Source organism: Mycoplasma miroungigenitalium (assembly GCF_013008635.1).
GTDB classification, from domain to species: domain Bacteria; phylum Bacillota_I; class Bacilli_A; order Mycoplasmatales; family Metamycoplasmataceae; genus Mycoplasmopsis; species Mycoplasmopsis miroungigenitalium.
In genome coordinates this window covers 461,371-576,713 of the sequence record NZ_CP053096.1, presented here as the reverse complement: position 1 = coordinate 576,713, position 115,343 = coordinate 461,371, and the positions used below count along the sequence as shown (strand labels likewise).

The window sequence follows — 115,343 nt, the reverse complement described above, 5'->3', positions numbered from 1 at the left end:
TCAACTTCAACAAAGATCGGTTCTCAACCAAAACCTTTAAATAAGTTAGTTAGTTCTTCATTTGTTCTTCTTGAAAAAATAGTTGGGTTTGAAATTTTTCCACCGTTTAAGTGAACAATTGGCAATACAACACCATCATTTTTAGGGTTGATAAATGTGTTTGAGAATCATCCAGCCATTAATGGTCCAGTTTCGGCTTCACCATCACCAACAACTGTAGCAGCTATTAATGAAGGGTTATCTAGAATAGCTCCGGTAGCGTGCGATAATGAGTAACCTAATTCACCACCTTCATGTAATGATCCAGGTGTTTCAGGTGCTGCGTGAGAAGCTGTACCGCCAGGGAATGAGAATATTTTGAATAGTTGTTTCATTCCTGCTTCATCTTGTGTAATTTTAGGGAATAATTCAGTGTATGAACCATCCAAGTATGAGTTAGCAACCATAACTTGTCCACCGTGACCTGGGCCCTCAATATAGAACATATTTAAGTCATATTTATTAATAAGTCTATTTAGGTGAGCATAAATGAAGTTTTGTCCTGGAATTGTTCCTCAGTGTCCAATTGGATAAACTTTAACATCTTCAGCTTTTAATTCGGTTTTTAATAATGGGTTATTTTTTAAGTACATTTGACCAACAGAAATATAGTTAGCCGCTCTTCATCAAGCATCAACTTTTGCTAAATATTCTTTTGAATCAAAATCGATATTTTTATTTTTCATGTTTTTCCTCCTTGCTTATGCTTATACATTATAGTAAATAAAGTATTTATTCATAGTTTTAAATTTAAGTATTATATAGAGTTGTGGAATTGATAGCATATCCGTTCCATATTTTTTTATACTTAAAGAACTCAAAAACGTGTTAATCCGTTTAAATTTTTTTAAAAAAGGAAATAAAGAAATTTCATAAAAAAAACACCATCAATTTGGTGTTTTAATGAAATTATTTAAATTCGTGTGTTACGCCAACTTGGCTAAGTGTGTCATTATGAACCTTAGTGAAGTTTTTAGCTGCTGTGTTAAATCTATCTCATTCAGCTTCGGTTAGAGACATTTTTTCAGGTAAGTATTCGTAACCGTTTTCTCCAATAATAACTGGGATTGAGAAATAAATTCCTGGGTGTTTAAAGTCATTAGGCAATTTTACACCAACTGTCATAATTTTTCTTTTGTTATTTAAGATAGCTGCTGTGATTTCGTACATTGATGTACCAATACCGAATTGTGTGTTACCTTTACGTGAGAAGATTTCGAAAGCTTCTTTTTTAGAATCTTCGTATAATTTTTCTTTTACTTCTTCTGTAAATTGAGGTAAATCATTAATGAATGTTTCACCAATTTTAGCAGTTGATCACACTGGAACGGCAGATGCACCGTGTTCCGCAATAATTGAAACAGTTATAGAATCAGCCTCAACATTGTAACGGTGTGAAACAAGTTTTTTAAGTCTTGCTGAGTCTAAAATCGTACCTGCAGAAATACATTTTTCTGCTGGTAATCCTGAGGCATAGTGGAATACTGCTGCCATTACATCACATGGGTTAGCCGCAACAACAACCGAACCTTTGAAACCGGTTTTCTTTAATGTGTCCCCAAATGATTTCATTAGTTTTGCGTTTGCTCCAGCTAATGCTAGACGATCTGCAAATGATTTATCTGCTGGAATTGATGCACAAACTGCAACAATATCTGCATCAGCAGAATCTTTTTCTAATGAACCAACTCTAAATGTTGAACCGTTTCTTGGCATGATTGCAACCATGTCCGAAAAATCTTTTGCGTGTGCCAAAGCAATATCTTCGCTTTTATCAACAAAAACTCATTCAGCTTCTAGGCCTCTACATACAGAAATATTAACGTATGTAAAACCAACATTTCCAAGTCCTACGACGATAATTTTTTTCATTTTTTGCTCCTTTTTTTCATAAAAATATATTTGGATTTAATTAGCTTTTTTAGCTATATATATTATAAGTAAAAATAAATTAAAAAAACACTCGCAATTCATCATTTTTAATTTATTTTTATGTCTTATTATGTGTAGTTTTGGCAAATTATGAAAACAATCATAAATAAAATAATTTTCGTGTTTACTAAATAGGAATTATTTTCGTGTTTTTAGCTTTTTGTTTATTATTTACCGAAACAAACTGGAACGTTGTTTCCATTTTTAACTTTTATTTAAAAAAACGTAAAGAAAAAACACTCAAAACGAGTGTTTATAAGAATAATATTGGCTTATTTTCTGTAGTCAATAACTGCTCTACCAATGAATTCGCCTTTTTCAAGTTTTTCAAAGATATCAGCAACATCTTCTAGTTTAACAACTTTTGTAACTTCTGATTTAACAAGACCTCTTGCAGCATAGTCTAATGCTTCTTTTAGATCTTTACGTGTACCAACGATTGAACCCGCTAGTTCACGTTCACATAGAACTGTTCAGAATACTGAAACAGGGAATTCGTCTTTGCCTAATTTATCTTTAGCTGGTAATCCAACTAATACTTGACGACCTCCACGACGTAGCATTTCCATACCTTGAACTGCGGCAGGAGTAGCAACTGATGTGTTTACAACACCGTGAACTCCACCTTCCGTAACTTCGATAACTTTTGCAACTGCATCAACTTTTTTAGAGTTAAAAGCAAATTCGGCACCTGATTTTAATGCTAATTCGCATTTTTCATCAGTTAAGTCGATACCAATTGGACGGTAACCCATTGCTTTTGCATATTGAATAGCTAATTGTCCTAGCCCTCCAACACCAATCACAGCAACAAAGTCACCTGGGCGTAGTTTTGCTTGTTTAATAGCTTTATAAGTTGTAACACCAGCACATACAACTGGAGCACCAGTAATTAAATCTAAACCTTTAGGGACAATTCCCACAAAGTCTTCGTGTCCGATTGCATATTCGGCATATGAACCATCTTTGGTATATGCAGACATGTTTTGGTTTGGACATAATGTTTCTTTACCGTCTAGACAGAATTCACAGTGTCCACATGCGTCATGTAGTCAAGCTAAGCAAACTCTATCTCCAACCTTTAGGTGTGTACAACCAGGACCTAATTTTTCAACAATTCCAATTCCTTCATGTCCTGGAATTAATGGGTATTTAGGTTCAACTAATCAATCATAGTTTGCAGCGTGTAAGTCAGTATGACAAATACCGCTTGTTTCCATTTTGATTAGAACTTCTTTTTCTTTTGGTTCTGGAACATCTACTGTTTCAACGCTTCAATTACGTGGCGAGCGTACCACAAAAGCTTTCATTTTAGCCATAAGCTATATCCTCTTTTCTTATCTTTAATGTTTTTTATTTTTTATACGTTTTTTTGATAATCTAACTGCTTATCACTTTAATTCTATAACTTTTATTTGCGTTTTACACCACATAGTTCATAACAAACATTGAATTATCGTAAATAATTCCACATACTATAGCAAATAATTTAGAATCAATTAAATAAAAGATTGATATTTAAAAAAACTAATAAAATATAGTAATGAAGAAAAAACTAAACATACTAATTTACGTGGCAATTTTTTTGAATTTTTCACTCGCCTGAATATTGATTATTCCGTTCTTAATGCAGGGTGAAGATTTTTTAGATATATTATCAAATATTTTGTTGATTGCTTTCGTATGATCACCTCTGATAGCTTCTATTTGCGCTGTCAATATAATCTTATTTAGTGTTTGATTAGGCCTGTCCTCTAACTATAGAACAAAAGAAAATAAAAAATTAACTCTCTTGGTTGCTACTAGTTGTATAGGAATTATAGTGAATATACTTTTCCCAACTCTATTCCTTTTGTATATATTTTGACTAGCACAATATACGTTTGGACAAACATTACTTAATATATTATTTATTATTAAATTCATTGATTCAGCAACATTGATTCTATTAATAATTAGTTCACTATTTATCAAATATCCAAACCAAAACTAAAAAAAACACGCATTCGTGTTTTTTTATTTTTTGAATTTGTTTCTAATTTTTACTGATAATTTTTCAAATCTTTTTAGTCTTGCTGAGTCATAAAAATTTTTAATAATATCAATATAATTTTTCAATGATTTATCAATTATTTTAGACCAGTCATAAACCATTGTTTTAGAAGCTTCGCCGACAATTTTTAATTTCTCGGGTTCAGAAAAAATATGGATAATGTTTTCAACTAAGGAATCAATATTTTCCATACAAGTAAAGCCATTGAAACCATCTACGATGCTTTCAGCAGCAGCTGAGTTTTTTATCACCAAACTAGGTAACCCTTGGGAAGCGGCTTCGTGAATAACTAAGCCAAATGTATCAAAAACCGACGGAAATAATAGTAGATCATGACTAAGATATAGGCCTTTTAGTAAATCACAATCTCTGACTATGCCAGTAAAATTAATATGTTCATAAACGCCAATTGACTTTGCGTATTCAACTACCTCATCATATTTTCAATCACCACCAACCATAGTTAAATGGTATTTTGGATTAATTTGAATAAGTTTTTTGTATGAGTCTAACATTAGTTTAATATTTTTTTCTCAAACAAAACGAGAAACAAATAAGAGATTAAATTTATTTGAATCAATATTGTATTTTTCAATCGCTTGATGTTTTAAAAATTCATGGTTATATGGAAATTTAAATTTAGTTCCGTTTGGCACAATAAAATGCTTGTTTTGAGTTAAATCAAGACCGCTCTCAATCATAGAAGAACGAGAAACGTGAAAAATACCATCTGTATTTTTTATAAATTGTTGAACTACTAATCCACCAATTTGACCAATTATTGCACTGTTAGCAGATTTTGAAATTGCCATTTTAAAATTAGTGTGCATAGTGATTATTAAAGGTATGTTATAACGTTTTTTAAGTTGTAATCCGATATTTCCTGCGAAAAATGGTGAGTGCACATGAACAATATCCGGATTAAATTTGTCTATATCCAGTAGTTCCGATTTAACTAGAGGCGTACGAATAACTTGATAGCCCCCTCATTTTATAAGACTGCATTTAATTCGCATTGGTTTGTAGTCTAATTCTAAATCCTTTTTCAAATCATAGTCAGAATAAGCGGGTGCTAACACCAAAAATTCAATACCTTTATTTTGAAATTGTTCGATATAGTTTTCCATTACTCGAACTACTCCATCAACCATCGGAATGAAAGAATCCCCAATGATTACAACTCTTAAAGGTCTTGATTTAAGTTCAATTAATGGTGCTTTTTGTCTTCATAGTGATTTATTTTTCATGTTTTGTCGTTTCTTTCTTCTTTTTAGTGAATACATCCATGTCGTATAACCCTAAATGCTCCGACATAAAATATTTCTTAGGTATATTCCAATTAGGCCCGTATGTTGAGACAAAAAATTCCTCATAATTTTTAAATATATTAACTTGAACATCTTCAAATTTAACCGAAATTAGATTATTCCAATCAATTGCAACTTTAGAAGCTCGCTTAACTTCCTTATTGCTAGGTCAAGTTATAACAAAATCAATGTCTCCATAAGGAACATTTAGCATTTCATATGCTTGGTCGAAGGAAAATTTTGGCCATAATCAGGTTCAAAGTAACAAGAATTTAATAATTCGCATGCCTCATTGTCGTTTAAATAATTTTCTTTTAGTAAAGTTTTTTAAATATCTTATTTTTGTTGATAAGGAATTATATTTTTTTAGATTTTTCCGCGACGTTTTAACAGCAACAAAAATATCTAAAAATGTAGCATCTTCATCGGTTTCAGAATCATTTGTAAACTTGCCAAATAATAATGGATTATTACTGTTTTTAGAATGTTTGATAAGATTGGGATAAATTTTTATCAACAAATCTCACGATTCTTTTGGTACTAAAATATCAATATCATCATCCCAAGGAATAAATCCACCATGTCTTATTGCCCCAAGCATAGACCCATAAAAAATTGAATATTTCAATTTATGTTTATTTGCAATTTCGAGAAATTGTTTTAATAAATTAAATGTTTTAAGTTGCGTTAAATTCATAATTCTAATTATATATTAATTGAATTGCTAATACTCTTTTATTTGCACAAAAAACATCATTGCTGATGTTTTGAATTTTAAATTTCAAAAATTAAATGTTTAATTTGACTCCCAAATGTTTTAACTTCATCATTTATGTTTACGCCTTTATAACGTATATCAAGTTGAACATTATTATTATTTAATTTGGTAACAGAGTATAACAATTGTGAATTTACACGTTTTTGTGCACCATATGTATATTTAGATTCGTTCATTAATCTTCAGTTTTTGCCTGGATTATCATCTTGAGATTTCAAAACAACAAAACGATGTTTATCGTCGATGTTTTTTCAATCTAATGGAGTATTTTTAATCTTGTAAATAATTGCGCATTTTTCAAAATCATAATAAAGGTCTAAATTATTTGCTAATAATTCTTTTCTTAATTCGTCTTTATTTGAATTGTCATTAATCATAAATTTATCTGTCATTTTTTGCGCTCATTCATTTACTTTTTTAACATCATCTGATACTTCAATTGGAGTGTCATCTTTAAGGATTGCTTGAACTCCATTGATGATTATAGTAGTTGATGAAGAATTTTTTGATAATGGAATTTCACCAAAATCAACATACTTAGCAACTTTGTATTTTAGTAACAATTCGATATCATATAATTTTTTGTTATTTTCCTCGTATTTACTTAGGATTTTGACTTCGTAATCTAATTTTAAGTTTGTCTTTTTTACACCATCTTTATTCATTCAAAAAGGGTCAGAGGCACTAACGATTTGATATCCTTTCAATAAATCTGGGCTTTTCAATTTCAAAACTATATCTTTATTTTTATCATATTTTTTTCAATCTGGGTGATTTCCAGTTTTTGTTGAAATAACTACAAAATCAGTATAAGAACATCATAAATCGATATCTTTATTTAATAAAGTTGCCCCAAATTTAGATTTTTGCTCCTCATTCATTTCAAAAGCGTCTTTTAATGATTGTGTAACTAATTCAATTTTCTCAAGATTTTTATTATCTTCATTAAATGTTACCGTATATAAAAAATCATTTTCTGCGTCATTTATAGAATTATTTCCGCTTTTTAAATTATTATTACATGAAATAGAAAAAAACGGAATAGTTCCAACACTCAACGCTGCGCATGAATTTAAAAAATTTTTGAATTTTAATCTCATAATTTGGCTCCTAGTTGATATATTTGGATTTAACAAATTATATAGAATTTTCCACAAAAAATCTATTTTTTACTGGTTTTTACTATTAAATTGTGTTTTTTTATTCATTTAAAAATATAATGTTAAAAAATATGGAGATAAAAAAAATGAAAACAAAAAACAAAATTTTATTAAGCATGGGGATATCGTCAATGGCGCTATTACCCGTTGCAGCAATTAGTTGTCAAAACACAAAACAAAATATAGATAAGGATAATATTGACAAATATTTTGATTATGAACATAAGGATGGAATTTACTACATCAAAAATATAAAAAATGGAGTAAAACTAAAAAAACTAATTTGAAATTCACCAGAACAAATTTCATTCAAAAAATTTGAAAATATCGAAAAACTAAACACAATTACCGAAATAGAATTATTGAAATCAAATATTATTCCAGAATTTGCTTTCAAAAACTTTAATTCTTTAAAGACAGTCGTTGCAAATAAAGTTGGATTAATTGGAAAAAACGCATTTGAAAACACTGGCCAGTTAGTTAGCTTAAATGTGCCAAATTTAAAGGCGATTATGGAATATGCTTTTAAAAATTCAGCAATAAGAAAAATAGACTCACCTAATTTGTTAGAAATTAAGGATGGAGCTTTTATCAATTCAAAAATATCTGAAATTAACACAAACAAATTGCAAAAGGTTGGAATACAGAGTTTTAGTGGAGCAAAAGAATTGAAAGAAATTAATGCTCCAGAACTTAAAGAAATGGGAGCAAGCGCTTTTGAGAATGCTACATCTATGGTCAAAATTAGTATGCCACAGATTAACTCAATAGGATTTTATGCATTTAAAAATACGAAAATTTCCGAAATTAACACAGGATTAATTCAAGTAGTTAATAGTGAAATGTTTTCTGGGACAACTCTTTCAAAAATTGTAATGCCTAATGTTACTGAAATCAGAGATGGAGCTTTTAAAGAAAATGTTTCACTAAAAGATGTTGAAATGCCTAAAGTAAAATGAATTGGTATTGATTCATTTGCTAAAACGAAGTTTCTTAATTCAATTAGGAATAATGATGGTATTAGTATCTATAATAATATTGTGTTAGATGGAAAACAAGCTGTTGGTGAAATTACATTACCAAACGTTTTAACAATTGCACCGGAAGCATTTAAAAATGCTGATAAAATAACTAAAATATCATTGCCGAACGTTATAAACATCGGAGATCATTCATTTCAAAATGCAAATCATTTAACAGCAATTCTAATGCCTAAAATCACTGAACTAGGTAAATCAGTTTTTGAAAACACCTCAATAACCGATTTAAATACCGGATTAGTAGAAAGTATATCTACCGACAGTTTTAATGGTATGGACAAATTATTAAATCTTGTTGTGCCTAATGCTGTAAAAGTTGAAAACAGTGCTTTCGAAAAAATATTAAACCTTGAAACAATAGAACTAGATAACGTATTAATTGTAGAAGATCACGCATTCAATCGAGTTAAAAAACTAAAACGAGTTAAATTACCAAAAGTAAAGACAATCGGGAAATTTGCTTTTGCGGAAGCGATTAACTTAGAAATAATCGAAATGCCTAATGTTGAAGAAATTGGGGAAAAAGCTTTCTACAAAACTAATAAATTAACGGAAGCAAAATCAAATAAGTTAATTAATTTAGGTAGTTCTGCCTTCGAATTTAACACCAATCTAAAAGTTGTTGATTTTCCTAATTTGATAACTATAAATTCATCAACATTTAAAGATTGTTCTTCATTAACTGAAGCAAATATTCAAGCAGTAGTAACAGTCAAAAATCAAGGCTTTAAGAATTGTTCAGCATTAACTAAATTAATTCTCCCAAACCTAGTAACAGTAGGTGAAAGTGCATTCGAAAACACAGAAAAACTAAATACGTTTGAAGCACCAAAATTAAATTCAGTGGGAAATAATGCGTTTAAGAATTCAGGATTTATTCAATCATTAATTGATAAATCGTCTAATAAAATTGCGGTGGTTAATGGAATAATTTTAGATATTAGCCAAGCAACAGGTGAAATTACCTTATCCTCATTAACAACTGTCCCTGACAATTTATTTAAAGATAACACAAAAATTACATCAATAAAATTACCAAACGTTACAGAAATAGGTAATTCAGCGTTCAATGGTTGCACGGCTCTAGCTAAAATAAGTGCTCCTAAATTAATTAAAGTTGGGGACTTCTCTTTTGGAAAAACCAAGTCATTAAATACTTTCGAAGCGCCAAAATTAAATGAAATTGGTAAAAACTCTTTTGCAGGTAGTTTATTACAAGATAATGATGAAAATTATGCTGAAACTGGAATATTTTTAATAAATGGTATATTAATATCTTATGATGCATATGGCGAAATAAACAAAGTTAATGAGGCAAGGGTGATAGCAGATAGTTTATTTGAAGATGATAAAGATATAAGTGAATTTGTCTTTTCAAATGTTGAAATCATTGGTAAAAATGCTTTTGCTAACTCAACACTAACAAAAATTGAAATACCTAATGTTAAACATATTAAGGCAAATGCGTTTAAAAAAACAAATATCCAATTTAAGACTTCTGTATTCCCAGAAGGTTTCACAGAAACAGATTTTAACAATGTAAAAAAGGGAATTGAGTGAAATAAATCTTAATAAAAGATTCAATAAGAAATAAATTTTAGTGAACAAAAAAAATAAACACGGGGTAAAAACGTGTTTATTTTTATAGCCTATTTAATAACAAAATTGCCCGCAAAAATATCTAGGGTATATTCGCCATCAGCAATCATTTCGCCTTCAATTATTTTGTATGCAATTAGACCTTCGACTTTGTTTTGAATGTATCTTCTAATAGGACGAGCACCAAATTGATGATCATATGAAGCTTTGCCTATGAATTCAACTGCTTTTTCTGTAAATTTTAATGAAATAGACTTAGATTCTTTAATTCTTGCGGCTAATTTGTTCAATTCTAACTCAACAATAGCATTAACAGAATCTTGTTCTAGATGAGCAAACTTAATTACTTCATCAATTCTATTGACAAATTCTGGACTTAAGAATTTTAGTAATTCAGCCTTGACTGATGGCATTTGCTCTAATTGTTCCTTAACATCAGCAGCAATATTTGAAGTCATAATTATAATTAAATTTCTACAATTAATTACTCTACCTTTTGAATCAGTAATAGCTCCATTGTCTAAAATTTGCAACAAAATATTCAATACATCTCTGTGTGCTTTTTCTATCTCGTCAAATAATAATATTGTGTATGGGTTTTTTCTAATTCTTTCAGTAAGAGAAGTAGAAGAATCAAATCCAACATATCCAGGAGGCGCACCAATTATTTTAGAAACTGAGTGTTTTTCCATATATTCAGACATATCGACTCTGATCATCTGTTTTTCTGAATCAAATAATGAATAAGCTAATGCTCTAGCTAATTCAGTTTTACCAACACCGGTTGGACCAGAAAATAGAAAACTAGCTAATGGTCTGTCAGGATCATTTATATTAGCTTTTGCTCTTAATACTGCTTGGGCTACTAATGATACTGCGTGGTCTTGTCCTTTAATTCTTTGTTTTAATTCTTTTTCAAGATTTAATAGTTTATTTTTATCACTTTCAAGAAGTTTTGTTACAGGAATTTTTGTTCATTTTGAAACGATGGTGGCAATTTCTTCACTCGTAACTGTATCCTTAATTAAAGACGCGTTAGAGTTGTTAATTTCGTTTTCTAAATCTTTGATTTCGTTTTCTAGGTTTGGAATTTCGACATACAACACTCTTGATGCTTTTTCGTAGTCCGCATCTTTTTGATATATATTCAAGATATGTTTCAAGTTTTCCAGTTTCGACTTAGCGCTTGAAAGTTTTTCCAATCTAGCTTTTTCAAAATCCCATTTCTTTTGTAATGCGTCAATAACACTATTTTCACTATTAATCAATTCATCAAGTTCGCATAATCTTGTTTTATTTTTCTCTTTAGCATCTTTATTTGGACTTAATGCAATTTTTTCCATTTCTAAAATAGCTAATTTTTGTTGTGATTTTTCAAGTTCTTCTGGTTTAAAGTTAATTTCAGTTTTAATTGTTGAAGCAGCTTCATCAATTAAATCGATTGCCTTATCTGGTAAAAAACGATCCGAAATATATCTCGAAGATAGTCTAGCGGCGGCAACCAATGCATCATCCTGAATTTTCACATTATGAAAGTTCTCAAATCTTTCCTTAATACCCCTTAAAATAGCTACTGTATCTTCAACACTGGGTTCCAATACATCAATTTTTTGCATTCTTCTTTCCAAAGCGGCATCTTTTTCGATGTATTTACGATATTCATCAAATGTTGTAGCACCAATTAAATGCAATTTACCACGAGCCATTAACGGTTTAAAGATATTGGCTGCGTCCATGGCACTGTCCTGATTGCGACCTGTTCCGATCAACATATGAATTTCATCAATAAATAAAATAATATCTCCATTGCTTTCTTCAATACGTTTTAAAACTGCTTTCAATCTTTGTTCAAATTGACCTTGGTACGATGCGCCGGCTATTAATGCAGCTAAATCTAATTCAAAAATATCCTTACCTTTTAAGTTTTCTGGAACCTGTCCCTCAACAATTTTTCTAGCTAAACCTTCAACAATTGCCGTTTTACCAACTCCGGGTTCACCAACTAGGACTGGATTATTCTTTGTTTTACGACTCAAAATACGAATCATCCGACGAATTTCATCATCACGATTAATGATTGGTTCTAATTCGTTTCTGGTTGCTAAATCAGTTAAATTGCGACCATATTTTTTTAATGCATCTTCTTTTTCTCCATTATTTTTTTGATTTGGGTTTAAATTACCAAAGATATCATCAAAATTAAAATCCATAATACCTCCTTATTCAATACAATTATATTTTAGCACTCTAATTGCTTATCTGCTAATTTTTTTTATTTTATTTAAAATAAACTTTCTGGAATTTCATATTTTCTAAACTAATTATGAATTTTCCAATTATTTTAAACCCAAAACGTTTACACTATTATTTTGTGTTATTTTTTTTCATAATATTAATTTATAAATTAAAATAAATTTATGAGATTAAGATACGATAAAAATGCCGAACCTAAATTACAGGCTTCACCTTATATGATTAAAGAAAATCAATATCCTATTAAACTAGATGAAAATTGTATTATTGAAATTGGTATGGGTAAAGGTGAAATGATTGTGGAATTAGCGAGATTAAATCCGACTAAAACATTTTATGGATTAGAAAAATATCCAACAGTTGCCGCTAAGGCGCTAAAAAAAGCAGAAGAATATCAATTAAATAATTTTTATATAATTATTGCTGATGCAGTAAATATTCCAGATATTTTTGTAGGTAAGGCTAGCACTATTTGATTAACATTTAGTGATCCATGACCAAAAGCCCGTCATTTCCGCAGAAGGTTAACATATAAATCATTTTTAGATTTATATAAAATAATTATGGATGAAAATTCTATACTAAAATTTAAATCAGATAATGATAAACTATATGAATTTTCCTTAGAATCATTCAACGAAAATGATTGAAAAATAATTGATTTTGGTGAAGATTTACACCAATCATCATACGCAAGTAAAAACGTAATGACAGGCTATGAAAGAAAATGAAGTGAACAAGGAAAAAATATCAATTTCATTTTTGCAAAACCTTAGATACTCATTTGAAATGAGTATTTTTTATATAAAAAACATTGAGTCTACTCAATGTCTTCTTCATCATCATGAATGTCATCATCAATTTCTGATTTATCACCGAACATTTCAGATTTAACATCCTTCAACAATTTTCTAGTTTTAGTATCTGTTTCTTTGCCTTTTTTAGCAAAATTAATTGACGAATTTGCGAATGCTGGTTCATCACCATCATCAGTGAATAAAATTGTCGGAATTATTATTGGTTTACGACGTTTTTCCTTATAGAACAAGTTTTCTAATCTATCAACTATTAATTGTTTAAGTTCAACAACATTTCATGATTCATTGTTTTTGATGTAATACAGCGCAGCACCATGAGCTACACGTTTTGCCTCAGTAACCAAATCAAGGGAAGTTTTGACATAAAAAGCCCCTCTTGAAATTAGTGTTGGTCTCCCTAAAATAATATTTTTTTTGCGGTCAATCGTTAAACAAATATTAACGAAACCGCTTTCAGCAAGTTTTTGTCTTTCCTTGATAATATTAGCGTTTAAGTTAAGCGTATTATTGCCATCAATATAAACTGGGCCATATTCAATGCGTTCATCAGTTTCAAAAACTTCATGATTTATTATGTTATAAACTCTGCCTTTTTCAGGAATAAATATATTTTTGGGGTCTACACCATTACGCACAGCGCTTTGGCCATGAACAATACTCATTCTGTATTCACCATGGTAGGGAATAAAATATTTTGGTTTGGTCAATTGAAAAATTTTGTCGTGTTCATGTTTATATGCGTGTCCAGATGTATGCAAGTAACCATCTACACCATTTTCTTTGATATCGGCACCCAATTTAGCCAATCTATTAACTAAAAGTTCAATAACCATGTGATTTCCAGGAATTGGGCTTGATGAGAAAATAATTAAGTCGCCTTTTTCGATTTTTACGCTTTGATGTTTACCATGAGACATACGAGCTAAGGCGGCTAATTGTTCACCCTGACTACCAGTTGTTAAGATAACTAAATCTTTTTCAGGTACATTCGCAACTTGTTTTTTATCAACTAAAACCTTGTTATCAACTTTAATGTACCCTAATTTACGACCGATTTTTACACCATTCACCATTGAACGACCAAAGGTTGCAACTTTTTTGCCGAGTTTTGCAGCTAATTCAATAATAGCCTTAACACGAGTTAAGTTAGAAGCAAAAGCGGTAACAATAATTTTTCTAGTTGCTTGACGCATGTATTTTTCAATGTCTTTTAGAATATCATTTTCTGAAGGAGAATGATCGGGTCTCATTGCGTTAGTTGAATCAGATAATAACACAGTCAGTCCTTCTTTGCCAATTTGGTCCAATCTAGCGAAATCTGTGTAGCTTTCGCCAATTGGGTTGTAATCAAATCTAAAGTCGCCAGTACACATTACTGAACCATTTGGAGTGTTAACTCTAATACCAAAAGCATCAGGAATCGAGTGTTGAGCTGATCAGAAATCTACTGAACATTTTCCAAATTTATGAACTGCAGCTTTTTCAATTTCAACAAATTCAATACCTTTATTAATCTTGTGTTCATCGAATTTTAATTTTAAATATTGTATTGCAATTCTAGGCGCGAAAATTTTCTTTATCGGAACTTGTTTAACTAAATAAACTACCCCTCCAATATGGTCCTCGTGTCCGTGAGTTATAAATAAACCACGAATTTTTTCTTTGTTTTGCGCTAAATATGAATAATCAGGAATAATTCCCTTAATTCCTGTTTGAGCAGTATCAGCAAATTTAATACCTGCATCAATAATAAAAATATTGTTGTCATATTCAACAAATAAAGATGACTGTCCGATTTCTTGTACGCCACCAATGGCCACTAATCTTGTTGGTTTCATAATCCTCCTGTTAATTATTATTAAACTGAAAATAATGTATATATAATTTCCTAATTTATACCACAAATACCAATATTGTTGAAGAAAAGCAATAAAAAAATGGCCGGTAGTAAGGGATTTGAACCCTTGAGTGATTTCCATCACTATTTGTTTTCGAGACAAACCTCTTCAGCCACTCGAGCAACTACCGATTTTATTACTATCTAGAAGCAATTTTAACACATCAATAAAACATTTAAACGATATTTGTTTCCATAAATATCGCACAAAATATTCTTTTAACGTGAATAATAAAAATTATAGATTAAAAAATAAATATGAAATATAGTAAAATGTAAATCATTAAATTAATAAAGGAGGAGTTGTGAATCCAAACAATTACTATGACATTGTTGCCGGCGTCCCTGCGAACTCAGGTTCCACATTATTCCATATTGGGTCGTTTCCAATTAGAACATACTCAATTACACTGCTATTGGGTATTTTGGCTTCAATATTAACGATTACATTTTTCTGAAAACGTGAAAAATATAAATTCGAAATTTTATACACACTAATCGTCTTAACAATACCATCAGCAATAATTGGCGCTCGTCTATGGGATTTAGTCGAAGTGGCGCTATACGTTCCCGAATTTGACTGATCATCATGATATAAAGTATGAGAAGGTGGATTGAGTATCCAAGGTGGTGTTGTGCTTTGTCTAATTGTTGACAGTATCTATATGTATCACAAGCGTCATGAAGTAGATTTTAGAAAAGCATTAGATTTTATAATACCGGCGGTATTAATCGGTCAATTTATCGGTCGTTGAGGAAACTACGCAAACCATGAACTATACGGCAAGGTAGACTGAGATGGGTCTTCAGTGCTAATTTTTGGCAAAAACTTTGCTCAAAATATGTTTATTAGCGATGTTTATAGCCAAAGTTTAAATCAGCCAGGCTTATTTAGATATCCATTGTTCTTATACGAAGGATTAGCTAACTTATTTGGATATTTAATTTTGGTTTGAATTATAAATGGATTTGGTTTATTGAAACCTGGTTCATCGTCAGCTTTATATTTCATTTGATATGGTTTAGTCAGACTTGCGTTAGAACCGCTACGTCAAGACGCATACCAAATGTATACGATTGCATCTCTTGTCTTTATTGCAATTGGTTCACTATTCTTTATTTACTTTCAATTCTTTAATCATGTGCATTATCACAAAGAAAAACAAGGAATTAGATTTAAGTATGTTTATGCACACCCTCAAAAATATTTAGAACATATTAATAAAACTAGATTTTTTGATAGAAAAAAACCAGAATACTCAGAAGTTAGAGGTTAATATGAATTACGATATTATCATTATTGGTACAGGACCCGGAGGCGCTAACGCTGCGCTATACGCTGCTAGAGGCGGATTGAATGTGGTCATGATTGAAAAAGAAAATCCTGGCGGAAAAATTGTAACTAGCGCTACAGTTGAAAACTGACTAGGGACACCAACTATTTCAGGCTATGATTTAGGTATAAATATGCTTAATCATGCAAAAGAGTACGGCGCTAAAGTTATTATGGGGGAAGTGCTTAAAATTAATTCTCATGATTTATGAGACAAAGAAGTTTTACTTGCAAATGGGAAAAGTTTAAGAGCAAAATCAATAATAATTGCTACTGGTTTAAAACACAGAGAACCAACATTTATCAAAAATTATTATCAATATAAACATCTGGGTGTTCATTTCTGCGCAACCTGCGACGCACCGCTATATCGTGACGAAAATGTTGTTATGTTGGGTGGCGGTAATTCAGCAGTTGAAGAAGCAATATTTGCTTCAAGATTTGTCAGTCATGTTGATTTAATTGTATTAAACGAATTAACGGCTGACAAAATACTGATTGATGCTATTAAAGAAGTCAAAAACATCACGATTCATACACATAGTGAAATACTTGAATTGGTCGGAAACGACAAAGGTTTTACCAAAATAATAGTACGTAACAATATCGACAGCAGTGAAAAGGAAATTCAATCTAGAGCTTTATTTTCATTAATTGGATTCATCCCTGATAATTCAATATATGAACATTTAAATATTGTTGATAAACAAGGATTTATTCAAGTCAACGAAGAAATGGAAACTAAAGTTGAAAACATATTTGCTGTTGGGGACATTATTGTTAAAAAAGTTCGTCAACTTGTAACTGCGGCAGCCGATGGTTGCATCGCAGCAAAAACGCTAATCGATAAATTAAATCTTAATTAATTTTGCTAATAATTAGCTATCAAAAACAATAATATAATTGTGTTTTAAAAAAAATTATCAAAAAGTCTTTTTCTTTGTATAATAAGAATACTTTTTTACAATATATTAATAATCACTGAAAGGAGCAACTATGGCTAGAGTAGATCAATTAACAGGAAAACGTGCACAAACTGGTAACAAACGTTCACACGCTATGAACGCATCTAAAAGAAAATTTAACGTTAACCTACAAAAAATCAAAGTTTACGTTGATGGTAAAAAAGTTACTTTAAGAGTAAGTGCTAAAACTGCAAAAACACTTAAAAGAAACTCAACTACAGCTTAATTCTTTCATTATGCAATTACAAATCATAGAATTTGTTTCAGGACAAATTCTTTTTTTGTTTATTTAACAGCGTTGATACTAACAATAATAAAAAAACCATTTTTAAGGTAAAAAATATGCTTCAGAATTGAGTTTTTTCATTAAAAGACTGTCGAATTTATTTCAAAAAATGATAATTTCTACATAAGTACATGATGTACGGCTAAAAAAACCTTTGTTTAAATGTGTAAAAATATTTTTATATTTCCGAAATTATCTATAAATAAGTGTTATTAGTAAAGTAGCTAAATAATGAAAAAAAACAAAAAAGAAAAATTATATTAGTGAATATATGGTATTAATTATTATGACTAATGAAAGCGAGATAAATCATGAGTTTTTTTAAGAAGCGTAAAACGAAAATTATTTTATTAAGTTTATTAGGAAGTGTTGCAGTATCTGGTTCAATTGCAACTATAGTTTATTTTGCCTCAACCAATAATCAGTTGTCAAACGATTATACTTCTTCTAAGATTGCAAAACCAAATTTTATACCAAAAGATAATTTGGAATTAAATGATACAAACCCTTCTAACGCAGATATGAATTTGAAAGAAATCCCAAAGCCCGAACCTTTGCCTGAGCCAGAAAAACCAAAACCCGAGCCAAAAAAAGAAATAATTAAAGTTGAAGAAAAAAAACCAGAACCGGAAAAACCGAAGCCTAAGCCTGAACCAGAAAAACCAAAACCAGAACCGGAAAAACCCGAGCCAGAACCGGAAAAACCAAAACCAAAACCAATCCCTACTCCCCCAAAAAAACAGACAGAAACCAATTTTCACGATACAAAAACTAATACCATCATAATTGCGGGTGTCGAAGTAAAAGCTGACATTACTCCACATAAACCAAGAAAAATATTTAATTTTGATGTAGAAAATAAAATAGCAAATGTTAATCCTTACATTAATGATAGTACAGGAAAAATCAATAGTATTGAAGTTACAGACGAGTTAAGAGAAAAAGTTGTCGGTGATACTAAGGCTGGATTAGTGTCGCACGATGCTTCGATGATGTGAGGATTAGCCAGTCAAATTAAGGACCCTAGAGAAATATCAAAATTTTGAAAACAACAACCTTGGGTTTGAGAAGATTTGAGTTACAAATGAAGCCGGTTATTCGATTCACCAAATGTTGTAAATTTTTTGAAACCAGGTAAAGCCGAAATTTACAAAAAAATGCTTGCAAATAACGAATTTGAAAGCAAAGAACATCGCTACACATGATTATTCGAAAATTTTGATATCACTAAAGTTACAAAATTAACTTCTAATGCTGAAAATTATTTGGCAAAAGGATACACAACAGATCCTCATAATGTTTACATTAATGAAAACGGTGAAATTGATTCACATGCATACTCGCCACCTGAAGAATTCAATACAGTAACATCAAGACTAAAAAGAGATAACTATACCAGAAGAGTATTTAGCTATAACAGTGAATGGGGTCGTTCTCCGGATGACATTAGAAATGGAAATTATCCTGGCTGGTCAAAATCAAACATAAATAATGACCCAAGATTTGATGGTTTGATAACTAGCGGTGACGGAATTAATGCTATTTTAATGAAAAGGGATACACCTCTTAATAGTAAAAATCAAATAAATGAAGGTATCGTTATTGAAATAGATGCATCAAACAAATCTGGCTATGACAAAACAATCTCATTAATTAAAAAAATCAAAGAAAAAAATCTTCCAGTTGTTTCATATCGCATCAAAAATATGGGTGAAAAAGATTCTGCGCAAGCTTTCAAACCTATCCTACAAGAACTACCAGATGAAATCAAACAACTAGAACTATATTTCTCAGCTCAGGCCACAAACACTGGTTCATTAATTGCGTTGGAAAACAAACATATTAAGGAACTTTCACTCTATACATTAGGAAACTCATTGCAAAACGAATGAAATGTAAACCCGCTATCAGTTAGAAACACTGAGTGAATTAATACTAATGATTACAATGTCAGCTCAGAATACGGCGCAAATTCAAAAATTGCTACAAGAATAACCTTCGATACACTTGCATTTGATGAAGAAGACTACAATGAAAACGCAACAGACCCTTATGAAAGAATTAATTTAGGATTAAGAATGGCATATTATGCCAGAAATAACGAACCTTTCTTCCAAGGCGGTTTAGGTCCTGGCTTGAATCCAGATGACAATGAAAAAGGAAACAGTTACCCAATGGGATTAGATTTTAGTAGAGTTCCTAATATAAAAACATTGCATGGCTTAATCTTTAAAGATACATTGAAACCTTCTAACGGAGTGCGGAAAATAGAACGTGTAACTTTTTATAATAATCAAAGTTATTACGAAGTTGGATTGAAAGATTTAAATGAAGCCGGACTCGAAAACTTTGCGACTGGTCCTTATCAAACACCAAAAATTTTCTTCTCAAACAAAAGAGATACAACTAAATTTAAATACACAGATAAATCAATTACACCAAGTGCAATTGCAAACTTGCTTAAATTCACACAATATGCTAAAAACGGTGATGATTCATTCACTGGCATTGTTGTCCTAGATAAAGGAAACGACTCAGTTAAAGCTACATTAGAATCAGCAGGAATTAAAGTAGAAATCGATGATGGTTACGATTTCTTATAAGGAGATACAATATGACAAAAAATAAACTAATTCTACTCACAGCAAATGGGTTGTTATTGCCGATTATTGCATCATCATCTGCTTGCAAAACTAATAGTTCAAAATCGAAGGATACAGAAATAAAGAATGATAAGGAAAATAACGCTCCTGTTGATAATTCAATATCTACAGGTTCAAATAACAACAATACCAATACCAATGACACAAGCACTGGCACAAGCACAATGCTAGGTTCTGATAGCATAAATTCAATACGTAAATTAGGATTTGATGAACTATTTGATCTAAAATTAATTCATTTTGGCGTTGAAAAAAATAAAAAAGATTTCACGCCTCAAACTATAGAAAAAAATTATGAGGAAATTGTACAGTTAGAATTAAAAAACAAATTTAGAAATAATATCACTGCTCAATTAACGGCTGTCACTACTGAGTGAAATGCAAATTTAACTGGAAAATTGAAAATTACAGTTTTATTTGCTGACAAAAATGACACTAGCTTTACATTTATTAATTCTTTTGAATTAAGCGGCTTTAAAACTACTGATGGTGGCGTAAATGATGATGGTACTTTCCCAGAAAATCCTAACTTAAATACAATTTCTAATTTTGATAAATACGCTCAAGCAAATCAATTGGAGAGATTCCAAATTGATAATACGGAATATATGAAGGGTCTTAAAAATCAATACCAAGGTCAATCTATTGAACAATTAAGACCGGAGCTAAATTACACTGCAATAGCCGCTCAAAAGTTTAATGAAAAAGCAAAATTGGCAAACATTAATTCTTATGAGGATTCAGTTTATAAAGGATATACCTTACCAAAATTAAATAATGATGGTAGTTTTAATGGTTTATCAATTTTTTCTGGTAGTGTACCAGCTAAACATTCAACAATAGATTTTTTAGGCGATCGAAATGTTTATCAATCAATTGGGTTAGCACGTCTTTTACCTAATGAATTTTATAAGCAAATTGGTCTAGAAACACTTGCGGTCGGTTTTAACTATACTGACACATTTATTGATGAAATTTCAAAAGCTCAACACAGTATTGATTTATTAACAAAGTGAAAAAGCGAAAATGAATTAGAAAGACTGAAAGAATATAAAGATGCTGCCATTGACCAGAAAAAAACTGAATTAACCTTATTAAATTATGACGAAGAAAGGGAATTAAATATTGCTTACGAAGCAGATAAAGCCGCTATTAGAAAAAACTTTCAAGAAGCCCGTGCGAAAATAAATCAAGAAATAAATAAAATTCAAAATTATACATTTGATGATGTTATTGCAATTTTTAATAAAGAAATTAAAGAATACCAAATTGAATTAAAATTGAATAGAAAATTCCGTGGTGCTAATGGTACTATGTGAATAATGGATTATGAAATACCAACAGGAGCTAAAAAATATCCAACTAAATGATATTTTGGTACAAACTCCCACGTTGCAAAATTAATGTCATCAAGCACATTTAATGGTTTTGATGTAACAGTATTAAGCCCAGAAACCGGAATCAAATCAGTCTTAAAACTAACTGGTTTGGATGAAAGATTCACTAATTACAGTTTCAGTGGTAGTGATGTACAAAAAGGTGTTACAAAAATCTATGACGCCGTTGATTATTTAACTACGTCACCAAGTAAATACTTATCAGATACAGACAAAGCAAAATATAAAGATGTTGAAGAAATGATTGATTTCGCGATAATTGAAATCGACTTTGAAAAAATCACTTCAAATAACCAAAATATTCAATCTAGCGTCACAAGTAATAATGTGATGTTGAACTCTAATATTTTAGCCAATGCTGAAGACCTAGCAAAAGCTATAACTAACAATTATTACGCAAGAGAAGATAAAAATAAAACTAAGTTTCTTCCGAAATCATACCTTCATAATTATGAACAAATAGACTATCCTTTCAGAAAAAAGGGCAGCAAAGACAAAAATACAGATGAATTATTTGCTTTAGGATATCCCATGGCTAGGGAAGATTTCTTTTTGAGAAGATATTATGATGATGATCAAATAAAATGAAAAGAAACATATCAAAGTTTATGAACTAATTCTGATTATAGATTTTATAACGCATCAAATGTTAGTGAAGGCGGTAAAGCAAACATCAGTGAAGAACGTTACAAAAGAGGAAACTTCCTTTCATATCAAATTGGGTACCGTTCATTCATTGATAAACCTGGAATTAATGATGGTTTTATAGTTTCACCAATTAGAGGTAAAGAAATATATAAAACATATGACGAAACTAAAACTAAACTAAAAAGTTATTTTAACTCAGGGTTGCAATATATGCTTAGACATTTTGTGCCAGTCGGCGGTTCATCAGGTTCAAGTGTTAGAAACCAAAATAACGAATTAGTTGGTGTTCACAGCACAATAATACAATCGGCAAAAACTGATTTCGTTGCAGCCTTTAGATCAGAGGGTTACGACTATAAGGGCGCCTATGGAGAATATAATCTTCCACAATATGACTTAATTTATGGTGGCGGAAAAGAACAAAAAACATCATATCTAGATTCGCTAATTAATAAATATGGAGAAAACGGAATCCATACTTGATTATTTAAAAACGGTGCATCAAAAAGCAATATACCATCACAATTTTTGTTCAATAATACTGAAAATGAATTGAATAAGTAAAACAAAATCTGTTGAAGGAGCAAAAATATATGAGTAATTTGATTTTAAATGATAAAAAAATATATGATGATTTTGAATCAATAAATAACAAGCAAAAACGAAATATTTCAGCCAAAATATATTTATCGATTATAGGCATTTGATTATTCTTGTCATTAATATTTATTTTTATGTTTGCTAATAAAACGTTATTTTATGTTAGTCCCGCTATTTCAGAAAAACAATCAGTAAATTTATTCTTCAACTTCGCAAATGTTGAATTAAGAGAACTTAATTTCAGTATTCTATTTAGGATTTCAATACTGTTATTTCTATTGTTATATCCAATAATCAAATCTTTTGGCGACATTTATTTAAATAAGGAAAAAATTAATAATTACTGGCCTTGATATTGTTTATATTTAATTCTTTCAGTATCATCATTTATATTGTTTTTTACCTTTCATAATAAAGAAGCAATAAAAATTTCAAAAGTTTTATGAGTTTTAATACCCCTTTATTTTATTGATTTAAGTTTTGCGTTGTATTCATACAATGTTAAAAGAAAGTCTGACCCGTTAACCTTTGGAAATTCATCAATTTTAATTGTTTCGCAGATTTCTAAAGCAATAATTGTGGCATTAGTTTTAACTGTATTTTTCATTTGAACAAATAAATCTGTTGATCCTAACTATCCAAATAGTTATAAATTTATGCTACTAGGAAACGAATTTGCTGATTGATTCACGAATTTAATTAACACTAAAAAAACAAGTAATTTATTTATCACAATTGGTTTGTTTGTCGGTTTTACATTGATTTTATTCTTTTCTGCGTGAGATAAAATTCATTTGTTGATAAACAGACAATATAGTAGAGAATATTTCAGAAGCAGAATTTACTTTTTATTAATTTCTTTATTAGCTATATCAATATGAACAATTCGAGTTTTTTTCGTAATTAGTACTAAAAAAAGCTTTATAGATTCAAGCAAAACAATTCAATCAGATTGAAGATACCTATGTTTCATATCAGGAACGATAATAGTTTTGGGATTGTATTTAATATTTACATTTATCAAACCTTTTAAAACTAAAAGCCTTATAAAAAACACATTATTAACTTCAGGATTTCTAACACTAAATTGAACAAACTTTTTGCTACTAGTTATTTTTAATACCGATAATAAAATAAACCTTATCACATTGTTTATAACAGTGCTGACTTCGTTGACTATGTTATTAATATTTTTAAAACGTAATAATTCAGTCAATAAAGTATCGTTGATATTAATATACTTGCAATTCGCATTTATGACCACGCTACTTGTAATTTTCAGTTTAAATCAAATTATGATTTCTGTCGATAACCAAGGATTTAACTACATTAATTCGAATCTTTCGCTTACACAAATTATGTCCGTCGTACAATTTGTAATTACAATATTATTTGTTATTTGCACATTTGTTGACTTATGGTTCGTTGTCTTTAAACTAGCAAATTACAAAAAACAGTTCGCAAAAGGAGAAAATAATGGAAAACAAACCAATCAATAAAAAACAAGTAAAAAACTTGTCTTTAGAAAATGAATTAAAACTTATTAATCTATATGAAACATATTCATCAATATTGAAAAATAATGATTTTATAACGTTCGAACAATTAAATGCTTCTGTGTTGTTGTCGTTAGGTTTAGGTTTTGAATCACCTGTTTTTATTGAATTTATGAATAAAATCAATACTGCACTGGATAATAAACAAGACATTATTTTCAATAATTTTGTTATTAATTTCAATATAGAACAAAAATTTAGTCCGAATATTTTAGTGCCAATCATAAAGGAAAATACTTCTTCCACAAATCTTTGCGTGAATTTATCAACAGCTAATGAACCAAATTTAGATAAATTTTTAAATGTTTTAAATTCCAAAATTAATGAATTACTTTTATCAAAATGCTATATTGAAATAATCCCAAATACAGCGTTATTTATATGTAATGAATCTAACTCATTAAAATTGCTATTCAGTCCTAAAATACTGGCCAAGATTGAGGTCTAAATGCATTTTAAGAAAATAGAACAAAAGAAAAGTAGTTTAGAAAACATTTACCTACGTGTTAATAACGAAAAAAATATTTTGCTGATCAACATAATGAAATTGAATAAAAAATTACAATTTTATGTTGAAAATGCTTTAACTAATAAAGTTTTAATTAATGAATTACAAAAACAATACATTGTTAAAAGCAATTTTATCAATAAAAATCAGTTTAAAAGTTCAAAATTTACCTCATTGATTTCAAAATTGTTCAAAAAACCCAAGCAGCTTTGGATTTATCTGACCGAAGAGCAAAAACACTCAACAGACTCATATACTCGTTATGAAAAAATGATTTTAACCAAAATAAAAAAAGTCAACGCTGATTTCATTACAATAGGTCAAAGAGCTTATGAATTTTGTAATCAAAATAAATTAAATTTATTAAAGAATTATGATAATTCAGTTATTGAAAAAGAATTGGCTAATGAATTAACTTATCTAGTTAAATATCTCTACGCAGACGAAATGTATGACAGCGTTCATTTCGTAATCAATACAAATAAAGCCTTCAAAGAAGATTTCACAATATTACCAATTGATAATTTTGATGTTAATAAATTAACTGATTCTAAAAGTCAAATAAGTAATTTAAATATTAAGAATTATGAAATTTATCCAAATATTGAAAAATTTATTGATAGTCAGATAGATATATTTTTATCAAATGCAATTCATTCATTAATAATAGAATCATATTTTTATAATGCAAAAAACAATCTAATATCAACAAATCAAATAATTAAGCAATTAGATGAGGAAATATTGAAATTAAATAAACAGATTATCAAACACAAACGTGAAAAAGAAATCGAAGAAATAGTGATGTTTTTTAGAAAAAACAAAGACTACGGAGACGAACCAAATGGAAAATAAAGAAAACAATATTTCACTGGAAATAAATACACTATCAAATGTTAACATTTCGTTCAAAAATTGCTTACTATACTTCAATGTTGATGATGAATATAGTTGAAAATTGATTAATAAAAATTCACTTGCAAGCTTTAACACCACAATTATTAAAATATATGACTTATTTAAAAAACGCACCTTTTTTTGTTTCTTGAACAATGCGAGCGTTGTTATAAACAATAATAAAGCAACAATAAATACTTTTTCACACGTTAATGTCTATAAAGAAGTCGAAAATAATCAATACATTAATGAATATAAAAATATATATAAAGACGTTTCTGCAAAAATAAATTATTTAAATTCTGCTAAGAATATTGGATTAAAACTTGATGAATCAGTAAAATTGAATAAATTGAAATCAATACAATATGAGTATAAAATGAAAATTTTGTTTTCATTAGTAGAGTGTGAAAGGGATGAATATGAATAAAAAAAGAAGACTGTTGTTTTCATTAGGTTCCATTACATCATTGACCATTCCTTTAACTGTAATTAGCGCAAACACAAAGGAAAAAAATCAAACTCACGATGCTCCTGATGCACCAGAAATTCCAAAAACTCCCGACCCAGATTTTTTTACATTTAAGGAATTAGGAAATAAACAAATTAACGAATCGATTGAAAAATCTATTGAAATAGTCACTAGCTTCCTAAAAGACGAGTTAGCAAAAGTTAAAATTGATACTAAATCAGATTACAAATCAATTCTGTCAAAAACTATTTATTTGAACAAAATAATAGCGTTCTTCGAGAACAATAAAAATACAATCATTAAAAATCCCGATTCATTTGGTTTATATATAACTTTTCCAAATGCTATTGCCAGGGAAGCTAAATTGGGTAACGGAATTGTGGAATTTAATGGAAAGCAATATGAAAACATTGTATTTGGTCTCGGTGATGATAAACAATCAAAATATGATCGTATAATCGAAACTCAAAAGATAAAAAAATCTTCTGAAAACCAAAACCTTGTACAAAAATCAGAATTTATTAAAACAATCAAAAAATATTCCGAAGCAATGATGTCTGAAATTAAGGGAATTATTTTTGATAAAAATGATTTATTGCTCGTTGATAAAGATTATTCTCTTAAATACACAAAAATAGGAGAAAACAACGAAGAATCTGGATTGGTTATTACCAATCCAAAAGGATTCAAAAATTGGGATGATTATTTCATCAAGAAGATAACTACAAGATTTGTTGAATTTGATTTAAAACAAAATCAAGAATTCATACAAAATGAGAAAAAAACTCCCAAATCACCTGAAACTCCGCCTCAATTACCACCATTGGTGCCTAATAAACCACCATTGCCTACTAATCCTACCATTACTGAAACAACAATTGAAGCTTTACCTATTCTTGCTCCATTATTAAAGTCTGAGTTCGTTGGCTATTCATACGAAAATCTTAATGCTGCAATAAATTCAGGAAAAGATGTGTTTTTCTTTAATAACCCAATCAATACAAGATATATTTATAAAGTTCAATCTATAACAAACGAATATGCAAAAGTATCAATATTTGAAAGAAGTAAACCAGAACTAAAGAGAATTTACAATATTAAATTCAATCTTCAATTAAATAAAGACAGATTTAAACAAAAAATTCTGTTCGAACAAATAAAGTCAATTGAAAAAACCGTTCTAAAGTTTTATAAAGCTGTTGGATTAGACGAAAATTTAAACTACAATCAAATTAGAAATACCGCACTTCAAAGTATGGTTTTTGGAATGGTTGATCAATTTATAAAATTAATAAGTTCCAGTGATTTTCTAATATCTTTTGACAAAAGCTCAGAATACTGAACAGGTAAGATGCAAAATATTGATGATTTTAGACCAATTTCAGGGGCCAAACACGACATAATTAGAATATTTCTTAATGCAGTTGCTTCCTCAACATATAATGGCGAACATAATTTTTCTGCAATTGCCCAAATTTATGATTCATTTTTAGAAAATGATTATTCAGAGTATTTTAAAAATAATAAAGAAATCATTAATCAAAACTTCAAATTAATGAATCTAACCTATAAACAAAAAACTAAGATTAAAACAAATTATGATATCAATGTTGTTGACGAATTTATTGATGTTATAGCCAAAAACGTTTATAAAGTAAAATCTTTATCTACGCCTGTTGCGTTCAATATCGAGAAATGATATAACAAATTTACATCAAATTTAACAACATTAAATACACAGTTCGAACAATTAAGTGTCTTGTCAAATAATAAATTGGTTGATGATGAAAGTTATTTAAATTATCACGAAGCTTATACTAATGCACTTAGTTATATAAAAATTCAAAAATCTAAAATTAATGAATTTGAAAAGAATTTTGGGATTACATTAACAGCTATTGGCGGAATAATTTTGATTTTAAATATCATCTTAATAGCTACCAATTTAAAAACGTTAAGACAAAGAAAATTAAGAACTCTATATATAGCATTAATTTTAGTTGGTCTAATAATAGTTGTTATTGGAGCCAGTCTAATATTTCTAGGAATGAAAGGAATTTAACATGCAAAAGACAAAAACTATTAAAAATCCAACTATAAGTTCAATATTTGATTACATGGTTGAGGTTACAGGAGAATTTAATTACTCACAAAAACAAATGTTTAAAATTAAATCCAAACCACACATTAAATTGTTACTTATTAATGCACAAATTAATAAAGCTATGTTGCTATCTAATGACCAAGAACACGAACTTACCATTGGTGATGAATTAGAATTGGTTGATTCAAATTTTAATGTAACAACCGATTCAGTTTATTTTGGTAAGATTATTGATGTTGCAGGTAATATTATTGCGCCTGAAGCGCTACCATGTCCGTCATTTTACGCCACACAACATTCAAGTCAAGTATTCAAATTGGCGCATGACTTAATGAGTGTAAAAACACTTAATGAACAACTTTATACAGGTATCAACGCAATTGATTTATTAATTCCGATTGGTAAAGGCCAACGTGAATTAATAATTGGGGATAGACAAACAGGAAAAACCCACATTGCTTTGAACACCATAATCAATCAAGCAAACAAAAATGTTAAGTGTATTTATGTAGCTATAGGACAAAAAAGAGAAAATATTGCTGCGATTTATTCAACTTTAGAGCAATACAATGCGCTAAAAAACACAATAATAATCGACGCTTTTGCAACCTCAACATATGACCAATTTTTAGCTCCATACATTGGAATGGCTCACGCAGAAAATCTTTCTTTGACGGATGATGTTTTGATTGTATTTGACGACTTGACAAAACACGCAAATGTATTCAGAGAAATGGCTTTACTTTCAGATGCACCAGTTGGTAAGGAAGCAATGCCTGGAGATATGTTCTTTGCTCACTCACAATTATTAGAAAGATCAGGTAATTTTATTGGCAGAAAAACTATTACCGCTCTTCCAATACTACAAACTATTGATGGTGATATCACGTCATTAATATCTTCAAATATTATTTCAATCACTGATGGTCAAATTGTAACCAGTGCTGACATGTTCGCTGCAGGGAAATTACCAGCAATCAATATTGATTTATCTGTTTCAAGAACTGGTTCTAGTGTCCAAAACCACACAATTACCAAAGTAGCTGGTGCAATTGGAAAAATTTATAGACAATATAAACGTCACTTAAAATTAGCAACTCTTGATTATGAATTTAATGCCGAAACCTCTTTGCTTTTATCGAAAGGGAAAATGATTGAAAAGATGTTCACTCAAAAAGGTTTTTCTTTGTATTCTGATCGCTTTATTTTGCTTACATCTAAAATAATTTCATGAGGCTTATTTAAAGGTGTAAAAAACGAACAAACAGCCATGAATTTTCTTAATAAATTAATCGACACAAATAAAGAAGCTAGAGAAACCTTTTTGTTAATATCAAAAGGTACTAACTATGATGATAATACAACCAAAAATTACTTTGCTTATGCGCTAAAACAATATTCTGACTATTTAAATCTAGGTTGAAATATAAAAACAGAATACAAATTTATTGCGTTTGATAAACAATTTTTAGAAAATATAGCAAAAGAATTGGGGGATAAATAATGACAGGAAAAATAACAAAATTTAGCTCCGATGTGATTGAAGTAGTCTTTAAAACTAATGAATTGCCAAAGGTAAATACTCTTTTGACAATGCATGATTCAAAAACCTTTCTGCTTGTTAAAAGAGTTGTAAATGATACAACTGTTAAAGCAATAGTTATTTACACTTCACAACCCATTTCTTTGGATGATGAAGTTCATAATACAAATAAAAGTTTTATGGTACCAGTTGGCCAAAAATCAAAAAATAATATTTATTCTTTTGAAGGAAAACCATTATTAAATAATGTCAATGATTTAAAATATGTTGAAATGAATTCAACAATCAGTAAAGATAAATTTATTGATACCAAAATTGAAATTATTGAAACTGGAATTAAAGCAATAGACTTTTTTATCCCGATTGTGAAAGGTTATAAAATAGGAATTTTTGGTGGCGCCGGTGTTGGAAAAACTGTGTTGATGAAGGAAATTATATTCAACGTCAATAATAATAGCAAACAAACTAGCAACATTTTTATTGGTTCAGGAGAAAGAAGCCGTGAAGGAATTGAACTTTATAATGAACTAAACGAATCAAATTTATTAAAGAATTCTATTATGTATATTTCAAAAATGAATGAAGCGCCCGGGGCTAGAATGTCAATTGTTCCAATTGGAATTACAGCAGCTGAGTATCTACGTGATCAGGAACAAGAAGATGTATTACTCTTTATCGACAATATATATCGGTTTATTCAAGCAGAAAATGAAGTTAGTTCTTCATTAGGAAAAAAACCATCAGTTGGTGGTTACCAGTCAACATTAGAAAGTGATGTTGCAAATATAGAACACCGTATGTTCAAAAATCAAAATGGAGCTATAACATCATTCCAAACAATGTTTTTACCTATGGATGATTTATCTGATCCTTCAGCTGTAGCCGTATTCAATCATTTAGATGGTAATTTAGTTTTATCTAGAACTCAAACAGCCAAAAACATATTTCCCGCTTTTGATCCGCTAGCAAGTCAATCAAATTCAGTAAATGAAGCAATTATTGGCAAAGAACATCTAAACGCAATTATTGAAACCAAAAGAATTTTGAAAACTTATAAAGACCTTGAAGATGTAATTTTAATTCTTGGTTTTGATGAATTGGACGAACAAAACAAAATTATTGTCAAAAAAGCATTACAACTAGAAAACTTTTTTACCCAAAACTTTTTCATGACTGAACATTTCACTAAATCAAAAGGACAATTTGTTAAATTAGCAGATACTGTCAAAAGTGTGCAGAAAATATTAAATGGTGAATATATAAAACAAAGCCCTGAAATATTTTCATATGTGGGTTCGGCTTTAGATATTCCTACTGATAATGAATTAGGTTTATAATTAAACAATCGTATTAAAGACGATTGTTTTTTACTGATTTATTGATTATTCTTTAGTTTCCGGATTAAAAAAAACGCAAATATTGCGTTTATTTAAGAATAGAATTTATTGTTTCTTTTGTTGGGTTTTTGACAACGAATGTACCCGCTACACAAGCATCAGCTCCAGCTTTAAATGCTAGTGGACCAGTAGTATCATTTATTCCGCCGTCAACTTGAATTAAATATTCGTATTGATTTTTGATTCTTAATTGTTTTAAACTTGCAATTTTGTCTAAAGCGGAAGGCATAAATTTTTGTCCCCCTGCTCCTGGTTCAACAGACATTACTAAAACTAAAGCTACATAAGGTAAAAATTGTTCAATTTCAGTCACTGTTGTGTTTGGTTTGATAGCCAAACCAATACGATAGTCATGATGTTTTTGTTTTAGAAAATCAAGTAATTCAGCCGGTTTAATTGCTTCGTAGTGAATAGTAATTATGTCAACTACATTTTTGTATGAATCTAGATATTCCAAAGGATTTACAACCATTAAATGTGCATCCATAAAGTGTTTTGAAGAAGTTTTTTTTATTTCAACAATTTCTTCTAATTCAATTGCTTTATTAGGCACAAATTTTGCATCCATTACATCGTAGTGAATTCATTCAATACCTTGGTTTATTAATAATTGAGCCATTTCTGCTCTTTTTCCTTCGTCTACATTAAGTAATGAAGGTGTTACATATTTTTTATTCATCTTTCGCCTCTTTCAACATTTTTAGGTAATTATTATATCTAAACTCAGGAATAACTCCTTGTTTTACATTTATTTTTATATTGCAATAATTATCAGGTTCATTCAAGTGCAAACAAGATTTAAATTTACACATTTTTCCAAGGTTTTTAAACTGCTTAAATGACTGAGCTAACTGTAGTTTTGTTAAATTCGTATCAAAACTTGAAAACCCAGGCGTGTCAATTAACTGCCCACCTAATGTATCAATAATTTGAACAACACGAGTAGTGTGCTTGCCACGATTGGCAAATTTTGAGATTTCTTGAGTTTCAAAATTTGTGCCAGCTATAGCATTAATAAAAGTGGTTTTACCAACACCTGATTGACCCATTAATGAAATAACACGGTCTTTAAAAATAGTTTTAACATCATCAAGTCAACTTGGACTTCTATAATCAATCTCATAAATTGTGTATCCCATCGATTTATAAGTTGTTTTTCACTCGCTTAATGCTAAGTCAATCTTTGTAACAAAAATAATTGGTTCAATATCATTTGCTTCAATGAAAGCAAGATATTTATCAACCAAATACGGTTGAAATGTTGGTTCAACAACCGACATAACAACAATTATTGCGTCAATATTAGCAACTTTAGGTCTTATAAAAGAATTTTTGCGTTCGTGAACAGCAGTAATATATCCTTCTGGTTCGAATTCAACTATATCACCGACAATAGGATCAATATTTTTGTGTCTAAAAACTCCAGCTGCGGGTAAAAAATGCATCTGACCTTGTGTATCTTTAATGTGATATCTACCTCCAGTTAAAGAATAAATTTTTCCTTGCAATATAACCTCTTTTCTTAAATTAGCACAACTAATAAAATAATTCCAACAATAATTAAAAGCGTGATAACTGATATCGATGTAATCAAAAACGTTTTTGAGTTAATGATATCTTGAGCAGTGCGTTTGGGTGAAATTTTCTTAACATCAAGAGGTTTTTCGTAAAATCTGTCTGGATGTATACTTGTTTTTAAATCCTCGCGCATACTTCACATTGTCGCGTATCTTTTGTTAGGATCTTTAGCGGTTGCTTTGATAATAATATTAGCTAATGACTGAGGAACATCAACAATTTTAGTAATATCAGGAATTTGAGAGTGTTTTTGTTTACGCAATGTTTCGCTGGCATCAGCGCCCCTAAAAGGATAAGAACCAGTTAGCATTTCATATAATAAGATTCCAAGTGCATAAATATCTGATTGAATTGTCGGTTTATTGTCTGACATACATAATTCGGGAGCCATATAATATACTGAACCTATAACTTTAGAATCTTGAGTGAATCTTTGACTATCCTCGCCCAGTGCTAAACCAAAATCAATTATTTTAACATTTCTATCGCGAGTTATCATAACGTTATTGCTCTTAATGTCTCTATGAATTATGTTGCAACTGTGAATTTCTCCAATTCCTTCTGCTATTTGCATTGCGTAATTAACGGCGGTTTTAGAAATCAGTTTACCACCTTTGGAAATATTGGTTTTTAAACTATCGCCATCAATGTATTCCATAACTAAATATTGCTCATTGTCATCAGCATATGAATCAATATATTTAGCTATTCTCGAAGAGTTGATTGATTTGTAAAGTGCTATTTCTTGTTTGAATCTTTTTGTTGTGGTATCAACATCGCTATCTTTTTTGATTACAAAATATTTTAATGCGTATATTTCGCCTGGTTTTTCTAAAGATTCAACTTTAAACACATCACTAAAACCGCCACTACCTATAGCAGCTAAAATTTTATATTTTGTATAAACATGACTATCTTTTCCTGGGGTCATTTTATCTCCATTCCGAGTTTTGTGCAATTACTGCGTAAACTGCCGACGCGTTGTCAGTAGAGCGATTTTCTAATGCGGTTTGTACAATAGACTGAACAGCTTTAAAAGCATTTTCTTCCTCTTTAAGTGTCAATTCTATTGCTGGTTTTTCTATGAAATTGTGTACACCATCACTTGTACACAAAATGCCATAAACTCGGTCCATTTCTTGAGATAAATCAAAGATTTCAATCTTTGTTTTCTTTTGTGGCCCTAATGCTGAAGTTAGTGCGGTACTAAATCTAGTTCTTTTAGCCTGCAATTCGCTTAAACCTTCTTCGCGTATTAAACGATTCATTAAGTTATGATCAATAGTAATTTGTTTCAAGTCACCTGACTTAGTCAAAACTCATGTTCTCGAGTCACCAATATTAAAAATATATAAAAAATTAAATTTAGTACTGAATATTGCTGCGGTAAGCGTTGTTCCCATATCTAACTTAGCTTCGTCATTTTCGCCCAATTTTTTCATCTCGCTTCTAGCTAGTTCAACACATGACTTAAATCACTCAGCATAAGAAGTAATATCATTTTTTTCTAAAGGAACAGATTTTTGAAAATTCTCGTTGAAAACATTTATTGTTATATTAGAAGCAAATGCTCCACCAAAATGCCCTCCCATACCATCACACAGAATCAACATTCCACAGTCATTTTTAAAAAATATCCCAGTCTTGTCTTGATTTTCTGACCGGACATTTCCAACAACACTTAATTCGCCAAAATTATTCATACAACTCTTTCATTAGTAGTTTTTCAATTTCTTCAGCTGCTCTGATTGGGTCATCATTGACAACATTATATTTAAAAATATCCTTATCAGCCAGTTCTTCCTGTGCTTTTTTAAGTCGCTTGTCAATATCATCTTGAGTTTCGGTATTTCTGCCAATAATTCTGTATTTTAAATCATCAAAAGAAGGCGGTAATATAAAGACTGTGATTATGTTATATTTTTCCACATTTTCTTGATTTTGAAGAATTTGTTTGGCTCCATATGTTTCGATTTCTAGAAAAGGAACTTTATTTTCATTATGTATACGATCTATTTCACTGCACAAAGTACCATAATAGTTGTCAAAATGAAAGCTATATTCCAATAATTCGTTTTTTTCTATTTTAGATTTGAAATCTTCCTTTGAAATAAAGAAATAATGTAAACCGTCAATTTCCCCAACACGAGGACTTCTTGTCGTTGCGGATACAGATAATTTAAGTTTTAACTCCTCTTTTGTAAATAAAATTTGTTCAATTGTACCTTTGCCTACACCACTAGGGCCGACAAAGATAATAATAGGTTTCTTTTTAGATTTATCATACATAGTTATAATATTATATACACATTTTTGGCCTCTGTTAACTTAAAACAGGAGATAAAATGAAACTAACGCAAAAAAATTTTAAATATATAGTTGATAGCATTAACTTAATAATTAATCAATATGAAATTTTAGATGAAGAGTTTGGATCTGCGACTTCACAATGACTTAAAATCAACAAACCTAAGTTATTTAACTCAGACAAACTTAAAGGTACTGATTCAGACTGAAGCACAGGATTGCTAGACTTAGTTAGCTGAATGCAAATGGCCGGCGAACATCTTGATGATATTCACAAGAAATGTAATAACGAACTAGTGTCTAAATATAATAAATTTAGCGGTGAAATAATAGCTAGAAGTTTAATTGACTTACATACAATAATTAAAAGAGTTTTAAAAGGATAACAATATCATGACTTTTTGAGATTTTGTAAAAAAATATTATTCTCATCCATACGCGATGTACGCTTGTGAAAAGCAAAGTTTGCTATTAATTGAAAAAACTCAAGCAAAAACATTAAATAGAATACGTCAAATAAATAAAGAGCTTAAAGCTTTACAAAACTTAAACCCATTAGACATTATTAACGCTGATAACTTAACAATAGTGCACGCCTTTAGCGACTTTAGCAAACTTGAAAGCGAGCTTTATGCTGATTACGACTTTCACGTCAATAAATTAATTTAAAACTGAATCTTTAAAAAACTGGCGAATATTAAACTTATCGCCATCGCTGATAAATATATTAAAACTCATAAAATTAACTCTTTTAAAAAACTCACAAAGCAAGTTAATCAAATTTTGAGCGGTTGAAAAGTTAAGTGAGGTTTCAATTACATAAAAGTCATATGAATTAGCATGACGCATATATTGACTAGCTTGCTCTTTGAGATATTTAACTTGATTTAAACTAATACCTCGATGTTGACCTAATTTGATATTAATCGAATAATCTTTGACTTTATAATCCCTCAAAAACCGCAACTGATTAGTCTTTTCAGCGTGATGCGAAATGCATAAAGTTTGTAAGTTATTATGGTCGAGAAATAAGTCAATTCGATTGTTGTGTGGAATTATATGGTCGACTTGAAGTCTTAATGTGGTTGAACATTTAACGCAATAAGGTTGGTTATTAAGGTGTTCATCACGCAGTTTAATTCATTCAGTCGAGTTATAAGGAGTAGTTCAATTTATCATCTTAATTTAATTATAAAGGAGTAAAAATGAGAAAAATAAAAATAGTGGATGTAAGCGTTGAAAAGTTTAAAGCATTAACTAATTACTTTCAAGACTTAAGAAATTTTAGTGTTGATAATGCATACGCAAATGGAAAAAACGGGACTGGCAAAACGACAAAATTAAATGCATTAACGTATTTATTAAATAATAAAAAAGACTTATCGAACAAATTAGCAACTCAAGCTGATGACTCAAATTTAGCACTAGTTTTAGAAATTGACCTAGGTAATGAAGTCAACTATCAAACAATTAGCTTCAATAAGAATGCATGAATGAGCATTCGCAACAATTTAGCGCCTAGAAAATTAAAAGTTGGTGATTATAAAGTTTTAATGAATGAGTTATTTAATGGAATGTGAGAATATTTTTCACTTTTAACAAACCCCGATTATTTTATGGAACTCGAAGGTTCAACTCAACGCAATTTGTTTATAAATTTCTTACTAAAAACTCAAGCAAGACTAGGTGGCAAAAACTCAACTGAAGTTCAAGAAATTATCGACAGTGGGAAAGATACGACTGAACTCAAAAAAGAAATTAAGGCTGAAATTAAGCAATTAATGCAAAGTTTAGAAAATAGCTATGTCTTTGATCTAGAGTTAAAACCAAAAATTAGCAAAGAATTAAAACAAGCAACTCACTTAATTATTAAGCAATATCAAATTGATGAAGCAGTTATTAAATCAAGAATAGCAGAATTAGACGAGCAACTGGTTAGAATCGCAAAAGCAGAAAATGAAGTGGTTAGAAAGTTTAGCAAAGGCGTTAATGATATGTTTGCTAATAGTGACCTAAAAATTAAAATCGACTTAATCACAAAAACAAGCGGTGAAGAGTTTATGTTAATTAAGACGCTTGACGATGTCGAGTATAAAAATTTAAACACTGTTAAAAAGTTAGAAATAGCCCTAGCATTTAATAAGTTATTTCAAAGACTTAGTGATATTGAGACGTTTGTTTTAATTGATAACTTCGAACGTGTTGATAATGATAATAGCACTAAATTAACTGAGTTATTAGGGCAAAGACAAGTGTTAGTTGCAAAGGTGACAAATGAGTAAGCTATTTAGTTATGGTTCGAGTTCAAAAGGCAATTGTTATTTAATAACTTTCGATGATATTTTTAGCACTTCAATAGTGTTAGACGCTGGGATTAACGTGCTTAGAAATAAACAAGATTCTAATAGAGTAGCATTTCAAAGGTGTGATTACATCTTTATTAGTCACGAACATATTGACCATTCTAAATATTTGAAGTCGTTTCTGGATTATTGTCTGAGTGCTAAATGTGTAATTAGTTCAGGTGCTTGAAATGAGTTAAAAAAGCAGACACCGGCATTAAAATCTAACTCCCATAGAGTCGACATTATTGACCCGCAAAGCGACAAAGTAGTCAGTCTAGCAAATTCTCCATTAATTATTAAAGTTTTAAAAGTTTTACATAATTCTCTTGGAAATAATGGATATCAAATCTTTAACACAGAGACAGATACTGGAGTGCTTTATATCACTGATTGTGGGAGTTTCAACCCCGAGCAACTTGACGACTATATCTTACAAAAAACGACATTATTTATGATTGAAAGTAACCACTTAGCAAATATGCCTGTCATTGACTTTAAAACACAAGTGCAAACGTCAGACTTTGGTCACTTCAATAACGAGCAAGCAATTAAGTTAGTTAATTATATTGAAGAAAGAATTGGTCGAGATATCAAAGAGCAAGTTGTATGACTTCATACATCGCCTAGCGAGTTCGAAAAACTAAAACAAAGTGACACATTCGGGAAAAGATTAAAAAGTCAAGGTTTGGAGTGCGTTGAGTTTTAATGGCTAAAGAAAAACAACTCGAGCAAAAACTCAAAAAAGAGTTTAAACGCAATAATATTGAATATTTCAAAATAGCGGGTGGACGCTTTCAAATTAAAGGAATGGCCGACTTATTAGTGTTTCACGACTTCAATTCATATGCGTTAGAACTAAAATATGACTTATTTAAAAACCGACCTACATGTACGCAATTATTACAAGCTGAACGCTTTGGCGAGCATGTTATTTGGCTCTTTGTCGACTTTAATAATGCTGACTATGTACTCGAACAAATTAAAAATAACAACACTAAAGTTTTGAAACATTACGGGAGCGTTCAACGCAAATATTTCCGCGAATTATTAAAAATAAAAGAAAAAGGTAAAAATGACTAAACAACTTTATGAATATCAAAAACAAGCAGTCGCTAAAGCGCTTAGTCACGACCGGTTCTTGTTAGCACTTGATATGGGGTTGGGTAAAACATTATGTGCGTGCACTTGACTGCTTAATGTGATTAAGTCCCAACAAGATTCAAAAATTAACAGCGTGATTGTGTGCGACAGTATTAAACTAAGCGACTGAAAAAATGAATTAATAGACGTTGGAATTGAAAACGTCAAAGTTGTCGATAAAGTAAAATCACTTAAAGAATTTAAAGACTTCGATAAGCAAAGGGGACTTGTCTACGTTATTAGTTACGGGAAATTAACGAACGCATTAGGAAGCGATAAAGAGTTAATGACTTCAGACTTCAACTTAATAATAGATGAGTCACAAGCACTTAAGAACAAAAGTTCAAAGCGGACGCTTAGATTACTTTCACGAAGTAAATATATTAAGAAATTATTGCTTTTAAGTGGCGACCCGATTTCGACTGGTTATGTAAATTTATGACCTCAGATGAAAATATTGCAAAGTTTTGTTGACGGTTTTAGTTATTGAGATTTTGAGCGGTCGTTTTGTAAAGTTGAAACAAGCTATGGACAACATGGAAGTTTTAAAAGCATCAACGGTTACAAAAACACAGATGAGTTAATGCAAATATTGTATAAAAAAGCTTATTTTTTAAAGACAGAAGAAGTTCAAGAATTACCGAAAAAAAGAACGTTTCAAGTTGAAACGCAACCCAGTAGTTATTATAAAAAAGTCGAAAAGGGTAACTCTTTGATTACTTCAAACTTCAATTTTACAAGCGACTCAATTATTAAACAATATCACGGATTAAGACAACTGGCAAGCGGTGTAATTAAAGACGATTCGGGACAATTTCAACTTATTGATAACGGCAAACTTGACCGTTTAAAAGACTTAATAGAATCAAGCACTTACAACTTTACGCTATTTTATAACTATCGAGCCGAAGCTTATTACATTAAAGAATTGTGTAAAAGTTTAGACATTAACGTCTTTGAAATTAACGGTAAACATAATGACTTGGAAAAGGTGCTTAATTGCGTCGAACGTTTTATTGTATTAATTCATTATGCATCTGGTGCGAGAGGTGTTGATGGCTTACAGTTTAAGGTATTTAATCAGATTTATTACTCGCCGCCAAACTCCGGTGAAATGTTTAGACAAAGCCTTAAAAGAGTACATAGAATCGGACAATCAAAATGCGTAAATTATTACTTTTTTCACAACAAAAATACAATTGAGACTCATGTCTATGAGTGCTTAAAACAACATAAAGATTACAGTATTGAACTTTTCAAACATTATTTAAATGAAAGGAGAAATGAATAAATGGTGTGTAAATATCAAATTTATCACGATGAAGAAACAAACAATTGATGACTAATCAATTTCGATTATGAAGCTAAAACTTTAGACCGCTTCAATGCGACTGCATTTGTTTATAAAATCGAAAAACCCGAAGGTGTTGTTAACTTACAACCTTCAAGCGAATACTCTAGCTCAGTGCCGGTTTCAGGCTTTAGCGGGCTAAGATTCAAAACCGTAAAATCAATTACAAATCAAGAAAGCGAGGTCATTTAATATGGCAATAAATTTTTCAAAAACATGAGAGCAAAGAGCTCTAGAAGCTAGTGAAAGCTCAACTCAACCAATTGCAGATGGTAACTATGTAGCAAAGATTACAAATGCTGCGATTACAATTCATCCACTTCACAAAGTCGACGTTATCGACATTAATTTAGAAATTGTAACCCCAGGGAGCGAATTCGGAAAAACGACAGTTAAGACGCTTTTTGTCGACGAAGATTACAAAAACGCAAAGAAAAGAAAATGGGACTTATCAGTTCTTTATGAATTGCTTGAAGCTCACAATTTACAATTTTCAAACCAGAGAGAGTTAGTACTTGCGTTGTTAGATTTAAGAGACGTAATGGTCAACTTAAAAATCTCAAGAAGCGAAAAAGTGAACGAAAATGGACGTGCGTTCATAAATCGCGAAATAAGTCCTATTACAGATATTAACAAGATTAATAAAGCAAGCGTTGAACCAGTAAAACAAACTAAAAAACATCAATGAGTTACTGAATTAGACACAGCTGAACCAAACATAACTAAAGCACAAACACAATCAGAATCAATTAGTTTTGACGACTTAATTTAATGGTTGAAAATATCAATAATAAAAAAGTAATTACATTAACTGAACTAATTAAAGAGTTTGAAGTTGAAAATAAAAAGCAAAAAGGTCATACTGTTTTAACAAACGCAAAAAGAAAAGCAAACGATGAGTTTTATACAACCATTGAACCAATCGAAAATGAAATGGAGTTTTGAGCTAAACAAGACGCTTTTAGAGGTCGGAGTATTTTATTACCATGCGACCCACTCGACTTATTTGATGGCTTAGTTGAAGGTTTAAAACATTCACAGTTTTGAGTTTATTTTCATAAAAATTTTGAACGTCTTGGATTAAAGTCTTTGAGAGCGACATGTTTAACTTTCGGCGAGTTAAAAAATGCTAAATTTTATGAATATAAAGGTGGAGACGATAATAACTTAGATGCTTATATTGAATATAGCGTTGAGAGTGATGGAGATTTCAACGACCCTAAATTACATCCTGAATTTTTAAAAAGCGACTTAGTAATTACTAACCCTCCCTTCTCCAAATTGCGTCTCTTTTTAAACGTGTTAACAGACTTAAAACTTGACTTTTTGATAATAGCGCCTCAGACAATCATAAAAAGTTTTAAATTTTTAACAAACTATAAAAACAAACATTGATTCTTAGGTCACACTTCAGTTAAGCCTGTATTTGTTGATGCTCGGAGTACAAGGGAGAAATTAGGAAAAGTTGTAAAAGGCGGACCGAACTGTATTTGAATAACTAGTTTAAAATCAATTTTAAAAAGCAAGCGTGTGAAAAAAAATGATATCTCATTTTCGACTTTTGACTTTTACCCAGATATTATCAATATAGATCGTTTCAATGACTTAAATCTAGCTGTCGAAATCTATGGTAAAAACCAACTTTATGGTGTACCAATTTCAGCTTTAGTCAATGATAATTTCAATGAAAAATGAGAATTATTATGTTGCATATCTGAGTGCATTTGCGACGATAAAAAACACAACAAAAGAGCATTTGTGAATGGCGTTCAAAAATTCCCCAGATTAATAATTAAAGCAAAAAATTAAGGAGTAAATATGAGCACAAATTCAAACCTTGAAAAAGTTAATAACTTACCACTTGACACGTGAATTTACGACATTGAAATATTTAAAAAATTCTGGTGTGTTGTATTCATAAACGCTAAAACTAGAGACGTTAAAGTCTTTAAAAAAGGTGAATATTTAAAACTTCGTGAATTTGTGCTTAATAAACTAAAAGGTAAATTTGTTGGTGGTTACAATAACGTGAATTATGACGATTTCATCTTACGAGAATTGATTGCTGGAAATTCTGGTTATGAACTAAACGACTGAATTATCAATAAACGAGCAAAACCTTGAGAATTTGAAAAACTGAAACTAGCTCCAAAATTGCCGTTTTTTAGTTTTGACTTAATGCAAATGTTGGGAACAGGTCGAATCGGACTAAAGAAATATCAAGGTTTTTTAGGCCTTAGTATTGTCGAAAGTCCAGTGCATTTTAGCTATACAAGTGACCTAACTCAAGAGCAAATTGACGGAGTTGTTAATTATTGCATTAGTGACGTAAAGTCAACTCTATATTTGTTTATTAAGTTTATTGACCAGTTTGTTATTAAACAGCAAATGATTGTCGACAATAGACTTGAAAGTCGGATGTTATCAAAGACAATGGCTCAAATCACTGCTCGAATTTTTGAAGCTGATAAAACTTTGGTGCCTCGTTATAAAAGTTATGACTACAAAGCTCCCGACAACGTCAGACAACTATATCAACGAGCATTACCTCAATATTTATGACTAATTAAAAAACTTGAAAATATGACCTTTTATACTGAATTTCACGAGCATTATCAACGTAATCAAGTTGACTTCAATATAGAACACAAAGGACTAACTTATTCGTTTAAATCAGGTGGACTTCATGCGGCCAAAAATATAATAATAGACGCTCCTGTCAACATAGTCAACAAAGATATTGTGAATAACTACCCACATTTAATCGGACTTTACAATTACGGCTCTCGAGCTAGTAAGAATATGAGTAAGTTAATTATGAAATTCATCGCCGAGCGTAAAGAAGCTAAAAAAGCAAAGGAAATGATAAAGTCAAATTATTTGAAAGAGTTAGTTGTTAGACCTTTTGGTGCGATGGAGTACAAGTTTAACGACTTATGAGACCCTCGACAAAGAATGGCTGTGTGTTTAACTGGCGAGTTAATAATGTTCTTTTTATCTGTTAAATTAAGTGAACACGTTGAAATTTTACAAGTTAATACCGATGGTGTAATGTATGCATATGAGACTGAAGCTCAACGCTTAAAAGCTGAAAAAATAGCGTCAGCTTGAGAAAAAATAACCTTGATGACTTTAGAAACTGATTGCTTTGATATGTTATACCAAAAAGACGTTAATAATTACATTTTAGTCGACTCAAAAAACCCCGACCGAAATAAAACTAAAGGTTCAATGGTCAAATACTGAAAGCAACAATATCACAATCCCGAATTTAATACAGTAAGAGGTAGTGCTAACAATAACTTGACTGTTCTAGATAAAGCTGTCTATCACTACTTTGTTAATAAAATACCGCCTCGTCAAACAATTGATGCAGAAAGCGATGCTGTGTGTTTTCAGTTTATATTCGACATAAAAGGAGCATACACTCACGTAATTACAAACAACCAAATAATTGACGACCATAAAGTATTTCGAATCTTTTACACAAAACACGGCAATCCAGTATTTAAAGCATTTCAAAAAGAAAATGGGGAATGAAAAAAAGACAAAGTAGCTTTAAGTTCAGAGCATAGCACTATCTATAATCACAAAGTTTTAGGGCTAGATGTTAAAACATTAGACTTGGATTTAGATTATTATGAACAGCTCGCTTGAGAGCGAATCCGTATGTTTGAAAACAGTCCGCAAACCGGTGAAAAAATGCAAGTGTTATACCCAGGCGAAAGTTATGACTGCGCTCTTTGTGGAACCTCATTAGAGAATGAGTTAGTCGTTCGAACTATTTATGACGACGAGTTAGAAGTTTGCAAAGTTTGCTATTTTTCAAAAAAATAAGGAGTTAAAATGGAAAAACACATCGATAAAAAAGCATTTAATAACTTTTTAGAAAATTCAAGTTTTATAGTTGTAAATAGCGACAAGCAACCCGTCAAATCATTTAAAGACGCGACCGACCGAAGCAGACTTGAGGACGTCGTTAGTGAGAATAATTTAGGTCTGTATTTAGAGGACGAGTGAGTAGTTATCGACGTCGACAGTAAAGACAACGCATCGGCTGGCGAAAAGCTTTTAGAAGTTATAGATTACTACGGTTGACAGTGTAATGTTATGAAGACAACTCGAGGCTATCACTTCTGATTTAAAAAGTCGGCCGACATTAAAAATTACGTCAATATTGTTTTACCAGTCGGAATTAGAGCTGATATCAAAGCAAGTGGTCGCAATGCTTATGTTGTTATTAAAAAAGACGGAAAATTCAGAGATTGAATAAGATTTTATAAAGCTGTCGACAAATTACCAACTGAACTAAGTCCAATAAGTTTACAAGCATTTCAAGATTTAGAGTGCCCAGTTGGATTACTGGAAGGCTCTAGACATGATAACTTATTCCGTCGCATTGCGACTTTAGCAAACGCCTACTGAAGCAAACAAAAGGCTTATAACTTAATTAATGTAATTAACTCCTTATTATTTGCTAGTCCATTAGATGCTGCTGAAATTGAGGGCATATTCTCGAGAAGTCATACGTTTTTCGAACAAACAAAACAAGGCTTCTACGACGCTGACGGCAAACTTCAAATATTCAATGTTATCGACTATATTATTGCTGAATTTAAAATTGTAAGATATGGTGGCAACTTGTTCTTTTATAGTGAAGTCGAATCGATTTATAAATTAATGCAAGATAACGATATTATGCGTGTAATTAAGTCACTAATACCAAAGACTAAACTTTTAAATATTAAAGAGATATTAAATCAAATTAAAATCAGTCCAAAAATACCGATGAAAGATATCGAGCCAAATGTAGTCGCATTACAAAATTGTTATTATGACTTATCTCGCTTCCGTCGCATCCCAGTAGACTCAAACTTGTTTGTTATTAACAAAATCAATGTTACTTACGACCCTAGATATAAGACAGAACAAAAACTTAAGACTGTTAAAAACTTTTTAAGCGATATTTGTAGTGGTAACTTAAGACACGTTCAGTTGCTGTTAGAATTTATTGGTTACTCAATGACTTCACATACAAATTTCCAAAAAAGTCTATTGTTATATGGTCAAACAGCGTCAAATGGTAAGAGTACATTTTTTGACTTATTAAGTTATTTTTTTGGAACTAAAAACGTGAGTTATTTAGGTTTTGAAGAGTTAGGCAGACGCTTCGCAACAAGTGCACTTTTAGACAAAATGGTTAACATCGGTGCTGACATTTCAACTGATTACATCTCTGAACCATCAACTTTTAAAAAGCTTGTGACTGGTGATTATGTAAGTGCTGAATTTAAAGGTAAAGACCGCTTCGCATTCAAAAATAAAGCTAAGTTGATATTTGCGACTAATAAATTACCAGCAACTCAAGATAAGTCAAATGGATTTTTTAGACGTTTTATCATCGTACCGTTCGATAACGAATTTACGCAAGAACGTGGTAATTTAGACCCTAAAATTAAAGAGAAATTACTTACGCCAGTAAATGCTAACTCATTATTCTTATTAGCAATTGACGCACTTAAAAACTTAACTGAAAGCGGTAAATTTACTAAAAGCGACGCTATTAATAAGTTGCTTATTGATTACGCAGATTCAAATAACAACGTCAATGTGTTTATATTAAATGACCCGCTTTATACCGATGATGAAATAAGAGAAGGTCAGTCATTTATCAATAAAACAGTTGTTGAAAAATATAATGAATATAAGCGTTTTTGCCTTGAGTTTTCTTATAAAGCTTACTCACTTACAAAATTCAGGGAAGAAGTGTTGCTGTTTTTTAAACCATTAAAACTTACGACTCGAAAAATAAAGAAAAATGATGGAGTATTCGATACTTTTCAAAAACTAATTGTTAAATTTTAAGGAGAAATAAAATGGATAAAAATCAATATTTAAAACAAAAACGTCAACAAGTTTTAGACCTAATTTCTAATTCTAAAATTCTCAAACGCCACAACATTAAAGTTGACTACGTTATAAGGACTGATAGGGAAGTGTTAGTTTTAGAATTACCTAATAATAAGCAGTGAAATATTGAGTGCACTTTTAACTCAATTGACTGAATAGAAGTTGAACTATTACAAGCATTAATAACATATATTAAAGGTGAGAGTTTAGACATTCGAACTCTTGAAAAATACACTCAACATTGAAGTATTGAAAGTTTAGACACTTATCACTGACTTAGTTCACTAAAACAAAAATGAACGAAAAAATAACTGAGTTAAACTATCGCGACTTAGACTTTTGAACCTGATTGCGTTATAGAATTAAACGTCCGAATGTTGCTTTTGTTCACGAACTTTATTCTAATCCTGAGTTTTTTAACTCTCAACAAATATCTAATAAATTGACGTTTAAATTAGTTCAGTCAATTTTGAGTAATCTTGATAATCTTGATATTGTAGATACCGAAACTTTTGAAGTTATTTATCCAGTTTCAAAGATTAAAAAATATAAAAAACTTTATAAAGACGACTATGGATTACATAACTGAATAATTTATAAATACGATCAAGTTAAAAACATTAAAGAAATAAAATCAAAAATGAGAACATATCAACTTAATTATTTTGATACGCCCGCTCACAAATTAAAAAATAAAGTCAAAAACTGGCGTGTGTATGACGGAAATGAAATCGAAAAACATGCAGATTAAAATTCAAGAAATTTGCAACAGCCGAGTAAAACTAGTTGACTGCGATAATAATGTTTATGATGGTTTTTTAACTATTGACTACCATCACTTTAAAGTCGCAATAATTAACCTAAATAACGGCGTTGTGTATTCATTCAATAAAACAAACATTAAAAAAATTATCTGACCTAGCGGAGTTAGTTTTACAACTAAACAACTAGATTTAGCCTTATTAGAAAACTTAAAAAACTGATTCGCTCACATTAATAAAGAAATGGAGAAACATGAAAATTAATACAACTAAATATACTTATTTTACTTCGGAAAGCGTCTGAAAAGGACATCCTGATAAAATGTGCGACACGATAAGCGATTCAATTATGGACGCAATTCTAGAGCAAGACAAATTTGCACGTGTTGCGGTTGAAGTCTTTGCTTGTAACCACTTAATTATTATCGGTGGTGAAATCACAACCAGAGCTAAAGTCGATTATCGAGCAATTGCTTGAAACGTCTTAAAATCTTTAGAATATAACGAAAATGACTTTACTATTTTAGTAAATACGAACACGCAATCGCCAAATATAGCCCAAGGCGTACAAAGCAATTCAACCGACGTAATTAAGGCGAGTGACCAAGGGATTATGTTTGGTTATGCTTGTAGTGAAACAAGCGACTTATTACCGCTAACTTCACAATTCTCTCACTATCTACTTAAAGGACTGGAACAAATTAAACTAAGAAGCAACTTCAAGCATTGAATTAAGTATGATGCTAAGTCGCAAACCACGGTTCAAATAAACAAGAAAACCGGCGAACAAAAAATAGCTCAAGTAGTTGTTAGCGTTCAAACAATTAAAGAAGTTGAAAATGAGACATTAAAGAATTTAATAATTGAATATGCACTAAAACCAGCTTTAGAATACTTCAGCGTATCAACAACTGACGACTTCGAACTATTAATTAATCCAACGGGAGCGTTCTATGTCGGCGGTTCCTTTGCTGATACTGGTTTAACAGGTCGCAAAATTATAGTAGACACTTACGGTGGACACGCTCGTCATGGAGGCGGAGCGTTTAGTGGTAAAGACTTAACTAAAGTCGATAGAAGTGGTGCTTATTATGCTCGTTATGTTGCTAAAAATATAGTCGCGGCCGGACTTGCTGATAAGTTCGAAATTCAAGTTAATTATGTGATTGGAGTTGAGGACATCACTGCTTACACGTTTGAAACATTTGGAACTAACCACGTATCAAATTCAGTAATTCATCATGTAATTAAGCGCTTTTTCAACTTCTCAACTAATAACATAGTAAATTGACTGCGTTTTAGTAATGTAAAATATGCTGACTTTAGCGTCTATGGTCACTTCCAACCACACGCTCCATGAGAGCAAACGGACAAAGTTGAAAAAATTAAAGAATTCGTCGCCGATAAATTTTAAAAATATTAACAAGTTTGTGCTTATATAGACTTGTTTTTTTTATGCGCTTGAAGCATTTAACTTAATAAAAAAGCCGAAGCTATTAACCATCGACTTAATTATATTTCTCTGAAAGCTTTAACAATTTTCGGGTCGTTGACCTTATGACCTTCTTTTTCAACTATTTCCCTAATTTTTTCGATTTTCTCTTTGCGTTTTAACTCAGCTGACTCTAAAATGTCACGAATTAATAAGGTTGCGTTAGCACTAAGTGGTTGAGCTGTCTCGATAAATGAATTAATTAACAATTTCAATGTATAGTCAACAAATTCGGGAGCGTCTTTTTTGAAAATCTGAAAAATTCCACTTCGTTTTTGAAAAATATCTAATTCGCCTTTTTCGCTTAATTCTTTCTGGAATAGATTTTTTCGCTTCTTATATAGAATAGTTTCCATAATTACTAACGCCATTTTTCAAATCACAATTATTCACGCAATAAATGAAATAATTAACTGAGTTATGGTTTTCGAGTTTCACTGCTTCGAATAAAATTCTTCGATTATGATTTCAATTGTTGACCCATCTTTAAATGGAAAGAACAGAATAATCAAACTAATTACAATCATAACCAGCAATGAGAACACAAACACTAAAATTTTCTTGTGCGTCCTTTTGAGTTTTTTATGCTCCAAAATATACTTATCCAAATGCGATGTGTCTTTATTCCTCTTCATTAATTACTTGCTCGCTTTCCAATTCTTGAATTCTTTGACTTAATAAACTTTTATCAATTTTAGCGTTCTTTGCTTTAATGTTGTTAGCGTGTTGAATTGCTAATATCTCACTAATTTTTGAGTATGCTTGTTGGTCAATTAAATTCTCACGTCTTAGTCTGTCTACCGAATTCTCTGCTAACCTGATGGTTATAAACATTGATGCACTTAAAATGTCTAGGTTAATAACTATTAATAAAATCATACTTATATTAAAAAATGTAAATCCTATGACATTTAAGCGTTCTGTTTCAATTGTGTATCTGTCACCAAAAATTTCCCGAAGTTTTTCAATATGTTCAGTTGCTATCTTTTGCTCTTGAGCGTATTTTAAGAAGTCTTTTCAGCGGTCGTCTTTAACTTCAATTGTGTCGACTATAAAAAACACTTTTGCGAATTTATTGTAACCATCATCCGCTAAGGCAGCAATTAATAAACAAAGCGACGCGACCATAGTTAAGATACTGATAACTATTAATATAGCCTTCCACTTATTGCTAAGTCTTTCAATCCAAATATGCATATTAACTACTTAACTTCTTTATTAGGTTCAACTTTTTTGTCTTCTGGTTGAGTTTCAGGTTTAGCAGTTTTTTGCTCTGTTTGTTTTTGTGCTTCTTTAGCTTCTTTAGCTTCTTTAGCTTCTTTTTTCTTTTTATGTTCCTGATATTTTTTCTTTAAATAATCAGCTCCTTTTTTAGGAGAACAGGCTGCACTTAATAATGGCACAGCTGATAATGAAGTTATTGCGCTTCCAGTCATAATTAATTTTTTAAATTTCATGTTATTCTTTTCCTTTCATTAACTTTTTATAAAGTTTTTGTTCTCTTCGACTTAATTCTAAATTGTTGTCGATTTTGGTCTGTATCGCTTTTCAAACCTCAACGTCGTTTTTGCTTTTGTTTCTCATGGCAGCGAAACGTGCTGATAAAAACTTTGGCAGTCAATTAATAAACACATAAAACTCAATAGCTATTTCGACTGCCATTACTATGTACGTTATCGACTTTTCTGTCTTAGTCATAGTGTCGAAAAACGAGTAGATATCTAATTCTTTTAACTTGTCTATTAACCCCAAGTCTTGAATATTTGGGACTACCATGTATATCCGTTCAGCGCTCGCTGATATGGTATGTAAAATCCATATAATAAAGCCTGTTATCAAACTCACCTCCCTTTAATTTAAATTATATATTAATATAGATATAGATATTAATTATAAGAGTTCAAATATTACAACTTTGCTAGTGTTTAAAGTTAGTTTATCGTCGTTAGCGTATAGACTTCCGTCGTGCTCGTGTTTAAGGTTTCCATCCCCGCTAATTGAAAACAGCGACACTGAAGTGTTAGAACTTGGATAGTCAGCATCAATTGCGACTGTGGTAAAAATCATTTTGTCACCAACTTGAGCTCGTGAAAACATTTGCGAATGGTTATAACTGCGACCGTTGTTATATATTAAAGTCAAACTTAAAGCGTAAATTGAATGCGAGTACTCGCTATTATTTCAATTATTCAATGAACCTCTTAAACTAATGCTTCCCTTTTCGCTAATAAACACCGTACCGCGATAAACTAATTTGGGTCTAAAACCAGCACTAGCTTCTAGAACTCTAACGTTATGACTTAGTGAATTAAGATCATTGGTTAAACTGCGAACATCATTAATTAACTTGTTTAATTTAGTTGTGTTTGAGTCATATGTTATTGACTTTGACTTTAAGTCGTTAATTGTTGACTTATTTGTCTCAACTTGCGAGTTTGTTGAGTTGACTATGTCGTAAATTTGATTGACGCTGTGTTTAATCTCGTTTACATTTTCAGCTGTGATAACTTTCGTCTCGTCTTTGTAATTTTCTAGACTTGAAAAATTTGTCTTATTGATAAAATTGATTTTTCCCATATTTTCCTACTTTCCAAAGCTTAAGAACTCATATTCATAAGTCCCGACTTTTGCGACGCCGTCCGTGTTTTCATCAACGATAAATGTTTCAAATTCTCCAAGCGGTTTAAAGTTATTAGTTTCAGCATTACCGATTTCAAAGTCATAGAATTTTTTAACTTTTCCAACTTCCTTTTTTAGCCCAAGTTTAAAGTTAAGAACAGCTCGGTTATTTTTAACGCTTAATCGATTAATACCTAATTCTTGAACTATAACCTCAACGTGAGTTCCATCTGTGTATTTAAAACGCATGTGGCTATGTAAAAAATCTTTAGCAACACTGGAATTTTTTCACATGTGAGTTAATAACTTAGCTGTATCGTGATTTTCTAAATGTTTATCGGAATATTGATAGCCAAATGGAATATGTGAATTAACTTGGTAGTTGTCGTTTCTTGTTTTAGCACTTAATGAATCCGTAAATTCAAACGCAACATTTCCAACGCTGTCGAGTCATTGAAATTTTTTAGCGTGCTTTTTAGATAATCCAGTATTTAGAGTTGTGTTTTTAATAATTGCTGATAAGGTTAGAGTTGTGTCATTAATTGTTACATCTTTAATCGGAACGCAGAAGTTAAGATCTGCGTCTTGTAATATACAGATATTCAAGTTGTCGCTTAAATTATTGATTCCGAGAGTTTTATATAAAAATGGAACATTTGATAAATTAAATGGTTTTTGGTCGTATTTTAGATTTAAGAATTTTTTAACTTTCCCAGAATTAACTAAAAACTTAACTAAACACTGCTCTCTGAATATCATTAAATTATCTAGGTCGATGCTTTGCGTAATATTAAGGTTGTAAGGCGAGTTAACACCTTCATAAAGTCCGTTAAATGCGTGAATTCCCGCTTCATGAATAATAAACAAATACGGGTGGGAGTTTTTAGTTTCTATCACTGAATAAGCGTGAGGCGTAGAAGTTGATGGTAAAGTTGGGAGCGTTCCTAAAAGTCTAGGTGGTTTATCATTAAATGCTCCACTTTCATCGAATTTAGAGTCGTTAAAAAAACTATAAACTTTCCACTTGTTGTCTAACGTGAGAACCGGTACCGCTATTTCAGTATCACTTAGAATTACGCCAGCCGTTGACTTCCCAATGTCTTGAATACCTCTATCAATTCCAAAGATTAGTCCATTAGGCGAATTATCGAACTTAGTAAAAGTAAGCTTAAATAAGCGGTTTTTTTGCGATACAGTATTACGAACCCGAGCGTCTAAATTAACCACAAAGTTACAGTCGAAATAAAAGTCTTCAATTTCTATTAAGTCGCTATCTTGTCTTTCAAAATAAGGAGTTGAGTATCGATATTCCTTGAATTTTTTATCAGCAAGATATAAACATATTAATATTGTGTTTTGATTTTCGATTTCACTGGTTACTTTAAAATTAACTTTTTTGGGATCTTGTAAAGCAAGGCGTAAAAATCATTCCGGAAGTTCAAAATTATCTGTATGACGAGGTTCTCAGTTTAGCACTCTGTAATGAAAAGGTCTGGTAGGAAATTCTCGTAACTGTTCACCTCAGTGGTCTTCCATCTTAGATTTTGCTACTGCTTTTTGTTTTTCTTTTGTATCAGGATGGCTTGCAAGTTCATGTGCATATTGCATAACTATATCATTAACTCCATCACCTCAAGAAAGCGAACCTTTATGAATTTGAGCGCTTACTGAACCTATATTCATAGTAAATTCAACATTGTTTTTGCGATTGTTTGAATTAAATAACAGGTCGTTATAAGTGAAATTTTCAGCATGGAAAGGTTCGAATAACTCTTTAAAATTTCCAGACTTTTCAGTTGTTACATAATTGCTGTCGACTTTAGTTGGATAACCATAGATTTCAGACCCGCTATTAATACCTAAAACAACATTTCCATAAAAGGCGTTAGTGTCGTTTTCTTTTCGAAGCATTGTAGATATTGTCATTGAGTTTAAGTCGCAAACACGTAAGTTTGTGTTTTCATCAAATTTTTCGCCTTGAATTCCGATATAAACGGGCGAGTAGTGAAGTCAAGTGTTTTTTGTATTTGTTATGTCAGTATTAATTTGACCGTATCAGAATTTATTGTCCGGAGTTTGTAACATAACATCGACATAATTATCATTATTAAAACTTTCACTAAAAGTAACCATTTTAAAAGTTGTAATTTTTGAATCCTCGGGAAAAGTTGATTTGAATATCTGACTTACTTCAACCTTGTCGCCGTTTGTTTCATTTGTAAAATCATTAAATTTAATAACGTGTAATATATTATCAATTTCGCAAATTCCAAAGATATAACCACTTCGAAGTTGGTCGACTTTAAATATGTGTGGTAATTTCTTATTGGTATTTTTATCTTTAAAAAATATTTGCGTTGTTGGTTTGTCTCAAATGTTTGAAATTACAACAATAAAAGAATAAACTTTTGACTTATATTCAAACTCATAAAAGTAAGTTATTCGATTCTGGTTATAAAGTTTTTTAATTATCTTTTTAAGAGTTAATGCTTGTAATAATTGATTCGTGTTTCGCTCACTCGCTTCAGTTGGAAACGCTGTTAAGAATGCAACTACGATATCAATATCTTTACAAGTTCAATCACTCGTTTTAATTTCCTGAGGCGCTATTTTGTAATCAAATTCTGGAATAACCCCTTGATATTTTGGATTTGTATTTTTTGGACTGAATACATAAGGTCTTTCAGTCGGAGTTGCAACTAGATATTGAGCTAAAGACTCAAACCAGCTGTCATTGTTTTTGTTTTCAGGCATATTTTGACTCCTTTCTTGATAAAATTAATAATATGAATTTAAAAAACAAAAAAATACTTTGATTGAGTGTAAGTATAATTTGCTTACTATTGATGATTACGGCAATACTAGTTGCTACTGCTCCTAGATGAGGAGAAATGGGTACTTACAAAGTTGTCATGAATCCTTGAGACCCTAAAGAATATCAATACACAACAACTTGATATAACAACAAACTTTATTGACTTTGACGTTTTTATCCAACTAACAACATACCATATCTATCTCACGTAATTGCTTATTCATCATTAACCGTAACATTTGCAATCGCGTCAAGTTACTCAATCTATAAAACTATTAAGTTATTTAAACGCTAAGAATTCTCAGCCGTCTTGTCCTTTGTGATAATTGACGGTTGGGTCTTGCGTATAAGGAATAAAGGAAGGTAAAAGACCTAGTTTATCAGGGTCGGGAATTTCTAAACCTAACTCTCTTAAACCAACAAATTCGATGTTTTTATATACACGTAATAAATTATTATTATCGCGATATTTGAATGTCGTCTTAAGTCCACTGATAAAGAGTGGATTTTTTTTGTATTCTTGAGAATCGTAAAAATTAATTAACGTATCACTATTAAGACCATTACGCAAATTATAAGTCACATGAACGCTGTTGTCGCTACCACGAAAGCGACCGTTAAAACCATAAACAATATAACGACCGTCGAATTTTTGATTATTAAAATCTAACAAGACAGCATCTCCTAATTCCAATAACGCTTTAGTTGTTTCAATAGTCAACTCTTTACGAGGTTTAGAATTAAGTTTTAATGAGTTATTTGCCTGCTTAAACAAGTCGCTAAAAGTTGAAATATCATTGAATTGCTCGAACTTATACACATCACCCGTAAAATTATTTAATCCGTGAATTCTCTTGATTTCTTGTGCGTTTTCAAGTGTTATCGCTTGCTTATTTTTAGAATAATAAACTATAACAACGCCGACGTTTTCCTTGCTTCATTCTGGATTTAAAACTATTTCAGCACTGTCTTCAACATAATAACCATGATAATTTTTACCTTGACTTTGCTCCTGCTTACTAATTAGTTCGAATGGCTGTAAGTGAGCTGAATCACCCAAGTTATATCAATAACATTTAAGTGGATTACCGGCTTCAACAAGTCGACCGAATGGTTCGTCAAGTCAGAGCGACTTAGTTACTTCACTAACGATAAAAAGTTGCTGATTAGGTTTAGAAGCTATAACACTATCACTTTCAAGTCGAATGCGGTTAAAATATCCATCATAATTTTCTTCGACCCTTAAATCTAAAAGTTCTAAGTCATTTCAGTTGTTAGGGCTAATTTTTAGCGCTGGCTTATTTTCAAAGTCTGCTTCACTTGCGAAGTTTATCAACAAGTTTCCGGAATTATCTTGCGTAAAATACAAAAACGACCGCGTCTGCGTTGCGATAATTTCCTTAAGCACAGAATATGGACTTTTTGAAGTTGTATCATATGCGGTTATATTGTTGTTGTCGCTAAAATTTATAACTCCCTTTTTTATGCGTCCTTTTTCATTTAAAGCATTAATAAACAAATCTAACGCTTCTGTCGGCGAAATGTCGATAAAGGCGATGTCGACTGGCGACTTTTTAGAAAGTCATAACCTTATGTCAACTAATTCCAAACTTTTATCTTTTACTTTATATGGGTTAAGAGAGTAACGACCTTGAGAATTAACTAAACCAGTAAAGATTGCTTTATCGTCGCTATAAATTGTAGCGAGTGCGAATGTGTCTAAGTCTGAAAAGTTTGAAGTGTAGTCAAAGTGTTTACCGGAATTAAGTTGGGATTTATGAATTACATTATTGACGATAACCTTGCTAAAGTTTGTGACGTGATATGAAAACTTAATTTCATTACTAAAGGCTCAAGCGTCGTCACCGTTGATTTGAAGCCTTAAATTACCGCTAAAATCTTTTAATCTCATTATGCTGATACTCTCCCATTGTTGTTTCCACTTCTTTCGTGAACTTCCTTGCCATATCTATCCTCGCTAATATCGACATTAACAACAGTCGGAGTATCTACACCTTCCCTAACTTCGCTAGCACCTAATGAATTCATACCACTGATAGCATTACCAGCAACGACCGCTGTTCCTATTAACGCACTAATTCCAGCCAAAGCACTAAGTCCCATCGCAAACGCAAGCGGGGCTGCGAAAACTCCGCCTTGGGCGATGGCTTTAGAAATACCAATCCCGACGTTGCCGACTATAGTTGCAATTTTATATGCACTAAATGCTACAATGGCTAATTTTAAAGCGTTATTTAGTCCACCAAAAGCACTCACAATATTGCTGATTACTTTCATAAAACTTAGACCAAGTGCTTTCTTTGTGTCGTCAATTGCTTTACGCAACTCTATTTGAGTTTGTATGCTTTTAGGCATAGCTCTTTGTTGTTCTCGAAGTTTGTTATTACCTTGACTAAGCACTCAGTTTAAACGCTCTTGAGCACTAACATTTGCGAGTGTGCTTTTAGTGTTTTTGTCCAAATAAATTCCGATAATTTGTAAACTAGTTGCCTTACCCGTGCTAATAAATTGCGTCAGTGCATCGTTAGCTGTGTCGGCGTTGTAACCTAGTTTTTCAAAGTTATCACTAAGTTCGAAAAGTCGTTCACTTTGCTCTTTTCCAAATCCTTGCTCGTTTAAATTAGCCATTAGTCGCATTTTAGCCATATATTCAGCTATTGCTCCGTCCGCTCCAGCAATTAAAAACGACCCTAATTTGGCTGCAACTAACATTGTCTTAATTGAATCTATTGAATTTTTAAACTTCTTTTGGACTCTTTCTAAGTCCTTACTTAAATTTTTAGCTTTTAATTTTATTGCTAAACTAACGTGTCCAGTTGCCATATTCTTTCCTTCCCGCCATCGCACTCGCAAACGACTCTAATTCATTAACGCATTCTGTGCCTTGGTTAAGTCGAAAGTTTTTCTTTAATTCTTTATATTCTGCGCTTAATTCACTTTCACTCATACCCCGAACGCACACCACTTTCATTAATAAATTTTTATCGCTAAGTCCGTTTAACAGCACTAAAAACTCCCGACCTTTTAAACTTAATAATTCATTAGCTTTAATTTTATAGTCGTGATAAAACGCTGAAATTATTAGGTCTAAATCTTGAATATAGTCAATTACTGGACTTGATGCTTTTTTGTTGTTTCTTGTAATTGTTCTAACTGATTTAAGTCTTGTCCCGTTGCTTGTGAGAATCAAAACTGAAACATTTGATGCACTATTTGAGTTACGTGCATTGCTTTATATTTCCGGTTCACACTTTTAATAAACTTATCAACATCTGCCGGTTTAAGCATAATGTTTAAAAAGTCCTTATCAGCTTGAGTGTTTAATGACTTAGTTGAGTTGTTAAAGTCCCCATATTTGTTGATAAATTGTTGCAACTTAAAAATGCTGTGAGCAGTCGTGTCTAAGTTAAAACTTAAAGCGTCGTCAATAATAAAGACGTCTGGCTCATTTCAGTTTTCTAAGTCTTTCAAATTAAATCTAGCCATTAGTCAGCAATATCTTCAACTACTCAAGCATCGTCTTGCGGTAAGATATCAAGCTCAAATTTAAGCAAACCGTCAGCACCACCACTTGGGGCGTGATTTTTGAAGTTTATTGTTGCTTTACCAGATATTTCAACATGTTGGCCGATTTGACGACTGATGTTTTTTAATGTGATTTTAATAAATTGATTATTAACTGAAGTCGCATCACCAAGCAACAAACTTAATAAATAACGATGTGCTTCTTCTTCGTCGTTATAGTCAAAATTAACGCTTAAAGAATGTGAGCCTCCAGTCGTTATTGATGTGCTTTGTCCTTTATTATGGAAGTAAACACGGTCTTCTTTTTTAGTTGAATAATTGTGTTTTAATTCAGTTATATATTTAATAACTTGAAAGTTTTTATCGCTGTCGCTATTTCCAGTCGGAATTGTAGCTATTGATAGCGTGGTTTGATTATTTGTTTTAAACATTTGTTTTTTCCTTCCTTTCCAAAAGTAATTCAAGCGAAAATGAATACTCTTGGCTTTCTTGATTAAAATTTACGGGTTCACTTTGAACTCAATACTCTCAACTCCCATCACCTTTAAAAAGTTGGATGTTGTCGACTCATTTTTGTAAAATTTTAAAAGTCTCAGTTTCTCACAACTCACCGCAATAATTGACGATTCAATTAAATAATTCAATTTGTTTGCGATGTGATAATTTATCGATAATTAGCGAAATGTTTAACTTTACTCTCTCTAATTTATCACCATAATATCTCGGAGTTAATTCGCTTTTTTCAGTTGATATAACCAGTCGATTATTGAAGTGGTCATCCTCGATAATTTGAAAACTAAACTCTGGAATTTCTGGATTATCTTGTTTTAAAAATTTGTATATTTCACTTGCGATTGTATGATTAGTTGATTTCATTGTCCTCCTTAATTAATTTGTGATATTCAGGAACAAAGACTTCGCGAACATAATTAGCGACGTAAGCATTATCATTTTTGATTACCTTATTACGTGCTTTATTTAATGCTTCAGTTTTTGCTCCTTTTTTGCTATAACGATAACGCAGTTTATGACCGTCACTTGCTTTTCTATAACCTCGAATAATTGAGAAATAGATTCCACGCTGGTAGCCTTTAACGTTTTTGTCTAAAGACACACTTGCGTTAACGCCGTCGGGAATGTCTTTATATTGCTTAACTATCAAGTCTTTAAGCTTTCCGAATTGTCTTGCGTGTAAACTTGTGCTTACTTTACTGCGCCGTTTAGCATATGAAGAATCTGGTATCAATTTCAAAGTGCGGTCGTAAATCTTTGCTTGTTTGTCTTTGATAAAATGTTGAGACTTGTCAGCCCTAATAATTTTTAAAAACAATTTTCGATTAATGTTTTGTTCGAGTAAAGTCTTAAACTCTTTAGCAAGCTCTTTATCGTTTTCGATATTAATTAATGTATCAAAGTCTTTATTCATTTTTTAACTCAATAATGAAAAGCAAATCAATGTTATGAACTTGTTTTTGTTGATGAAATCTTACATTGTTACCTTCCCTTTTAAAAAGAAAGTTAAACCACTCTTTATTATCTAAGTTAAATCAATCTGACACAGAATGGAGTCCATATTGAGTTCTAATCATCCAAGTTTTTTGAAAATCAAAGTGAATAGCGGTTGTGTCTCTAATGTGAATGTCTATTCTATTAATACGGTCTGCGTTTTTAAACACTCCAGTTATTAGGCTATCTCGACTGTTAGTGCTATGTGAATAAAATGAGTATTTAGGAGCGTTTAGTTTATTCAAAAATTCTTGCTTAAACGTATTCAACTGACTGCTTAAACTACTTACTTGACTTTTTAACGACTCAATTTGACTTTTTTGAGCGTTAATTAAAGCTGTTGAACTATTTAATTCAGTGCTTATTTTAGAGTTTAGCGTGCTTTCTAAACTATTCAATTGCGGTTTAGTTGCATAACTATTTAATTCAGTTTTAGTCGCTAAAGTTGATAATTGAGAAGTTTCCGCCTTTGTCGATAATTCTTGCTTTGTTGCTAAAGTCGAAAGTTTTGATGCGTCTAACTTTGAACCTAGCTCTGTTTTAGTTGCTAAATTCGATAAGTCAATGCTGTTGAATTTATTATCAACATAGAGCTTATTAGCAATTTCGCTATCTTGCGTTGGATTTGCAACGTTGAAGGCAGTATGATTAGCAAAGTCTACTCGATTATGAAGTCAAATGCGACCGTCACCATTAAGTCCGATAACTTCCCGTTCGTTAGTTTTATCTCAAATTCCAGTGGTATTACCATTATTGAAATATTCAAACATCTGGTTTCCTTTGTTTAGGAAAAACGACGCATTTGCTATTCCATTGCCCGGCACTATTGTGAGACCCGACATTTCTCTTTTCTTTGCATTTAAATTTGCCTCAGTTAAGTTATCACTTGGAATAACTGGAATAATTAAGTCGTCAATTCTATGCTCTAGTTGAATAACTTTTTGGTTGTTTGATAATGTAGTTGCATTAGTGCTTTCAAGTTTAGTAGTTAATGTTTGAGTACTTTGACTAGTTGATGCTTCTAAATTATTTAAGCTTTCAACAGTTGCAAAAGTCTTAGCTTGTTGTTTTAATAATTCAATATCACCAGAATATTTCGCATTTTTTTGGATATATTCACTACTTAACGCATTGAAGCGGTCTAAAGTTTGCTTATCAGCTAGCGTATTTGCTTGAAGACTAAGTTTAAGTTGCTCAATGGTTTTAGTTTGGTCGTTATTTAAACTTTCAACACCAGCCACTTTTTTAGATAATTCTAAGTGATTATTGCGTAAAGTATAATGCGAGTTTTTAAGGTCATCAACTTCTTGATTAGTTGAATTAATTGCGTTTTCTAATTCTTTAGTTTTTGAACTTAATGCGTTTGTTGATTCTGTAAGAGTTTCTAAAGTTTTAGAATGTTTAACCTTTGAAGCATTCAACTTTTTAATATCTTGCTTATTAACTTCAATTAACCCATTTAATTCAGTTTTGTTGCTCTGTAAGTCTCTATTGCTTTGAGCTATTTGTTCACTTAAACTATTAGTCCGAGTGGTTAAATTTTTTAACTTTTCAACATTTGAATTTATTGAAGTTTCATGAGTTTTATCAACATTTTGCAGACTTTCAACACTTTGATTTAGTAACTCTTTTAAGTCGATTGTTGATTTTGCTAAAGAGGTTGCTAACTCGTCGGTTTTAGCGTCTAGAACTGATAAGTCTTTTAAAGTTGAATAATTTGTTAATGAAGTTGTAAACTCTTGATTTAACGCTGTTATTTTCTCATTTAACTCGGTTTTATCCGCTTTTGAAGTGTTTAAATTGTCTAATGAGTTATTATGACTAACATTTTCGTTTTTTAAATCTTGAATTTGATTATTTAACTCGTCAGTTTGTGTTTTTGTTGCGTAAACTTCTAACTCAGGATGTTTAACATAATCTTCTTCGATATTGCTTACTCTAGCTGATATTTTTTCAGTTGAATCAACGAGAGCATCGTACTCGATGTCGGTAGAGTATTCATCCATTTTAACAAGCAACTCACTTTTTAAAGTCTCAACTGACTTATTCACAAATTCTTTGTCGGCTAAATCTCGAGGTTTAGCAAGCGGTTTAGTTTTTGTAATATTTGTAACATACTCAATTAAGTCAGCCTGTGCTTCTAATTCACTAATATAAGTCGCTCTTAGTTTCAACTCTTGCTTATTGAACTGGTCTTTATCAACACTAACAATTTGGTAAAGTTTTGAGTTTCTGTAGATTAAGTCACCAATTTCAACCACGTGAGAAGTGTTTAATATCTTGATTGATAACGCCTCAACAGCAGGCCTTTCACTGGTTCCTAAACTTAAATCTTTATCTTGCATAATTGAGCCAAAGAATAAAAAGTGAACAAACTCACGGTTTGAATTTAAGCCGTCGACATTTTTACGCGTAAATTTTACAAGGTAGAATGGTTCACGATAATTTCTCGTATTTGTATGATTAAGCATATTTAACGCGACCTCCTAAAATTCTATAAATCATGCGATTGTCGATAACATTTGAACCTTGCATATTGATGTCTGGGTTCATGAAATAAGTCGCCGCCAAATGCAAAGTCGCTCGCTTGGTAATATTATCGAAGGCTCAAGGATGAGAACTTGGAATTGCGTCGTTTTCAAGCTTAAGTTCATAAAATTGAGTTCAAATATTTATGTGAGCTATATCAATTAATTCGATAAGTTCAGCGTCTCTTTCATTGTCTGTAATTGCGAGATTTAACTTCAAAGAATAAAGCCAATATGCTTGTTGACTATAATTTTCCATTTCTCTCCTTTCGTTTAAAACTAGTCGATATAGAAAAAAGCAGAAGCTTATTTAACTTCTACATATCTCGAGTTGACGTGTGGGTCGATTAGTTTGATTTCACCACGAGTTTGAATGATTTTAACACTCATATCTTTGTCTAACTCTGAGTAAGGGTCACCTGCTACGGTAATGCTTAGACCATATGCTAATAACGAATCTTTAGCAAAGATAGCTGCGACTTTTTTGCCTTTTTCAATTGTGTCATCTGGGTAGTCATCACTAATTAAGATAGGCACGCCACGATAAGTTCTTGCGACTGGGTCGTAAAGTTTTTTACGCGCGTCGTCGATGCCTTTAGCTCAGTCAACTTCTAACGCATTCAATGTTGATGGATGCATTGCAATCACATATTTAGCAAGCACGCCGTCGCCGTATTTAGCGATTAAATCTTTCAATACAACTTCTAAGTCATCAAATGTAAACTTGTTAGTTGTTGCTGTTGTTCTTTTGGCTTCTAATGTAAATCCACCGGTATAAGTTGATGCGTTAAAAGCTGTGCCAGCATGTTTGAATAAACCAGCATAAAGTTCATGTCTTAAACCTCTTCAAATTGAGTTTTTAGCGTCTGCAATTTGGGCTGCTCAAGCGTCGTCACCATTTGATAACGCATTGTTTTGTTTTAGTTTTCAACCGTAACGTTTTGGACTTAGTTTAACTTTGAAAGTTTGTCCCCCGAAGTCTGGTAGTGAAGCGCCTTCAGCGGTTGCTGTTACAGATTGCTTAGCTGGTACATAAATTGATTTAGAAACTTCATCAAGTCCAGTCAAGTTTAATTTTTGAGTATATTCTGTAAATTCTGGGAATATTGCGTTAATTTCTGTAAGAATTCCCGGCATAGTTGTTGTTTCGATTAATGCTAATCCTTTTAAGTCGGTTGTTGCATCTAACGCTCTTTTTTGTAAGTCAATATTTTTAGAAATTAGTTCTAACTCTTTTTTATCTCCATCGCTTAAGAAGTCGATTGACTTGTTAAACATTTTTAATTTGTCGCTTGCTGATAATTTTTCACCGCGAGCCGATTTAGATTTCAATGTAATAAATTCTTGGTCGGTTAAGTCGCTATTTTTAACTTCTGGAGCGTTTTGAGTCGCTAAACTTTTTAAAAATGCTGAACGGTCTTTGTGTTCTGTTTTTAAAGACTCTACGCACGCCTTTAATTCATTAATTGTATTGTTCATTTCTACAATTTTTTCAGCGTCCTTGTTGATTTCAGGCGCTTCAATTTGTTTTTCTTTTTCGATATCTGTCATATCAATTTTCTCCATTTCTTTTTCTTGTTGTTTTTTGTTTTGAGCTTCGATAAACGCATCCAATGGCGCAACATCTACTGCTCTATCCTGAGAATAAACTCGGCAGTTATTTTGTGGGAAGAAACCTGCGTAAACAGGGTCAATGCTTAAAAGTTTTCCACGTTTATAAACAACTTCGTAATCAAGTTCAGGATTACCTTCAACTTCTCTAAACTCGGTATCCAAGCTTTCGAATATGAAAGAGTTAGACTCAACTACTCCTTCAGCTATTCATTTTTCAACCTTGTTAAGCAATGAGTTATTTGGGTCGCTTTTAATTTTTGCGACTATTTTATTTCCGTCTTTTTGAACGCTCATTGACTTATTTTTAGTGCTTGCTAACAAGTACTCAATGCTCATTTTGTGGTCTAAATAACTATTTATATTTTGAGCTTCGAGTGGTTGTTCGAAGTCGAAGGCGTCTAATGCTATTTTTTCCCGATATTTGCTACCGAGAATATTAGTATAGACTGGACTTCACGAGTCTAATTCGACTGTCATTTCAATTGTCTTACTACCGTCATTTTCAACTGCTTCATTTTTTGAAATCTGTGAAAAATAGACTAGTTTTTTGTTATTCATTAAGTGTCCTCCTTTCCCTTTTCTTTAGGGACGTCAAAATTTGGATTTTGTAATAAATTAACCGGCGTAAGCGTTCCGTTTGCTAATAAACTGTCGCCGTCGGGATGTTTATCAAAACCGAGCAATTCACGAATCTCATTTGGAGTAATAAATCCGTTATTAATACCACTCGACGCGAATTCTTGAATGCTTTTAGCGTCAATGCTTAAAAGGTCGATAGGTCGGTAAGTAATTTCTTCATCACGTCCACCGATTGCTTTAGTCATTTCTTGCGTAATATTAATTAATAGAGGTTTAAGAGAGTTGTCAACATAAGCTCGATTTAATTCAACGCTCGAGTTGTATTTGTTAGGGTCGTCAATACCTAACTTCGCCGGCGGAATACCTAAACTGGCTGCAAACTCTCGGCCAATGCTGTTTCGCGTTTGATGGTCTATTTGCATATTTACAAGGTCACCAATTTTTCCAACGTCTCATTTTTGGTCAACGACCATACCAAGACTACCAGTTTGTTTTTGACGTTGAATCATTGCCCGAATTGCATTCTCTGCTTCCTCACGCTGTTCACGATTAGTTGCGTCACGAATTTTAACTAGCAAGTTGTGACGTAAGTCATAAGTAACAGCTCGAGCTAGCGATATTTCGTTTTCTTTTAACTTAGCGATTGTACTTTTGAAGAGGGTTCGAATGTTTAATGATTCAAAGCCGGGGATTAATTCATAATCAATTCAAATAATTTCATCGTCATAAAGTCGCAACGGTTTATCACCTTTAACTCATCAATATTGAACTCCGTTTTCATTTTCTTCCTTTTCTACATAATTAGGGAAAATCGGAAAAAGTTCGGCAATTGAGTTGCTTTCAGGTTCACGGACAACTAAAATCGGAGCTTTACCGTGAAGCATTAAGTTTCAAATTAAAGTCTTTTTAAAAGCTCAGGGCGTTTGCGTTTGATTTGGCGAAGTATTTAATAATTTTGAAAGTTGCGAATTAGCAATCGGAACACGCTCACCATTGCTTAAAATTTTTAAATGTCTAAAATTAACTTTTCCAATGTCATTTGCGATTAGTTGAACTGCTCTAACACACAACCCATACATTAAAAACTCGGCTGCCGAAAGTGGGTTATTTAAGGAATTAGTCGAATAACCATTTAAAGAATACGAAAAATCCTGATAACGCTCGACGCTACCAGTTAGTTTATTTGGTTTACGTTTAAAAATGTTTTTAAAAAATGTTTTTACAGTGCTCATACAACTCCAGTTTTTTTAAGTTGTATAAACGTTTGTAAGTTTGTGTGTTTTAGTTTTAGTTCCTAATAAATTAAGTAATTATATTATACATCAAATCGGAAGTAGAAGAAAAAACATTATGACGTTCGCTGACCGTATTTAACACGGCCATAAACGCATCAATTCTCGAATTACTCGTTAATTTTTTAATTCAAAACGTTCCACTAGAGCTGTTAGTTTGTTTAACTTGAACGTTTAAAATGTGATTCATTAACATTTCATTATTGTCGATAAAATAAATCTGTTTATTAGCCAGTTTAATCTCAAATTCTTGAAATGCTGGATTTAAATATATACCTTGCTTAACTTCTTGTAAGTCATACTCGCTAAAAACGTCATTATTGATTAAGTTCTGCTTAATCGCAAAAAATTCTCACTTATCATAAAGCACTTTTTCAATGTTGTAAGTTTGCTTTCATTCCTTCAATTTATTGACGATGTGAGAGTAGTCAATCATCTTTCCTTTGCTAATTGTAAGAATACCTTGGTTGAGTCAGTCACGGTATCTTGCTTTATCGCTTAATTCCTTTTTAACAAGACTTTCTTCGGGTATAAAACCGTGAACTTTAAAAACATAAATATTTTCGCCATCAGGCCTTGGAATTTCTCAACTGATTGCTATTGCAGTAGTGTCATTAGTGCTTGATAAGTCAAGCCCAACGAGTGCCGGAATAGTTGAAAGCGAGTGAGTAGTCAAATAATCTTTTACAATTTCTTCGCACTCTTTTTGACTGTCTAAAATTTGTGAGATTGTAAAGTAAGCACTTCCTGAATTACTCCAAATCCCAAGTCGCTTTGCTTTGAACTCGGCTTCTGCTTGAGCGCTGGTAATAGTAGCATACTCAGCTAATAAGTCATCAAGACTAACACTAACTCCTAAGCCAGGGTTTGCTTTTTTTCAAAGTGACGAGTCTTGTCAGTTGTCTATGTCGGCCTCATCTAACTCAGCACAAAATAAAAATATTGCGAAGTTTGGGTGAATAGTGTCGGGACTTTGAATTTGTTCGGTTAAAAATGTTTTATAGTCCTTTTCACGATAATAGCAAACGCTGTCAATGTTATTACCTTTGGTTGTGTCATAAACAATTAACTGATTTTTTCTTGATAAGTTTTTGGAACTTTTAGCACTCTCTTGCATAGTGTTATCTTTGTGTAAGTGATATTCAGTCAAGATTACTAAACTTGGATTTTTACCTTCTAAACCCGCCTTATCAAACGGCAACGCTTTAATTAACCCCATTTTAGTGCTTACGATTCTAATACTATTAAAACGTTCAAACTTCGACTGTAAGGCCTTATTCCGTTTAATATAACCAAGTGCTATGTTGTAAGGTATATTTGAGCTTTCTTTATGAGCTCCGCAAAAATACACTTCACTTTTCCCATCCCCAAGCAATCCCCGAGTTGTCGCTAGTGCAATCATCGCTCAAAACGACGACTTTCACTGCTTACGGGCTTCAACGTCAAAAACTTCACTAGTTATCAAACTAGACTCATCAGACTTATAAACTCAACCTAAAATAAAACCGGCCATAAACTTACGAAAGTCAGGAAATATAAAACGCTCGCTAGTTTCTGGAATAACGATGCGATTAGCAAACTGCTCCAATTTTTGAAATTTATCAACTTTAAAAACAAACGGAAAGTCGACTTCAGTTTTCGAACGATAAAGAAATAATAAATGACGAGCACAAGCATATATCGTCATCAGCGAATTATTAGTGTTATCTTTCACGACGCTTAAACTATAAGCTGTGACGGGGTCGTCAACTTTATAACTTTTAAAAAACTCGAATACTTTGTTTCACGTCGGATTATTAAAAATCTTCATCTTCTTCCAAGTTCTCGCTTTCGCCAATTAGCAGTCTATTCAACTTTTCTTTTGAGACTTCAATTTCTAGGTTTGCTTTAATATGATGGCGTATGTTTATCATAATTTCTTCACTATCATCGCTTTTAAGAACTAACCGTCCTTTTTCGTCATAAGCATAAAGTTGTGTATCAGCTTCTAACGTTATAAATTCAAGTCGTAAAGTTTGATAACGCTTATACAAGATTGCTAAATTCTTAAGCGATGATGTTACTCACTTTTTGGTGTTGTCGTAAAAGATTACTTCGCTTGGATGAGAATCACGTTCTAAAGTTGAAATGTCAGCTCGTTTTAAAGCTTCACGTTCTAAATTTAACTGGTTAGTTTCTTTTTCGATTTCTCGAGTTACATAATCAATTTCAGATTGTAACGCTTGAAGCTTTTGTGGTTTTATAACTTTAAATCAAGCATTAACTGCTTTTTGTTTTTCTTTTAATTTTGTGATTTGCTCATCGATTGCTAATAACATAAACGAGTTAGTAAAGTTATCGAGATTTAAGTCTTGATTGATATTTTGAAATTCTTGTCGAAGTTTTTCTATTTCATTTTTATTTTTGAACTTTAGGTTCATATTATTCTCCTATCTTGAATATTAGAATTAGAGAATTAAGCGCTTGTCTTTAAAATAACACAAACACGTAAAAAAGTGAAATAAAAAAATTTTTAAAAAATAGAGTCGGCTTTCGTTTTTTAGTCACTTTTAAGGGGGTAACTCGTTTTATTTTTTTTATTTTTTTCTTTTTTTATTAGCACTCTCCCTATTAGACTGCTAAATACCTTTATTTTTCTTATTATATTTTTTAAATTAGTAGTAATAATAGTCTTTATATAAATAAAAATAGTAAATAATATATAAAAATATAGCGTTTTTGCGTTTTTTGATTTTCCGACTAAAATTTTTGGTGAACGAAGTCGTATAAAAAGTGAAAATGATGGTAAATATAGTGAAAGTTATAAGTTCAAAAGTGAACGCAGTTGCCGAATTAGTGAATTTATTCGGGTCGTTAGTGAAAGTTAGAATTTAGCACTCTTATTAAATATTTTGAACAGTTGAATTTTAGACCTTTCACTTTTTTAGCTGTTCGTTCACTTTTTTAGCGTTTATCTTTCACTTTTTATATTAAATATTCACTTTTAAGGGGGGTATCTTTCACTTTTTTAGGTACATCGTTCACTTTTTCTTAGGTATTTTGACGTATTTGGAGCTTTAAAATTAGTGAATTGACCGCTGAAATTTTTTAAGAAAATGTGGAAAAATGTGAAAAAAACACGCACGAAGGTTGGCGGGTGGGTTAAATGACGTATCGACTTTTTTCTACTACCCCCCTACCACCCCGACTTCACTCATCGTAAATTTCTCTAAAAATTAACAACTTTACGCACAAACTTAAGATCATTAACCGCATAACAACTTAAAAAATAACTAAATTTAAAACTATAATAATTTTTAACTAACTAAACTAACCATTCCCCCATCGCCAATAATACTTATATATACGCACGCACACACGCACACACGCACGCACGCACGCATACCTTTTATGAAATAACGAAAACAAAGGCTCAAAAAAATTATTTATGTTTTTTATGTTTTTTATTTTGATTACGTTTTTTAGAGTTATAATATTAATGTAAGGACACAAGCAAATAATAGATCGCAAGCAACTTACATAAATAAACACATTAAAATTTTAGGAGATTAAAATGAACAATTCAATATGACAAAATTTAAAAATAACAAATGAGCAAGTTGGGAATGCAGTTGGTAACAGCATCGTAATTTACTTACCAAAAAGTTCTAAATATGCAGGTTATTACTTCTTCCATCCAGCTAAACTTGTAAGACGTCAAGGTTATGCATTCAGCTTTGGTTTTACTGACGACTTTAAATTCAATTTAAAAAAGAATGGAAATGGTAGATATAACAAATTTGACGTTATTAAAGAAGTAACTTTAAGCGCAACTGAATTAAAAGAAGCATTTGAAAAACAACAAAAAGGCATCTGAGATTAATGCCTACTATAAGGACATAACTATGACTATATTGCAACGTCGTCGGCATTACGTCGACACATTCGAATATTCAGTTTTTAAAGACTTATGTATATTGACAGCATTACAATCTTTAACTACTAAAACAACTTTTAATGTGATACATATCACAACTAATTAAGGAGCAACAAATTATGAAAAAAAACAGAACAATAAGTTTATATAACTCGCCTGAAATATTAAATGCGATTGACGACTTAAAAGAGCAAGGAGTTACTTCTAGCTTTGTCGCTAAAACCGCAATAAAAGAATATATTATTAAATACTATCCAGAAGTTGCTAAACGCAATAAATTGTAAGGAGTAGAAATGACTAAAATCGAACTATTTTTTAAATACCTTGAAAATCGAGGTTTAGCACCTAGTACTTTAAATACTTATCGAGCGTTTGCTCGTCGCATTGACGTTGAAAAGCGCAGTCACGAACAAATTAAAAAGATTATTTTATCGCTAAAATCTAACCACCAACTATCATGTAAGACCTTTTATCAGTCATATCTTAAATATATTAATGACGTTGAAAAACTTAACGACTTAATGGCCTTGAAGTTACCGCCATTACCGGTCAAATATTTTCCAACAATCTCAATTGATGAACTTTATGCTAAAACAACGCAACGAGAAAGCAATACTTATAGCACTAACCGCAGTCTTATTGTGATAAGATTTTTGTTTGAGACAGGTCTCAGAATTAGTGAACTTTATACGATTAAAGAAGTCGGTTCCCGTCTTTATGTTTTGGGGAAAGGGAATAAGTATCGTCAATTCTTTTATAAACAAGATACTTGGGACATTGTAAAGTTTTATATTAGTAAAAAGTCTTTACCTATTCGAGCAACTTTGATGACTGCTGTTCATCGACTATTTGGCGATGAGTTTACATTGCACAGCTTACGTCGTTCGTTTGCGACTCACATGCTAAAAAACGGCGCTGAAGTAAAAGTAGTTCAAAAACAATTAGGTCATTCATCCGTAAACACAACTTATCGCTATTTTCAATTAACTGAAGAAGAGTCCTTTAATATTTATAGCAATTTTATAAATAAAAAACACGTCCAGATTTAGACGTGCCTGCAATATTATTTTTTTAGATAATTAAACAAAATTTAGGAACACGAGGCAACACACAAGACTCGGGTTTTAATATATACATAACCTAGCAAATTAATAATTTTTTAAATTGCATATGATAAGGAACTAATATTTACCTGTTAACTTAACAAACATTTATACTGATTTGATTAGCGGAGCAACAGCTCGATATTACCCCGCATTTTAATTATTATTTAATTGTATAAAAGCAGAAATATTAACTTAAAGTAATGTAAATTAAAATAGTTTAAAAAAGTTTAAATTTATTTTTGGTAAAAGCTTTTCCGAATTATAATAATATTAACAGAGAGCTCATCATTTGAGAAAATGTTCCATAATTATAATATTATAGTTAAAATATAAATTTAATAGATAATAAAGATGAAAAAAAGACTGAATTTAAAATATTTAATCTAGGAAAATGAAAGGATAAAACAATGAAAAACATTTCAAAATTTATAAAAATTATAAAAACACTGAATTTTATTCCAGTTTTGTCCGTTTTTGCAATTTCTTCATCATGTTCTAATAAAATCAATTACAATTCATCAACAGATTATGAAAATAATCAAAATTTTAGTGACATTGACGAAAGAGATCAAGTTTTGAACATAATAAAAAAAGCCGATTTTGTTAAGTTTGATTCAGAAGATATTAATAAAATATACGATAATTTTAATTATTACACCAAAGGAAATGCATCACCATATATTAAAATAAAAAAATCGTTGCAGTTATTCGAAAAATACTGAAAAATAGATAAAAACAGTGAACCATGAGTGATAAATATTTTAAATAAATATGATGGGCCTGATATTACAATCGACGCGATCAATGATGAAATAATAATCAATAAATATGATAAAAACAAGACTCAAGAAGTTAATAATTATGTCGAAATGTTTGGAGATAGTATCATAATTAATAAAAAAGTCTGCAATTTCGGTTATGATAAAAAAATAAAAACAAGTGAATATGGTTTTAAAATAATCAGTTATGAAAATGACATTTTAATACCTTATTATATATTTAATACTCTGTTTTTATCGCCTAACTATATCAACTTATATTATGACGGAACAAAATATCAACTTTTCGAAAAAATTGTAAATTTTGACAATAAAAAATTTAAAAACTTCTTTGATTGTGCCTTTCCCGGAATTACGCCCTTTAAGGAGATTAGGGAAGATTCATACAATTCATTAAAATTCCTTATGAATAATTATTATGGTTTAAATAAGTATTATGAATATACTTCATGAGAATCAATCCTAGATAAATACAGGGATGCTATGTTAGATATTAATCCAGATAATTACACAGGGGCGTATTTCAATTTTTTCAATAGTCTAAATGATTTACATTCTAATATAATCATTCCATCTTTATTCAACTATCGCATTAAATATTATCAACAAAGCAACAAAAGAAAAACATATGCTAAATTAGATAATCAATTAAAAAATAGAAGATCTTTGATTTTGGAAAATAGTGATCAGAACACAAATTTCTTCGGCTATTTAAGAAATAATTTATTCATTTCTTTTGACGAATTTACTCAAAATATGAATGTAAAAGGCAAGGATTTTGAATTAAAAAATTTATTCTTATCTTCGATTTTAAAGTTGAAAAATCACAAAGATGTTAATAATATAATTATAGATTTATCAACTAATGGTGGTGGAGATTTATCAATAATGTTGTGAATAGCCAAATTATTATCAAAAGATAAGGAAATATCATTTTACAATTACAATGACTTAAATGAATCACTAATCAAATCCACACTATCAGAGAGCAAATTTAGCACGCAATACTTAAGTAAAGACTTTATACAAGCAAAAAATATACTAAAAAGTAAGCAAGTTATTTTATTAGTAAGCAACAATACATTTAGTGCCGCAAATTTACTAACCTCAATAGTTAAAGATTACGATTTAGGTTTAATAATTGGCGCAAAAACTGGTGGCGGGATGGCTTCAATTATGCCTACCGTTTTAGCTGACGGAACTTCAGTTGCAATATCTTCAAATAACTTATTTTTAAACAAGAATCGCACACAAATAGAGGATGGAATTGAACCTGATATTAAGTTACCATATGATGATTTTTATGATTTCAGAAAAATGGAGCAAGCTATAAACAACTTCCAAAAAACGAAATAATTTAATTTCGTTTTTTTATTATCGGTCCAATATGAATCTCATCTAAACACATACAAACGCATATAAAATATCAAGTAATAGTATATAATTCAAAAGTATAATTTAATATTAAATACAACCTATCAAGGAGGCACTATGCCAAGTTTAATAATCTCAATAATTCTTGTTGTTATTTCAGTAATAGTAATTATTGTGTCTTTAATGATGTCTCCAGACTCAAATGGCTTTTCAGGAGCATTAGTTGGTTCTGGCGACTTGGAACTATTTAAATCATCAAAAGAAAGGGGTGTGAAGAAATTCATGAAGTGAACAATGTTCACCATGGGTATTTTAATAATCATACTGGCTGTGTGCGTTAAAATCTTCACTAAATAATTTATGATAAATACCGAAAAAATATACGAATATATCAAAAACAATCCAAAAACATCGTTCATTCAAATTGCAAAAGGGTTAAAAATACCTGTATCAAAAAACAAAGAACTGACAACAACATTGCGTAAAATGTCAGATGATTTTTTAATATGTTTGTTCAGGGATCAAACTTTTATTGCATTGGAAAATATCACTAAAGTTACTGGTAAATTAAAATATGCTTCAGAAGGAAAATTTGCTTTCGTTGATGTTGTTTATGATTTAAATCCCGAAGACAACGAGTCATTTTTTGTACCTTCTCAATATTTTAATAAAGCTTTGTCCGGTGACACAGTTACATTAAATGTCTACAAATATTTGGATCACAAAGATGAAAAAACCTTTGGTGTTGTTTCATCAATAGTTGAACGTAATGATGAAAAAATTAGTGGTGTATTAGAATTATCTAATGGCCAAATGACTTTTAAACCACTAAAAAAAGAATTTAAAAATATTAATTTTATGATTAATGAATTCAATGTCGATGCGCGACTTGATGATTTAGTCATGGCTAAAATACATTCATATAAAGACCGCAATATTGAAGTTAATATAGTTGAAAAAGTTTCAAATTTATCCGACCCATTATGCTATGTAAAATCGCTTTTATCTGAACGTGAATTACCAAAATGTTTCGAAGAAAACGTCATAAATGAATCTAGCCAAATTCCTGATACAATCGATGAAAAAGGAATGAAAAAACGTGTTGATTTTAGAAATGAATTAGTTGTAACAATTGATGGTGATTCGACCAAGGATTTTGATGATGCCATATGTGTTAAGAAAATTGATAATAAATATTATGAATTGCAAGTTCACATTGCTGATGTAAGTTATTATGTTACTGAAAATAGTGAAATTGACAAAGAAGCCTTAAAAAGAGGAACTTCGACTTATCTAGCTAACCAAGTTATTCCTATGCTTCCAGAAAAATTATCAAATGGAATTTGTTCTTTAAACCCAAACGAAGATAGATTCACAATGAGTATCATCATACAAATTGATAATTACGGACGCACTATTTCTTCTAAATTAGTTACCGGTATCATAAACTCAAAATATAGACTAACTTACAATCGTGTTAATGAATTTATTGATGATAAAAAACGGTTTGAAGATAATAATTTAAATAAAATGCTAGGTTTAGCTTATGAATTAACTCAAAAAATTAGAAATGTTAAAAATGATGAAGGTTATATAGATTTTGAAATTGAAGAACCTAAAATAATTTTCGATCAAGATAACCATGTTATTGATGTCGTAGTAGACAAAAGCGGAACAAGTGAAAGAATGATTGAAGACTTCATGGTCAGAGCTAATGAAGAAACTGCAAAAATTCTTGAAGAACATAAAATACCATTGCTTTTCCGTGTTCATGAAGCGCCTAGTGAAGAGAAAATAAATTATTTCAAACAAGTTATGAATGCTTTAAATATAAAAGTGGAATTAGGCGGCCAAAATATAACCCCCAAATCTTTCCAACAAACAATAGAAAAAATTAAACAACAAAGATTTGATAGTTTTCTGCAAATAATGTTTTTAAGAACTATGTCAAAAGCTGTTTATAGCCCAGACAATATTGGACACTTTGGGTTGGCTTCAAAACATTACTGTCACTTTACAAGTCCAATTCGTAGATATCCTGATTTAATTGTACATAGAGTGATTCGTGAAATTTTATTAAATAATGATAGAACTAAAATAGAGCACATGAATAAGATTCTAGATCAGATAGCTTTACAAACAAGTGAATCTGAACAAAAAGCAATGCAAATCGAAAGAGATACCAATGATCTTTTATATGCTGAATATTTTAGAAATAAAATAGGTCAAAGTTTTAACTGTCAAATCGTAAGTGTTTTAAAATTTGGTATGTTTGTTGAATTTGAAAACAAAACAAACGCACTAATTCACATCTCAACCATGACTGATGATGAATACTCAATAAACGATGAAGCAACTGAAATTATAGGTGCCAAATCTAAAAATAGATACCGTTTAGGTGACAAAGTAGCAGTGGTTGTTACAAAAACAGATCCGATAAATGGAAAAATTGATGCTTGTTTAGTCAAAAACTACGGCGATTATTTTAAAAACTTAAAAAATAACATAAATAAAATAAAGAAAAATTTTAATAAAAATGGAAAATAGAAAGCTTGTTAAAAATTCGCTAGGTTTTGATTCAAATTTATATATTTATCAAGATAAGGATATGTTTAATTACTCTGTAGATACAATACTTTTAGGAAATTTTGTATTTATAAACAAGCGCATTACCAATATGCTTGAAATTGGTACTAATAATGGCGCATTAGCTATTTTTATCAGTGAACGACACAAAGATTTAAATATTGATGCAATTGAAATTCAATCAAAAGCAGTTGAGTTAGCACAAAAGAATGTTGAGCTTAATAATAAATCTAATCAAATTAAAGTTATACATGTTGATTTTAATGATTTTTATCAAAATCACACTCGTAACAATCTAACAAAATACCAATCGATAGTAGTTAATCCACCATTTTATCCACCTGAAAATATGAAGGTTAGTAAACATGTTAGCGAAGAAACATTAATCGCAACTCACGAAATAGAATTAAATTTAAAACAAATTATTCAAGGCAGTGCAAAAATTATCGAGCAAAAAGGCTATTTAACTATGGTTATTCCTGTCGAAAGAATTGTTGATTGTTTTCAATATATGCGCGAATTCAAATTTGAGCCCAAAAGAATACAAATGATAATCCCGAGAGTCAACGATAAACCAAAATTGGTATTAATAGAGGCAAGATATCAAGCTGGTTGAGGAGTTCATTTTTTACCAAACCTTTATCTTCATGATGCCCAAAATAAAATCGATCATGAATATCTGCCAGAAATTAAAGAGCTATACAAACCAAAAAAAGTTTAAGGAGAATCATGAATAAAAAAACATGCTATATCACAACCCCGATTTATTATGTCTCAGGTCCATTGCATATTGGACATTTATACTCAACAATAATGGCTCGCACTATTGCAAACTACAAACAAATTATGGGCTATGATGTCAAATTTTTAACAGGTAGTGACGAACATGGACAAAAAATCCAAAATAAAGCTGAAAAATTAAATAAAAATCCTCAACAATTTGTTGATGAATTAGTTTCCGCTTATAAAGAAATGTGAAAAAAATGAGACATTCATTTTGATTATTTCTCTAGAACGACGAACACAAACCATGAGTTGGTTGTAAAGAAAATATTTTCTTGATTTTTGGAAAATGGATTTATTTATAAAGACAAATATGAAGGTTTGTATTCAGTTGAAGACGAAGAATTTTTAACTGAAGCACAGGCGTTAGAAATCGAAGGAAAATATTATCACCCAACTTCAAAACACGAGCTTATTCGTATGTCTGAAGAAAGCTACTTTTTTAAAATATCACAAATGCAACCATGATGAGAAAGCTATGTTCAGGAAAATAAAGACTTTTTATTGCCAAATAAAACTTTTAATGAAATAATGTCAAATTTTGTTAATGAAGGATTAGAAGATTTATCAGTTACTAGAACTAATGTAAAATGAGCAATTCCTATTAATGAAGAATCAAATCACACATTATATGTTTGATTAGATGCTTTATTTAACTATGTTACTGCTTTAAAATTTGATTTAACAAACCCTGGAGAAGATTATCGTAAATATTGAGAAAATGGTAACGAAATTATTCATATTTTAGGTAAAGAAATCTCTAGATTCCACTTCATTTATTGACCTATGTTTTTAAAAGCTTTGGATATGAAATTGCCAACCAATATAATGAGTCATGGTTTATTAAGAGACAAAGATGGACGCAAAATGTCTAAATCTCTAGGAAATGCTATCGAACCAGAATATCTTTTGAAAAATTACCACCCAGAAATGGTTAAGTATTACTTTGCTAGTCAAATAATTTTTGGTGAAGACGGAAATTTCAGTGAAGACAAACTTAAAGAAATGGTCAATGCTGACTTAGTGAATAATTTTGGAAATTTAGTATCTAGAACGCTTAAAATGATTTCAAACTCATTCGAAAATGGTACCGTATATAAAAGTTCAGATAATGAAATTCATTTAAATATTGAACAATCAATCTTATTATTTGATACTGAATTTTCAGTACTTATGGATGAGTTTAAAATTGATAAAGCATTTAAGAAAATGATCGAATTAAGTTCAAAATTAAACAAATACATTGATGAAACCACTCCTTGAAAACTAACTGATAATTTAGAAGAATTAAATTTAATTTTAAATAGATTATTAAATGGTATATACTCAATTAGTTGAGCTTTACAAATTGTTATGCCACAAAAAATTGAAGAAGTTGCAAGTGCGTTAAATATCAAAGGATTTAGCAAAGACAAATTACATGATTTCAATAAGTTTGATAACATCAAACCTATTGATAAATTTATGTTCTTTTCAAGATTAAAATAAAAATGGAGGAAATATGATTTACATAGTTTCAAAAGAAATAAAAATTAAAAAAGAATCCAAAGATGAATTCAATAAATTTATCAAGGAATGAATATACAAGTCTAAACAACAAGAATTGAATTTATCAATAGACGGGTTTTGAGTTGCAGATAAGTTCATGATTTTTGAACGCTGAAGTTCAGAAGAAAGTTTTTTGAAATTTACTAAATTGCCTGAATATAAAGTTTTTTTAACAACAATCGAATCTTTCGGCACAGAACCATTAAAAGTAAAAAAAATCAAGACTATAATTTAACTAAAAACAAAGAAAAACGTGTATATTCGCTATACACGTTTTTAATTATTGGGTTTGATTATCAATTGATTTTAAATCTTTAATTTTTGACAATGTATTTGCTTTTTGAGCATTTCTTATTTTTTCTTCTTGACTTTTTCAAACCATTAATGAAATAGTTGCACTGATAGGGAATAAAAACTGAAATACACTAATATTTCAATCATTTGCATAAAATATCCTATGTTTATAATAGATTACTCCCAACGGGATTGCAATAACATGTAGCAACACAGATACAATAAAAAACGATAATATCAATTTTAGAAATGTATAAGCAAGCTCTTTTTGTGGAGCACCATTATTTTTAGTGTTGATTACAGCAACAATAAATAATACAAGTAGCAATATCGCTGAAGCAATAAATGCAAAAATAGATAAGGCAGTTACTGTTCAAAAGGATACTTTTTTGAATTTCATGAACTTATAAACTCGTTAGTTCTTTCTCTTTTTCAGCGGTCATTTTATTTATTATTTCCACTTTTGCATCAACATGTTTTTGAATAACATCTTGATATCTTTTTTGTTCATCTTCACTTAATTCTTCATCGGCTTTTATAGCTTTCATAGCATCTTGACGAGCGTTTCTTACGCCAATTTTTGCTTGTTCGGTATATTTTGCAAGACTTTTAACTAATTCTTTTCTTCTTTCGGAAGTCAAAGCAGGGAATGTTAAACGGACTTGATTACCTTCATCAACTGGTTGTACACCCAAATTAGCCGCCAAAATAGCTTTGCAAATATCTTTAACTGATGACATATCAAATGGTTTTACAAGCAATTGGGCTGGTTCCGGTACTGATATGCTGGCTAATTCTTCAAGTGAAGTTGGTGTACCATAGTAGTCAATTTTAACTCCCTTAATTAGTTGCGGGTTGGCACGTCCTGTCGAGATTTTTGACAATTCAAAACCGTAATGATGAATAGCTTTTGTAGCTGTTTCTTCAAAATCTAATAAATATAAATCTAATTCCATTATTTAGTTACCTCCGTTAGTTCAATTGTTCCTTCGATTGCTCTTAAAATTGCATCAGGTTCTTGAATATCAAAAACAATTAATCCGATATTATTATCCCTAGCCATTGATGTTGCTGTTAAATCCATAACTTGCAATTTTCGTTCAAGAATTTCATCGTATGTTATGACATCAAATTTTTTTGCGTTTGGATTGTGTTTTGGATCTGAATCATAGATGCCTTTAACTCCATTTTTACCCATAAGTATTACGTCAGCTCCTATTTCAGATGCACAAAGAGTCGCAGCAGTATCGGTTGTGAAGTAAGGTCTACCTGTTCCGCCGGCAAAAATTACTACCTCACCATTTTCTAAATATTTTATAGCTTTTTCATTAATGTAATATTCTGCCACTCTTTGATCTATATTTAAAGAAGATTGGACTCTGGTTTTTAAGCCCATTTCTTCGAAACCACTCTGTAAAGCTAAACCATTCATAATTGTGGCAATCATTCCAATGTAGTCAGCCCTATTACGAGGAATACCGTTTTTTTCGGCACTAGCCCCTCTTCAAAAGTTACCACCGCCAATTACAACGCTAACTTGAATTCCTTTTTCAACAATTTTTTTTAACTGACGAGCAATGTTTTCAACTAAAGTGTAATCAATTGCTAAACTCTTTGACTTATTTGCTAAACCCTCGCCTGAAAGTTTAACGAGTATTCTTTTGTATTTCATAATTAGTATTACTCCCTATTAATTAATTATTAATATTATAAAGTAATTTATATTTAAATTTATAATCTTACCTATAAAATACTATTATTTTTTCCAAAATACTGCTATTAGAATAGTTTAAGGAAAATAAAAAGAAGAGTTGTTTCATAAAATCTGTTTTATCATTAAGAATTTAATATTTATATTAAGGTATAATTATTTAATAAAGAGGAAAACATGAAAAAAAACAATATAGAAATGTCAGGTGACTATGTAAACCCAGTCATTAAAAATTTGGTTGACCAACTTATGGAACATGATAACAAAGTTACAAATCATCCGCCTATCGAAACACGGGAATACAGAAATTATAAAAAAATAATTGAAATAAAAAATTTAACAAAATCATTCAAAATAAAAGGTGGCAAACTGCTTGCCGTCAATGACATGAGTTTAAATTTTTATAAAGGTTTAAACACTGCTTTATTAGGGTCAAATGGTGCAGGCAAAACCACCACAGTCGAAATGGTAGTCGGAATTTCAAGACCTACATCCGGAGTCATAAATTATCTTTTCGATGGTGTAGTTAACAACAAAATGGATGCATCAAAAATAGGTATCCAATTCCAAGATTCGTCGTATCCACAGGGTTTGACTGTACTTGATGTAATAAATTCAGTTAATAAAATCTACGGCGCAAAAACATCTGGAAAGGAATTACTATATCTGACTAAAGTGTTTGGGGTTGATGAATTCTTAACTAATAAGGCCGCTTCACTTTCTGGTGGTCAACACCAACGTCTTAATGCATTGCTAGCAATTATAAATAAACCTGAATTAGTTATATTAGATGAGTTAAGTACAGGTTTGGATTTAAAAATTAAAACTAGATTGATAAATTTCATTAAGGAATATGTCAAGGAAATTAATTCAACATTATTAATAATTTCTCATGATATTAGAGAAATTGAACAACTGGCAGACAGAATTGTGATAATGAACAAAGGTAAAGTGGTTTACGACCGAACAAAAGAAGAAACTATTCAAATTTATGGGTCTCTTGGTGCTTGTTTAGACGAATTTATTTAGGAGCAATATGAAGAATTGAGCAATAAACAATAAGGAAAAAAATCCTTTTAAAAAATCGATAAACCACAAATCTGATAACACATTTTGAGGCATTATTCAAATAATTAATAAACACTTCTGAAAAGCTTTCGTTGGTCCTTTTTTTGCTTTTTGTTACCCAATAGTTTTTACAATAATACTTGGTACTATTTTTAGTTATGAAATAATCATTGCAGCCACTTTTTCAATTGGACCGCTTGCAATTGCCTGCGTTGCGTTACCAACTGCTTTATTTGAATTTAAAAAATCAACCTTATTGAAAAGGATTGGAGCAACAAACATAAAACCAATAAACTTTTTATTAGTAATTGCATGTTATTACTTCTTAATTATGGTTTTTTCGGGTCTATGAACAGGATTAGTTAGCTTAGCATTTTTCGGAAGTAGATATTTCATCGAAGGTAAAGAACTATATTCAGTGGCTTTAGGAAGTGAAAACATTGCTGTTCGTTTATCTTCAATTAAAGATTTGTTTACGCGAATCCACTGGGGCGGTTATGTATACAGTTTCATAATTTTAACCATGGTTTCTCTAGCAGTCGGATTATTCTTGGTATCTATTTCTAAATCTATTTTGATGATTCAAGCAATTGGGTCAACCTTATTAATACTGACTATGTTTTTATCCGGACAAGTTCTTCCGCTTGCGCAGATTGCTGGTGTAAAAACAATGTGATACTTATCATATTTAACGCCTTTTAAGTCTCCGATAGTTCAAAACACAATGGCGTTTCAAGGCGCAGCACACACATCTCAAACATTTTATGTCAACAACTCAAATCATGTTTTAAATAATAATTTATATACTTATAGCGAATATGAAACCCTATTAAAAAGCATGAGCAATTTTACAAAATCGCTTGGTTATAATATTAATGAAAAAAATCAAGCGATTAACCCAGACCTAACGTTAGATAAATTTGTTATTACTATGAATGGATTTGACCAAAATACTGTAACTTCAATCGAATATGGAAAATATAACATTTTTAATGTTAATGAAGTATACGGCACAATAAATGCTTTAAACGGTTCATACTCAGCTAACACAACTTTTGAGTCTTTATTGAAATACAGTATTGAAAAACAACTAAATATATTATTAGATACAAACTCAACAGCAAAGCAAATTGAAGAAGCTAAAGGATTTCTAACAATGCTTGTAATAAAAGCTCCAACATCGCAAGCAAACCTTTTAGAAAATCTTAAATGGATGAAAGAAATCAATAATATTGGGCCAGGTTCTAATTTAATGGAATTATCAACTGCGTGAGTTTACAATGCTCTTAAAAATGAAGTATTGAAACAATACTCTGGTAAATTTGTCCAAATTAGCGGTTCATACTTAAGTGAAGATTCAATAATAAAAATTGGAACTAAAATTGAAAACATATTAAACTTTGTTTTACCATACGCTTGGTCAATCGTGTTGTTAGCGTCAGCACAAAAATCATTTACATGAAACACAAGATAGGAGAATTATGAAGAAAAATACCCTTTATGAACGTATAATTCCTGGAATTATCATTGCGGTGGTATTTTTGGGTACATTGATACCTTTATCAATATTCTCTTATGATTACCAAATTTCTAGAATATTATCATTTGTATTAATTTATGTAATATTTTTAACTTGCAGTTGGGAATACTTTCATGCTCAAAGATTAAAATGATACTGAGCAGTTACATTGTCATTACTCGTTTCGATTGTTGTGTTTATCCCAATCAAAGATATAACAATCCCGTGAATGACTAATTCAAGAATAGATAAACTCTACCCTCCACACCCTGATAAAGTAGTTCAATTGATGTACTATATGAAGTTAATTGCTATTGAACCCATAATCGTAATAGTGGTCATACTAATTGCTTTAGCTTTTATGATTATAGAATTATTCACTCGTAAATTTATCAAACCAATTGACCGGTTCGCGAGATTTATGTTCGCATTAGCAACCATTTATATTTTGGCCATATTCACAAAAGTTATACATGGCTTTTTGGTTTATGATTGGAAATATTGAGTAGCAATAGGATTGATTTCGGCTGCCTCTGACTCATTTGGATTTTTGTTCGGAAAACTCCTAGGTAAAAAATATTTTTCGAAACCATTTTCCCCAACAATTTCGCCAAATAAAACATGAGAAGGTTTTATTGGTTCTGAAATTTGTGGTGCAATAATTGCAGCTATTTCTGTCTTTAGTTTAGGTTTATTTGATTCAATATCAATAAAAATCGTCTTTTCTTTAATAGCTCCTTTATTTGCAGTTGCCGGTGATTTATATTTTTCTTACATCAAGAGAATCAATGGCATAAAAGACTATTCTAAACTGTTGCGTGGTCATGGAGGATTATTAGATAGAATAGACAGCATAAGTTTTATAACTATTTTGATGTTTCTATTTATTTTAATAAATCGCTTCACATTAACCGCTTAGCCTTTATTATAAATAATTAATAAAAATATCAGTTCGGCACTGATATTTTTATTATTGTTATTATTATGCTTTATCGTTAGAACCAAATTCGAAAATTTTCTCTTTTGTAGCTAGCTTCATGGCTTCAATACTGTTAGCTAATAATTTTCTGGGGTCATAATTTTTTCCCTCTAAATCTTTGTTAGTAATAATAAAATTTCTTAACGCTTCGTGGAAAGCCAATTGAAGTTCAGTATTAACATTTATTTTGGCTATACCCAATTTTATTGCACGAGACACTTGATCTTTTGGAATTCCGGACCCCCCATGTAAAACTAATCCAATTTTGCAAATTGTAGATAAGTTTTCTAGATGGTTGAAATCTAATGATTTCCATGTTGGAGGATATTTACCGTGTATATTGCCAACACCTGCTGCCAACATATCAATTCCCAATTGTGTCATTTTTAAAGCTTCAGAAGTGTCTGCTAATTCACCAGACCCAATAATACCATCTTCCTCTCCGCCAATAGTTCCTACTTCGGATTCAACACTGACATCAAACTTTTTAGCATATTCTACAACTTGTTTTGTTGATTCATAATTCGTTTCAAAAGGCAAACTTGAACCATCAAACATAACAGAACTAAATCCGGCGTTAATAGCTTTAAAACAGCCTTCTTTCGTCCCGTGGTCCAAATGTAAAACAATAGGCACAGTAATATTAAGGTCTCCTAAAAGACCTTCAACCATATTACGAACCGTTTTATAGCCGCCCATGTATTTAACAGCACCTTCACTTACACCGATGATTAATGGCGATTTAAATTCTTGTGCAGTTAATAATACGGCCTTTGCTCATTCTAAGTTATTAATATTAATGTGCGGTATGGCATACTTATTTTTGTACGCATCCGCAATCATTTTTTTAGCATTTGCAAATTTCATATTAAACTTCAAAACCGGGTCTAATTGTTCATTGGCCTTTTGCATTTCTTAAAAAGTTAGAATCAACTGTTAGAAGGCGGTATAGTTCACCTAATTTATTTACGCGGATAGCGTCATATTCTTTACCTTTTTCGTCAGCCTCGACTTCTCATTTTTCTTTTAATTCTTTTTCAACTTTATTAAATAAAAAATTAAACTCAACATATTTACCATCTTTACAGTGTTCATATGCGATTTGCGATACAACATCTAGCATTGTTTTCATAAATTCCTCCAATTTAGTGTATATAGTTTCATATTATATATGGAAACGTTATTTTATTAATTTATATTTCGTATTTATGTTTTTTTATGGTTGTTTTAGCGTTTTATCATAGACCAATATTCCCTAACCCAGTTTTATAAAGAATCGACAATATCACAATAATTACAGTCGAAACAGATAAAAACAAGGTTGCTCAAATAAATTTATTCACTGACTCTCTCTAAAATATAAAATTGCAGACGAGCTGCAATTAATTATTATTTAGATCAAGGAATACTGATTAGTCCATAAGCGTGTAAAACCAACACGATAATGCATAAAATCGCAATTACAAATACAACTGATAATAGTCAATATGTAATTTTAGATCATTGAGTTCTTTCAACGAAATGTCTGTATATTGTACGCATTTGAGTAGGTTTAGCTTTAAAACCTCTAATAACACTTGTTACTTCGTTAGATTCTGTGTCTCCGTCACGTAATAAGTAAGTTACTACAACTGAATCATCTGTTCATTTTACTGATGTTGGAACAAATTCGTATTTCGTTTCTGCTTTAACATCATCAAGTGAAACCTCAGATGGTAATTTAGTTTCTTTGTCTTCAATGTAAACTATTAACTCAGTAACTTCTTTATTTAGGTCTACTGTTGGTTTTTGAAGCTTTGGTTCAGCAACTGTTTCAGGTTTTGGTTCAACTTTTTTAGTTTTTACAGGTGCAACATCAATAAGTTTTTCTCTATTAATGAATTCGATAGCATCTTCATCTTTAACATTTTCCTGAGTTACTCTCTCAATCATAATAGCTGTTTTTTCAGGTGTCGCAGAACCTCTAAAGGCACCGTCTTTGTGGAATCAAACTCTTGAATTTCCTTCCAATGTGAACGCAATTCTGTTGAATTCATTAACCCCTTCTTTAAAGGTTTTGAAATTTATCAGTTCATCTACTTTTGCTCTTTTTAAATTGAATGAAATATTTCTATTTTCATCGTATTTTTCTGATAGATAAAATCTATTCAATTTTGGTTTTTTTGTTTCTTGTGTTGACATAATATTTCCCCTCATGTTAAATATTTATATATAAATAATACCAAATATAAAAATAATATTATTTATTTCTTTAATTTTTTCCGTTTTTAATTGAATTTTTATTGAAATACGAACATTTTTGCGGGAAATTTGTATATTTCTTAACTAACAATACAAAATATTAGTAATTTTACGATTACAATTCTATAACGTGTATTTTAGGAAAATAAATGATTGTTCGGGCCCGAACAATCATATAATAATGGTTAAATACTTTATTTAGCGGTATTTGTAAAATCAAAAATACCAGCAATTGTTAAAGCAGCTAAAACAATAGCTGCAATTAACAATATAATTGCAAAACTTAATAAAGCATAAATTCTTTTTTGTCTAGGATCAACAAAAACTAATTCGTGATCTTTATTTAAAAGATCCTTTTCAATAATGTATGTTAATGAATCTTTTACGGGCACGTTAACCTTGTTTAAAGCATCTAACACTAGTTTAAATTCTTCTTTTGATAAACTGCCTATTGTTTTTTTGTTTTTGAATATTCAACTTCTTGCATCTTGGTCTTGAGATTGTGCAACTAGTGTTTCGTATAGATCTGATAGCGATTCAAAGCTAATGCATTCACCAGTTAAAGCGTTTTCAAGTGTAAAAATTTGAGTATCTTTTGACTTATCCTCATAAACAAAAAATTTCTTTAAATTTACTGAGCTCATTTTATTCCTTTCTTTATAGGATGTCTTAATTATAACACTTAATATTAATTATACTAGTTTTATAGAATCTAAACTTAGCTAAAACTACTCGAAAATGTGTATTTTTGTAAATTATTAATGTTGATACACATTTTAAAATTGCTAATTTCGAGATTTTTATCTTTTATTACTTTTTTTTATTTTTTTTATTATAATGTTATTGCAAATGGCGAATGTGGTGAAGCGGTTAACACAGCGGGTTGTGGTCCCGTCATGCGAGGGTTCGAATCCCTTCATTCGCCCCATTTTTTTTATGCCTTTTTTAAAAAATAATATTCTATTCAAATATTAAATATAATTATTGTATGGAATTAATAAATTACGAAGTCAAAAAATCACGGTTCTACAGCATATGCCTACCAATTAACTCAAAAGATGAAATTAAAAACTATTTAAAAGAATTAAGAGCCGGTCATAAAAAATCTACTCATATTTGTTATGGATATCTTTTTATTGATAATGGAGTTATTAACGCCGGCTTCGATGATGACGGGGAACCAAACGGTACCGCCGGTAGACCCATTCGTGATTTATTAATCAAAACTAAAATGGAAAATTTCGTGATTTTTGTAATTAGATATTTTGGTGGTGTTAAACTAGGTGCCGGTGGTTTGGTCCGTGCCTATATCAAGAGTGCCAATCTCGCTTTACAAAAATATAGAGAAGGTGTTTAATGATTGCTGTTATCGGAAAAATTGGTGTAGGTAAAACTACTTTCCTAAAAAATTTAGGTATAGATCAAGAAAAAATTTTCTATTGTGATGAATTTATAGCAAAACATTACCTAAAAAATGGGATTTTTTACCATGAAATTAAAGAAAAAATAGGTGATTTTTTACTTGATAAAAAAGGTGTTTCTAAATCGAAAATTCTTTGATGATTAGACCAGGATAAAAGAAATATAGACGTATTGGAAAAAATCATATTTCCCAAAATTTTTGAAGCTTTAAAAAATGGGAAATTCCTAATTGTTGAAATACCCGTTCTTGTTAATAAAAATTGTAATTTTTTAACTTTGTTTTCTTTAATTTTATGCTTATCAACAAACGAGCAAAAACGACAAAAAAATTTGCAAAAAAGAAATGTGGATAACTTAACATTAAAGCAATTAGACGCAAAAAATGACCCCAAAAAGGCTATAAAATCACTTTTTGGTAAAAAACCAATTGTGGATATCTATATGTGAAACTTTGATTCCACACAACAAAATAGAAAAATTTTTGAAATACTTTCTCTAATAAAATAAAATGTTGTTACCAACCCCGAAATCGGGTTAATTTTTGTGAGAGGTGCAACATGTTAAAAAATATAATTTATCCATATTTTACAGTCGAAAATTCTTCGATAATCGCAGGTGAAGATTTAAAAAACTTGCGTAAATTTTATGCACCTATTTTGGGACCAAATGCAATCCTATTATATGAATATTTAAGAGATTTAGCCATTAACGAAACTAACGAGGTCGGATTCCACGATTACGATAGCATTACATATATGTTAAAAATCGATTTAAAAGCCTTAAATGACGCAAGAATAATGCTTGAATCAGTTTCTTTGCTTTCAACTTTTATTGATGAATTTAATCGAAAAACTCTTTTTGTAATTGAGAAACCGCTTGATAGAAAAGGGTTTAAACTAAATTTAATTTTAGCTAATAAATTATTAAATATTATTGGCAAACAAAACTTTGAACGTTTGATAGGGAAAGATAGAAACCATTATCTATCAAAAGCTAAATATTTGCTTGAAGTTTCCGCTGGTTATCAAGATGTTTTTAATGAAAGCGAAGATTATTCATTAATTAATGATAATTCAATTGATGTTAATACGCAAGACCTAGACACAAAAGAAATTAACATCGGTGTGCAAGAAAAAATAGATTTAAACACATTTGAATTCCCAAATATTTATGAAGCTATCCTGAAAACCGATTCCAGAGTATTTTTTGGACAAATTCAAGGTCAAATTGCCTCAACTAAAATAATTGATTTAATAAAAGATTCACGTAGTTGCGGTTTTTCTGACCCTTGCATTAATTTAATATTTTTCTATGCGAACGAGGTTAATGGAAAAATTAACTATCAATACGTTAATAAAATAATTAAAGATTTAATTCGCAAAGAAATATTTTCATTTGAACCTCTAGAAAACTATTTAGATGCACTAATTAAGATGAAAAATAATGTTGTCGTGACTAAGAAAGACTTGTATAAAGCCACATATTTAAGCAATCTAACCAAAGACGAAAATATTATGGACGGGGGATTATAATAATGGATAATTCCATCAATAAAAAGGTTTTTATAGAAAATAGTGACGAGTATAAAGCTAAAATTCTTAAATCTATCGAAAAATGTGTCAAATTAAAATTAATGTTGGCTGAAAATAAAGTTACGTGAGAAGAATTATTCGAATTTTTACCAGAAATATTGGAGATAAAAGACTCTATAGAGAACCCTAGTTTCACGCCATTTATTTATTCTTTGAAGCGAAATGATAAGGGCGTTTTAGTCTTTACAAAACAACCCGCTGATAATGAATTTAGAAAGTTAATTAATATTAATAATAATTTATGATTAACAGATATTTTTCCCGTTAATACAAAATTAACTACTCAAAGAATGATCATAAATTCAAGATCTAAAATTGAACTAGAATTGCGTTGTAACATGATTAAGGAATCTTTGTTAAATAAATCAAACATTTCATTTAAAGGATTTTACGTGCATGGTAAGTATAGTACTAGCAAAACACAATTTGCACATGCTATTGCAACTGAATGAGCTAAATCGGGCGTAACTACTGTTTATATGACAACACAGGCATTGTTTAACTATTTAAAATCTAGTTTTGATAGCAATAGACACGAAGGTGCGGAAATAATCCAAAAATTAAAAGATGTAGATGCTCTTATTATTGATGATTTGGGCGGTGAATCCCCAAACGCTTGATTCATTTTTGAAATATTGAATGACATTATTACACATCGCATTAATTTAAATAAAAATACTAATTTTCTTTCAGCAATGAGTTATGAAAAACTTAATAACTATTACATTAATCATAGATCATTAAAATCAGAGGCTCATAAGGCAAATGTGTTGATTCAAAAAATAGAATCAATAACACTACCATTCGAAATTGATTAATTTACGAATAATATTGAAAAACGTGTAAATAAGAAAAAAGTGGACTAGCCACTTTTTATTATTTTTTTAGACGTCTAAGTGTTGGGAATAACAAGACGTCACGAATTGAACTTGTTTCTGTTAGCAACATTACTAATCTATCAATACCAATGCCACATCCGCCTGTAGGAGGCATACCATATTCTAAAGCATCAATGAAATCTCAATCAATATCACTTGCTTCATCGTTGCCAGCCGCTTTTTCATCAAGCTGTTTTTTGAATCTATCTAATTGGTCGATAGGATCAGATAATTCGGTGTACATGTTAGCATATTCCTTAGTATTAATGAATAGTTCAGCGCGTTCTGTAAATCTAGGGTCATCACCTTTAGCTGAAAGAGGAGAAACTTCAATTGGATGTCCATAAACGAATGTTGGTTGTATCAATTCACATTCAACAAGTTCCTCATATAAAGCATTAATTATGTGGCCGATTGTAAAGAATTTTTCTAATTTCACATTGAATTTTTTCGCTGTTTGAACCGCTTCGTCAAGAGTGATGTTTCTAAAATCTTTGCCAGTTTTTTTATTAACAGCGTCAACCATATTAATGCGATTAAAAGGTTTAGATAAATCTATTTCAACACCATTATTCACATATACATTTTTACCTAATTTTGCACATAATTCTTTAAACAATGCTTCTGTACGATTCATCATTCCTTCAACATTTGAATAAGCTTCATAAAATTCAATAGTAGTAAATTCAGGATTATGTGTTGTATCGTATCCCTCGTTTCTAAAAATTCGTCCTAATTCATAAACTCGATCAAAACCACCAATAACAAGTTTTTTCAAAGGAATTTCAGTTGCTATTCTCAAAACAAATTCTTGATTTAAAGAATTGTGGTGTGTTGTAAATGGTTTTGCTGCCGCTCCTGAAATATAGTCATGTAAGAATGGCGTTTCAACGTCTAAATATCCCAAATTATTGAAAAAGTCTTTAATTCATTGAGTAATTTTTATTCTTTTAATGAACTTATCTTTTGAATCATCGTTCATTATTAAATCTACATAACGACGTCTATATCTCTCTTCAGCATCAACTAAACCATGATATTTTTCGGGTAGCGGTTTAAGCGATTTTGACAACAATTCAATATCAGATGCTTTGATAACCACGGCATCTGTATTAGTTTTCATAACTTCACCTTTAACTCAAATAATATCTCCTAAATCTAGTTTAGAAACTAAATCTGCTAGTTCTACTAATTCTTTCTTATTAAAATAAACTTGAATAGTGCCGTGAAAATCTTTTATTACTAAGAATGGCCCTCTTTTTGCCATTAATCTACCAGCAACAATTTTTTTAACATGTTTTTCATGCAATTCATCTTTACTATATTTTTCAAATTCTGTCGAAATATCGTCACTATAATTTATTTCACCCAAACCATAGGCTTTTTTAAAGGCGACTACATTATTTTTTTCGTATTCCAACAATTTATTACGACGCACCAATTCTTGTTCTGTATATTTTTCCATAATTACTCCTTAAAATTTATGCATAATTAATATTAATTTTACATTAAAAACTTAATTTAATATTAAGTATTAATCAGAGTTCATAGATTTTTTTAAATTTTTATTGTTAAATTTGATTTATATGTATAATAATAATGATGCGTTCCCAATGTGAACGGTTACGAAATCCATAGGATTCGTTGCTTAAGAGTATATTAACTCCCTTCCAATACAATAATAGAATAAGCCTTATGCGTGATGCTTATTTACTTTACTTATCTTATATGTTAATCAATAAAAATTGGCGTAATGCCATTTTTTATATTAAAATTATCATATGAAATTAAAAGCGGGTGAAATTTTAGATAATGTAAAGGCAATAATGCTTTCTTATGAAGGGATGGGAGTAGTCAAAATAAATGACTATTCTATATTTGTTGAAAACTTGCTAGTTGACGAAACTGCTAATATTGTTATCAAAAAAGCTAACACAAAATTTGCATTCGCTAAAGTTTTAAAACACATTACTATTTCGCCTAAACGTATTAAGCCAGATAACGAAAAATTAATGGAATCTGGTTCAACACCAATTGCAATGCTTTCTTATAAGGATCAGCTTTTATTTAAAGAAGAATTTGTTAAATATTTATTTGGTAGAAACATCCACTTTGAGAATGTAGCAGAAATTTTGCCTAATCCGAAACCCTGAGGATACCGAAATAAAATAACAGTGTTTTGTGATGAAATAAATGGCAAGTTTGTTTTAGGTCTTTTTGAAAAAAACACACACAACCTTATCGAACAGACATCATATGATTTGGCTCATCCAAAATTAAACGAAGTAATTTTATGATTGGACAACAATATAAATAATTATCAATCTCTTAAGAATTCTGTCAATAATATTAACAGTTTTACTTTTAGATATTCCGAAGCAAGCGAAGAAGGTTTAATTATTATCAATGCAAATAAAATGCTTAAAATTGACAATAAGTTAATAACAGATATAACCAATAAATTCAATTGAATAGTCAACATAATTGTTAATCTTGAAAGCAAAAATAGCAATAAATATTTTGCTTTATTAGATTCAAAAACGAGTATTTTGGACAAAATTGATAGTCTTTCATTCAACTTGGAATGAAACAGTTTTTTCCAAATTAATTCAGCGCAAACAAATAATCTTTATAACCTACTTATAAATAACCTTGACTTAAACAAAAATGATATTGTTGTTGATGCTTATTCGGGAGTTGGGACAATAGCTTTAAAAATTGCACCATTTGTAAAAACTGTATACGGATTAGAAATAATTAATGAAGCCGTGATGAATGCAAGAGATAATGCAAAACTAAACAATATTGAGAATGCATTATTTTATTCCGGAGATGTTAATAAAACAATTTTTAAAATAGAACAGAATCCTAATGTTATTATTGTTGACCCTCCACGTTCTGGTATTAGCACTCAATTTTTAGAAACGATAATAAAAATTAATCCAGAAAAAATTGGATATATATCGTGCAATGTCCACACAATGTGCAGAGATATTGATTATTTACGAAACAACGGCTACCAATTAATTTATCTTAGACCTTGTGATATGTTTAGTCAAACTCATCATATCGAATGTGTCGGAGTGCTTATTAGAAAATAAAAATTCAGAAATCTGAATTTTTATTTTGCGTTTTTTATGAAATGTTTAAGGGTTTTTGCAAGTCCCCCTTTTCTATATGAAAAAGGTGAGACATGGGATGCAATCTTTTTGAAATCTTTTGTTGCATTTTTCATTGCAATAACATTTTTTAAATATTGGGCTGCTGAGGCGTCATTCATCGTGTCACCGATATGTACACATAAATCAGTATCGACACCATATTTTTGCGCAAATAATAATTCTGCTTTGCCTTTTGAAGCACTAATGTCTGTAACTTCAATGAATTTGTTGTAATTTCTAGCTTCTACGATATTCAATTTAGTTTTAAATTTGTTTTGAATATCATTGTAAAAATCGTTTATATTTTTCTTTTTAGGTGATCAAATAATTAGCTTAAATATAGGCATATCAATATTAAATTCATCAAGTTTGTTATGGTTGCCTTTTTTCAATTTAACAATAAACTTAAGTAAATAATTGTTTGTATAAGTTAATTTTCTAAAATTTGAATTAACAATAACACTCATATTATATTTTAATATCAACTTCTTAATTTGAACAAGTATCTCTTTATTTATTGTCGCCGAGAATATTTCTTCACCATTGTAAATTACTTTCGCGCCATTTCATGCTATAAAATTATCTGTTGAATCAATTTGTTCTAGTATACTTATTGTTTTTTTATTTATACCCCTGCCTGTCGAAACAACAGTTTTAATACCTTTCTTTGAGAGAGAATTTATAGCATCAATATTCTTGGAGCTTAATAATTTACGTTTGTAATCTAAACTTGTACCGTCTAAATCTATAAAAATAAGTTTTGGTTTTTTGTTTAACATATAGAAATTATATATAAACAAATAGTATTTTTAAAAATTTACATATGTGCATTTAATGTATAACAATTTGTATAAATATCATTTCCTGAGTACACCTTGAAATACAATTTTATTAACGAATCCGTAATTATTTCATAATCAAAATTCGCTCGATCTGGATTAACTTGAATATTGCTCATAACATTTTTGAATACAGCGGGTATAACCGATAAGTCAAATTTGACATTATCTTTGTCATAACGTATATATTGGTAAACAATACTTTTATCTAAATCAGGAAACACTTCTGTTTTATTTAATGTTAACGATTTTTCTTCTTCTGTTACAGAATGACTTTTCTTTGCTGATAAAACAAAAATAGGAGTTATAACACTAGCTGCTGTTGCAACGCATATAATAGGAATTCAAACCTTCTTTTTATTCATTTAAGTCCTTATATTGTTCGAAAATACTTATGTTTATGTCGTTTTGTTTTATTATTTCTTCTATATCTTTGCTATTGAATTTATATTGAGGTTCACCTATCAATGTTTTAGAATTTGTTATTTCAAGTTTTATCAATCCATCGTTAACATCCAATAAGCGTTCAACTACTTCCTGTTTTTGGCTGATGTTAACTGTAATAAAATCGGATTTTTTATCTAAACCTCCGTTATCAAAAATATATTTATAAATTGTATTTAACTGTCCCTTGAAATTATATGGAATAAACAATCCAACGTCTGAAAATGATTTTGAATCGACAATACAACCTAATTTATAATCGAAGGTTATTGGGTTGTCAAAAGTATATTCAGATTTTTGAGTTCCAGTTGAATAAATACTCTCATAAATTTTCGATGAAATTTGTTTTTTAGTAATATGGTTGCATAAGTCTGAATCAATATCGGTAATTCCATAGGTTGACAAAGATTGATTCATATCCATTATTAGTCGATAGTCATCAAAATTTTTAAACTTATAACCAAATTTATCTTTTTGTTTTCATGCTATGTTTTTATCGCTTTGGATTTTTTCTTTTGCAAAATTAGTTATTCTTTTATTTCGAAAATTAGAAAATTCTAAATCAGTGTGCAAATATTCTGTCTTTGTTCCTAAAATGTCTCCATCCAATTCCCCAAAATCAAACTGATATTTCTCTGCAATGTCGATTCCAGCAAAATTATTTTTAGCTTCAGTGAAATATTCTGCAACATTGTTTTTTTGTTTTTTTATATCTCATATTTCTTTATTAATACCAGTATTTTGTACTGTAATAGAATTCAATTCGGAAAATTTCAATCCTAATAAATCCGAAGAAATTATTACATTACAAATTTTTATATTGTCTTTAGGTTTCGCCTTGAACGATGATTTTTCATAGTTAAACAGTGAATCTAATTCCTTGGAATTATCATCTTTTAAATTATAGATTGTCTCTCTAAATGATATTTTTTTATTGTCTAATGGTTTATTATTTACAGATATTAATAAGTTTCGAAAACTATATTCATCCAAATTAGAATACTTAGAATAATCAGGTGTTGCAAAAATGAATGAAATATAAAATCTATCGTCTTTAAAAAATCTCTTAATTTCAACCCTTCCTCTAATCAACAGAACATTTCCTTTGGCTCGAATAGCCGTTGAATACGAATACAAATTTAAATCGTATTTATTTAACCCTTTTGATTTATCATTACTTGATATTTTTTTATAAACAAAATGATAAGGGTCGATTTTCAACCTATTAATTTGTGCCGGTTGATTTTGAACCGGTATATTATTCATTAAGGTAAAAATATAAAAACTCCTCTATAGCTTTTCTTCTTTTTTTTATAATAGGTTGTTCTCGAAAAATGCATATCGTATCATTCCTTATCTTGATTTTTAATAACAAATTCATTTTCAATAATTAATTTGCTGTTTTTGTTTAACATTTCAATAGTTTGATCAAATTTAGAATAATTATTTATTCCAATAGAGTTTACTTGGCTATTTTGTGTCATTTTTAACTGTGCTTTCTTGTTAGCTTTATCTAATAAGGCTAAAGATTTCACCGCGTTATAACGTTGCTGATTCGTTAAAAAACTATTAAAATATTGGCTTCTTAAATCTATCATTTTTTTCTCCTTCCAAGATTTATTAGCTGTATTTATTTTTAAGTTAATAAAAACGGAAAAAATTATTAAAATTAAGTTAAAAATAATAAAAAAAGCACAACTGTGCTTTTTCGTTTAAAATTCTTTTATTTGTTTTCAAGATAAAGGTCAATTTTTTGGAGTATTTTTTACCTTGGTTATAACAACTATATATGAATCATCATCTAATTTATTTTTATATTTTTTAACAGTAATATTTTGAGATTCTTCAGGAAAATTATCTAAAAATTCGTCTATTTCACTTTGATAATTTCTTCCTTTTAATAGATACAATAATCCGCCGATTTTCAACAAGTGATTTGTTAACATATACATATTTTTAATACTTGATACTGCTCTTGCTGTCACTAAATCAAACAAAGCGGATAGTTCTTTTGTGTCCTCACATCTTTTATTTATTATTTGTAGATTGCTAACATCAAGTTTTTCCTTAACATTATTTAGAAAATTACAACGACTTTTCATTCCTTCAATTATAGTTAACTCATAATTACAATTTAAAAGTAAATGAGGCAATGAGGGGAAGCCTGCGCCAGCACCAATATCAGCAATTTTTGCCGAATTATATTGAAATCCTAGCTCTTTTGCTACATCCATTGCTTGAATTGAATCAGCAATGCCATTTACCTTGATATCGTTGATAGTTTTAAAACCTGTAATATTTTTTGTTTGGTTATATTCAAATATTAATTCTGCGAATTTTTCTAATTTTTCATTCATTATTTTTTAATAACATTAGCAAATTCATCATACAAATCAGATACCGATTTACCAGTTATTGAAGCTTCAATTACACCAGCAATAAATTCATCTAGTGAAATTACTTGTAATTTGCTAAATTTTCCTTCTATGTCTGAATTATCAATTGAATCGGTAATAATTACTCTTGATAAATTGGGATTATTTTCAAATATTTCAAAACCTTTAGTAAATATACCATGAGTGGCTGCAACAACAATTTTTTTAGCTCCGTGTGCTTTTAAAGTGTCAACAGCTTTTAATATAGTTCCGCCTGTGTCAATAATATCGTCAATAATAACAACATTTTCACCTTCGACTCCACCAATTAAACCCATAACTTCAGTTTGATTAGTCCCAGTTCTACGTTTATCAATAATACTAATTTTTACTGTATCTGCAATTAGTTCCGCAAGTTTTCTAGCACGAATTGTCCCTCCATGATCTGGCGAAACTACTGTAAAAGGTTCTTTTAATTGTTTAACTGCTTTTGCAATTGGATATGCACCTCTTAAATCATCAATTGGGATATCAAAAAAACCTTGGATAGCAGGGTTGTGTAAATCAACTGCAATGATTTTTGTCGCACCTGCGGTTTGAATTAAATCAGCAACTAATTTCGCACCGATGGGCTGACGGCCACTGGCCTTACGGTCTTGACGAGCATATCCATAATAGCTAAGTGCGATTGTAATTGAATTGGCGCTAGCTCTTTTTAATGAATCTATAAATAAAAGTAAATCCATTAAGTTATCATTAACTGGTCTAGATGTTGATGCCACTACGTAGACATCTTTACTACGCACAGTTTCTTCGCTCACTATCATTCTTTCGCCATCGGCAAATAATGTTTTTGTTATAGGCGAAACATGCAAACCTAAAATTTTGGCTATTTTTTGAGTTAAAGGCATACAATTTGGCATACCAAATAACATAATATTTTCTTTTTTCATAATACTCCTACTTTGTTACATATATTATAAAGGTATACTCATTTATATTTACTTTTTTGTTTTTATTTATTTTTTTAATGGTCATTTTGAGACGAGTTTTTTAACTAATAATTTTTGCCAGTTAAAAGATTTTCAAATTGTCGTCGCAAAAATTCTTAAGGATAAAATAATTTGGGTTATATCGAGAAACTCGTTTCAGTTATAAAACGTGTGTTTTAGTCAATAATTATTTAATTCATTGAACTTGAATATAAAATACATACTGTTAATTTTTGAAAAAAATGAAGAAAATTTGAACTAATATAAAAAATAAAAAAAATTATATTTATCAAAATTTTTATATTATAATAGTAATGCTAATTTTAGCAAATACTTGGAGAGGTAGCGAAGCGGCCAAACGCGGGTGGCTGTAACCCACTTCCTAACGGTTCGGGGGTTCGAATCCCTCCCTCTCCACCATTTTGCCCCATAGCCAAGCGGTAAGGCATCGGTTTTTGGTACCGACATGCGTTAGTTCGAATCTAACTGGGGCAACCATATCACCTATTGGTGATTTTTTATTTCCTTTTAGTGATATCATTTAATTATGAACACAAAAACTAATGACTTAAAAACCAATATTATAAGAAACAACAAAATAATTGGTGGATCTATATTATCGCTAGCATTTTTTATTATAGTAGCACTCGCTGGCGGCATACTTTACAATTACATATTCAACATAAACCTACAATTGTGGGTTATTTTAGCCGGAACTCTTCTCGATTGCGCGCTTATTATTATAATTTTAGTCTTCGGCCATAAAATGAAAGCTTATATCTTAGGGCCATTGGCCTCGATATCAATGTTCCTTCTAGGGTTTTATGGATTAGGATACGGAATAAATCAATTTGTAAGCAGCAATGAATTAATTAAACTGACAGCAATTTTCTTTATTCCTGCCGCTTCAATGGTATTAATTGGGGCATTGGCATATTTCAATGTTCTGAAAATAAATAAGATAACTCCGATTATGATAACCTTGTTCATAACAATGATTATTTTAATGCTAGTTTCATGATTTTCATCTCATCAATTAATATTCACCATAATAAGCGGTATTGGTTTCCTTCTAACGCTTTGCTACATGGCTATTGATTGATTAATTATTATTAAATTCAATAACAATTTTAAAAAACTTACGCCCGAGGAGCAATCAATTAGTGAATCAATAAAATGGTCTATTTACTTTGGTTATCGTTTAGCATTTGATTACATATATGCATTTATATATCTTTCAAACTTTTTTGGAAAATAAAAATATAGCTTACTAAAAGCTATTTTTTAATAAATTTAACGAATAATACTGAAAAATAAATAAAAAAATGGCGATCACGAGAGGATTCGAACCTCTGACAACAAGCTTAGAAGGCTTGTGCTCTATCCTGCTGAGCTACGCGACCACGTGAAATAATTTTATAACATTTTAAGATAAAAACAAAAGAAATAATTATTTTTTTGCGGTTACGAAACTCTTTTTTCACTTGATTAGAATCTCAAAAATATTACCAAAACAAAAACTTGCTTGGTGCAAGTTTTTAGGTAAAAAAGTTTTTTTCAACTTTAAAACTAAGTCGACTAGAAAACCATAATGATGTTTCGGCGGATTCTTTTATTTAAAAGACAGACAAAAGTTTTGTACAAATTTAATTTATACTAATATGAGTATTATCGTGTTTATGGTTTTCGATTGCATTAACAATATTTGATGAATAATAATCATAATAGTTTAAATGAATGTCTGGCTCTACCCCGTTTTCAGTTATTGGTAAATTGGTTAAAGTTGTGTTGTTTCAATTACCATCATATCCGCTAAAACCACTTGTACTGGAAATATCCACATTAGTTCCATCAGGCAATACTGTTGGGAGAACTGAAAACATTCCACCACCAGTCTTATTTCCGATTACTGTAGCTATACGTTGAGTCTTAACTATATGCGCAAATAAATTAGCGGCGCTAAAAGTATTAATTCCTGTTAAAACATATCATTTGTATTCAGGGTATGAATCATTTTTGTTTACTATTGCGTCCTGATTCGTATCTATATTGAATTGATTAAGTGTTATTGATTTAGTTAGTTTGTCTTGAACCAATAAATTTATTGGTTTGTTTGTAAGGAAACCCAATACTTTTTCCATCGCAGCTGCTGACCCACCGCCATTTAGAGATATGTCTAAAATTATATTTTTAATATCTTTTCCTCTTGGATCGGTCTTAATTTTTTTAATTGCAGCGTCCATTAATCAATAAGAATCATATCTTCATTTTTCATCGGAATTAAGTTGACTTGATGTACCAACGTCAAAAGAATCCAATATTATCCTTGCTGTATTAGCGCTTTCAAAATGCACTACTCTTGAATTCTTTGAATTTTTTTCTCTCGAGGTATTTAGCTGTTTTAAGCGTTGATGATAATTGATATTTTTTTGAGAATAATTCTTGCCGTCAACATTCTTATACTTTTTGTCCTGAAAACTATAAGAAATAATTCTAGAATGTAATTCGTTTAAACCGCGATATCAAAGTTTAAAATAAGCTTCATTATAATCTTTATTATCAGTACTTAATAAATCATTTTTGACACCGATTTTAGTGGCATACTCATCAAAATTCTTAACTTGTTGCGACTTAAACAATTCGCTAGCCAGCCCATAGTAATTATCAAATAAAAATGACATGAAATTATAATTATTTATTCGCTTGTTTTGAGTGTTGATAACAGAATTTTTTACGTAAAAACTATTCATATAGTTATTTGGCACTCTTGTTTGTTCATAATCAGCCCCGATTAATTCATTACCGTTATAGTAGAGATTATAATAATTTGAAGAACAAAACATTAAATTAAATAAGCTCAAAGGAATAAAAACATTACTATCTTTAATATAAAGTTTATAGTTATATTTACTCAATTCAAAACTGGGGATTGAGTTATTATCATTAAAATTTTTAACCTTATAGTCAACGTTGTGAATATATCGACCGTAATCTTTCATTTGCATTCTAAATAAAAACGAAAAAGCATCGCTTGAAGTATATGAAATCCTGTTTTCGCCTGAATCAAACAATATTTGTTCGCCATTCCAAAAATCAAATTTTACGCCTCGGTTGTTATAATCAATATTTTTTATCATCTTCAAATTGAAAAAACCATTCAATGCAGAAAACATTTGATTGACATTAACATACAAGTCTTCATTATCTTTTTCTTGATAAATATCAACATAGTTAGTTTTGGCTATATCATACTCGTGACTCATATTTTTAAATTTAAGATAATCAATCCTTAATAAATTATCGGGAATTTGTTTTGTAATATAAAGATTTTTATTAATACCTAATAAAATTCCTAAATTAGTACATGAAGCGCTAATTGCAGATGTTCCAGCAATTGCGACAGTAGATATTAATAGTTGTTTTAAGTACTTATTTTTTTTCATAATTACCTTTCCAAATTAACGAACACTATTGAAAAATAGGCGTAAATGCCTACCTAATAAGTGATGTCGTGGTTTTTATAAATGAGCGGCGAAACTATTTTATAAGTGAAAAATATTATAAACATATTGCCCCAAATTTTGACGGGACTAAGAATAATATGTTGAAACATATAAACGAATATAGAACCTGCAGAACCAGATTGTTCAATACTCCTTTTTTCTGCTAACGACAATATTGGAACATTAGCAAGTTCTATCAAGGCAGAAAAAACTACAATTGGAACTATAATTAAATAAAGCGATGATTTTAATTTAAAACGAGCAATAACGACAAATACCAACATAGCAACATAACCGGATAACATTATCCCAAGCAAAACTCAACGATTAGTTATAATACCACCTTGTATTGTATAGTCATCAATTTTAAATCCAATTAATCATGTAACTAGTAACATAATTATTGCTAAAACCGTTGTCCCAACAATCATGTTTATGTTTAACAAATCCCTTTTTTTATTATTTTTTTGAACCAGTTCTTTTCGCTTGTAATATAGATTAATAATTCTATTTTCTATTTTCTTGATTTTTTGCTCATTAGCAGCCGGATCTAAATAAAGTTTATCTAGCCTTTTGAATAATGTTTCCATCATGTCAGCATAATAACTATCTTGAAATCTTCCTCCAAAAAGAAATTTAAGCAATTTCAGAAAGATAAAACCTATAATGCCCGGAATTATCCCGTCTAGTGCGGCAGCAAGAATAAATAAAGGGTTAAATAAACTTGGAACGAATAAAAATGAAATTAAGTCTGAAACAACACCAACAAAAGCACCGATAATAGGCCCAAAAATCAACCCAGTTATTTTAATGGGAAGCCCTATTACGCTTATTTTATAAGCCGGCAATGATATAAAAGGCATAAATTGAAAAACGATTAAGAAAAACGCCACCGATATTGCGATTAGAATACCGATAAAAGTGATTTTTCTTATTGACCATTTCGTGAATAATTTGAAATCTTGGTCATTTCCGTACTCGTTTATCATAGATTTATTATAGTCAATATTTTTGAATTTAGTATTTAATAGAGTAAATACTTGAAAGTTGGCTAAAAAAGCTGAACTTTCTCCACAACTATTGAATATTTTGTAATTGTAAAAGCACAACAAATTGACGTTAATTTAATTAAATATTATAATTAATACATTACCACCGGAGGTTTTATGAAAAAAGCATTAATAATTCTCGCTGCAGGGTTCGGTTCACGCTTAACGCCTTTAACACTTCTTACTCCCAAAGCATTGTTAAAAATTGATAAACAAGAAAGAAATTTTTTAGACAAAATGTTGGAATATATTCCTGATGATGATTCAATAGATATTTATATAGTTACCGGCTATAAAAAAAGTCTATTTACACCTATAATATCTAAATATAACATGACTGAAATTCTAAACTCAAAATATTCCCAAACCAACTCAATTATCAGTGTATACGAAGCAACTAAAAAAATTGATTTAAATAAATATGATGCTTTCTATATTGCGCCTAGTGACTGCTACCTTAATGAAAATGTTTTTAATAAAAATACTAATTTTTCTTGAGTAAATACTGTTGATTCGTATTCGCCAAATAAAGAATGAAATATAGTCAAAAGAAAAGATAATAAGACGATAAAATCATTCAAAATTGGGAAAAATAATGAAAATTATTCTGAATTTATCACTGGGATAAGTTATTTTAAAACAAGCGATTTTATAATTTTATCAAGAACAATAAAACAAATGCTTGTTGAAAATTACAAAAAAAATTCTAATTTATACTGAGAAGACGCTTTATCTAAAACCCTAAATAGTATTAATTTACGTACTTACAATTTATCGGGAAGATTGCTAGAAATAGACACTATCGATGAACTTATTGAATTTAACCCAGAAGTTAAATCAATAAAAGATAATCCACATTTCAATTTAATTAAAAAAGTTTTTGGAATTAATTTAACTAAAATAAAAAATATGAAACCTGTCAAAGCAGGTATGACTAATGATTCATTCACGTTTGAAATTAATGATAAAGTATACATCTACAGAATTCCGGGTTTAGGTTCTGATAAATTAATAAACCGCGAAAATGAATTTAATACTTATAAAACTACTGCTAATCTGCCTAATAGAGAAATACTAATTCATTATGAACAAAATAAAGATAACGGATTAGAAACATATGGCGCTAAAATCGCACTATTTCATGATAATCATCGCACGGTTAATCCTAAAAATTGAAGCGAAGTAACCAAGGCATTACAGGCCATTAAAATATTCCATGAAAATAAATATAATGCAAGTTATGAGTTTGATGTTATTGAAAGAATGACTTACTATAAATCATTAATATTGAATAAATCGGTTTTGACTAAAACAATAGAATTAGAACACAAATTAATTAAAATTTATGACAAAATAAAAGATAGAGATAAATATTTGATACATGTAGATTTCATTTGTGATAATGTGTTGATTGATAATGATAATGATATAAGAATTATAGATTGAGAATATTCGGGTACCGGTGATAAATATTTTGATTTGTCAGCCTGATGTCTATATTCGTATTATTCAAGAAAACAGTGCGATAAATTATTAAAAATATACTTAAATGGGAAAATTAAAAAAGAAGACAGAAGAGTGTTTTATTCATATATTGCTATCCAAGGATATTTATGATATTTATGATCAATTTTTAAAGAAGAGCAAAATTTATTTTTCTCAGATTACAAAGAAACAATGTTAGGCTATGGAAAAGAATATACGGAGATTTTAGAAAATGAATTTGATTAAAAAACATAATTGAATGTCTAACATTATAGGATTATTGTCGGGCCTGTTTTGGGCAATTGATGGAGTTTTTCTATTATTTTTTACAAAACTTACTCCAACAGACAGTTGAGAATTAGGTATCTTAGTTACACTAATTCATGACTTATTTGCAATATTGTGGGCATTTATAATTGTTTTAATTATGAAAAAAAACAAAGAAATAAAATCTGCTTTCACAAATAAAAATATTTGGATTTTGCTTTTAAGTTCAACCATTGGTGCTCCTTTTGGAATGACAATGTATATACTTGCAATTAAAGAGATTGGAGTTGGCCAAACAAGTTCAATTTCAATATGTTACGTAATTTTAGCTAGCGTATTAGCCTTCATTTTTTTAAAACAAAAAACTAGTAAAAATGGTTTGATGGGTATTGTAATTGCATTTATATGTGTATTAACATTTGGGATTTTGCAAATTGAAACGAAAACCCACTCATTTAAAGGATACATTTTTGCTATATTATGCGTTGTCGGATGAGGAATGGAAGCTTTTTTATCTTCGATTTCAATGGATCGAGATATTGATCCACAAGTTTCTATTATGATAAGACATATTGTTTCAGCAATTGTGTTAGGTTGCATCATTGCACCTGCTACAAATTCTTATTCAGAAAATGTAACGCAGCTTTTAAATTATAAAAATATTTGGGTAATAATAGCGGCTTCATTTTTTGGAGCAATAAGTTTTATTTGTTATTACTTTTCTATTAATAAACTAGGTATATCGCTAGCTGTCGGTCTAAATATTTCTTATTCAGCGTTTGCTGTTATTCTTGAAGTAATATTTTTCAAAGGTTGGCAAATTTATCATTGATATAACTATTTACTATCTGCGTTAATTTTAGTTTCGTTATTATGAACACTCGTACCAGACAAAATATGAATTAAGACTAAGAAATAGGGTTTTCCTATTTTTTGTTTTGATTAAAATTAATAATCACTATTTAAGTAAAAGTATTAGTTATAATGCTAAAATATAATTATTATTATGAAAAGGAGAAAAATATGTTCAAAAAAATAAACCAAAAAAGATCAAATGAAGTTTTATTGAAAGCAACTTATAAAGGTGCAGATAAAATCGAACATTTAATCGAAAAGAACCTAGTAATCACAGAATACTTAAACAATAATGAAGCGTTAGTTTACCTTGGTGAAAAAGAAAAAGTAGAATTTAATACACTTGTTAAATTTTTCCAAGGATTAGCTACTTCAGCAACACGTAGTTATCAATTTGATGTTGATACATTCGTTACTGAAAAACTTTCAGCTTCTAAAGTTATGGAAGCATTTATTCGTGGTGTATATTTTGCGAAAGCAAAACTTTACAATGAAAAATCAGATAAAAAAGAATCAGAATTCACTCTTGAACCTTTCAAATCAGAAGTAAGCCCTGAATTAGAATCAGATATTGAAAAAGCATTGATTCTTGCTGAGGCAACAAATTATGCACGTAATCTACAAGTAACTCCACCAAACATTTTAAACTCTGAACTTTTAGCTGAAACAATCGCTAAAGATTTTAAAGAATATAAAAATCTAAAAGTTACTGTTTTAGATAAAAAACAAATTGAAGAGTTGAAAATGGGATTACTATTATCTGTAAACCGTGGTTCAATGTATGAAGCTCGTGTTGTTGTAATTGAATACAATGGAGATCCTGAATCAAAAGACAAGACTGTTCTTGTTGGTAAAGGAATTACATTTGACTCTGGTGGTTATTCATTAAAACCATCTCGTTCAATGTTGGGAATGAAATATGATATGTCTGGTTCTGTAATCGTTGCCTCGACATTAAAGGCTATCGCACAATTACAACCTAAGAAAAACTTTGCTGCTGTTATGTGTATTACAGATAACCGTGTAAATGGCGATGCATCATTACCAGATTCAGTTTGAAAATCAATGAATGGTAAATCAGTTGAAATCAACAACACAGATGCTGAAGGTCGTTTAGTTCTTGCTGATGGGATTACTTATGCTGTTAGAAACTTAAAAGCTACACGTATTATTGATGTTGCAACCTTAACTGGTGCAATTGTTGTTGCCTTAGGACACACATACACCGGTATTTGAGCAACATCTGAAAAAGCTTGAAAAGAAGTTAGCCAAGCAGCTAACAACGCTCACGAACTTGTTTGAAGAATGCCTTTCGACGAAGCATTCGCCGAAGGAATCAAAAAATCTGTAGTTGCTGACCTTAAAAACACTGACTTATCAGGTTTAGCTGGTTCTTGTTCAGCTGCAATGTTCTTGAAAGAATTTACTGAAGGTGTAGAATACATCCATATGGATATTGCCGGTACAGCTGACATTAACGAAGTTCCTCAAGGTCCTATGGTTAAAACTCTTACAGAATTAGCTTTAATTTAAGTTATTTCCGGAAATTTAACCTAAAAATACTCAAAAAAAGGAAAAATCTCCTTTTTTTTTTTTTTTTACAAAACCTATAAAATACTGGTACGTATATTAAATATTAAATTAAATTACGTATAAACAAAAACAATATTTTGAAAGGATATAGTATGAACAACGAAGTTAATCAAACATCATTTAGAAGCCGAACTGTGTTAGTCATTTTGTCAACCTTTTTCGGGTTTTTAGGAGTGGATAGATTTTACGCGGGTCGTATTTGACTAGGTATCTTTAAATTACTAACAGGTGGTTGATTTGGAATCGGATCTATAATTGATTGATTCCTAGCAATTTTTGGCGGAATGAAAGATAGTGAACGTAAATTTATCAAAAAATGATAATTTATAGCCAATTAGTTTTAAAATATTCAAACAGAAATAAATTAAACATCTATTGTATAAGCAAATAGTTGTTTTTTATATTCAAATTTAAAGAATTGTCAGAATACAGAACGAACCAACAACCCATAGAGGAATAGTGAATAGACAACACAATGTGGCAAGTGATGAAACTTGGGCGGTATAATCTATCTCTTTATGGTTTGAGGCTAATGAGTAGGTAACACATGCGGTTGCAGGAGGACAAGCCATCAACAAGACAAACAAGACACCAGTCGAAACATTAATAAATTTCGTATAAACCATAGGGATTGAAATTACAAATAGCATAACTAAAGGAGCAATAATTAATTTTCTAATTACACTCATTCAAACAGATAAAGACTTAATACCAGATTTAACGTTTGAACGATGTAAGGATGCACCTATATTAATCCACGCTATTGGAGATACAATACTAACGCCCATCGCAATAGTCATTCCAAACATTGGTAATTGCTTTGGAAACGCGGCTCAAAAATGGTGTAAATATTCTTGTGGTATTGATTTATGAATCTCTGGATTGTAAACATATTGATAATAACCATAATTCGAAATATTCAAACTTTTATCAAGAGTTGCGTTAGGATCGATGAATTGTGTTCGAAAGGCAAATTGTAATAAGTAACAAATTAAAGAGATATATAACGTAATTAACATAGGGTGCAATAAAGCTTTGCCTAAGGATTTGAGTTCTTTTCTGTTTACTTTAATACCGGCGTAAGTCATACGCATGTGGGTAGATACGCCGATTAAAAAGGGAATATTTCAAATTTGTAATAATGCAATAGCAAATTCTTCAAAAATAGGACTTTGACCAACACCTGTTTCAGATAAACTCTTAATTAATGGGAATGCAAAGTATTGTAATGAACCATAAGCGATTATCATTTCGATCGCTAATAATCTTTCTTGATAACTTCTTATATAAGCCTGTTTATAAGCACTATATTCACCGGGTTTATTAGCTTTTTCTCAAGCTAAAATTGCTTTCTTTTGGATTCTATTGCTAATCAATTTAGGTCAATAATTTATGACTAATTTTGCGTATATAGCAAATAAAATATAGAATCCAAAAGCAGTAATTAAAACTTTTAAAATTGTAGATATGTTTGAAAACTCAGCATTTTTCATAAAAGCGCCAAAACATAGCACAGGTAAAAAATAATTAATGGTAGTTAATGAAAGTTTCATATTCATTTCAGAACTGATTAAGCCGATTTTAGAACATGCAAAACCAACACCAACAAATACTAAGGTCGCAAAAACAGCTCCATATATACTTTGTGAAGTAATAATATTTAAAAATTGTTGCACTTGACCTCCTAAAATGTCTATTTATTTAATTTTAGTACATAGAAATTAATAAATAAGAAAAACGTAAATGTTTTCATATAATAATTTAATAAAGTCAATCTTTTAAATATAAAAAAATATTTTGTTAAATCTTGTTAATCATTTCATATAATAGATGAACTATGAATAGAGGAAATATAAAGGGTTGATTAGAGGTCATAACAGGACCAATGTTTTCAGGAAAAACAGAAGAATTACTTAAAAGAGTTAATACACTTAAATGAGCCGAAGTTAACACTTTGGTAATAAAACCATCATTTGATTCGAGGTTTAGCGATAGCGAACTAGTAAGTAGAACTGGAGCAAAATTAAAGTCACAAAATGTTAAGAATTCTAAAGAAATTTTAGAAATTTGAAGTCCAGAATATAGAGCAGTTGCAATTGACGAAATGAATTTTTTTGATGAAAATTTGCCAGAAGTTATTGAATATCTTTTATCCAGAGATGTTAACGTATTGGTTTCTGGTTTGGATTTAGATTTTTTAAGAAAACCATTCGGAATAACACCTCATATCATTGCTATTGCTGACGAAGTAAGCAAATTAAAAGCAGTATGTGTAGTTTGCAAAAGACCTGCTGGGTTTTCATTTAGAAAGATTTCAAACCAAGATTTAAATGTTTTGGGAGATTCAGAATACGAGGCTCGCTGTCGTCAATGTCACATAAAAGGTGAGAAGGAAAAAGCAAAAAACAATAAATAATTTGACAGTCTGTATTTTTGCCAAAAGTACTGAATAATAATCAAAACAGAGAAAATAAAAAGCCGAATTAAGATTCAGCTTTTTATTATTTACTTATAAGGAATGACGTGAACATGGGTGTGAAAAATTGATTGTTCCGCTGAAGCACCAGTGTTAATAACAATTTTAAAACCGCTAATGCCTTTATCAAGAACTTCTTGTTTTCCCAATTTGCGAGCAACATTAATTAAATGTGCCGCTGTTAAATCATCTGTCTCAGTAATATTTTTAGATTTGATTCTAGGAACAACCAAGAAATGTCCCTCATTAACTGGGAATTTATCATAGAATGCAACACACTTTTCATCTTTGTATAAGAATTTAGCGTCAAGCTTGCCTTCAATGATATCTAAAAAAATATTATCCATTATATTAACTCCACAAACGGCATATCTTTTGCTATTTCTCTTAAAGCATCACTAGTTTTGTTAATTTTAATTTTGTAGCCCATTTTTGCAAAGCTATTAATTGCCTTGTCAAATAATTCAGAATCATTTAAGAAGAAAATATATGCTAAAACATCTAACTTATCCTTGTACATTGTTTGTTCAAAAGAAAGTAACTTAACCTTTGTCATTTTATTCTTATCTTTTGAATCTGCATCCGCTTCGGTATTAGGAAGTTCAGTTTCGTTTGCCGCACCAATCGGAGCGATTTGATTCACATAAACTAAAACTGGTTTTTTATCATCCGTAGATTCTTTTTTATATGGACTATATGCAAAATTAGATTCAATTTCAGCATTGACTAAACGATCATTAACAACATCATAAAAACCATATAAATCTTTTTGTTGTTTTGATTTCAAACTATCAAAACTTCACTTTAATGAATATTGATTAGTTTGTTGTTTGAATCCTGAGTACCCATATAGTTTTTTATCAATCTCGTGGCCTGTCACAAATTCAATTTCACTATTAAGCTGTTTTTTTGTGTCAGTTTCTTTTCAGAATGTATTAAAGGAATCAACACCATCAATAGCAGTGGCTATTTTTTTGTTAGTGAAGAAATCGTCAGCGTCATTTGTTGCATTGATGTCTTTAGTTCAAATTTGAGCATATTGCTTATCAACTGCATATTTAGAAAGTAAATAATTATTTAATTCGAATTTTAAGTCTTTATCATATTTAAAGTTAGAGTCAATTTTCTTTAAATTGTCTTTATCGCTAATATGGAAGTATTTGTTAACAATTAACATTTTTTCTAAATCATCTCTGATTCCAGTTTTTTCATTTAGTCACAAAATCTTAAATTTGTTTAGTGGTACTAAATCCCCTGGTTTGAATTCAGAAAGGGTTTGTATTTCATCATTTTTTAGCGTTTTATCGCCAACTCATTCATTTAATTTTTCAGCAAAATAATAAGGGTTTGCATCTAATTTATTTTTCGAATATAACTGAAATGCTTTTCATGAGTCTTTAAATAAAGTGGTGTTCTCATCGTTAAAAGTGTTTTTGTAAATTTCTTCAAATTTAGACGAATCATCAACTTTAACATCATAAAGAGAAAGTAATGTCGAGTGAGTGAATATTTTCTTCAACATTTCAGGAGCTGTTTTTTTGATTTCTTCTATTTGTTTTAATTTTGCTGTTGTATCAATATTTTGTCCACAAGAAACTACAGCAACCGGAAGGGCTAAAGCTGGTGAAGCTAATAATAAATTAATTTTTTTCATTTTAATCACCTTATTTAACCTTTCTCAATTTCAATAATTCATCGTAAACTATTGAATTTGCGTCTTTTTCGTAATTTGAATTATTCTTTTTGAAGTACACTTTATCATTTTTCAATTCGAATAAATCGTCGTAATTTGCTGTTGCTCTGTCCTTCATCCATTTATCAACGGCTTTTGTTAATTCTAATGATTCTCTAGCTTTGAATGAAATAGCAATATTATCATTCATTTCTTTAATCTCATTAATATCTTTGTCCGAGTATTTAACATTTTCTAATAAATTGCCATTTTCATCAATTGCATATATGTTATTTTGTTGTTTTAGATAATTTACAAAATCAGCATTATTTAGCATTTGACCTAAAACAATATCTGGTGAAGCCATTGAATTATTAATTAAACTTAAGGCATTGTATTTTTTTCCATTAATACTGTTTTTGTATTTATTGGAAAGATAGAAATCTTTCTTAATCATATCTTTAATTACTAATTCTTGTGAATTTAAATCTTGTGTTTTAAATTCGTCAATATTTTTCATTTTAAGTAAGGTAATACCTTTAGATGAAAGAATAACACGAGTATTATTGTCGCCCTTTAGCTTGTAAACTGTGCTAATTTTTCCGTCTTTTTCAAATAATTCTGTTATCGGTTTAACCACTAAATCATTAAATTTATCAGTAGTTAATCCAGTTTTTTTAACGTCACTTGCTTCATCAAATACTTTCTTAATTTCTTCGTTAAATTGACCAATTAAATTTTGAGCTACTTGTCTGTCAGTTGCTGATTTTATATCATTAATTGGATTGGCAATTTTGAATTCCTTAATAATATTATTTCTAATAGTTGTCAAGGTACCAAATAAATCAACTTCTGGAATTTGTCCATTATCATATAGTAAATTATCAAGTGTTGAGAATGCTTTAAGAGTATCATCTCCGCCTTTTTTAAACAATTCTGTAATAGAAGTAAGTCCCGATGAACCTCAATTCTTTTTAATTTCTTCGTCATCAGATGAAAGATGGCTTAATACAGTACTAAATTCAACGATTTTTTTATTTAATTCGTTTGTTTTATCAGATTCGGTTATTTTTACGTATTCATCGTAGCTTTTAAATCCTGAATTAATTTTCTCAAAAGAAATTGCTCCATCAAAAGGTTTTTGTTCTGCTGCAGGTCAGTAAAACATCATCTTTTTGAATGTTTTCTTATCAATTGTTCATTTTGTTTCTTTATCTGCTTCTTTTTTATCAGGAGCTACCCCAGGGAATGTAAATTGAGAAACCAAGAATGGATTATTATTTCTTAAAAAATGAGTGATAAATTTCTCGGCATTTTTGTATTCATAATTGTAGACTTTCGGATCATTATTGACTGCCACGACAAAACTATCGGTCATAAAAGTCATTTTTTCTTTAATATCTTTTATTTCAAAATAGTTGATATCTTTTTGGAAAAATGGAAATACTCTTTCACCTTTTTTGAATAGAATCTCATTAGTTAGTTTTCCTGAATCATCAATTTTATAAATGTCGTTTGTTGCAACTCTATCAATATCTTTAATATTAAACTGTGAGTTAAGTCTGAAACGGCGTAGGGCGTCGTGTTGAATTTCTGAATAAACTTTAAGATCTACTGCCTCTTCAATTGTTTTGGCTCCGTTGTAATTTTTAATTAGAAAATCATTGAAGGCGGCCTCTCATTTTGAGTATCCAAAAGACTTTACAAATTGTGCTTTGTAATCTAATAATAAGTTTTCATGTTTTTGTTTTAATGAATCGATATCCTTCAACGCAATATCGTTTCTCTCTTTGTCATCTTCGCTACGCGATGAATTTCACAATCTTTGATATTCTTTAGAAGCTTTAACTTCTTCGTTATATAAATAAAAAATAGCTTGTTTAAATGCTTGTTCAAGAACTGTTTTAGGGTTTTGGGCATTTTCTAAACTGTTTTCGCTTTTAAGTGAAGACATATTGAATTTAATCGATTTATCTTTTTGTCCTTCAACATCAAAAGAAAGAATTTCAGTATCATCAGAAATTGCATCATTATAATTTTTAATCAAACTATTAGCTGCAAGAGGAATAGTAATACCCGCAACAACAGATGCAACAAGAACTGAAGAAATAACTCAAAATTTTCAGTTTCTAGTTTTTCTTGTTTTTGGATTAGCATTTTCCTCTTGTTGAGCGTTTTTTCTAGTCAAACGTTCAAAAAAGGTTTCTTTTTTCTTTCCCATATATTATTTCCTTTCAAATCCTTATTAAGATTTAAATATTATATACTAAACTTAATATTAATAGACATAATATGCTTTTAACGGTTATGATTTATAATATTTGTATGAAAATTGAAAGAAAAAACGCAATATACCAGTTAATTACCATATTGAATGAAGAACATATTAAATGATCGCTTAGTCCAGCAGCTTATCAAGCGTATAAACAAGGCACGAATACAGAGGATTTCTTTTCAATATGTGTGTATTGAAATGATTTTTTAGAACTTTTCTCAAAAAAACCAGAATCATTTAAATTTACAAACTATAAAAGTAAGAATAAATCTTTATTGCCATATTTCGAATATGAAGATATTAAAATTTCTATTCACATAATTATTGGCACTTCTAGTGAAAAAATCATAAAAAAAATAGACAAAAAAACTTATCAAAGATTGTTATATTGAGGAGATAATACTAAATCTCTGTTGTTGCGATTAAAAGCGAGAAAATCACTATGAATAAGCCAACTTGACTTGGTAAATATTTTTTACTATGATCGTCCAACCGAATGATTGATAACAAGTTCAAACATTTACAAATTTTGTTTATTTAATGACCTTAATTGAAACGAAATGAGTTACATTTTAGTGTTAGAAGAAAAAATGCCTTATTTTGCAGCTTTCAATGAAAAACAAATTATGGGTTTTTGATAGTTTATTAAGACGCAAATAAATATTTCTTAATTTAATGTTTATTTATATAATGCAATTATGAAGAAAAACAATAATAAAACAAGCTCACAGAGTTGCTTATACAAAAATAAATTAAATAAACTGTTTTTAATATTCGGCTTAATTGTATTAATTACGTCATTGGCTTTTGCGATAGCAGATGCGTTCACTTATACCAGCAGTCAAGATAGTTATAATGGAACACCGGTAATTTCAATAGTTTTTAAAAACGTATATGCCTTTTTCTATTTTACTTATCTAACAAATTTCTTTTTAGGAATAACGTTGCTAATGTTTCCCCATTTTAAAGCTAGTCATAAATTCAAAAAATCTTTCTTTATGTCAATAGTTTTAATTACAGTGACATTTGTAATTTATTGAGCATTAATCTCTTGAAACCCTAAAACATGAACTGAACCTTACGGTGCAATTCGCTCATTAATTACACATGCTATTAACCCAATATTGGGATTTGTTGCTCTGTATTTAGTTAGAAAAGAAGTTACAGTAAATAACAAAACTATTGGTATATTGATAGGTATAGTTCTTGCATATTTCTTATTCGCATTCATAGTTTATTTTGCAAATTACAATGTTTATCAAAATAATAAAGGTGTAGTTATTTATAGTTTCCTTGATTTTGTGAACCCTCTATTTTACAAAGGTGGAAATGTTCTATTAATCATAATATTAGACATTTTAATGTTTGTATTGGGCGCAATTATACCAGTTGTATTTAGTTTATTTTGAATAGCAGTATACCGAATTAAATATACTAACAACATTTACCTTAAAATACATAAAAAAAGACACATTAGTAAAAAATAGCCATCCAAAAAATGGTTATTTTTTATATAAAAAAACAACCGAAATGGTTGTTATAATTGTTATTATTTGTTACGTTTAATTTCTTTAAGTCTTGCTGATTTACCACTTCTTTGACGAATGTAGTTTAATTTAGCACGACGAACTTTGTTTGAGCGTACAACTTCAATTTGTGCAACAAATGGTGAATGTAATGGGAATGTTCTGTCAACCCCAATACCAAATGATATTTTTCTAACAGTAAAGTTTTCACGAGTTCCTGATTCAGTTTTGCTAATTACTAAACCTTCAAAAATTTGGATACGTTCTTTTTCTCCTTCACGGATACGAACATATACTTTAACATTATCACCAACACGAAAATCTGGGTGATCTTTACGTAATTGGCTTTGTTCTACTAATTCAATTAATTTACTTCTCATTATTAATCCTTTCGATAATATCGGGTCTATTTTTTAATGTTTTGTCATATTGAGCTTCTTTTTTTCACTTTTCAATTTCAGCGTGGTTGCCATTGAATAATACTTCAGGTACTTTCATTCCCTTATATTCGCGTGGACGAGTATATTGAGGATAATCTAATAATCCATCATTTTGAAATGAATCAAATTGATGTGATTCTTCTTTGATGACCCCGGGCACAAGTCTAATTATTGAATCAGCCATAACCATAGAAGGTAATTCTCCTCCAGTCAAGACATAATCCCCGATTGAAATTTCTTCATCAACCAATTCGACGATTCTTTCATCAAATCCTTCATAACGTCCAGAAATAAAAGTTATTTCTTTCTCATTTGAGAGTCTATTAGCAATAGATTGGTCAAATTTTTTCCCCTGAGGAGTAACCAAAATTTTATAACCACCTCTTTGTTTGAGAGAATCTAAAGCTAAATCAATTGGTTCAACTTGTAATAATAATCCATGGCCGCCACCATAAATTTCGTCATCAACTTTATGATGCTTGTCCTTGCTGAATAGTCTAAAGTCAATTATTTCAATATCAATTAATCCTTTTGCAATTGCTTTGGAGATTATTGATTCCTCAACAAAGGGTTTGAAATAATTTGGAAAAAGAGTCAAAAAATTAATTTTCATTATTTAGCTTGGTGTTTTGAATTTTTAGCAAGTTTTTCATTTAAGCCGTGTTTTCTGAATAAGTCGTGAACTACTTGTGTTAATTGAGCACCATTATCTACTCATTTTTGCACTAATTCTTCTTTAACAAAGAATTCTTTTGTGTGTGGGTTGTATTGACCTAATGCTTCAATAAATCTACCATCACGTGGTGAACGCGCATCTGCAGCAACAATTTTGTATTGTGCGTTAAATTTAGATCCGGTTCTTTTTAATCTAATTTTTACCATAAGATTTCTCCTTATTTCTATACAAATCTATTTATTTGTTGGACAATTACTGTCAAGCGCAAGTGCTAGACATCAAGCAAATTGCATATATATTTTAATATAATATTTATAAATAAAAAGAAAAATGTAAAGTATTTTTGCTTTACACCAAATCGCTATAACTAGAATCAATAAATAAAAAAACAAAACTTAATTAAGTCTTGTTATTAATTATCCAGATCCTCAAGTTCAATCAAAACCTTAGATAATCCAGCATTACTATAATCACAAGCAACATAGTCAGCTTGTTCTTTGACGAAATCAAGAGCACCATTCATTGCTATAAATTTACCTAAATATTTTTTTGCCGGCACATCATTGGCTGAATCACCAATATGATAAGCTTCTCGAGGATTGATATTTAAATAATCACAAACTTCTTTATTTGCGATTCCTTTGTTAGCATCGAGCGGACCAACTTCGATTGTTCAACCATTCGAAACTAAATAAAAGGCTAATTGTGGAAATTTATTAGTTAGTTGTTCTCACAAAATTCTTGTGTCTTCGCGACTTAAACCAAAAACTAATAATTTTGAAAATTGAATATCATTTGGAATTAATGAATAGTCTTTTTTCTCACACTCTTTAGCTCAGTCTTTCATGAATTCGCTATCTAAATTTCCAGAATGATACATAGTCATAATTCCATTAATAAAAATAAACATTTTGTTTTCTTTGAAAATATCTAAAACCTCTAGCGTAATATTTTTCTCCATGGTTTTTTGATATAAAACATTGTTATCTTTATCTACTATTAGCGCCCCATTTAAACAAACAACATAAGGGGAACCAACTTTATGGACAATATCCATTGTTAATTTAGTATTCCCGCGTCCGGTTGAAAAAATTACCGGTTTAAATTCATTGACTATGCGAGCAATTTCTATATTTATATCGCTTACTGTTCCATGCCCACAAGGTTTATCTAAAAAAGTTCCGTCTAAATCAATGAAATAAACCTTTGCTTTATTTTTTATTTGTTTCATAGTCCCTAGATTATACACACTAGGCAAAAAATAAAGACAATATTTTTTACACCTGAATAC

The 115,343-nt window shown here is 30.3% G+C and carries 112 protein-coding genes and 5 tRNA genes (1 of these 117 running past the window's edge); 58 read left to right on the top strand and 59 right to left on the bottom strand.

The features are described 5' to 3' along the window. The 6 genes from HLA87_RS02725 to HLA87_RS02700 form a co-directional block, all read right to left on the bottom strand. A protein-coding gene (locus HLA87_RS02725; RefSeq protein WP_171111695.1) for a phosphoketolase family protein crosses the window boundary here: on the bottom strand, positions 1 to 725 show its 5' end (the start). It extends 1,651 nt beyond the left edge of the window; only the first 725 of its 2,376 coding nucleotides appear in the window; it begins with the start codon at positions 723 to 725; the stop codon falls past the left edge of the window. 223 nt (positions 726 to 948) lie between these two features. Then, positions 949 to 1,911, bottom strand: coding sequence for a lactate/malate family dehydrogenase (locus tag HLA87_RS02720; protein ID WP_171111693.1), 963 nt, complete (start codon positions 1,909 to 1,911; stop codon positions 949 to 951). 332 nt (positions 1,912 to 2,243) lie between these two features. Further along, positions 2,244 to 3,290, bottom strand: a complete 1,047-nt coding sequence (locus HLA87_RS02715; RefSeq protein ID WP_336508855.1) for a zinc-dependent alcohol dehydrogenase — start codon at positions 3,288 to 3,290, stop codon at positions 2,244 to 2,246. A 697-nt stretch (positions 3,291 to 3,987) separates the two neighbouring features. Beyond that, positions 3,988 to 5,271 (bottom strand): glycosyltransferase, encoded by a 1,284-nt coding sequence (locus HLA87_RS02710; protein ID WP_171111691.1) that lies wholly within the window; start codon positions 5,269 to 5,271, stop codon positions 3,988 to 3,990. Next, positions 5,261 to 6,028, bottom strand: coding sequence for a diacylglycerol cholinephosphotransferase Mf1 (gene mf1 / locus HLA87_RS02705; protein WP_171111689.1), 768 nt, complete (start codon positions 6,026 to 6,028; stop codon positions 5,261 to 5,263). Before mf1 ends, HLA87_RS02710 begins: the two co-directional genes overlap by 11 nt. A 77-nt stretch (positions 6,029 to 6,105) precedes the next feature. After that, on the bottom strand, positions 6,106 to 7,209 hold the full coding sequence (locus HLA87_RS02700; protein WP_171111687.1) for a hypothetical protein: 1,104 nt from the start codon (positions 7,207 to 7,209) through the stop codon (positions 6,106 to 6,108). A 146-nt stretch (positions 7,210 to 7,355) separates the two neighbouring features. On the opposite strand from HLA87_RS02700, the gene HLA87_RS02695 reads away from it, so the two are divergent. Beyond that, positions 7,356 to 9,881 (top strand): leucine-rich repeat domain-containing protein, encoded by a 2,526-nt coding sequence (locus tag HLA87_RS02695; RefSeq protein ID WP_171111684.1) that lies wholly within the window; start codon positions 7,356 to 7,358, stop codon positions 9,879 to 9,881. A gap of 77 nt (positions 9,882 to 9,958) precedes the next feature. Here the strand turns inward: HLA87_RS02695 and HLA87_RS02690 are convergent, their stop codons facing one another. After that, on the bottom strand, positions 9,959 to 12,118 hold the full coding sequence (locus HLA87_RS02690; RefSeq protein ID WP_171111682.1) for an ATP-dependent Clp protease ATP-binding subunit: 2,160 nt from the start codon (positions 12,116 to 12,118) through the stop codon (positions 9,959 to 9,961). 207 nt (positions 12,119 to 12,325) lie between these two features. Between HLA87_RS02690 and trmB the strand changes: the two genes are divergently transcribed. Beyond that, positions 12,326 to 12,937 carry a tRNA (guanosine(46)-N7)-methyltransferase TrmB gene (trmB, locus tag HLA87_RS02685; RefSeq protein ID WP_171111679.1) on the top strand — a complete coding sequence of 204 codons (612 nt, stop codon included), beginning with the start codon at positions 12,326 to 12,328 and terminating at the stop codon, positions 12,935 to 12,937. Positions 12,938 to 12,981: 44 nt separating this feature from the next. On the opposite strand, the gene HLA87_RS02680 is transcribed toward trmB, so the two are convergent. Then, on the bottom strand, positions 12,982 to 14,817 hold the full coding sequence (locus tag HLA87_RS02680; RefSeq protein ID WP_171111677.1) for a ribonuclease J: 1,836 nt from the start codon (positions 14,815 to 14,817) through the stop codon (positions 12,982 to 12,984). Positions 14,818 to 14,917: 100 nt separating this feature from the next. Further along, positions 14,918 to 15,007, bottom strand: a tRNA-Ser gene (locus HLA87_RS02675). A gap of 174 nt (positions 15,008 to 15,181) precedes the next feature. On the opposite strand from HLA87_RS02675, the gene lgt reads away from it, so the two are divergent. The 12 genes from lgt (at position 15,182) to HLA87_RS02615 (ending at position 31,185) form a co-directional block, all read left to right on the top strand. Next, on the top strand, positions 15,182 to 16,153 hold the full coding sequence (gene lgt, locus HLA87_RS02670; protein ID WP_171111675.1) for a prolipoprotein diacylglyceryl transferase: 972 nt from the start codon (positions 15,182 to 15,184) through the stop codon (positions 16,151 to 16,153). A gap of 1 nt (position 16,154) precedes the next feature. Continuing rightward, entirely contained in the window at positions 16,155 to 17,075 is a 921-nt protein-coding gene (locus HLA87_RS02665; RefSeq protein ID WP_171111673.1) for an NAD(P)/FAD-dependent oxidoreductase, read from the top strand. 130 nt (positions 17,076 to 17,205) lie between these two features. Continuing rightward, complete coding sequence (rpmB, locus tag HLA87_RS02660) at positions 17,206 to 17,400, top strand: 50S ribosomal protein L28 (RefSeq protein WP_171111671.1); 195 nt, start codon at positions 17,206 to 17,208, stop codon at positions 17,398 to 17,400. 371 nt (positions 17,401 to 17,771) lie between these two features. Next, entirely contained in the window at positions 17,772 to 20,063 is a 2,292-nt protein-coding gene (locus HLA87_RS02655) for a putative immunoglobulin-blocking virulence protein (RefSeq protein ID WP_171111669.1), read from the top strand. 11 nt (positions 20,064 to 20,074) lie between these two features. Continuing rightward, on the top strand, positions 20,075 to 22,732 hold the full coding sequence (gene mip, locus HLA87_RS02650; RefSeq protein WP_171111667.1) for an Ig-specific serine endopeptidase MIP: 2,658 nt from the start codon (positions 20,075 to 20,077) through the stop codon (positions 22,730 to 22,732). Positions 22,733 to 22,761: 29 nt separating this feature from the next. After that, positions 22,762 to 24,267, top strand: coding sequence for an MSC_0624 family F1-like ATPase-associated membrane protein (locus HLA87_RS02645; protein WP_171111665.1), 1,506 nt, complete (start codon positions 22,762 to 22,764; stop codon positions 24,265 to 24,267). Next, positions 24,245 to 24,772, top strand: coding sequence for an MSC_0623 family F1-like ATPase-associated protein (locus HLA87_RS02640; RefSeq protein ID WP_171111663.1), 528 nt, complete (start codon positions 24,245 to 24,247; stop codon positions 24,770 to 24,772). Before HLA87_RS02645 ends, HLA87_RS02640 begins: the two co-directional genes overlap by 23 nt. Further along, complete coding sequence (locus tag HLA87_RS02635; protein ID WP_171111661.1) at positions 24,773 to 25,687, top strand: MSC_0622 family F1-like ATPase gamma subunit; 915 nt, start codon at positions 24,773 to 24,775, stop codon at positions 25,685 to 25,687. It abuts the gene before it with no gap. Then, on the top strand, positions 25,677 to 26,159 hold the full coding sequence (locus tag HLA87_RS02630; protein ID WP_171111659.1) for an MSC_0621 family F1-like ATPase epsilon subunit: 483 nt from the start codon (positions 25,677 to 25,679) through the stop codon (positions 26,157 to 26,159). Before HLA87_RS02635 ends, HLA87_RS02630 begins: the two co-directional genes overlap by 11 nt. Further along, entirely contained in the window at positions 26,152 to 28,263 is a 2,112-nt protein-coding gene (locus HLA87_RS02625) for an MSC_0620 family F1-like ATPase-associated subunit (protein WP_171111657.1), read from the top strand. The genes HLA87_RS02630 and HLA87_RS02625 overlap by 8 nt, the downstream gene beginning before the upstream one ends. Before the next feature lies 1 nt (position 28,264). Further along, positions 28,265 to 29,809: an MSC_0619 family F1-like ATPase alpha subunit gene (locus HLA87_RS02620; RefSeq protein ID WP_171111655.1), complete on the top strand. Its 1,545-nt coding sequence runs from the start codon at positions 28,265 to 28,267 to the stop codon at positions 29,807 to 29,809. Next, positions 29,809 to 31,185 carry an MSC_0618 family F1-like ATPase beta subunit gene (locus HLA87_RS02615; RefSeq protein ID WP_171111653.1) on the top strand — a complete coding sequence of 459 codons (1,377 nt, stop codon included), beginning with the start codon at positions 29,809 to 29,811 and terminating at the stop codon, positions 31,183 to 31,185. Before HLA87_RS02620 ends, HLA87_RS02615 begins: the two co-directional genes overlap by 1 nt. An 88-nt stretch (positions 31,186 to 31,273) precedes the next feature. Here HLA87_RS02615 and HLA87_RS02610 read toward each other — a convergent pair whose 3' ends face one another. Genes HLA87_RS02610 through gmk form a run of 5 tightly spaced genes read right to left on the bottom strand, consistent with a single transcriptional unit; the run spans position 31,274 to position 35,112 of the window. After that, positions 31,274 to 31,924 carry a ribulose-phosphate 3-epimerase gene (locus tag HLA87_RS02610; RefSeq protein WP_171111651.1) on the bottom strand — a complete coding sequence of 217 codons (651 nt, stop codon included), beginning with the start codon at positions 31,922 to 31,924 and terminating at the stop codon, positions 31,274 to 31,276. Beyond that, positions 31,917 to 32,753, bottom strand: coding sequence for a ribosome small subunit-dependent GTPase A (rsgA, locus tag HLA87_RS02605; RefSeq protein WP_171111649.1), 837 nt, complete (start codon positions 32,751 to 32,753; stop codon positions 31,917 to 31,919). Before rsgA ends, HLA87_RS02610 begins: the two co-directional genes overlap by 8 nt. A 14-nt stretch (positions 32,754 to 32,767) precedes the next feature. After that, entirely contained in the window at positions 32,768 to 33,754 is a 987-nt protein-coding gene (locus HLA87_RS02600; RefSeq protein WP_171111647.1) for a serine/threonine-protein kinase, read from the bottom strand. 1 nt (position 33,755) lies between these two features. Next, positions 33,756 to 34,526, bottom strand: coding sequence for a PP2C family protein-serine/threonine phosphatase (locus tag HLA87_RS02595; protein WP_171111645.1), 771 nt, complete (start codon positions 34,524 to 34,526; stop codon positions 33,756 to 33,758). Further along, positions 34,519 to 35,112, bottom strand: a complete 594-nt coding sequence (gmk, locus tag HLA87_RS02590) for a guanylate kinase (protein ID WP_171111643.1) — start codon at positions 35,110 to 35,112, stop codon at positions 34,519 to 34,521. The genes HLA87_RS02595 and gmk overlap by 8 nt, the downstream gene beginning before the upstream one ends. A 56-nt stretch (positions 35,113 to 35,168) precedes the next feature. Here gmk and HLA87_RS02585 point away from each other — a divergent pair, with 56 nt between their 5' ends. Continuing rightward, positions 35,169 to 35,516 carry a hypothetical protein gene (locus HLA87_RS02585; RefSeq protein WP_171111640.1) on the top strand — a complete coding sequence of 116 codons (348 nt, stop codon included), beginning with the start codon at positions 35,169 to 35,171 and terminating at the stop codon, positions 35,514 to 35,516. Between the two features lie 7 nt (positions 35,517 to 35,523). Beyond that, positions 35,524 to 35,799 carry a hypothetical protein gene (locus HLA87_RS02580; RefSeq protein ID WP_171111638.1) on the top strand — a complete coding sequence of 92 codons (276 nt, stop codon included), beginning with the start codon at positions 35,524 to 35,526 and terminating at the stop codon, positions 35,797 to 35,799. Here the strand turns inward: HLA87_RS02580 and HLA87_RS03570 are convergent. After that, positions 35,791 to 36,309 carry an HNH endonuclease gene (locus HLA87_RS03570; protein ID WP_212752326.1) on the bottom strand — a complete coding sequence of 173 codons (519 nt, stop codon included), beginning with the start codon at positions 36,307 to 36,309 and terminating at the stop codon, positions 35,791 to 35,793. The genes HLA87_RS02580 and HLA87_RS03570 overlap by 9 nt on opposite strands. Before the next feature lie 26 nt (positions 36,310 to 36,335). Here HLA87_RS03570 and HLA87_RS02570 point away from each other — a divergent pair, with 26 nt between their 5' ends. The 13 genes from HLA87_RS02570 to metK are packed head-to-tail and all read left to right on the top strand — an operon-like array spanning position 36,336 to position 48,051. Further along, positions 36,336 to 37,412 carry a hypothetical protein gene (locus HLA87_RS02570; RefSeq protein WP_171111636.1) on the top strand — a complete coding sequence of 359 codons (1,077 nt, stop codon included), beginning with the start codon at positions 36,336 to 36,338 and terminating at the stop codon, positions 37,410 to 37,412. Further along, on the top strand, positions 37,405 to 38,181 hold the full coding sequence (locus HLA87_RS02565) for an MBL fold metallo-hydrolase (RefSeq protein ID WP_171111634.1): 777 nt from the start codon (positions 37,405 to 37,407) through the stop codon (positions 38,179 to 38,181). The genes HLA87_RS02570 and HLA87_RS02565 overlap by 8 nt, the downstream gene beginning before the upstream one ends. Beyond that, positions 38,181 to 38,555 carry a hypothetical protein gene (locus HLA87_RS02560; protein WP_171111631.1) on the top strand — a complete coding sequence of 125 codons (375 nt, stop codon included), beginning with the start codon at positions 38,181 to 38,183 and terminating at the stop codon, positions 38,553 to 38,555. The genes HLA87_RS02565 and HLA87_RS02560 overlap by 1 nt, the downstream gene beginning before the upstream one ends. After that, on the top strand, positions 38,548 to 39,906 hold the full coding sequence (locus tag HLA87_RS02555; RefSeq protein WP_171111629.1) for an SNF2-related protein: 1,359 nt from the start codon (positions 38,548 to 38,550) through the stop codon (positions 39,904 to 39,906). Before HLA87_RS02560 ends, HLA87_RS02555 begins: the two co-directional genes overlap by 8 nt. After that, on the top strand, positions 39,907 to 40,158 hold the full coding sequence (locus HLA87_RS02550) for a hypothetical protein (RefSeq protein ID WP_171111627.1): 252 nt from the start codon (positions 39,907 to 39,909) through the stop codon (positions 40,156 to 40,158). It abuts the gene before it with no gap. A gap of 1 nt (position 40,159) precedes the next feature. Further along, positions 40,160 to 40,738, top strand: a complete 579-nt coding sequence (locus HLA87_RS02545) for a hypothetical protein (RefSeq protein ID WP_171111625.1) — start codon at positions 40,160 to 40,162, stop codon at positions 40,736 to 40,738. After that, positions 40,738 to 41,775 carry an adenine-specific methyltransferase EcoRI family protein gene (locus HLA87_RS02540; RefSeq protein ID WP_171111623.1) on the top strand — a complete coding sequence of 346 codons (1,038 nt, stop codon included), beginning with the start codon at positions 40,738 to 40,740 and terminating at the stop codon, positions 41,773 to 41,775. The genes HLA87_RS02545 and HLA87_RS02540 overlap by 1 nt, the downstream gene beginning before the upstream one ends. 9 nt (positions 41,776 to 41,784) lie before the next feature. Further along, positions 41,785 to 43,803: a hypothetical protein gene (locus HLA87_RS02535; protein WP_171111621.1), complete on the top strand. Its 2,019-nt coding sequence runs from the start codon at positions 41,785 to 41,787 to the stop codon at positions 43,801 to 43,803. Between the two features lie 9 nt (positions 43,804 to 43,812). Further along, positions 43,813 to 45,831 carry a phage/plasmid primase, P4 family gene (locus HLA87_RS02530; RefSeq protein WP_171111619.1) on the top strand — a complete coding sequence of 673 codons (2,019 nt, stop codon included), beginning with the start codon at positions 43,813 to 43,815 and terminating at the stop codon, positions 45,829 to 45,831. Positions 45,832 to 45,842: 11 nt separating this feature from the next. Beyond that, positions 45,843 to 46,187 carry a hypothetical protein gene (locus HLA87_RS02525; RefSeq protein ID WP_171111617.1) on the top strand — a complete coding sequence of 115 codons (345 nt, stop codon included), beginning with the start codon at positions 45,843 to 45,845 and terminating at the stop codon, positions 46,185 to 46,187. Then, complete coding sequence (locus HLA87_RS02520; RefSeq protein ID WP_171111615.1) at positions 46,172 to 46,627, top strand: hypothetical protein; 456 nt, start codon at positions 46,172 to 46,174, stop codon at positions 46,625 to 46,627. The genes HLA87_RS02525 and HLA87_RS02520 overlap by 16 nt, the downstream gene beginning before the upstream one ends. Then, positions 46,617 to 46,901: a hypothetical protein gene (locus tag HLA87_RS02515; RefSeq protein WP_212752325.1), complete on the top strand. Its 285-nt coding sequence runs from the start codon at positions 46,617 to 46,619 to the stop codon at positions 46,899 to 46,901. The genes HLA87_RS02520 and HLA87_RS02515 overlap by 11 nt, the downstream gene beginning before the upstream one ends. Further along, the gene (metK, locus tag HLA87_RS02510; protein ID WP_171111609.1) at positions 46,891 to 48,051 is read left to right on the top strand and encodes a methionine adenosyltransferase; all 1,161 of its coding nucleotides are present in this window, start codon (positions 46,891 to 46,893) and stop codon (positions 48,049 to 48,051) included. The genes HLA87_RS02515 and metK overlap by 11 nt, the downstream gene beginning before the upstream one ends. A gap of 98 nt (positions 48,052 to 48,149) precedes the next feature. Here metK and HLA87_RS02505 read toward each other — a convergent pair whose 3' ends face one another. From HLA87_RS02505 to HLA87_RS02480, 6 genes are all read right to left on the bottom strand, one after another. Beyond that, positions 48,150 to 48,656, bottom strand: coding sequence for a hypothetical protein (locus HLA87_RS02505; RefSeq protein ID WP_171111607.1), 507 nt, complete (start codon positions 48,654 to 48,656; stop codon positions 48,150 to 48,152). Between the two features lie 94 nt (positions 48,657 to 48,750). Next, positions 48,751 to 49,257, bottom strand: a complete 507-nt coding sequence (locus tag HLA87_RS02500; protein ID WP_237022739.1) for a hypothetical protein — start codon at positions 49,255 to 49,257, stop codon at positions 48,751 to 48,753. Between the two features lie 74 nt (positions 49,258 to 49,331). After that, on the bottom strand, positions 49,332 to 49,586 hold the full coding sequence (locus tag HLA87_RS02495) for a hypothetical protein (protein ID WP_171111603.1): 255 nt from the start codon (positions 49,584 to 49,586) through the stop codon (positions 49,332 to 49,334). A gap of 1 nt (position 49,587) precedes the next feature. Then, on the bottom strand, positions 49,588 to 49,905 hold the full coding sequence (locus tag HLA87_RS02490) for a hypothetical protein (RefSeq protein ID WP_171110693.1): 318 nt from the start codon (positions 49,903 to 49,905) through the stop codon (positions 49,588 to 49,590). Positions 49,906 to 50,019: 114 nt separating this feature from the next. Next, on the bottom strand, positions 50,020 to 50,706 hold the full coding sequence (locus tag HLA87_RS02485; protein WP_171111601.1) for a hypothetical protein: 687 nt from the start codon (positions 50,704 to 50,706) through the stop codon (positions 50,020 to 50,022). 6 nt (positions 50,707 to 50,712) lie between these two features. Then, positions 50,713 to 53,502, bottom strand: coding sequence for a hypothetical protein (locus tag HLA87_RS02480; RefSeq protein ID WP_171111599.1), 2,790 nt, complete (start codon positions 53,500 to 53,502; stop codon positions 50,713 to 50,715). Positions 53,503 to 53,534: 32 nt separating this feature from the next. Between HLA87_RS02480 and HLA87_RS02475 the strand changes: the two genes are divergently transcribed. Beyond that, positions 53,535 to 53,858, top strand: a complete 324-nt coding sequence (locus HLA87_RS02475; RefSeq protein WP_171111598.1) for a hypothetical protein — start codon at positions 53,535 to 53,537, stop codon at positions 53,856 to 53,858. Here the strand turns inward: HLA87_RS02475 and HLA87_RS02470 are convergent. From HLA87_RS02470 to HLA87_RS02410, 13 genes are all read right to left on the bottom strand, one after another. Beyond that, on the bottom strand, positions 53,844 to 55,475 hold the full coding sequence (locus HLA87_RS02470; protein WP_171111596.1) for a hypothetical protein: 1,632 nt from the start codon (positions 55,473 to 55,475) through the stop codon (positions 53,844 to 53,846). The two genes, HLA87_RS02475 and HLA87_RS02470, sit on opposite strands and share 15 nt — an antisense overlap. Next, positions 55,475 to 56,407, bottom strand: coding sequence for a hypothetical protein (locus tag HLA87_RS02465; RefSeq protein ID WP_171111594.1), 933 nt, complete (start codon positions 56,405 to 56,407; stop codon positions 55,475 to 55,477). The genes HLA87_RS02470 and HLA87_RS02465 overlap by 1 nt, the downstream gene beginning before the upstream one ends. Then, positions 56,388 to 56,774, bottom strand: a complete 387-nt coding sequence (locus HLA87_RS02460; RefSeq protein WP_171111592.1) for a Gp15 family bacteriophage protein — start codon at positions 56,772 to 56,774, stop codon at positions 56,388 to 56,390. The genes HLA87_RS02465 and HLA87_RS02460 overlap by 20 nt, the downstream gene beginning before the upstream one ends. After that, positions 56,693 to 57,070: a hypothetical protein gene (locus HLA87_RS02455; RefSeq protein ID WP_171111590.1), complete on the bottom strand. Its 378-nt coding sequence runs from the start codon at positions 57,068 to 57,070 to the stop codon at positions 56,693 to 56,695. The genes HLA87_RS02460 and HLA87_RS02455 overlap by 82 nt, the downstream gene beginning before the upstream one ends. Next, a complete protein-coding gene (locus HLA87_RS02450) occupies positions 57,070 to 57,540 on the bottom strand; it encodes a phage tail tube protein (protein ID WP_171111588.1) in 471 nt (156 codons plus the stop codon). The genes HLA87_RS02455 and HLA87_RS02450 overlap by 1 nt, the downstream gene beginning before the upstream one ends. Further along, positions 57,533 to 57,985, bottom strand: a complete 453-nt coding sequence (locus HLA87_RS02445) for a hypothetical protein (protein WP_171111586.1) — start codon at positions 57,983 to 57,985, stop codon at positions 57,533 to 57,535. Before HLA87_RS02445 ends, HLA87_RS02450 begins: the two co-directional genes overlap by 8 nt. Beyond that, complete coding sequence (locus tag HLA87_RS02440) at positions 57,972 to 58,535, bottom strand: hypothetical protein (RefSeq protein WP_171111584.1); 564 nt, start codon at positions 58,533 to 58,535, stop codon at positions 57,972 to 57,974. Before HLA87_RS02440 ends, HLA87_RS02445 begins: the two co-directional genes overlap by 14 nt. Then, a complete protein-coding gene (locus tag HLA87_RS02435; RefSeq protein WP_171111582.1) occupies positions 58,528 to 61,086 on the bottom strand; it encodes a hypothetical protein in 2,559 nt (852 codons plus the stop codon). The genes HLA87_RS02440 and HLA87_RS02435 overlap by 8 nt, the downstream gene beginning before the upstream one ends. Continuing rightward, positions 61,079 to 61,402 (bottom strand): hypothetical protein, encoded by a 324-nt coding sequence (locus HLA87_RS02430; RefSeq protein WP_171111580.1) that lies wholly within the window; start codon positions 61,400 to 61,402, stop codon positions 61,079 to 61,081. The genes HLA87_RS02435 and HLA87_RS02430 overlap by 8 nt, the downstream gene beginning before the upstream one ends. A gap of 47 nt (positions 61,403 to 61,449) precedes the next feature. Further along, the gene (locus HLA87_RS02425; protein WP_171111578.1) at positions 61,450 to 63,315 is read right to left on the bottom strand and encodes an HK97 family phage prohead protease; all 1,866 of its coding nucleotides are present in this window, start codon (positions 63,313 to 63,315) and stop codon (positions 61,450 to 61,452) included. After that, the gene (locus HLA87_RS02420) at positions 63,315 to 64,568 is read right to left on the bottom strand and encodes a phage portal protein (protein WP_171111576.1); all 1,254 of its coding nucleotides are present in this window, start codon (positions 64,566 to 64,568) and stop codon (positions 63,315 to 63,317) included. The genes HLA87_RS02425 and HLA87_RS02420 overlap by 1 nt, the downstream gene beginning before the upstream one ends. Positions 64,569 to 64,638: 70 nt before the next feature. Then, a complete protein-coding gene (locus HLA87_RS02415) occupies positions 64,639 to 66,438 on the bottom strand; it encodes a terminase TerL endonuclease subunit (protein ID WP_171111574.1) in 1,800 nt (599 codons plus the stop codon). Continuing rightward, the gene (locus HLA87_RS02410) at positions 66,425 to 67,048 is read right to left on the bottom strand and encodes a hypothetical protein (protein ID WP_171111572.1); all 624 of its coding nucleotides are present in this window, start codon (positions 67,046 to 67,048) and stop codon (positions 66,425 to 66,427) included. The genes HLA87_RS02415 and HLA87_RS02410 overlap by 14 nt, the downstream gene beginning before the upstream one ends. Positions 67,049 to 68,181: 1,133 nt before the next feature. On the opposite strand from HLA87_RS02410, the gene HLA87_RS02405 reads away from it, so the two are divergent. The 9 genes from HLA87_RS02405 (at position 68,182) to HLA87_RS02365 (ending at position 76,955) form a co-directional block, all read left to right on the top strand. Continuing rightward, positions 68,182 to 68,490 carry a hypothetical protein gene (locus HLA87_RS02405; RefSeq protein ID WP_171111570.1) on the top strand — a complete coding sequence of 103 codons (309 nt, stop codon included), beginning with the start codon at positions 68,182 to 68,184 and terminating at the stop codon, positions 68,488 to 68,490. A gap of 173 nt (positions 68,491 to 68,663) precedes the next feature. Beyond that, complete coding sequence (locus tag HLA87_RS02400) at positions 68,664 to 68,828, top strand: hypothetical protein (protein ID WP_171111568.1); 165 nt, start codon at positions 68,664 to 68,666, stop codon at positions 68,826 to 68,828. A 9-nt stretch (positions 68,829 to 68,837) separates the two neighbouring features. After that, the gene (locus HLA87_RS03640; protein WP_171111566.1) at positions 68,838 to 69,593 is read left to right on the top strand and encodes a tyrosine-type recombinase/integrase; all 756 of its coding nucleotides are present in this window, start codon (positions 68,838 to 68,840) and stop codon (positions 69,591 to 69,593) included. Positions 69,594 to 70,057: 464 nt separating this feature from the next. Beyond that, positions 70,058 to 71,785 carry a S41 family peptidase gene (locus HLA87_RS02390; protein ID WP_171111564.1) on the top strand — a complete coding sequence of 576 codons (1,728 nt, stop codon included), beginning with the start codon at positions 70,058 to 70,060 and terminating at the stop codon, positions 71,783 to 71,785. Between the two features lie 135 nt (positions 71,786 to 71,920). Continuing rightward, on the top strand, positions 71,921 to 72,160 hold the full coding sequence (gene secG, locus HLA87_RS02385; protein ID WP_171111562.1) for a preprotein translocase subunit SecG: 240 nt from the start codon (positions 71,921 to 71,923) through the stop codon (positions 72,158 to 72,160). Positions 72,161 to 72,163: 3 nt separating this feature from the next. Further along, positions 72,164 to 74,350: a ribonuclease R gene (rnr, locus tag HLA87_RS02380; protein ID WP_171111560.1), complete on the top strand. Its 2,187-nt coding sequence runs from the start codon at positions 72,164 to 72,166 to the stop codon at positions 74,348 to 74,350. Next, positions 74,340 to 75,110, top strand: coding sequence for a tRNA1(Val) (adenine(37)-N6)-methyltransferase (locus HLA87_RS02375; protein WP_171111559.1), 771 nt, complete (start codon positions 74,340 to 74,342; stop codon positions 75,108 to 75,110). The genes rnr and HLA87_RS02375 overlap by 11 nt, the downstream gene beginning before the upstream one ends. Before the next feature lie 8 nt (positions 75,111 to 75,118). Beyond that, on the top strand, positions 75,119 to 76,660 hold the full coding sequence (metG, locus tag HLA87_RS02370; RefSeq protein WP_171111557.1) for a methionine--tRNA ligase: 1,542 nt from the start codon (positions 75,119 to 75,121) through the stop codon (positions 76,658 to 76,660). Between the two features lie 13 nt (positions 76,661 to 76,673). Beyond that, entirely contained in the window at positions 76,674 to 76,955 is a 282-nt protein-coding gene (locus HLA87_RS02365) for an antibiotic biosynthesis monooxygenase (protein ID WP_171111554.1), read from the top strand. 45 nt (positions 76,956 to 77,000) lie between these two features. Here HLA87_RS02365 and HLA87_RS02360 read toward each other — a convergent pair whose 3' ends face one another. The 3 genes from HLA87_RS02360 to pyrH are packed head-to-tail and all read right to left on the bottom strand — an operon-like array spanning position 77,001 to position 78,686. Further along, on the bottom strand, positions 77,001 to 77,414 hold the full coding sequence (locus HLA87_RS02360) for a hypothetical protein (RefSeq protein WP_171111552.1): 414 nt from the start codon (positions 77,412 to 77,414) through the stop codon (positions 77,001 to 77,003). Positions 77,415 to 77,418: 4 nt separating this feature from the next. Next, positions 77,419 to 77,970, bottom strand: coding sequence for a ribosome recycling factor (frr, locus tag HLA87_RS02355; protein WP_171111550.1), 552 nt, complete (start codon positions 77,968 to 77,970; stop codon positions 77,419 to 77,421). Further along, positions 77,970 to 78,686, bottom strand: coding sequence for a UMP kinase (gene pyrH / locus HLA87_RS02350; RefSeq protein WP_171111548.1), 717 nt, complete (start codon positions 78,684 to 78,686; stop codon positions 77,970 to 77,972). The genes frr and pyrH overlap by 1 nt, the downstream gene beginning before the upstream one ends. A 216-nt stretch (positions 78,687 to 78,902) precedes the next feature. Here pyrH and HLA87_RS02345 point away from each other — a divergent pair, with 216 nt between their 5' ends. Genes HLA87_RS02345 through HLA87_RS02335 form a run of 3 tightly spaced genes read left to right on the top strand, consistent with a single transcriptional unit; the run spans position 78,903 to position 82,231 of the window. Beyond that, the gene (locus tag HLA87_RS02345) at positions 78,903 to 79,754 is read left to right on the top strand and encodes an ABC transporter ATP-binding protein (protein WP_237022738.1); all 852 of its coding nucleotides are present in this window, start codon (positions 78,903 to 78,905) and stop codon (positions 79,752 to 79,754) included. Positions 79,755 to 79,761: 7 nt separating this feature from the next. After that, positions 79,762 to 81,267, top strand: a complete 1,506-nt coding sequence (locus HLA87_RS02340) for an ABC transporter permease (RefSeq protein WP_171111546.1) — start codon at positions 79,762 to 79,764, stop codon at positions 81,265 to 81,267. A 7-nt stretch (positions 81,268 to 81,274) separates the two neighbouring features. Further along, positions 81,275 to 82,231, top strand: coding sequence for a phosphatidate cytidylyltransferase (locus HLA87_RS02335; protein ID WP_171111544.1), 957 nt, complete (start codon positions 81,275 to 81,277; stop codon positions 82,229 to 82,231). Positions 82,232 to 82,294: 63 nt separating this feature from the next. On the opposite strand, the gene fba is transcribed toward HLA87_RS02335, so the two are convergent. From fba to HLA87_RS02315, 4 genes are all read right to left on the bottom strand, one after another. Next, on the bottom strand, positions 82,295 to 83,158 hold the full coding sequence (gene fba, locus HLA87_RS02330) for a class II fructose-1,6-bisphosphate aldolase (RefSeq protein ID WP_171112044.1): 864 nt from the start codon (positions 83,156 to 83,158) through the stop codon (positions 82,295 to 82,297). Between the two features lies 1 nt (position 83,159). Continuing rightward, positions 83,160 to 83,423: a DNA-directed RNA polymerase subunit delta gene (gene rpoE / locus HLA87_RS02325; protein WP_171111542.1), complete on the bottom strand. Its 264-nt coding sequence runs from the start codon at positions 83,421 to 83,423 to the stop codon at positions 83,160 to 83,162. A 257-nt stretch (positions 83,424 to 83,680) separates the two neighbouring features. Further along, a complete protein-coding gene (locus HLA87_RS02320; RefSeq protein WP_171111540.1) occupies positions 83,681 to 84,472 on the bottom strand; it encodes a hypothetical protein in 792 nt (263 codons plus the stop codon). Positions 84,473 to 84,726: 254 nt separating this feature from the next. After that, positions 84,727 to 85,176 (bottom strand): hypothetical protein, encoded by a 450-nt coding sequence (locus HLA87_RS02315; protein ID WP_171111538.1) that lies wholly within the window; start codon positions 85,174 to 85,176, stop codon positions 84,727 to 84,729. A gap of 208 nt (positions 85,177 to 85,384) precedes the next feature. On the opposite strand from HLA87_RS02315, the gene HLA87_RS02310 reads away from it, so the two are divergent. From HLA87_RS02310 to HLA87_RS02290, 5 genes are all read left to right on the top strand, one after another. After that, positions 85,385 to 85,460, top strand: a tRNA-His gene (locus HLA87_RS02310). Between the two features lie 60 nt (positions 85,461 to 85,520). Further along, complete coding sequence (locus HLA87_RS02305) at positions 85,521 to 85,889, top strand: IMPACT family protein (RefSeq protein WP_171111536.1); 369 nt, start codon at positions 85,521 to 85,523, stop codon at positions 85,887 to 85,889. Further along, positions 85,889 to 86,461 (top strand): dephospho-CoA kinase, encoded by a 573-nt coding sequence (locus HLA87_RS02300; RefSeq protein WP_171111534.1) that lies wholly within the window; start codon positions 85,889 to 85,891, stop codon positions 86,459 to 86,461. The genes HLA87_RS02305 and HLA87_RS02300 overlap by 1 nt, the downstream gene beginning before the upstream one ends. Positions 86,462 to 86,511: 50 nt before the next feature. Beyond that, a complete protein-coding gene (locus tag HLA87_RS02295; RefSeq protein WP_171111532.1) occupies positions 86,512 to 87,486 on the top strand; it encodes a DnaD domain protein in 975 nt (324 codons plus the stop codon). A 2-nt stretch (positions 87,487 to 87,488) separates the two neighbouring features. Next, positions 87,489 to 88,364 (top strand): DnaA ATPase domain-containing protein, encoded by an 876-nt coding sequence (locus HLA87_RS02290; RefSeq protein WP_171111529.1) that lies wholly within the window; start codon positions 87,489 to 87,491, stop codon positions 88,362 to 88,364. A gap of 58 nt (positions 88,365 to 88,422) precedes the next feature. Here the strand turns inward: HLA87_RS02290 and lysS are convergent, their stop codons facing one another. Further along, positions 88,423 to 89,889, bottom strand: coding sequence for a lysine--tRNA ligase (gene lysS / locus HLA87_RS02285; RefSeq protein ID WP_171111527.1), 1,467 nt, complete (start codon positions 89,887 to 89,889; stop codon positions 88,423 to 88,425). Between the two features lie 316 nt (positions 89,890 to 90,205). Between lysS and rlmD the strand changes: the two genes are divergently transcribed. Further along, positions 90,206 to 91,525, top strand: a complete 1,320-nt coding sequence (rlmD, locus tag HLA87_RS02280) for a 23S rRNA (uracil(1939)-C(5))-methyltransferase RlmD (protein WP_171111525.1) — start codon at positions 90,206 to 90,208, stop codon at positions 91,523 to 91,525. 20 nt (positions 91,526 to 91,545) lie between these two features. Here the strand turns inward: rlmD and HLA87_RS02275 are convergent, their stop codons facing one another. The 6 genes from HLA87_RS02275 to HLA87_RS02250 all read right to left on the bottom strand — a co-directional run bounded on the left by HLA87_RS02275 (position 91,546) and on the right by HLA87_RS02250 (position 96,196). Continuing rightward, positions 91,546 to 92,364, bottom strand: a complete 819-nt coding sequence (locus tag HLA87_RS02275; protein WP_171111522.1) for an HAD-IIB family hydrolase — start codon at positions 92,362 to 92,364, stop codon at positions 91,546 to 91,548. 38 nt (positions 92,365 to 92,402) lie between these two features. Further along, positions 92,403 to 92,789 carry an MHO_1590 family protein gene (locus HLA87_RS02270; protein ID WP_171111520.1) on the bottom strand — a complete coding sequence of 129 codons (387 nt, stop codon included), beginning with the start codon at positions 92,787 to 92,789 and terminating at the stop codon, positions 92,403 to 92,405. Beyond that, positions 92,782 to 94,134 (bottom strand): MHO_1580 family protein, encoded by a 1,353-nt coding sequence (locus HLA87_RS02265; RefSeq protein WP_171111519.1) that lies wholly within the window; start codon positions 94,132 to 94,134, stop codon positions 92,782 to 92,784. The genes HLA87_RS02270 and HLA87_RS02265 overlap by 8 nt, the downstream gene beginning before the upstream one ends. After that, positions 94,134 to 94,466 (bottom strand): MG284/MPN403 family protein, encoded by a 333-nt coding sequence (locus tag HLA87_RS02260; protein ID WP_171111516.1) that lies wholly within the window; start codon positions 94,464 to 94,466, stop codon positions 94,134 to 94,136. Before HLA87_RS02260 ends, HLA87_RS02265 begins: the two co-directional genes overlap by 1 nt. A 114-nt stretch (positions 94,467 to 94,580) precedes the next feature. Then, complete coding sequence (gene rsmG / locus HLA87_RS02255) at positions 94,581 to 95,225, bottom strand: 16S rRNA (guanine(527)-N(7))-methyltransferase RsmG (RefSeq protein ID WP_237022737.1); 645 nt, start codon at positions 95,223 to 95,225, stop codon at positions 94,581 to 94,583. Further along, entirely contained in the window at positions 95,225 to 96,196 is a 972-nt protein-coding gene (locus tag HLA87_RS02250) for a ribose-phosphate pyrophosphokinase (RefSeq protein ID WP_171111514.1), read from the bottom strand. Before HLA87_RS02250 ends, rsmG begins: the two co-directional genes overlap by 1 nt. A 375-nt stretch (positions 96,197 to 96,571) precedes the next feature. On the opposite strand from HLA87_RS02250, the gene HLA87_RS02245 reads away from it, so the two are divergent. From HLA87_RS02245 to HLA87_RS02235, 3 genes are all read left to right on the top strand, one after another. Further along, positions 96,572 to 96,655 (top strand) — tRNA-Tyr (locus HLA87_RS02245). Positions 96,656 to 96,658: 3 nt separating this feature from the next. After that, positions 96,659 to 96,733: transfer RNA gene (locus HLA87_RS02240), tRNA-Gln, on the top strand. Between the two features lie 49 nt (positions 96,734 to 96,782). Further along, positions 96,783 to 97,493: an MAG0110 family membrane protein gene (locus HLA87_RS02235; protein WP_171111512.1), complete on the top strand. Its 711-nt coding sequence runs from the start codon at positions 96,783 to 96,785 to the stop codon at positions 97,491 to 97,493. A gap of 68 nt (positions 97,494 to 97,561) precedes the next feature. On the opposite strand, the gene HLA87_RS02230 is transcribed toward HLA87_RS02235, so the two are convergent. The 3 genes from HLA87_RS02230 to HLA87_RS02220 all read right to left on the bottom strand — a co-directional run bounded on the left by HLA87_RS02230 (position 97,562) and on the right by HLA87_RS02220 (position 100,727). Next, positions 97,562 to 97,638, bottom strand: a tRNA-Arg gene (locus tag HLA87_RS02230). Between the two features lie 243 nt (positions 97,639 to 97,881). Next, the gene (locus HLA87_RS02225) at positions 97,882 to 99,678 is read right to left on the bottom strand and encodes a S41 family peptidase (protein WP_171111510.1); all 1,797 of its coding nucleotides are present in this window, start codon (positions 99,676 to 99,678) and stop codon (positions 97,882 to 97,884) included. Between the two features lie 53 nt (positions 99,679 to 99,731). Then, the gene (locus tag HLA87_RS02220) at positions 99,732 to 100,727 is read right to left on the bottom strand and encodes a folate family ECF transporter S component (protein ID WP_171111508.1); all 996 of its coding nucleotides are present in this window, start codon (positions 100,725 to 100,727) and stop codon (positions 99,732 to 99,734) included. Between the two features lie 177 nt (positions 100,728 to 100,904). On the opposite strand from HLA87_RS02220, the gene HLA87_RS02215 reads away from it, so the two are divergent. The 4 genes from HLA87_RS02215 (at position 100,905) to HLA87_RS02200 (ending at position 105,310) form a co-directional block, all read left to right on the top strand. Continuing rightward, positions 100,905 to 102,518 carry a phosphotransferase gene (locus HLA87_RS02215; RefSeq protein ID WP_171111506.1) on the top strand — a complete coding sequence of 538 codons (1,614 nt, stop codon included), beginning with the start codon at positions 100,905 to 100,907 and terminating at the stop codon, positions 102,516 to 102,518. Continuing rightward, positions 102,505 to 103,458, top strand: coding sequence for a DMT family transporter (locus HLA87_RS02210; protein WP_171111504.1), 954 nt, complete (start codon positions 102,505 to 102,507; stop codon positions 103,456 to 103,458). The genes HLA87_RS02215 and HLA87_RS02210 overlap by 14 nt, the downstream gene beginning before the upstream one ends. 104 nt (positions 103,459 to 103,562) lie before the next feature. After that, positions 103,563 to 104,927: a M17 family metallopeptidase gene (locus HLA87_RS02205; protein WP_171111502.1), complete on the top strand. Its 1,365-nt coding sequence runs from the start codon at positions 103,563 to 103,565 to the stop codon at positions 104,925 to 104,927. 152 nt (positions 104,928 to 105,079) lie between these two features. Beyond that, positions 105,080 to 105,310, top strand: coding sequence for a TM2 domain-containing protein (locus HLA87_RS02200; RefSeq protein ID WP_171111500.1), 231 nt, complete (start codon positions 105,080 to 105,082; stop codon positions 105,308 to 105,310). A gap of 87 nt (positions 105,311 to 105,397) precedes the next feature. Here HLA87_RS02200 and HLA87_RS02195 read toward each other — a convergent pair whose 3' ends face one another. After that, complete coding sequence (locus tag HLA87_RS02195) at positions 105,398 to 106,663, bottom strand: AEC family transporter (protein ID WP_171111498.1); 1,266 nt, start codon at positions 106,661 to 106,663, stop codon at positions 105,398 to 105,400. A 161-nt stretch (positions 106,664 to 106,824) separates the two neighbouring features. On the opposite strand from HLA87_RS02195, the gene HLA87_RS02190 reads away from it, so the two are divergent. After that, a complete protein-coding gene (locus HLA87_RS02190; protein ID WP_171111497.1) occupies positions 106,825 to 107,403 on the top strand; it encodes a thymidine kinase in 579 nt (192 codons plus the stop codon). Between the two features lie 89 nt (positions 107,404 to 107,492). Here the strand turns inward: HLA87_RS02190 and hinT are convergent, their stop codons facing one another. From hinT to HLA87_RS02175, 3 genes are read right to left on the bottom strand one after another with little or no spacing between them, the layout of a single operon-like run. Next, positions 107,493 to 107,810: a histidine triad protein HinT gene (gene hinT / locus HLA87_RS02185; protein WP_171111496.1), complete on the bottom strand. Its 318-nt coding sequence runs from the start codon at positions 107,808 to 107,810 to the stop codon at positions 107,493 to 107,495. Next, the gene (locus HLA87_RS02180; RefSeq protein WP_171111494.1) at positions 107,810 to 109,117 is read right to left on the bottom strand and encodes a HinT-interacting membrane complex lipoprotein P60; all 1,308 of its coding nucleotides are present in this window, start codon (positions 109,115 to 109,117) and stop codon (positions 107,810 to 107,812) included. The genes hinT and HLA87_RS02180 overlap by 1 nt, the downstream gene beginning before the upstream one ends. Positions 109,118 to 109,127: 10 nt before the next feature. Continuing rightward, on the bottom strand, positions 109,128 to 111,356 hold the full coding sequence (locus tag HLA87_RS02175; protein ID WP_171111491.1) for a HinT-interacting membrane complex protein P80: 2,229 nt from the start codon (positions 111,354 to 111,356) through the stop codon (positions 109,128 to 109,130). Positions 111,357 to 111,460: 104 nt separating this feature from the next. On the opposite strand from HLA87_RS02175, the gene HLA87_RS02170 reads away from it, so the two are divergent. Continuing rightward, the gene (locus HLA87_RS02170; protein WP_171111489.1) at positions 111,461 to 112,051 is read left to right on the top strand and encodes a hypothetical protein; all 591 of its coding nucleotides are present in this window, start codon (positions 111,461 to 111,463) and stop codon (positions 112,049 to 112,051) included. Between the two features lie 57 nt (positions 112,052 to 112,108). Next, complete coding sequence (locus HLA87_RS02165) at positions 112,109 to 112,897, top strand: MAGa3780 family membrane protein (protein WP_171111488.1); 789 nt, start codon at positions 112,109 to 112,111, stop codon at positions 112,895 to 112,897. A gap of 62 nt (positions 112,898 to 112,959) precedes the next feature. Here the strand turns inward: HLA87_RS02165 and rplS are convergent, their stop codons facing one another. The 4 genes from rplS to HLA87_RS02145 form a co-directional block, all read right to left on the bottom strand. Further along, the gene (gene rplS / locus HLA87_RS02160) at positions 112,960 to 113,316 is read right to left on the bottom strand and encodes a 50S ribosomal protein L19 (RefSeq protein WP_171111485.1); all 357 of its coding nucleotides are present in this window, start codon (positions 113,314 to 113,316) and stop codon (positions 112,960 to 112,962) included. Continuing rightward, entirely contained in the window at positions 113,306 to 113,989 is a 684-nt protein-coding gene (gene trmD, locus HLA87_RS02155; RefSeq protein ID WP_171111483.1) for a tRNA (guanosine(37)-N1)-methyltransferase TrmD, read from the bottom strand. The genes rplS and trmD overlap by 11 nt, the downstream gene beginning before the upstream one ends. Then, the gene (gene rpsP / locus HLA87_RS02150) at positions 113,989 to 114,258 is read right to left on the bottom strand and encodes a 30S ribosomal protein S16 (RefSeq protein ID WP_171111481.1); all 270 of its coding nucleotides are present in this window, start codon (positions 114,256 to 114,258) and stop codon (positions 113,989 to 113,991) included. The genes trmD and rpsP overlap by 1 nt, the downstream gene beginning before the upstream one ends. Positions 114,259 to 114,464: 206 nt before the next feature. Next, entirely contained in the window at positions 114,465 to 115,283 is an 819-nt protein-coding gene (locus tag HLA87_RS02145; protein ID WP_171111479.1) for an HAD hydrolase family protein, read from the bottom strand. Positions 115,284 to 115,343 lie beyond the last annotated feature (60 nt).